Below are 105,525 nucleotides of genomic sequence, written 5' to 3'. Positions count from 1 at the left end.
CGCCCGGTTACATTCCGAACCCGGAAGCTAAGCCTTACAGCGCCGATGGTACTGCAGGGGGGACCCTGTGGGAGAGTAGGACGCCGCCGAACAATCATTGAAAGGGTTGGACCCGGAACTTCGGTTCCGGGTCCAACCCTTTTTTGTTCCACGTCACTTGAAGTTCACGTTGTGCGAGCAGCATCCACAGCATGGGTACTGCTGCAATGCTCAGGGCCGCCGGTGTCGGACTCGGTGACGAGGTCGTGGTGCCGGCCTTCGGGAACGTCGAGGTCGCCGAGGCCGTGGCCAAAGCCGGGGCTCTTCCGGTGTTCGCCGACATAGACCCCGCCACCTACTGCCTCGACGTCGCTGCCGTGGAAGCGGCGGTGACTCCGCGGACCGCGGCCGTGGTTGCCGTACATCGCTTCGGGCGGCTCGCCGACATCCCGCGACTGCACGCGCTCGGACAGCGGCACGGACTGCTCGTACTGGAGCAAGGGGAGTCCGAGGCGCCGTATGACGAGATAGCCCAGAGGAGGGAGCGCGCGGCTTACCTCCACACCAAGTTGAGGGGTGTCCGGGCGCCGGAGGACGGTGACGGGCACACCTACCAACAGTACGTCGTGCGGGTTCCCGGCAATGGACGACCCGATCGGGACGCCTTCGCACGGGCCGTGCGCGCCAAGGGAGTTGCGTGCCGGGTGCCGGTGAAGACGCCCGTGCACCGGCTGCCCGAATTCCGACGGTGTGTTTCGCTGCCGGAGACCGAACGGGCCTCCGACGAGACACTGGCGCTGCCGGTGGACGCGTCGCTGACCAAGCGCGACATGCAGCGCATCGTGTCCGCCTGCAATGCCCTCGGAGGACTTCTGCAGCCCGCTTTCTGACGCGGTTGGGAGCACGGCTCTGTTCGGGGTATGATCTATTCCGTTGCCGGGGGGAAACCTCGCAAGCAACAGGCCCCTATAGCTCAGTCGGTAGAGCGTCTCCATGGTAAGGAGAAGGTCAGCGGTTCGATTCCGCTTGGGGGCTCCAGCAAAAAGGCCCCACCCTTAAGGGTGGGGCCTTTCGCGTTCTCCTAGTCCTTCTGAAGGCCCGGGACGCGCATGGCCAGGATCGCCATGTCGTCCGACGGGGCGTCCGACGCGAAGCGTTCCACGGCGCGCATGATGCGCGCCGCGACCGCGCCGGCCGTCAGGCCCGTGCAGGTCGTGAGGACATCGGCGAGGCCGTCGTCGCCGAGCATGCGGGCGCCCTCCCGGCGTTCGGTGACGCCGTCCGTGACACACAGCAGGACGTCGCCCGGGTCGAGGGTGACGGTCTGCTCGTAGAGCTCCAGGTCCTCGATGACGCCGAGGAGCGGCTGGGGTTCCGCGGCCGGTTCGACCGAGCCGTCCTGGCGCAGGCGCAGCGGGAGCGGGTGTCCGGCGCAGACCACCTTCAGTTCCGCGCTGCCGTCCTCCTGGGGGCGCATCTCGCCGTAGAGGAGGGTGAGGAAGCGGCTTCGGGCGCCCTCGTCGAGGATCGCGGAGTTGAGGCGCTCCAGGACCGCCGGGCCGCTGAGGCCCTCGCGGGCCAGCAGGCGCAGGGCGTGGCGGGCCAGGCCCGTGACCGCCGCCGCGTTCGGGCCGGTGCCGCAGACGTCGCCGATGGCGAAGCCGTAGGCGCCGTCGCGGATGGGGAAGACGTCGTAGAAGTCGCCGCCGACCTCGTTGCCCTCGCCGGCGGCGCGGTAGATGACCTCCACCTCGACGCCGTCGATCAGCGGCAGCTCCGGGGGCAGGAGGCTGCGCTGGAGGGACTGGCTGATCGTCGTGCGCTCCGAGTAGAGGCGGGCGTTGTCCAGGGCCAGGGCGGCTCGGCGGGAGAGGTCCTCGGCGAGTTCCAGGATCTCCTGGCGGAAGTGTTCGTCGGTCGGCTTGCCGAGGGTCAGCATGCCGATGACGCGGTTGCGGGCGACCAGGGGAAGGACGACGGTCTCGCCGCCGACGGCGGAGGCGGTGGCGAGGGTGGGGCCGATGCCGGGTGTGACCTGTCGGGTGGGGCTGCCGCTGAGGCCGAGGCTGCGCATGGAGGTGCGCAGGGCCGCCTGGTGGGCGACCTCGCCGGGGGCCGTCCACACGCGGGCGCCCGGGGTGGGGACCGGGTCGGGCGGGGGGACCTTCGACAGCAGTGACTTGATGCCGTCGATGAGTTCCTCGTCCTCGTGCAGGACGTAGGAGAGGTAGGGCTCGGAGGCTTGTTGGGCGATCGTGTAGACGGCACACCAGGTGGCGAGGGTGGGGACCGTCATCTGAGCCATCAGTGCGAGGGTCTGGTCGCGGTCCAAGGTGCCGGCGAGCAGGTCGGATGCCTCGACCAGGAAGTTCAGGGAGCCGCGGCGCAGGCGTTCCAGTTCGCCCAGGCGGGCCGATTCGACGGCGAGGGCGATGCGGTCGGCGGCGAACTGGAGGCGCAGGGCCTCCTCGTTGGAGTATCTGGCGGGCGCTTCGGCGGCGACGCCGAGGGAGCCGGTGAGGCGGCCCTCGACCTTCAGCGGGACCGTGACGACCGAGCGCATGCCCGTGCCGTTCAGCAGTGGTACCGCACCGGGGACCGCGGTCAGGTCGTCGTGGACGGCGGGCATGCGGGCCGAGCCGTAGCGGCCGGGGCCGGCTTCGACGGGGACGCGGGCGAAGCGTTGGCGGGCCGAGGGCAGGCCGGTGGAGGCGCGGACCTCCAGTTCCGTCTCGTCGTCGGTGGCCAGCAGGAGGAACGCCGAGTCGCCGTCGAGCATGTCGCGGGCGCGTTCGACCGTGCGCTGGAGGAGACCGTCGAGATCGTCAGGGGCGGGGGAGCCGATGAAGACTTCGAAGGGATCGGTGCTCTGCCCTTCGGCGCCGGTCGAGGGGTCGGAGCCGGGGACACGCAGGGGCGTCTGCAGAACTGCCCGTTCGTGGTCCCTTACCAGGAGGCACACGGTTGACGGCTCGCCGCCGGTGTCGCGGACGCGCAGGTGGGAGGCGTAGACGGGGGTGACGCGGCCGGTGGCTGCGCGGATGCCGTAACTGCCTTCCCAGCGGGACAGGCGGAGGGCTTCGGCGATGCCGGTGCTGGTGCCGGGGGTGTGCGGCCAGGCGGCGAGATCGGTCAGGGGCTTGCCGGTGACCTGCTCGGCCGGGTAGCCGAAGAGCTCCTCGGCGTCCTCGTTCCAGGCGGTGATGTGGCCGGTGCGGTCGATCTGGATGACGGCGACGCGGACCCGGCCGTCGGCGAGGGGGAGGAGGTCGGAGGGGAGGGCCGGGCCGGCGGCGCGGGTGCCCACCGCGCGTGCGGGCAGGTCCAGTTGGAACCAGACGGTTTTGTGGGTGGGGATGTACTCGACGCCCCAGCGGCCGGCGAGGGCCGCGCACAGCTGGAGTCCGCGACCGCCTTCGCGGTCGGGGTTGCCCATGTTGATGGCCGTGCCCTGGAGGGGGATCTCGCGTTCGGGGTAACGGTCGGCCACCTCGATGCGTACGCCGTCGTCGCTGCGCAGGCAGAGCACGTCGGCGGAGGTGCCGGCGTGGACCACGGCGTTGGTCACCAGTTCGCTGGTGAGAACGACGGCGTCGTCCACGATGTCGGCGAAGCCCCAGCCCTGGAGGGTGTCGCGGACGAAGGAGCGGGCGCTCGCGACCGATCGCCCGACGGGCTCGAAACTGGCGGCCGCGCGCGCGGTGATCACAGAACTCCTCGACCGGTTCTCGACGTGCTGGGCTGCGGGTCCGACCGGCTCGCGCCGCTGCTGCGGCAGGCTGCCCGTCGGCCGGGGGTCCGGGGGCTGTCCCCCCGGGATCAGTCCGGTGGTCATGTTGTGTGCGGCCGCCCCTCCGATGCCCGCTCGTCTTCGTGCCACCGCCCAGGCCGGACGGACCGGCGCGGCTGGACAGCCGGATGCAAGGTTACTTACCTTCGCGGTCCGTGCGGATGCCGGTCTGCAGTGTTTCCGTCCGGAGGGTGTGCGGACGATGTGCGAAGCTGCCGAACTGTTATGGCCTGGTTCGGCCAGGGTGAAACACTGGGCAAGCTTCCTGTGAAGGTCCGGGCAGGCTGTGTGCCCGATGGTGACCGTGGGCAGCAGCCCCCGTGGAAGCGGCCTGGTATGCAGGGCAGAGAATACGCAGTAGTAACTGGTACGGCGAGCGTGGTACCCGGACACAGCAGTGACGGTCGATCCCTGCGGGAGGGACACAGTGGAGTCTGGCGCAGCGACGCGTGGCAAGAAGACGCGCGCGAAAGGCGGACAGTCCCCGGTCAACCAGGGCAAGGTGCGTGGCGGCACGACCGAGGTGGACACCGCGGCCCTGAACCGGCTGATGGCTGCCCTGGTGTCGATGCGGGACGGGAACTTCCGCAAGCGGCTCACCGTGTCCGGCGACGGCGTGATGGCCGAGATCGCGGCGGTCTTCAACGAAGTGGCCGACCGCAATCTGCATCTGACGGGTGAGCTGTCGCGGGTGCGGCGGATGGTGGGCCGCGAGGGCAAGCTCACCGAGCGGCTGGAGACGGGTGCCTGCGAGGGCTCCTGGGCGACGGCGATCGACAACGGCAATGCCCTGGTGGACGACCTGGTACGGCCGGTCTCCGAGGTCGGCCGGGTGCTTTCGGCGGTGGCGGAGGGTGATCTGTCGCCGCGGATGGAGCTGCGGACGCAGGTGCCGGACGGCAACAGTCAGCCCCTGCGGGGCGAGTTCCTGAAGGTCGGACGGACGGTCAACAATCTGGTCGACCAGCTGTCGACGTTCACCGACGAGGTCACGCGTGTGGCCAGTGAGGTGGGCACCGAGGGCAAGCTGGGCGGTCAGGCCCGGGTGCGGGGCATGTCGGGTTCCTGGCGGGATCTGACGGACTCCGTCAACACGATGGCGTACCGGCTGACGGCCCAGGTGAGGGACATCGCGCTGGTGACGACCGCGGTCGCCAAGGGTGATCTGTCCCGGAAGGTCACGGTCCAGGTCGCCGGCGAGATGCTGGAGCTGAAGAACACCGTCAACACGATGGTGGACCAGCTGTCGGCGTTCTCCTCCGAGGTGACCCGCGTGGCCCGTGAGGTGGGCACCGACGGTGCGCTGGGTGGTCAGGCCCAGGTGCCCGGGGTCGCGGGCGTGTGGAAGGAACTCACCGATTCCGTGAACACCATGGCCGGGAACCTCACGGCCCAGGTGCGCGGGATCGCCGAGGTGACGACGGCGGTCGCCAACGGTGACCTGTCACGCAAGGTGACGGTGCAGGCGCGCGGTGAGGTCGCGCAGCTCGCCGAGACGATCAACCAGATGACCGAGACGCTGCGGATCTTCGCCGACGAGGTCACGCGCGTGGCCAACGAGGTGGGTGCCGAGGGGCGGCTCGGCGGACAGGCGAACGTGCCGGGCGCGGCGGGGACCTGGAAGGACCTGACGGACTCGGTCAACACCGTCTTCAGGAACCTCACCACGCAGGTGCGGGACATCGCCGCCGTGACGACGGCGGTGGCCAACGGTGACCTGTCGCAGAAGGTCACTGTCGATGTGGCCGGCGAGATGCTGGAGCTGAAGAACACCGTCAACGGGATGGTGGACCAGCTGTCCGCGTTCGGTGCCGAGGTCACGCGCGTGGCGCGGGAGGTCGGTGTCGAAGGTGAGCTGGGTGGTCAGGCGCAGGTGCCGGGCGCGGCCGGGACCTGGAAGGACCTGACCGACTCCGTCAACACGGCGTTCCGGAACCTCACCGGACAGGTGCGGAACATCGCGCAGGTGACGACGGCGGTGGCCAACGGTGACCTGTCGCAGAAGGTCACGGTCGACGTCTCCGGCGAGATGCTGAAGCTGAAGAACACCGTGAACACGATGGTGGACCAGCTGTCGTCCTTCGCCGACCAGGTGACGCGCATGGCCCGGGACGTGGGCACCGAGGGACGCCTGGGTGGTCAGGCCCAGGTGGACGGCGTTTCCGGCACGTGGAAGGAGCTCACCGACTCCGTCAACTCCATGGCCGGCAACCTCACCTCCCAGGTGCGCAACATCGCTCAGGTGACGACGGCCGTCGCCCGCGGCGACCTGTCGCAGAAGATCGACGTCGACGCGCGCGGGGAGATCCTCGAACTGAAGAACACCATCAACACGATGGTGGACCAGCTCTCCGCCTTCGCCGACCAGGTGACCCGGGTGGCGCGTGAGGTGGGCACGGACGGGCGGCTGGGCGGTCAGGCGCAGGTGCCCGGGGTCGCCGGTGTGTGGCGGGACCTGACGGATTCCGTGAACGGCATGGCCGGGAACCTCACCGCGCAGGTGCGGAACATCGCGCAGGTGGCGACCGCGGTGGCCCGGGGTGACCTGTCCCAGAAGATCACCGTGGATGCGCGCGGGGAGATCCTGGAGCTCAAGAACACCCTGAACACGATGGTGGACCAGCTGTCGTCGTTCGCTCAGGAGGTCACGCGCGTGGCCCGTGAGGTGGGTACGGAGGGCATCCTGGGCGGTCAGGCCGAGGTGCAGGGCGTCTCCGGCACCTGGAAGGACCTCACCCAGTCGGTGAACGGCATGGCCAACAACCTGACCATCCAGGTGCGCAACATCGCCGAGGTCACGACGGCGGTGGCCCGGGGTGACCTGTCGAAGAAGATCACCGTCGACGCCAAGGGCGAGATCCTGGAGCTGGTCACGACCGTCAACACGATGGTGGACCAGCTGTCGTCCTTCGCCGAGCAGGTGACCCGGGTGGCTCGTGAGGTGGGCACCGAGGGCATCCTGGGCGGCCAGGCGCACGTGCCGGGTGTCACGGGCATCTGGAAGGACCTGAGCGACAACGTCAACCTGATGGCGAAGAACCTCACCACTCAGGTGCGGAACATCTCCCAGGTCTCCGCGGCGGTCGCCAACGGTGACCTGACGCGGCAGGTCACCATCGAGGCGCGCGGTGAGGTCGCGCAGCTCGCCGACACCATCAACACGATGGTGAAAACGCTGAGTTCGTTCGCCGAGCAGGTCACCAAGGTGGCGCGTGAGGTGGGCACGGACGGCATCCTGGGCGGCCAGGCGCACGTGCCCGGTGTGGCCGGCACGTGGAAGGACCTCACCGAGTCCGTGAACCAGATGGCGTCCAACCTGACCGGGCAGGTGCGCAACATCGCCATGGTGACCACGGCCATCGCCAAGGGTGACCTGACGAAGAAGATCGACATCGACGCGCGCGGCGAGATCCTGGAGCTGAAGACGACCATCAACACGATGGTCGACCAGCTGTCGTCCTTCGCCGAGGAGGTCACCCGGGTAGCCCGCGAGGTGGGCACGGAGGGCCAGCTCGGCGGCCAGGCACGCGTGCGTGACGTGGACGGCACCTGGCGGGACCTGACCGAGTCGGTGAACGAGATGGCCGGGAACCTGACCCGGCAGGTGCGTGCCATCGCGCGCGTGGCGACCGCGGTGACCCGCGGTGATCTCAATCTGAAGATCGACGTGGACGCGTCCGGGGAGATCCAGGAGCTCCAGGACTACATCAACAAGATGATCGCCAACCTGCGCGACACCACGATCGCCAACAAGGAGCAGGACTGGCTCAAGGGCAACCTGGCCCGGATCTCCGCGTTGATGCAGGGCCGCCGCGACCTGGAGGACGTGGCATCGCTGATCATGAGCGAGCTGACCCCGGTCGTCTCCGCGCAGCACGGCGCGTTCTTCGTGGCGATGCCGCTCGTCGACGGCGAGGACATGAGCGCCACGGACGAGGACCAGTACGAGCTGCGCATGCTCGGCAGTTACGGCTACTCGATGGGCTCCATGCCGACGTCGTTCCAGCCCGGTGAGGCGCTGGTCGGGACGGCTGCCGAGGAGAAGCGCACGATCCTCGTGGAGAACGCGCCGAGCGGCTATCTGAAGATCTCCTCGGGGCTCGGCGAGGCACCGCCCGCGCAGGTGATCGTGCTGCCGGTGCTGTTCGAGGGCAGCGTGCTCGGGGTCATCGAGCTGGCGTCCTTCACGCCGTTCACGCAGATCCAGAAGGACTTCCTGAACCAGATCGCGGAGATGATCGCGACCAGCGTCAACACCATCTCCGTCAACACCAAGACGGAGTTGCTGCTGGCGCAGTCGCAGGAGCTGACCGAGCAACTTCGGGAGCGTTCGGCCGAGTTGGAGCAGCGGCAGAAGGCCCTCCAGGCCTCCAACGCCGAACTGGAGGAGAAGGCCGAGCTGCTGGCCCGGCAGAACCGCGACATCGAGGTGAAGAACACCGAGATCGAGGAGGCTCGGCAGGTCCTGGAGGAGCGTGCCGAGCAGCTCGCGGTGTCGATGCGCTACAAGAGCGAGTTCCTCGCGAACATGTCGCACGAGCTGCGTACGCCGCTCAACTCGCTGCTGATCCTGGCCAAGCTGCTCGCCGACAACGCCGAGGGGAACCTCTCCCCGAAGCAGGTGGAGTTCGCCGAGACGATCCACGGGGCCGGTTCGGACCTGCTCCAGCTCATCAACGACATCCTCGACCTGTCGAAGGTCGAGGCGGGCAAGATGGACGTCTCCCCGACGCGGATCGCGCTCGTCCAGCTCGTGGACTACGTGGAGGCCACCTTCCGGCCGCTGACGGCGGAGAAGGGCCTGGATCTGTCGGTGCGGGTCTCGCCGGAGCTGCCCGCGACGCTGCACACCGACGAGCAGCGGCTGCTGCAGGTGCTGCGCAACCTGCTGTCGAACGCGGTGAAGTTCACCGACTCCGGGTCGGTGGAGCTGGTCATCAGGCCGGCGCGGGACGACGTGCCGCAGCGGATCCGCGAGCAGCTGCTGGAGACCGGGTCGCTGACCGATCCGGAGGCCGAGCTGATCGCGTTCTCCGTGACCGACACGGGGATCGGCATCGCCTCCAGCAAGATGCGGGTGATCTTCGAGGCGTTCAAGCAGGCCGACGGCACGACCAGCCGGAAGTACGGCGGTACGGGCCTCGGGCTGTCCATCTCGCGGGAGATCGCGCAGCTGCTCGGCGGTGAGATTCACGCGCAGAGCGAGACGGGCCGCGGCTCGACGTTCACGCTGTATCTGCCGCTGCACCCCAGTGAACTGCCGCCCCAGGGCTACCAGCAGCAGCTGCCGGCCCTGGAGGCCGGTGACCTGGTGGCGTCCACGACCGACCTGTCCGAGCTGTCGGACGTCGAGGTCGAGACGCCGGCCGAGGTGACGTCGTACCGCGAGACGCAGAACGGGCCTGCCGCCCTGTTCCGGCGGCGGCGCAGGATGCCCGAGCTGCCGCCGCGCCCCGCGCAGCTGGAGCAGTGGGCCCCGGCCGAGCAGGATCCGGCGCCGAAGCCGAACCGCGGCATCCGGTTCGGCGGCCAGAAGGTCCTGATCGTCGACGACGACATCCGCAACGTCTTCGCCCTGACCAGCGTCCTGGAGCAGCACGGCCTGTCGGTGCTGTACGCCGAGAACGGCCGGGAGGGGATCGAGGTCCTGGAGCAGCACGACGACGTGGCGGTCGTGCTGATGGACATCATGATGCCCGAGATGGACGGGTACGCGACGACCAGTGCGATCCGCAGGATGCCGCAGTTCGCCGGTCTGCCGATCATCGCGTTGACCGCCAAGGCGATGAAGGGCGACAGGGAGAAGGCGATCGAGTCGGGCGCCTCCGACTACGTGACGAAGCCGGTCGACCCCGATCACCTGCTGGCGGTGATGGATCAGTGGATGCGAGGGGAATGAGGGGAACGTTGGGCAGTTGCGCGACCATCACGGGAAGGTTCGGTGTTCACACGGAGTTGCGGACTCGGTGTGCGCATAGTCGTGTAGAAGTACAAGATCTGGGGAACCTTCTGGTCTCCTGCTGCGTTTCTGCTACGTACACAGTGACATCACGGTGACAGGGTGTGGCGACGGGCAGGGTGCGGCTACGATGACCGGCACAAGGACGGGCGGCGCAAGGGAGTCGTCCCCTGGGGCGGCACCCACCGGTGTTGCCGCAGGTCCTGCGGACAGGGGAGGCCCCACGCCGGGGCGAGGAGGGCGGGCCATGGTGCAGAAGGCCAAGATCCTCCTGGTCGATGACCGGCCGGAGAATCTGCTGGCGCTGGAGGCGATCCTCTCTGCGCTCGATCAGACGCTGGTGCGGGCATCGTCCGGGGAGGAAGCGCTCAAAGCGCTGCTCACGGACGACTTCGCGGTCATCCTGCTGGATGTCCAGATGCCGGGGATGGACGGCTTCGAGACGGCCGCGCACATCAAGCGCCGGGAGCGGACCCGGGACATCCCGATCATCTTCCTCACGGCGATCAACCACGGCCCGCACCACACCTTCCGCGGCTACGCGGCGGGCGCGGTGGACTACATCTCCAAGCCGTTCGACCCGTGGGTGCTGCGCGCGAAGGTCTCCGTCTTCGTCGAGCTGTACATGAAGAACTGCCAGCTGCGGGAGCAGGCATCGCTGCTGCGGCTCCAGTTGGAGGGCAACGGCAAGGACACGGGCGGCGAGGCCAAGGAGTCGGCCGGGCTGCTCGCGGAGCTCTCCGCACGGCTCGCGGCCGTCGAAGAGCAGGCCGAAGCGCTGACCAAGCAGCTCAACGACGAGTCGACGGACGCCGCCGCGGTGGCCACGGCGGCTCATCTGGAGCGCAAGCTCACGGGGTTGCGGCGGGCGCTGGACGCGCTGGAGCCGGGCACCGGAAGCACCTCCTCGGTGTCCTCGCAGAACTGACGCGTGTGCAGGCGGGATTGCCAGCCATGACCGCGCGTCAGTTTCGCGCCTCTCCCGAAGCGACACGAACGGGTGAAGCCGTGGACACGCGTGTCCCCTGTCGTCTCCCCCGGTAACCTCACACCCATGGCCTCACGTCCCTCCGCAGCCAAGAAGCCGCCGCCCGCGAAGAAGGCGGCCGCCAAGGCTCCGGCGAGAAAGGCCGCCGCCAAGAAGGCTCCCGCGAAGAAGGCGCCCGCCCGGAAGGCCGCGGCCAAGAAGGTCGCGCCCAGACCGGCCCCCAGTCCCACCGGTGGCATCTACCGCCTCGTGCGTGCCGTCTGGCTCGGTGTGGCGCACGCCGTCGGCGCGGTGTTCCGGGGCATAGGGCAGGGCGCCAAGAACCTCGACCCGGCCCACCGCAAGGACGGTGTCGCCCTGCTGCTGCTCGGCATCGCGCTGATCGTCGCCGCGGGCACCTGGGCCGACCTCAAGGGCCCCGTGGGCGACCTCGTCGAGATCTTGGTGACCGGCGCCTTCGGCCGCCTCGACCTGCTCGTGCCGATACTGCTCGCCGTGGTCGCCGTGCGGTTCATCCGTCACCCGGAGAAGCCCGAGGCGAACGGACGTATCGTCATCGGCCTGTCCGCGCTCGTGATCGGCGTGCTCGGTCAGGTCCACGTCGCGTGCGGCTCACCCGCGCGCGGCGACGGCATGCAGGCCATAAGGGACGCCGGAGGCCTCATCGGCTGGGCCGCTGCGACCCCGCTGTCGTACGCCATGGGCGATGTGCTCGCCGTACCCCTGCTGGTGCTGCTCACGGTCTTCGGGCTGCTGGTCGTCACGGCCACCCCGGTCAACGCCATCCCGCAGCGGCTGCGGCTGCTCGGGGTGCGTCTCGGGATCGTCCGCGACCCGGCCGAGGACGAGTTCGCCTTCGCCGACGACGACGAGCGCTACGAGGAGCAGTGGCGCGAAGCGCTGCCCGCGCGCCCGCGCGGCAGGCGCGCGCCGGCGCCCGAGGCGTACGACCCCGACGGTGCCGAGCAGGCGGCGCTCACGCGGCGCCGAGGCCGTCCGCGCCGCTCGGCGGTACCGCAGCCCGACATGGACCGGCCCAGGGACGCCGTGGACGTCGCCGCGGCGGCCGCCGCCGCCCTCGACGGAGCCGTGCTGCACGGCATGCCACCGTCGCCCGTGGTCGCCGACCTCACCCAGGGCGTACGGGTGGGGGACCAGGAGGCGACCACCCCGACGCCCGTCCCGGCCGCCCGGCCGCAGCAGGACAAGCCCAAGAAGGACAGCACGCCCGAGCAGGACGACGCCGGCCCGCAGAAGCCCAGGCCGGGCGTCCGCGACCTCACCAAGGCCCCGCCCTCCGAACCCCGCGACCTGCCCCCGCGCGCGGAGCAGCTCCAGCTCTCCGGCGACATCACGTACTCCCTCCCGGCGCTGGACCTGCTGGAGCGCGGCGGCCCGGGCAAGGCGCGCAGCGCCGCCAACGACCTCATCGTCGAGTCGCTGACGACGGTCTTCACCGAGTTCAAGGTCGACGCCAGCGTCACCGGCTTCACCCGCGGCCCGACGGTCACGCGCTACGAGGTCGAGCTCGGCCCCGCTGTGAAGGTCGAGCGGATCACGGCCCTGACGAAGAACATCGCCTACGCCGTCGCCAGCCCGGACGTGCGGATCATCAGCCCCATCCCCGGCAAGTCCGCGGTCGGCATCGAGATCCCCAACACCGACCGCGAGATGGTCAACCTCGGTGACGTCCTCCGTCTGGCCGAGTCCGCCGAGGACGACGACCCGATGCTGGTCGCCTTCGGCAAGGACGTCGAGGGCGGTTACGTCATGCACTCGCTGGCGAAGATGCCGCACATGCTGGTCGCCGGCGCCACCGGCTCCGGCAAGTCGTCCTGCATCAACTGCCTGATCACCTCGATCATGATGCGGGCGACCCCCGAGGACGTGCGGATGATCCTGGTCGACCCCAAGCGGGTCGAACTGACCGCGTACGAGGGCATCCCGCACCTGATCACACCGATCATCACCAACCCCAAGCGGGCCGCGGAGGCGCTCCAGTGGGTCGTGCGCGAGATGGACCTGCGGTACGACGACCTGGCGGCCTACGGCTTCCGGCACATCGACGACTTCAACAAGGCCGTGCGTGAGGGCAAGGTCAAGCCGCCCGAGGGCAGCGAGCGCGAGCTCCAGCCGTACCCGTACCTGCTGGTCATCGTGGACGAGCTCGCCGACCTGATGATGGTCGCGCCGCGTGACGTCGAGGACGCGATCGTGCGCATCACGCAGCTCGCCCGCGCGGCCGGCATCCACCTGGTGCTCGCCACGCAGCGGCCGTCGGTGGACGTCGTCACCGGCCTGATCAAGGCGAACGTGCCCTCGCGGCTGGCGTTCGCCACGTCCTCGCTGGCGGACTCGCGGGTCATCCTCGACCAGCCGGGCGCCGAGAAGCTCATCGGCAAGGGCGACGGGCTGTTCCTGCCCATGGGAGCCAACAAGCCCACCCGTATGCAGGGCGCGTTCGTCACCGAGGAGGAGATCGCGGGCGTCGTCCGGCACTGCAAGGACCAGATGACGCCCGTGTTCCGGGACGACGTCGTCGTGGGCACCAAGCAGAAGAAGGAGATCGACGAGGACATCGGCGACGACCTCGACCTGCTGTGCCAGGCGGCCGAACTGGTGGTCTCCACGCAGTTCGGGTCGACGTCCATGCTCCAGCGCAAGCTGCGCGTCGGCTTCGCCAAGGCCGGGCGGCTGATGGACCTGATGGAGTCGCGGAACATCGTCGGACCGAGTGAGGGTTCGAAGGCTCGTGACGTTCTGGTGAAGCCTGACGAGCTGGATGGCGTGCTCGCCCTGATCCGGGGGGAGTCTGAAGGGTAGGGAGCGCGACACGGTGCTCGCCGCACGGGGCGTTACGGCAATCGGGTCCGGATCGTGACTCACCCGTAAGGGATCATCGAGCAACCGTTTCCCTTCGGCGTACGTCAAGTTGAGCGAAGCGACAAGTTGCGACCCCACCATCGGAAAGTCGGGCCATTCCGATGGCGTACAAAGTGACACCGCCCGGTTGCCCCACCCTTTTGGTACCCCCCTAGACTGAACTTCCAGCACAGGCGGCTACACGCTCGAAAGGCGCCCCCGTGTCCATCGGCAACTCCCCTGAAGACGAGCGTCCGTTCGAAAACGAGCACGTCGAAACAGACCGCGAGGAAGCCCGCCCCTCCATCGGCCATGTCCTGCAGCAGGCTCGTATCGCCGCGGGGCTGACCGTCGACGACGTCAGTAGCGCCACCCGGGTCCGCATGAACATCGTGCACGCGATCGAGGCGGACGACTTCGCCCCCTGTGGTGGGGACGTCTACGCCCGTGGGCACATCAGGACCCTGGCCAAGGCTGTCCACCTCGACCCCGAGCCGCTGCTCGCCCAGTACGGCGACGAGCACGGCGGGCGGCCGGCGCCGACCCCGGCAGCTCCCCTCTTCGAGGCGGAACGCATCCGTCCGGAGCGGCGGGGCCCCAACTGGACCGCCGCCATGGTCGCCGCGATCGTCGCGGTGATCGGATTCGTCGGATTCACGATGTTCCAGGGCGGCGACGACAACGCCAGCGAGGCGAACGTGGCCGAGGGCTCCACGCCCAGCGACTCCGCCTCCCCGACCACCAGGACCAAGAAGCCCGCCGACCCCGAATCCGAGCCTTCAGACAGTGCCATCGCGGCCGCGCCGCAGGACAAGGTGACCGTCCGCGTGGCCGCCGCCGACGGCCGCAGCTGGATCGCCGCCAAGGACCACAACGGCCGGATGATCTTCGACGGCGTCCTCAAACAGGGCGACACCAAGACCTTCCAGGACAGCTCGAAGGTCCACCTCGTCCTCGGGGACGCCGGCGCGATCGACCTCTTCGTCAACGGCAAGAAGATCGAGGAGGACTTCCAGCCCGGGTCCGTCGAACGCCTGACGTACACGAAGGGCGACCCCGAAGCCGGATGATCAGACCGAAAGGTCCGGTTGCTGAGGGGTTGGCCGGGAAACGGCCAACCCCGTCGACGTGGGGTGTCAGCGGGACGAAGTAGTCTTGAGCCCATGCCTGAACGCCGTACCGTCGCACTCGTCACCCTTGGCTGCGCCCGTAACGAGGTGGACTCGGAGGAGCTCGCAGGCCGTTTGGAGGCGGACGGCTGGCAGCTCGTGGAGGACGCCGAGCACGCGGACGTCGCCGTCGTGAACACCTGCGGCTTCGTCGAAGCCGCCAAGAAGGACTCCGTCGACGCCCTCCTCGAAGCCAACGACCTCAAGGGGCACGGCAGAACCCAGGCCGTCGTGGCGGTGGGCTGCATGGCCGAGCGGTACGGCAAGGAGCTCGCCGAGGCCCTCCCCGAGGCCGACGGCGTGCTCGGCTTCGACGACTACTCGGACATCTCGGACCGCCTGCAGACCATCCTCAACGGCGGCATCCATGCCGCCCACACCCCGCGCGACCGGCGCAAGCTGCTGCCGATCAGCCCGGCGGAGCGCCAGGAGTCGGCCACCTCGGTCGCCCTGCCCGGGCACGGACCGGCCGAGCCCGCCGTGGCGCCGGCGGATCTTCCGGAGGGCCTCGCTCCCGCGTCCGGCCCGCGTGCGCCCCTGCGCCGTCGCCTGGACGGCTCCCCGGTCGCCTCCGTGAAGCTCGCCTCGGGCTGCGACCGCCGCTGCTCCTTCTGTGCCATCCCCTCCTTCCGCGGTTCCTTCATCTCCCGGCGCCCGAGCGACGTGCTCAACGAGACGCGCTGGCTGGCCGAGCAGGGCGTGAAGGAGATCATGCTGGTCTCCGAGAACAACACCTCCTACGGCAAGGACCTCGGCGACATCCGCCTGCTGGAGTCGCTGCTGCCCGAGCTCGCCGAGGTCGACGGCATCGAGCGCGTCCGCGTCAGCTACCTCCAGCCGGCCGAGATGCGGCCCGGCCTCATCGACGTGCTGACCTCGACCCCCAAGGTCGCGCCCTACTTCGACCTGTCCTTCCAGCACTCCGCGCCCGGCGTGCTGCGCGCGATGCGCCGCTTCGGCGACACCGACCGCTTCCTGGAGCTCCTCGACACCATCCGGAGCAAGGCGCCGGAGGCCGGTGTCCGCTCCAACTTCATCGTTGGCTTCCCCGGCGAGAGCGAGGCCGACCTCGCCGAGCTGGAGCGGTTCCTGAACGGCGCGCGGCTGGACGCCATCGGCGTCTTCGGCTACTCGGACGAGGAGGGCACCGAGGCCGCGACCTACGACGACAAGCTCGACGAGGACGTCGTCGCCGAGCGGCTGGCCCACATCTCCCGCCTGGCGGAGGAACTCGTCTCCCAGCGGGCAGAGGACCGGGTCGGCCAGACCGTGCGGGTCCTCGTCGAGTCCGTCGACGAGGACGGCGTGTACGGCCGTGCCGAGCACCAGGCGCCCGAGACGGACGGCCAAGTGCTCCTCACGAGCGGCACGGGTCTGCGTATCGGCCGTATGGTCGAGGCGAAGGTGGTCGGTACGGAGGGTGTCGACCTGGTGGCCGAGCCGCTGCAGGGCTCGCTCACGTCGCCTGCGTGGAGTGAGGAGGCGGGCAGATGACCGGTGTCCCGGCATCCGCGGCGGGAGGCGCCTCCGGCGCGAGGAGGGCCGCGGCCGGCGCGGCCGCTACGACTTCGGCGGCCTCGGGGAAGGCTCCCGGGGCCGCGGTCGCGCGGTCGGCCGAGGGCGGGGCGTCCGGTACGGGGCCTGCTGCTGCGGCCGACGCGGGGCCCGGTGAGACCGCCGGTGCAGGGCTCGGTGGCGCTCCGGACGGAGGGCCTGCCGGGGCTGCCGGTGCAGGGCACGGCCGGGCTTCCGGTGCACACGGCGGGGCTGCCGGGGCGGTGCCCGGCGGGGGCGCCGATGTGGTTCCCGGTGTCGGTGAGGCCGTCCTGGGTGAGGGCGACGGTGTCGACGCCCAGGGTGAGGGGAAGACCCCGCGGGGCGCCAAGATCGCTGCCGCCGCCGTCAACCAGGCGAGCGTCTGGAACATCGCCAACCTCCTGACCATGCTCCGGCTGGTCCTCGTGCCGGCGTTCGTCGCGCTCATGCTCGCCGACGGCGGCTACGACCCGGCGTGGCGGGCCCTCGCCTGGGCCGCCTTCGCGATCGCCATGATCACCGACCTGTTCGACGGTCATCTGGCGCGCACGTACAACCTGGTCACGGACTTCGGGAAGATCGCCGACCCCATCGCCGACAAGGCGATCATGGGTGCGGCACTGATCTGTCTCTCCGCGCTCGGTGACCTGCCGTGGTGGGTGACCGGCGTCATCCTCGGCCGGGAACTCGGGATCACGCTGCTGCGTTTTCTGGTCATCCGGTACGGCGTCATTCCCGCCAGCCGCGGAGGCAAGCTGAAGACCCTCACCCAGGGCGTGGCCGTAGGCATGTACGTCCTGGCGCTGACGGGGTGGCTGGCGACCCTGAGGTGGTGGGTGATGGCAGCGGCGGTCGTGCTGACCGTGGTGACCGGACTCGACTATGTGAAACAGGCCATTGTCTTGCGCAGGCAGGGAATCGCCGAGCGCAAGGCCGCGTTGGAGGAGAAGGAAGCGTGAGTTCCACGGCCACCGACGTGGTGCGACTACTCACGGTGAAGGGCGAGACGCTCGCCGTCGCGGAGTCGCTGACCGGTGGCCTCGTTGCGGCGGAGATCACGTCGGTCCCTGGAGCGTCCAAGGTCTTCCGGGGCTCCGTGACCGCGTACGCCACCCAGCTGAAGCACGATCTGCTCAATGTCGACGCCGCCCTGCTGGCGACCCACGGAGCGGTGGACCCGCAGGTCGCGGCGCAGATGGCGGCCGGGGTGCGCAAGGCGCTCGGCACCGACTGGGGCATCGCGACCACCGGTGTCGCGGGCCCCGATCCGCAGGACGGACAGCCCGTCGGCACGGTCTTCGTCGCTGTGGACGGACCCGTTGCGGCGGATCCGGGTTCTGCCGGCGGCGGAAAAGTGGAGGCTCTGCGGTTGAACGGCGGCCGCGCGGAAATTCGTAGAGAGAGTGTACGGAGCGTACTCGCACTGCTCCTGAAGGGGCTTGCGGGCGAACAGACTGGGAATGAGCGGGCACAGGATACGGAACGGAACGGGGGGTTTTGATGTTTGCAGCCCTGAGTGAACACGACATCGCTCCCCGCACGGCCGCGGCGCAAGGCGGTACGGTGGGGCGTAATGGATGCGGCTACGCGGTCCGAGGAGGGAGCCACCGATGATTCTGCTCCGTCGCCTGCTGGGTGACGTGCTGCGTCGGCAGCGCCAGCGCCAGGGCCGTACTCTGCGCGAAGTCTCCTCGTCCGCCCGAGTCTCACTCGGCTATCTCTCCGAGGTGGAGCGGGGGCAGAAGGAGGCTTCCTCCGAGCTGCTCTCCGCGATCTGCGACGCGCTGGACGTACGGATGTCCGAGCTCATGCGGGAAGTGAGCGACGAGCTCGCCCTCGCCGAGCTGGCCCAGTCTGCTGCGGCCACCCCCAGCGAGCCTGTACCCACGCCGGTTCGCTCGATGCTGGGTTCCGTCTCGGTGACCGGTGTGCCACCGGAACGGGTGACCATCAAGGCGCCCGCCGAAGCGGTGGACGTCGTCGCCGCCTGAGGCTTCGCGCCTGCGCGGCATGAGGTGAACGGCGCCGACCAGGCGCTGAGAAGTGGTGAGGCCCCGGCCGGGCCTCTCCGGGAGATCCGGGGAGGCGTCGCCCGGGGTTTTCGCTTGCACGGACGCCGAGGTTTTCGCCTGAGTGGGCGCCGGGGCTTTCGCGTGTGGGCGCTGTGGTTTCGCTTGAGTGGGCCCGGCTGAGCCGTCACGTACGCGCTGTGTCTGTTTTATGTGCGTTTGCCGGTGCGGCGTGCGGCGGTCATCGTTGAGGGGATGGCGGGGGCAGTCCTCGGAGGTGCGGATGTACGTCGTGAAGAGCCCGTTGACGGACGCGAACCTGAAGACCGTGTCCGAGGCGCTGCAAGGTGCCCTCGTCGATCTGGTGGATCTCGCCCTGGTGGCGAAGCAGATCCACTGGAACGTGGTGGGGCCGCGCTTCCGTTCCGTGCACCTCCAGCTCGACGAGGTCGTCGACACCGCGCGGAAGTACTCCGACACCGTGGCCGAGCGGGCCGCGGCCCTGGGCATCTCTCCCGACGGGCGTGCCGCGACAGTGGCCGTCGGCAGCGGGATCGGGGTGACGCCCGAGGGCTGGGTCGACGACACGACCGCCGTGGGCGCGCTGGTCGAGGCGCTGGGAGCGGTGATCGCGCGGATGCGGGAGCGGGTCGAGACGACCGGCGAGCCGGATCCGGTGAGCCAGGACATCTTCATCGGGATCACGGCGGACCTGGAGAAGCATCACTGGATGTTCCAGGCCGAGAACGGGTGACGGCAGCGGGCGCGGGCAGCGACCCGAGTGGGGTGCGCGGTGCTCCCGTGTGCCTCTGGTGCGCCCTGTCGACCGGTCCGGGCAGCGGCATAGCGTCGGGCCGGAGGTGGTGGCCGTGGCGGGGATAGCGGGCTGGGGGAGCCGGCGCTGGGGGGCACGCGGGGCCGCACTGGGGCTGGGGGCGCTGTGGTGGTGGGCCGTGCTCCGGCTGGTGACAGTGCCCCAGGCGGGGGTGCTGGAAGCGGCGGTCGCGGCCGGGGGGTGGGGGCTGAGCGTGCTGCCCGTGCACTGCGTGCCCAAGCGGCAGGCGCGAGGGGTCGTGGGGGCGGGGCGGCTGCGGGGGATCTGGAGGGCCGGGGGTGCGGGGCGGCGCGGGTGAAATCGGGGGGTGATGGGGGCGTCTCGTGTGTGGCGAGAGGTGACCAGCGGGGCGACTCACCATGGCATCACGCACCCGTTCGGGCGCCGGGGATGAGGTGCGCGGGGTGAGGGGCGGCGCCGCGCCGTGTCGCGAAGGGTTGATCGGCGGTGGCGTCTCACCATGGCATGGCCACGCCCCCGTTCGGGCGGAGGATCTGGCCTGTGGTGAAGGCCGAGGCGTCCGAGGCGAGGTGGAGGATCGCGTGGGCGATGTCCTCGGGCCGGCCCACACGGCCCAGAGGTGACATGCGGGCCATGACGGACTCCGTGTGCGCCTGGGACGCGCTGTCGTGCCGGTCGGTCATCGGCGTACGGATCCAGCCCGGAGCGACCGCGTTGACGCGGATGCCGTGCCGGCCAAGCTCCGTCGCGAAGGTCTTCGTCAGCTGGACCACCGCCGCCTTGGCCGCGCCGTAGCAGAGCAGCCCGGGGCCGCCGGTGTCGACGGCGCCGGAGGCCATGGTGACGATGCTCCCCCGGGTGCCCTGGGCGATCATCAGGCGGGCCGCCTCCTGGCAGGCGTACAGGACTCCCTTGAAGTTCACGTCGAGCACACGGTCGAGGTCCTCGTCCCGGGTCTCCAGCACCGGGCTGCTGTGCATGATCCCGGCGACCGCGGCCAGGGCATCCAGGCGCTCGCATGAGGTGAGGGCCTGCTTCAGCGCGGGCCGGTCGGTGACATCCAGAACGTGTGTGCGGGCGGTGCCGCCGCCGTCCTCGATCAGGGTAGTCGTCTCGTACAGGCCCTCGGCGTCACGGTCGGCGCAGTGCACCGTCGCGCCCGCCTCGGCGAGCAGGAGGGCCGAGGCGCGGCCGATGCCGCTCGCCGCGCCGGTGACGAACACCGTGCGGCCGGTGAGGTCGTACGCCGTGACGGGCATACAGGGACCGTACGAGCATTTCTGACGGGTCGTCAATCAGGGCGGCGGCGCCGGGTGATGGCCGGGGCCGGGCCCGGCTGGCAGGTGGGGCACCAGTAGGTGGGGCGTTCGCGGGAGCCGTCACCCTGGTCCGCGACGCGGATGGAGGTGCGGCACCGCAGGCAGGGGCGGGGAGCGCGTCCGTAGACGAAGAGGTCCTGGCCGCGGCGGCCCGTCGTGCTGCGGATCGGGCGGTCGCGGTTGGCCTCCAGCAGCTTCTTCGCGAGCGCGGGCAGCTTCTCGGCGCGGTCGGCGGGCAGCGCACCGGCCGGGAGCCAGGGGGTGACGCCGAGCAGGAAGCAGAGTTCGCTCTTGTAGACATTGCCGATGCCCGCGAGGTTGCGCTGGTCGAGCAGGGCCTCGCCGAGTTCGCGGGCGGGATCCCGGAGGATGTTGGCGAGGGCCTGGTCGGGGTCCCAGTCCGGGCCGAGGAGGTCGGGGCCGAGATGGCCGACCGCGCGATGCTCGTCGGCCGTGCGCAGCAGTTCCAGGACGGGCAGGCGGTAGCCGACGGCCGTGCGGTCGGTGTTGCCGAGGATCGCGCGGATCTGATGGCCCGGACCGCCGCTCCAGCGCTGGCCGTTCCCGTACACCTTCCAGGAGCCGTCCATCCGCAGGTGCGAGTGGAGGGTCAGGCCGCCCTCGATGCGGGTGAGGAGGTGTTTGCCGCGCGCGGTGACGTCCAGGACCGCGCGGCCCGTGAGATCGGCCGTGGCGAAGCGGGGCACCCTGAGGTCGCTGCGGGTCAGCACCTTGCCCGCGAGGGCGTCGTCCAACCGTCTCGCGGCCTGCCAGACAGTGTCACCTTCGGGCATGGGTCAAGGGTGGCACGGACGCCGCACGCTGGCCGGAGCGGCTGTGGGACGGCCGGCCGTCATGCGCGCAGCGCCGTCATCCGTCATGCGCGCAGGCGCAGTCCCCGGGGGGTCGCGATGAATCCTGCTCCTTCCAGGAGGGTGCCGATGGGGGAGGTGAGGGCCTGGGCGCCGTTGACGCGCTCCACCGTGACAGTGCCGAGGGAACCCGCGCGGGCGGCCGCGGCGAGGGCTTCCGCGGCGCTGTGCAGCCGGACGTCGTCGGCGGGATCGCCGTCCGGGTGGGCGGGCCAGGCCAGCAGGGTCTTGCCGCCGCGCTCCATGTAGAGCGTCAGCTCACCGTCGACCAGGACCACCAGGGAGCCGGCCTTTCGGCCCGGCTTGTGCCCGGCTCCGCTCGGGGGTTCGGGCCAGGGCAGGGCGGCGCCGTACGCGTTCGCCGGGTCGGCGGCGGCGAGAACGACGGCCCGGGAAGCGCCGTCGGGGCGGGTACGGCGGCCCGCGAAGCCCTGGTCGTACCCGGCGCGACCGCCGTTCTGCCAGGACGGGGCGGCCTGCGGAGGGTGGTCGCGTGGCGAGACCCACTCACCCGCGGACGGCTTCGGGGTGTCGTAGGAGGGGTCCAGGTAGGGGAAGCCGTCGGTGCCGGGGTCGTCGGTGTGCTGGTGGGAGGGGGCGGAGTCGTCGTCCGGACCGGCGAAGTCGTGGGCGGGGAAGTCATGGGCGGTGAACGGGTCGGGTTCGGAGCCGGGAGGTGGGCCGGGCAGGTCCGCGCCGCGGTCACGGGCGTTCGACACCGCGCGCAGGCGGTCCACCGCGCCGTCCATCGCGAACTGTGCGGCACCCAAACCCTCCACCACGTAGCCGCGGCGGGCCTGGCCGCTCTCCTCGAAGACGGACAGGACACGGTACGTCGCCGAGAAGCCGCCTTCGACGCCCTCCGCCGAGACCGCGCCCCTGGTGACCACGCCGTGCCGGTCGAGGAGGGTGCGGGCGAGCGCGTGGGCCCGCACGGTGGGGTCCGGTTCGTGGGCCGGGAGCAACGACCAGCGGCCGGCCACCGTCGGCGGGCCGGAGCGGGACGAGGCCCGGGCCGCGGCCGTCAGGGAGCCGTAGCGGCCGCGCGGGACGGAGCGCTTGGCGCGGTGGGCCGTGGAGCCGGCGGTGCGGCCCGAGCCGAGCAGGGAGCGCATCGGGGTGAGTGTGTCGTTCGTCAGGCGGCCGGACCAGGCGAGGTCCCAGAGGGCGTCGGCCAGTTGCGGATCGCCGGCCTCGGGATGGGTGGTGGCGCGGACCTGGTCGGCGATCTGGCGGAAGAACAGGCCGTAGCCACCGGAGAGGGTGTCCAGGACGGACTGGTGCAGGGCGGTCAGCTCCAGGGGGTGCGGGGGCGGCAGGAGCAGGGGGGCCGCGTCCGCCAGATAGAGGGAGACCCAGCCGTCCTTGCCGGGGAGGGAGCCGGCCCCGGCCCAGACGACCTCTCCGGCTGCGGTCAGCTCGTCCAGCATGGCCGGGGTGTAGTTCACGACCCGGGAGGGCAGCACCAGCTTCTCGAGGGCGGAGGCCGGCACGGACGCGCCCTGGACCTGCTCGATGGCCCGCACCAGCCCGTCGATGCCACGCAGGGAGTGGCCTTTGCCGATGTGCTGCCACTGGGGGAGGAACTGGGCCAGCGCGGCCGGTGGCACCGGCTCCAGCTCGTGCCGCAGGGCCGCCAGGGAGCGGCGGCGCAGCCGGCGCAGCACGGCCGCGTCGCACCACTCCTGGCCGATCCCGGCCGGGTGGAACTCGCCCTGGACGACCCGGCCCGCCGCCGCGAGCCGCTGGAGGGCGCCCTCGGTGACGGCCACGCCCAGGCCGAAGCGCGCGGCGGCCGTGGCCGAGGTGAACGGGCCGTGGGTGCGGGCGTAGCGTGCGAGGAGGTCGCCGAGCGGATCCTTGACGGGTTCCGTGAAGGCTTCCGGGACACCGACCGGCAAGGCGGTGCCCAGCGCGTCGCGCAGGCGGCCCGCGTCCTCGATCGCCGCCCAGTGCTCCGCGCCCGCGACACGGATCCGGATGGCGCGGCGGGCACCGGCGAGTTCCTGCGCCCACTGCGGCTCGGCTCCCCGCTCGGCGAGCTCCGCGTCGGTGAGGGGGCCGAGGAGGCGCAGGAGGTCCGCGACGCCCTCGGCATCCTTGACGCGACGGTCCTCGGTGAGCCACTGCAGCTCCCGCTCCAGCTCGGTCAGCACCTCCGCGTCGAGCAACTCGCGCAGCTCCGCCTGGCCCAGCAGCTCGGCCAGCAGCCGCGAGTCCAGCGACAGGGCGGCGGCGCGGCGCTCGGCCAGCGGGGAGTCACCCTCGTACAGGAACTGGGCGACGTAGCCGAACAGGAGCGAGCGAGCGAAGGGGGACGGTTCGGCGGTGGTCACTTCGACCAGGCGCACCTTGCGGGACTCCAGGTCGCCCATCAGCTCGACGAGACCGGGCACGTCGAAGACGTCCTGGAGGCACTCGCGGACCGCCTCCAGGACGATCGGGAACGAACCGAACTCGCTCGCCACCTGCAGCAGCTGCGAAGCCCGCTGCCGCTGCTGCCACAGCGGGGTGCGCCTGCCCGGGTTGCGGCGCGGCAGCAACAGTGCGCGGGCGGCGCACTCGCGGAACCGCGAGGCGAACAGGGCCGAGCTGCCCACCTGGTCGGTGACGACCTGGTCGACCTCGCCCTTGTCGAAGACGACGTCCGCCGCGCCCACGGGGGCCTGCTCGGCGTCGTACTCCCGGCCCATCGTGACCGGCTCCTGGTCCAGCAGGTCCAGGCCCATGAGGTCGGCGTCCGGAAGGCGCAGCACGATGCCGTCGTCGGCGTGCATGACCTGCGCGTCCATGCCGTACCGCTCGGAGAGCTTGGCGCCGAGCGCGAGCGCCCAGGGGGCGTGCACCTGGGCGCCGAAGGGGGAGTGCACGACCACGCGCCAGTCGCCGAGCTCGTCGCGGAAGCGCTCCACGACGATCGTCCGGTCGTCCGGGATGTGACCGCAGGCCTCACGCTGCTCGTCCAGGTAGGACAGCACGTTGTCCGCCGCCCACGCGTCCAGCCCCGCGGCGAGGAGCCGCAGGCGCGCGTCGTCCTCGGGCAGCGACCCGACCTCGCGCAGGAACGCCCCCACGGCCCGGCCCAGTTCCAGCGGGCGGCCCAGCTGGTCTCCCTTCCAGAAGGGCAGCCGGCCCGGCACGCCCGGGGCGGGGGAGACCAGGACGCGGTCGCGGGTGATGTCCTCGATGCGCCAGGAACTGGTGCCGAGGGTGAAGACGTCGCCCACGCGGGACTCGTAGACCATCTCCTCGTCGAGCTCGCCGACCCGGCCGCCGCCCTTCTTGGGATCGGCGCCCGCGAGGAAGACTCCGAAGAGACCGCGGTCGGGGATCGTGCCGCCGGAGGTGACGGCGAGGCGCTGTGCGCCGGGGCGGCCGGTGATCTCGCCGGTGACCCGGTCCCACACCACGCGCGGGCGCAGCTCCGCGAACGCGTCGGACGGGTAGCGGCCCGCCAGCATGTCGAGGACCGCCGTGAAGGCCGACTCGGGAAGCGAGGCGAAGGGGGCGGCCCGGCGCACGGCGGCGAGGAGGTCGTCGAACTGCCAGGTGTCCAGGGCCGTCATGGCCACCACCTGCTGGGCCAGGACGTCCAGGGGATTGGCCGGGACCTTGAGGGACTCGATGGAGCCGGTGCGCATGCGCTCGGTGACCACCGCCGCCTGCACGAGGTCGCCCCGGTACTTAGGGAAGACCACACCCGTGGAGACCGCGCCCACCTGGTGCCCCGCCCGGCCGACGCGCTGCAGGCCGGAGGCGACGGAGGGCGGCGACTCCACCTGTACGACCAGGTCGACCGCCCCCATGTCGATGCCCAGTTCGAGACTGGACGTGGCCACGACCGCGGGCAGGCGGCCCGCCTTGAGGTCCTCCTCGACCAGGGCGCGCTGCTCCTTGGACACCGAGCCGTGGTGGGCGCGGGCGATGACCTGGGGGGCGCCCTGGGCTGCTCCCGAACCGCCCATGAGCTGGGCCGGGGAGTGGTGCTCGTCGAGCGGCTCTCCCGTGGCCCGTTCGTACGCGATCTCGTTCAGCCGGTTGCAGAGGCGCTCCGCGAGGCGGCGTGAGTTGGCGAAGACGATCGTGGAGCGGTGGGACTGGACGAGGTCGGCGATCCGCTCCTCCACATGCGGCCAGATGGACGGGCGCTCGGCGCCTTCCTGGCCGTCCGCGACCGGGGAACCTCCCAGCTCGCCCAGATCCTCCACCGGGACCACCACGGACAGGTCGAACTCCTTGCCGGACTCCGGCTGGACGATCTCCACCTTGCGGCGGGGCGAGAGGAAACGGGCGACCTCGTCCACGGGGCGGACCGTCGCGGAGAGGCCGATGCGGCGGGCGGGCTTCGGCAGGAGATCGTCCAGCCGCTCCAGGGAGAGCGCGAGGTGGGCGCCGCGCTTGGTGCCGGCGACTGCGTGCACCTCGTCGAGGATCACCGTCTCCACGCCCGCCAGCGCGTCGCGCGTGGCCGACGTCAGCATCAGGAACAGTGATTCCGGCGTCGTGATCAGGATGTCCGGCGGCCGGGTCGACAGGGCGCGGCGCTCGGCGGCGGGCGTGTCGCCCGAGCGGATGCCCACCTTGACCTCGGGTTCGGGCAGACCGAGGCGTACCGACTCCTGCCGGATGCCCGTCAGCGGGCTGCGCAGGTTGCGCTCGACGTCCACCGCCAGGGCCTTCAGCGGGGAGACGTACAGGACACGGCAACGCTTCTTGGGGTCGGCGGGGGGAGGCGCCGAGGCCAGCTGGTCCAGGGCCGCCAGGAACGCGGCCAGGGTCTTGCCGGAACCGGTGGGGGCCACGACCAGCACGTCCGATCCCTCGTGGATGGCCTGCCACGCACCGGCCTGGGCCGAAGTGGGCGCGGAGAAGGCACCCGTGAACCAGGCTCGGGTCGCGGGGGAGAAGCCGTCCAGGGCTCGGTGCGCATTGCTGGGCATGCGTCCATCGTGCACCTCGGCACTGACAACGGGGCCTCGACGCCTCCTGGCCTGCCGTTTCGTCGCGAGATGTGGCCCCCGCCGGGCCGAGGGCGCGTGGCCCGGGGCCGCCACGGCCGCGGACAATGGGCGTATGAGCGAGCGCGCGCGGCACTGGCAGTACGACGAGCTGCCCGGAGTCGATCTGCTGCGGGCCCGGTACGTGCACAAGACGTTCGTGCGGCACACGCATGAGAACTTCGTGATCGCCGCCATCGCCGACGGCGTGGAGGTGTTCCACCACGGCGGGGGCGACCAGTACGCGGGAGCCGGGGCTCTCGCCCTGGTGAATCCCGATACGCCGCACACCGGACGGGCCGGGGTGCCCGAAGGGTGGCGGTACGGGGCCCTGTACCCGCCGCCCGACGTGGTCGCCGGGATCGCGGCCGAGACGACGGGACTGCGGGGGACACCGGGGTTCGTCAGCCCGGTGGTGGACGATCCCTACGCCGCGGCGCTGGTGCACCAGGTGCTGCGGGCCGCCGACGAGGGCAACGCGCTGGCCGCGGACACCCTGCTGCGGGTCACCGTGACCAGGCTGCTGCGGCTGAACGGCGGTACCGTGCCACGGCGGGAGGTGCGGACGGCGGGAGCCCGGATCGCGGCACGCGCGCGTGGTGTGCTGGAGGAACGGATGGCACGCCCGCCGACCCTGGAGCGGCTTGCGGCCGACCTCGGGACCAGCCCGTTCGCCCTGTTGCGGGCCTTCCGGAACACCTATGGGATGCCACCGCACGCGTGGCTCACGGACGCGCGCGTACGGCGGGCGCGGCGGCTGCTGGACACGGGGACGGCTCCCTCCGAGGCGGCCGTGGCCGTCGGGTTCACCGACCAGCCGCATCTCAACCGGCACTTCAGCCGGATCGTCGGCGTGCCTCCCGGGGCCTACCAGCGGGAGCGCAAGAACGTACAAGACCTCCGGTAGCCGCTGCCCGTAGCGTGCGGGGCGTGGCAGATCGAACAGCTCTCGAAGAAGCAGACATCGGTGGGAAGACGGACCGCGCCGTCGTACGCGACGCCCTCGGGGTCGGGGTGGCCGTCGGGCTGTCCGGCTTCGCCTTCGGCGTGACATCGGCCGGCAGCGGACTCACGCTGCTCCAGACGTGCGCGCTCAGTCTTCTGGTGTTCACCGGGGCCTCCCAGTTCGCCCTCGTGGGGGCCCTCGCGGCCGGGGGCAGCCCGTTCACGGCGGCCGCCGGCGCCTTCTTCCTGGGCGTGCGAAACGCCTTCTACGGCTTGCGTCTGTCGCAGTTGCTGGCCCTCCCGCGCGTGGTGCGGCCGTTCGCCGCCCAGTGGGTGATCGACGAGACGGCCGCCGTCACGCTCGCCCAGCCCACCCGGCGTGCCGCGCGGCTGGGGTTCGTCGTGACCGGGCTGAGCCTCTACATCCTGTGGAACCTCACCACGCTGCTCGGCGCCCTCGGCGCCGAGGCGATCGGCGACACCGACGCGTGGGGACTGGACGCCGCCGGGCCCGCGGTGTTCCTGGCGCTGCTCGCGCCGATGCTGAAGACCGGCACCGAGCGGGCCGTCGCCGGGCTCGCCGTGCTGCTGGGGCTCGGGCTGCTGCCGCTGTTGCCCGCCGGAGTGCCGGTGCTGGTGGCCGCGCTGGCGGCGCCGTTGGTGCTGTGGGCGGACGGCCGACGCAAGGTGCAGGGGGCAGCGGAGTGAACGTCTGGATCGCGATCGGGGCGACCGCCCTCGGATGCTACGCCGTCAAGCTGGTGGGCCTCCTCGTGCCCGCGGGAGCCTTGGAGCGGCCCCTCGTCAAGCGTCTCGCAGCCCTGCTGCCCGTCGCGTTGCTGGCGGCCCTCACCGCCCAGCAGACCTTCGCCGACGGGCAGACGCTGGTGCTGGACGCGAGGGCCGCCGGACTCGCCGCCGCAGCCGTGGCGCTGGTGCTGCGCGCCCCGTTCCTCCTCGTCGTCGCCGCGGCCGTACTGGTGACCGCAGGAGTGCGGGCCATGGGAGCGGGGTGATCAGTCGATGAGGCGGCCGTACGCGCTGAGTATCCGCAGGGCCTCGATCGTCACGAGCGGGCGGGCCTCCAGGGCGGGAGCCGGGGCCCAGTGACGCCACCGGACGGGCCAGCCGCCGTCCTCCTGCTGCTGCGCCGCGAGGTGGTCCAGGGACCGGGCCATCTCGTCGTCGGTGAACCACGCGCGCGCGAGCGAGCGCGGGGTCCGCGCGTAGTCGTACGGGAAATGGTGCTCCCCCGGGGCGTAGCCGGGAGAGACGGGGTAGGCGTCCAGGTCGCCGGGGTCCAGGGCCGCTAGGCGGTGCTTGCGCACGAGGCGGCCGAGACGGTCGGCGGCCGCCTGCGCGCGCGGGCGTTCCGGGGCGGAGTCCAGGAAGGCCACGGCGGCCTCGATCTCGTACGGGTGCGACGTCTCCAGGGACTCGACCGCCCGCCAGCAGAAGTCCGTGGCCCGGAAGAGCCAGGCGTGCCACACCTCGTTGCGGTGCAGCAGACCCACCACCGGCCCGGTGGCCAGCAGGTCGCTGGGCGGGTCGTCCACCACCCTCACGAAGGGGGCCGTGGGGTAACCGCGCTGGCTGGGGTGGATCGCCGGGAGGGCGCCGTCCGCGGTCGAGACGGACGTCAGGTAGCGGCACATGCGTTCCACCCGCTGACCGGCGCACCGCCCGACCGCGTCCAGTACACGCAGCGCGTGCGCGGTGTGCAGCGGCTGGCTGACCGGGCCGCGCAGATCGGGCTCCAGCGCGTGGCCGTACCCGCCGTCCTCGTTGCGGTAGGCGTCCAGGGCGGTCTCCACCGGATCCGCGGCGGCGCCCCGGAAGTGGTGGGCGAAGCGGCGCTGCTCGAGCACGCGCGCGGTGAGCCAGACGAAACGCTCCGCGCGCGTGACGGGGCTGTGCGGCGGGGGCGTCGGGGGGAGTTCGGTAGCTCCTGTTTCGGCCATGGGTCAGACCGTAGGGCGCGAAGCGGCGCCGGCAGGCGGTCCCGGCTCAGGCCCACCCCCAGGGGCGGGATACTGGAGTCATGCGGTTGACGGTCTTCTGGCAGCGAATGGCGGAGCACTTCGGTCCTGGTTACGCCGAAACGTTCGCGCGCGACCACGTGATGTCCGAGCTCGGCGGGCGCACGGTGCACGAGGCGCTGGCGGCCGGCTGGGACGCCAAGGAGGTCTGGCAGGTGGTCTGCTCGGTGATGGACGTGCCCCGGGAGAGGCGCTGACCGTCGCCGGTGCGCCCCGGAAGCCGCTGGCGGACATGGCCGGTGAGCCTCGGAAGCCACCGGTAGGGCCGGGCGGCCGGTCCGGGGGAGCACCCGCCGGCCCGGCGGGCCCGTCCCGGACGAGGCCGACCGGTCACGAAGATCGCAGCCGGGCAGACGGCTGTCGGCGGCGTGGGCGAGACTTGGACCGTGGCACCCACTGACGAGACCGGGCAGGCAGCCCCGCAGTCCTCAGCTTCCGGTACGACGCCGCCTGTCCGGCCCCCGGTCGGCGGGGCCGGGGCGAACGGCCGCATGCCGCGCTGGCTGCCCCGCGCCATGGTGCTCGCGCTCACCCTCGTCGCGGCTTTCCAGCTGGGCAGCTGGGCCTTCCACCAGCTCACCGGTCTGCTGGTCAACATCCTCATCGCGTTCTTCCTGGCGCTCGCCATAGAGCCCGCGGTGAGCTGGATGGCCTCGCGCGGCCTGCGCAGGGGGCTCGCCGCGTTCATCGTCTTCATTGCCGTGATGATCGTCTCGGCAGGGTTCGTCACCCTGCTCGGTTCCGTCCTCGCGGACCAGATCATCAAGCTGATCGAGGGCTTCCCCGAGTACCTCGACTCCGTCATCCACTGGGTCAACACGCACTTCAAGACCGACCTGAAGCGCGTCGACATCCAGGAGGGCCTGCTCCGCTCCGACTGGCTGCGCAACTACGTCCAGAACAGCGCCACCGGCGTCCTGGACGTCTCGGCCCAGGTCATCGGCGGTCTCTTCCAGCTGCTCACGATCGCCCTGTTCTCGTTCTACTTCGCCGCGGACGGCCCGCGACTGCGCCGCGCGATCTGCTCGGTCCTGCCGCCCGCCCGCCAGGCGGAGGTGCTGCGCGCCTGGGAGATCGCCGTGAACAAGACCGGCGGCTACATCTACTCCCGCGGCCTGATGGCGCTGATCTCCGGCGTGGCGCACTTCGTCCTGCTGCAGGCCCTGGACGTGCCCTACGCGCCCGTGCTCGCCGTGTGGGTGGGGCTGGTCTCGCAGTTCATCCCCACCATCGGCACCTACCTGGCGGGTGCCCTGCCCATGCTGATCGCGTTCACGGTGGACCCCTGGTACGCGCTGTGGGTGCTGATCTTCGTCGTGATCTACCAGCAGTTCGAGAACTACGTGCTGCAGCCCAAGCTGACCTCCAAGACCGTCGACATCCACCCCGCCGTCGCCTTCGGTTCGGTCATCGCCGGCACCGCCCTCCTCGGCGCGGTCGGCGCGCTGATCGCCATCCCCGCCATCGCCACGCTCCAGGCCTTCCTCGGCGCGTACGTGAAGCGCTACGACGTCACGGACGACCCCCGGGTGCACGGCCACCGGTGGCGGAGTGAGGGACCGGGCCTGCTCGCGCGGGCGAAGGGACTGTGGGAGCGGCGCCGCGAGCCGGGGCGGCCGGAGGGCCGGGGGCCCGGGCAGGATTCCTCCTGACCCTGCCGCCGGCGATCTGACCAGGGCGCCGACGATGGGGGCGGCAGCCTGCCCGAGGCATGGGGGCGGTCTTCGGGGGAAGGCCGACAGCACGTGCCGGGACATGGAACGAACGGTGCCGACCCGGTTCGGATGTGCCGCGTGGTGCGCTTGACACCAAAATCGAACATACATTCTCATGGAGGCACCGGCGAGGCTCAACGAAGGGCATTTCGGCGTACTTTGGGTAGAGAAATGCCCGAGTTATCCACAGGCCGGACGTGCGTCGGGGCGCGTTGTCAGTGGCAGGCGTTAGCGTCTTTGACGTGAAGCGATCGACTCAAGCAAATCGGGTGGAACCCATGGCAGGAACCGACCGCGAGAAGGCCCTGGATGCCGCGCTCGCACAGATTGAACGGCAATTCGGCAAGGGCGCGGTCATGCGCATGGGCGACCGGACCAAGGAGCCCATCGAGGTCATCTCGACCGGATCCACCGCCCTCGACGTGGCCCTCGGCGTGGGCGGCCTGCCCCGCGGCCGTGTCGTCGAGATCTACGGACCGGAATCCTCCGGTAAGACCACCCTGACCCTGCACGCGGTGGCGAACGCGCAGAAGGCCGGAGGCCAGGTCGCCTTCGTCGACGCGGAGCACGCACTCGACCCCGAGTACGCGAAGAAGCTCGGCGTCGACATCGACAACCTCATCCTCTCCCAGCCGGACAACGGCGAGCAGGCCCTGGAGATCGTGGACATGCTGGTCCGCTCCGGTGCCCTCGACCTCATCGTCATCGACTCCGTCGCCGCGCTCGTCCCGCGCGCGGAGATCGAGGGCGAGATGGGCGACAGCCACGTCGGTCTGCAGGCCCGCCTGATGAGCCAGGCCCTGCGGAAGATCACCAGCGCGCTCAACCAGTCCAAGACCACCGCCATCTTCATCAACCAGCTCCGCGAGAAGATCGGCGTGATGTTCGGCTCCCCCGAGACCACGACCGGTGGCCGGGCGCTGAAGTTCTACGCCTCGGTGCGCATCGACATCCGCCGCATCGAGACCCTGAAGGACGGCACGGAGGCGGTCGGCAACCGCACCCGCTGCAAGGTCGTCAAGAACAAGGTCGCGCCGCCCTTCAAGCAGGCCGAGTTCGACATCCTCTACGGCCAGGGCATCAGCCGCGAGGGCGGCCTGATCGACATGGGCGTGGAGCACGGCTTCGTCCGCAAGGCCGGCGCCTGGTACACGTACGAGGGCGACCAGCTCGGTCAGGGCAAGGAGAACGCGCGCAACTTCCTCAAGGACAACCCCGACCTGGCCAACGAGATCGAGAAGAAGATCAAGGAGAAGCTGGGCGTCGGCGTGCGCCCCGAGGAGCCGGCCGCCGAGCCGGGTACGGACGCCGTGGCCTCCGCACCGGCCGACGCGGCACCGGCTGTCCCGGCCCCGGCACCGGCCAAGACCGCCAAGTCCAAGGCCGCCGCAGCCAAGAGCTGACCTGTGACACGGCGAACCGACTGGGCGGAGTACGAGTACGCCGCCTCCGGTGCCCCACGGGGGAGGGGCACCGGAGGCGACACGGGCTCGACCGTGGACGAGGCGGACGGCTCCGGGGACACCCCACCCGAGGCCGACCGGTTGTACGGGGACGGGGGCGACGCCGGGCTGCACAGGGGCGGCCCACCCGGAGGCGGCTCGCGTGACGGCGGGCCGCGCGGCAGACGCGGTCGTCGTCGGCGTGGCTTCGGTGAGGCGGCGGCCGATACCGAGGACGGAGGTGCCCTCTCCTCGCCGAGGGCCGAGCAGGAGGCACCCGAGGGGGACCCGGTCGAGCGGGCACGGGCGATCTGCCTGCGCCTGCTCACCGGGACCCCACGGACCCGTAAGCAACTCGCCGACGCCCTGCGCAAGAGGCAGATCCCGGACGACGCCGCCGAAGAGGTCCTCTCACGGTTCGAAGAGGTCGGCCTCATCAACGACAGTGCCTTCGCGGACGCCTGGGTGGAGTCCCGCCACCACGGCAGAGGGCTCGCCCGGCGCGCGCTCGCCCGGGAGCTGCGCACCAAGGGCGTCGACTCCACGCTGATCGACGAGGCGGTCTCCCGACTCGACTCCGAGCAGGAGGAGGAGACCGCACGCGAACTCGTCGCCCGCAAGCTCCGCTCCACCCGCGGGCTCGACCGGGACAAACGCCTCCGCCGCCTCGCGGGCATGCTCGCCCGCAAGGGCTACCCCGAGGGCATGGCCCTTCGGGTGGTCCGGCAGGCGCTGGAGGAAGAGGGGGAGGACACGGAGTTCCTCGGGGACGAGGGGCTCTGAGGGGCGTATCGCCGACGGGGTGAGGTCTGGGCCCGGAAGCAGTTCGACGGTCCCGTGCAGCGACTGCCGCCGCTACATCCCCTCGAACCCTCGCTCTCACTCCACCGGCAACCCCGCCGCCCGCCACGCCTGGAAGCCTCCGGCCAGGTCCGTGGCCCGGTGCAGGCCCAGTTGCTGCAAGGACTGGGCCGCCAGGCTGGACGCGTAGCCCTCGTTGCAGATCACGACGATGCGCAGGGCGTGACTCGTGGCCTCGGGGAGGCGGTGGCTGCCCTGGGGGTCGAGGCGCCATTCCAGTTCGTTGCGCTCGACGACAAGAGCGCCGGGAATGAGGCCGTCCCGATCCCGCAAGGCGGCGTAGCGGATGTCGACCAGGAGTGCATCGCCGGCCTGGGCGGCCTCGTACGCGTCCTGCGGTTCGATCCGCTCGTAGCCCGCCCGGACGCGGTCCAGCAACTCGTCGATACCGACCGGCGGTTGGGTCTCTCGGTTCGTCCCGGGTGTGGCGCTCACTGCCAGTCCTCCGGTCGCTCTACCTGCTCGAGTCGCAGGATGGGGCCGCTGCGGCTGTAGCGGCGGATCTGCGGCAGAGGCGGATAGTAGGCGTGGACGGAGATCGCGTGCCGGTCGGGGGACTCGTTGAGCACCTCGTGGACGTGGTGTCGGCCGAAGGCGCGACCCTGGCCTGCCCCCAGCCGGCGTTCCCGGTCCACGTCGTCGGTGAGCTCCAGGGTCTTCCAGCCGTCGGTGGGCAACCGAGCCGCGAGCGAGTTCTCCCTGAGCTCGCCGGAGGCGGTCAGAAAGGCACCGACCGAGTCGGCGTGGTCGTGCCAGCCGGTGCCCGTGCCGGGCGGCCAGCCGATCAGCCACGCCTCGCTGCCACCGGGCCCGTCCAGCCGCACCCATGTGCGGCCCTCCGGGTCGAGTGGCAGGGAGTCGATCAGCTCGGCGTCGGCGGCCGTGCGCCGGACGAAGTCGTAGAGGTCGGCCTGGGTGGGAGCCGGACCGGTGGAGACAGAGGGGGTGGCAGAAGGGGAAACAGACACGGGTGCCGTCCTGAAGGTCCTGATGAGGGTTCGCGGGCGAGGCGCGGCAGCCGGCGCGACAGAGCGCGGCCCGCGCACAGAAGAAGCGGAATGCGAAATCAGCAGGACGGGCGACACACGCAGCCCGCGTAGCGGAGGAGGTCCATATGGACCCTCCGCCACAGGCGCACACAGGTGTCGGTCACGCACCGGAGTACACCACGGCCGCCCGGGCGGGTCAACTCACTGTCACCATGCGGACGCGCTGTGACAGTGAGCACATCACGCCGGACAGAGCCCCGGCTCCGACCCCTGAGACCCAGCCCCCGGCTCCGACCCCTGAGACCCAGCCCCGGGTCCGAACACCGGGTCCGAATCTCGCGCGCGTCCGAACCCTGGGACCAACCCCATGGGTATGAACCATGTGACCGAACCCCGGGTCAGAATTCCCGAGCTGACCTCAGCGTGAACCGGCCGAAGCACCGGCTTCTGCCTGCGCCTTCACCGGTCCGCCCACCGTGGCCTCCGCAGCCGCGTACAGATCGGCCGGGCGCACTCCGCCCAGCGCGGTGACGAGGTGCCCGTCGGGACGCACCAGAAGCACCGTGTGCGCGGCCGCACCCGGGTAGCTCTCGGCGACGAGAAGCTCCGCGGGGTGCGGCAGTGCCGTGACGGCCGCCGCGAGCTGCGGCATGATGCCCGCGCTGACCCAGTGCTTGCGCTCCCAGACACCGGTGCCCGGTGCGATCAGCACCACGAGCAGCGCACCGCGGCCGAGCCGGTCCCGCAGCCGCACGAAAGTGCCGTCCTCCGCGGTGACCCGTACGTCGGTGACCGGTGCCCCCAGTGGCGTGTCGACCGGAACCTGCCCTTCGAGAGGCGGAGGGGCGAGCGGCGAGTCGGCGTACCCCCCCGGCGCGCCGAGCTGGCCCTGCCCCAGGTGCCCCTCGGTGAGCAGGGTGTCGTGGCCCCGGGATGAGCCCGGGACGACGGCCCGCAGCCCGCCCCCGCCGCGCAGCAGCGGCAGTGCCTGGTCGGCGGCACGGAGCCGGGCGGCGACAACCGCCCGGCGTTCCGTCTGGTAGCTGTCGAGAAGTGCCTCGTGCGGCCCGTGGTGCCAGGCCAGGGCAAGCTTCCAGGCGAGGTTGTCGGCGTCCCGCAGGCCCTCGTCCAGCCCGTGCGTGCCCAGCGCGCCGAGCAGATGGGCCGCGTCACCGGCGAGGAACACGCGGTCGGCGCGCCAGCGGCGGGCCAGCCGGTGGTGGACCGTGTGGACTCCGGTGTCCAGCAGCTCGTACGGCGGGGTCGTGCCGCCCGCCCAGCCGGCCAGGGTTTCCCGGATGCGGGTGAGCAACAGCTCGGGGGTGACCAGGTCCTTGCCGGGAGGCAGGAGCCAGTCCAGACGCCAGACGCCGTCCGGCAGGGGACGCGCGGTGATCTCACCGGCCGAGGGCCCGGACATGCGCCAGGGAGGCAGGCGGTGCAGCAACGCCTCGTCGTACCAGGGCAGCTCCGTACGGAGCGCGGCGACGGCGTGACGTTCCACCGCCGTACGGCCCGGGAAGCGGATGTCCTGGATCTTGCGCACGGTCGAGCGGGGGCCGTCGCAGCCGACCAGGTAACTGCCGCGCCACCAGGTGCCCTTGGGGCCGCGGGTGTGGGCCGTGACACCCGAGGACTCTTGTTCGAGGGTGTCGAGGCGGCTGTCCACCGCGATGTTGACGAGCCGTTCGTCCGCGAGGGCCGCGCGCAGGGCGCCGGTCAGCACGTGCTGGGCGATGTGCAGGGGGGAGGGCTCGGTGTCGTCGAAAACCACTTCGCGCATCACCTGCTTGCGCCGCATCGACCGCCATCCGGCCCAGTGGGCACCGGCCCGGGCGAGGGGCATGCCGGTCAGCCGTTCCATGAGCGCGGCGGTGTCCTCACGCAGGACGACGGTGCGCGCCGCGCGGGGTTCGTCCTTGCCCGGGCCCTCGTCGAGGACGACGCACGGCACCTCCTGACGCGCCAGCGCCAGGGCGAGCGTGAGCCCGACGGGCCCCGCTCCGACGATGATCACCGGGTCCACGGCGTGGCGCCCCCTGCCCGCGGTGGTGTCCTGAGAGACGTAGGTGAACAGGAAGTTGGAGCAGGGTGCACGATCACAGAACGTATGCAACCCATTGCCGGTGCTTGCGTCAAGTGACCAGGGGCAGTGGCGATCATGCCACTGCCCCTGCGTGTGTCAAGCGAGGTGACCGGGTGTCACATGGTGCCTCCGGCCCCGGTTCCCGTCGTGCCGGCGATCTGCGCTTCGTTCGCGCCCACGACCGCGCCCGTCGACTTCTTGGCGCGCCGCAGCCGGCGCTCCAGCCAGCTGGCGAAGGAGGTGAGGGCGAAGTTGAGCGCGATGAAGATGAGCGCCACGACCGTGAAGCTGGCGATGATGTTCGCGCCGTAGTAGCCGCTCATCGTGTTCGCCGCGGAGAGCAGCTCGGAGTAGGTGAGCACGGCGCCGCCGAGCGCGGTGTCCTTCACGATGACGACGAGCTGGCTGACGATGGCCGGAAGCATCGCGGTGACGGCCTGCGGCAGCAGGATCAGGCGCATCAGCTGGCCCTTGCGCAGGCCGATCGCCATCGCCGCCTCGGACTGGCCCTTGGGCAGGGACAGAATGCCCGCCCGGACGATCTCCGCGAGCACGGAGGCGTTGTACAGCACCAGGCCGGTGACGACCGCGTAGAGCGGACGGTCGTCGGAGGTGACGTTGGTGTATTCGGCGAAGAGAGCGAGGCCGAAGATCATCAGGACCAGCACGGGGATGGACCGGAAGAACTCGACCACGACCGCCGCGGGCACCCTGACCCACACGTGGTCCGACAGGCGGGCGATGCCGAGGACCGCGCCCAGCGGCATCGCGATGATCACCGCGAGGGCGGCGGCCTTCAGGGTGTTCTGCAAACCTGGCCAGATGTACGTGGACCAGGCCTCGGTGTGGAAGAACGGCTCCCACAGAGGCCACTCCAGCTGGCCCTTGTCCTTGAGGGTCCCGATCACCCACCACAGCAGAGCGGCGACGGCGACCAGGAAGACCACCGTGAGGACGATGTTGCGACGCTTGGCGCGAGGCCCCTGCGCGTCGTACAGGACGGAGCTCATCGCTTCACCGCCACCTTCTTGCCCACCCAGCCGAGGATCAGGCCGGTCGGCAGCGTCAGGACCACGAAACCGAACGCGATGATCGCCGAGATCAGCAGCAGCTGCGCCTCGTTCTCGATCATCTCCTTCATCAGTACCGCCGCTTCGGCGACACCGATGGCGGCGGCCACCGTGGTGTTCTTGATGAGGGCGATCAGCACGTTGGCGAGCGGGACGACGGACGACCGGAACGCCTGCGGCAGCACGACGAGTCCCAGCACCTGGCGGAAGTTGAGACCGATCGCGCGGGCCGCCTCCGCCTGCCCGACCGGCACCGTGTTGATGCCGGAGCGCAGCGCCTCGCAGACGAAGGACGAGGTGTAGAGAATCAGGCCGAGCACGGCGAGCCGGAAGTTGATCGTCTCGACGTCGTTCGCGCCGAGGGAAACCCCCAACGTCTGGTTCAGGCCCAGCGACGTGAACAGGATGATGACGGTCAGCGGGATGTTACGCACGATGTTCACGTACGCGGTCCCGAAACCGCGCATCAGCGGCACCGGGCCGACGCGCATGGCGGCCAGCAGGGTGCCCCAGATCAGGGAGCCGACGGCGGAGAGCACAGCGAGCTGCACTGTCGTCCAGAAGGCTCCCAGCAGGTCGTAATCCTCAAGAAAGTCGAACACGATCTCCCGTGCTTCCGCGTGTAGGGATGTCCACGCCGGTGCGCCGCCCCCTCCGGTGGGCGGCGCACCCTGTCAGGCGCTGCCTCAGCTCTTGATCTCGCCGATCTTCGGCGCCGGCTCGTTCTTGTAGTCGGCCGGGCCGAGGTTCTTGTCCACGGCCTTCTGCCAGGCGCCGTCGGCGACCATGGCCTCAAGAGCCTTGTTGATCTTGGCCTTGAGCTCGCTGCCCTTCTTGACGCCGATGCCGTAGTTCTCGTTCGTCAGCTTGAAGCCACCGAGCTTGAACTTGCCCTTGAACTGCGACTGGGCGGCGTAACCGGCGAGGATCGAGTCGTCGGTGGTCAGTGCGTCGACGGCACCGTTCTGCAGACCGGGCAGACAGGCGGAGTACGTCGGGTACGGCTGGAGCTGCGCCTTGGGAGCCAGCTTGTCCTTGACGTTCTGCGCCGAGGTGGAGCCGGTGACCGAGCAGAGCTTGGCGTTGTTCAGGTCCTTCGGGGACTTGATCTTGTTGTCGTCCGCACGAACCAGCACATCCTGGTGGGCCAGCAGGTAAGGACCGGCGAAGTCGACCTTCTGCTGGCGCTCGGGGGTGATCGAGTAGGTCGCCGCGATGAAGTCGACGTCACCACGCTGGAGCATGGTCTCGCGGTCGGCGCTCTTGGCTTCCTTCCACTCGATCTGGTCCGCGTTGTAACCGAGCTTCTTCGCGACGTACGTGGCGACGTCGACGTCGAAGCCGGCGTAACCCTGCGGCGTCTTCTGACCGAGGCCGGGCTGGTCGAACTTGATGCCGACCGTGATCGTCTTGCCGCCGCCGTCGGAGCCGGAGTCACCGCCGGTGCTGTTGTCGCCGCCGCACGCGGTGGCGGTGAGGGCGAGAGCGAAGACGGTGGCCGAGGCGGCGGTGACCTTGCGGAGCTTCATGATGAACATCCTTTGGCTGGTGAAGAGATGCGGGCCCTCAAGGGGCGGACGGCACGGTGTGCGCGTCGGACGCGACCCGCGCCGTCAGTGGTGCAGGATCTTGGAAAGGAAGTCCTTGGCACGGTCGCTGCGCGGGTTGCTGAAGAACTGGTCGGGCGCAGCCTCCTCGACGATTCGGCCGTCCGCCATGAACACCACGCGGTTTGCAGCCGATCGTGCGAAACCCATCTCGTGGGTGACGACGATCATCGTCATGCCGTCGCGGGCGAGCTGCTGCATGACCTCCAGCACCTCGTTGATCATCTCGGGGTCGAGCGCGGAGGTCGGCTCGTCGAAGAGCATCACCTTCGGCTCCATGGCCAGGGCCCGCGCGATGGCGACGCGCTGTTGCTGACCGCCGGAGAGCTGAGCCGGGTACTTCTCGGCCTGCGCGCCCACGCCGACCCGGTCGAGCAGGGCCCGGGCCCGCTCCTCGGCCGCCTTCTTGTCCTTCTTGCGGACCTTGATCTGGCCGAGCATCACGTTCTCGAGCACGGTCTTGTGCGCGAAGAGGTTGAAGGACTGGAAGACCATCCCGACGTCGGCCCGCAGCCGGGCCAGTTCCTTGCCCTCGGCGGGCAGCGGCTTGCCGTCGATCGTGATCGAGCCGGAGTCGATCGTCTCCAGGCGGTTGATGGTGCGGCACAGGGTGGACTTGCCGGACCCGGAGGGTCCGATGACCACGACGACTTCACCGCGGGCGATCGTCAGGTCGATGTCCTGGAGTACGTGCAACGCGCCGAAGTGCTTGTTGACGCTCTTCAGGACGACCAGATCGCCGGTCGCGGCCACATCTTCCTTGGCCACCGATACTTCGGTCATCGCTCTCAGGCTCCGTCCTCCTCGGTTTCGGAGGACAGTAGTAACCCTCTTCGACCTGCGTCATTACATCTGAGGGGAATCTGAGCATCACGATCCGATAGCAATCGGACACGTGTCGTAGCACTTGTGAGCAGCGCTGATATCGGCCGGGTAACGGAAGGGCTCCGCAACCGGAACTCTCTTGACGCCGTCCTCATCCATCAGCGTGACTGCACAGGATGCACGCGCGCGTGTGCACGCGTCGAGTACACATCTAGAGCGTACGGCCTGTGAACTGAAGGGGGACCGGATGAGACTGCTGCTCGTCGAGGACGACAACCACGTCGCCGCCGCCCTGTCGGCGGTTCTGGCACGGCACGGGTTCGACGTCACGCACGCGCGCAGCGGTGAGGAGGCCCTCCAGGCACTCGTCCCCGAGGGCGACTGCTTCGGCGTCGTTCTCCTCGACCTCGGCCTGCCCGACCAGGACGGATACGAGGTCTGCGGCAAGATCCGCAAGCGCACCAGCACCCCGGTGATCATGGTCACCGCACGCTCCGACGTGCGTTCCCGCATCCACGGCCTCAACCTCGGCGCCGACGACTACGTGGTGAAGCCCTACGACACCGGGGAGCTGCTCGCCCGCATCCACGCGGTCAGCCGGCGCACCTCCCACGAGGACACCTCCAGCGGCATAGAGACCGAGCTGCGGCTCGGCCCCGTGCACATCGAGCTGCCCACGCGCAGGGTCAGTGTGGACGGGTCGGTGATCAGCCTGACCCGCAAGGAGTTCGACCTGCTGGCCCTGCTCGCCCAGCGGCCCGGAGTGGTCTTCCGCCGGGAGCAGATCATCAGCGAGGTGTGGCAGACCAGTTGGGAGGGGACCGGGCGCACCCTGGAAGTGCACGTCGCGTCCCTGCGCGCCAAGCTCCGGATGCCGGCCCTCATCGAGACCGTCCGCGGAGTCGGTTACCGGCTCGTCGCGCCTGCCGGGTAGCGGGGTCGGGTGCGCACTCGTCTGCTCCCGCTGCTCATCGTCCTGATGGCGGCCGTGCTGCTCGCGCTCGGCGTCCCGCTCGCCGTCAGTCTCGCCGGCGCCCAGCAGCAGAAGGTCGTCGTCGACCGGATCGACGACACGGCCCGCTTCGCCGCCCTCGCCCAGTTCGTCACCGACTCGCCCGACGGGACCACCGGCGCCTTCGAGAACGAGCGCCTGGCCACCCTCAGCAGCGAGCTGCGCAGCTACTACGAGGTGTACGGCATCCGGGCCGGTGTCTTCTACCGCACCGGCAGTGCCATGGCCCATGCCCCCGCCGAGTGGTCGCTGCCCCAGGAGGGCGAGGTGCGGGACGCCTTCGACGAGGCGAAGCTCAGCCGCCGCAGCCACGACCCGAAGCAGGTGTGGCCCTGGCAGCGCCGCAACCTCGTGGTCGCCTCGCCGGTCATCCGGGACGGCGACGTCGTCGCGGTCGTCGTCACCGACTCGCCCACGGGGCAGCTGCGCTCACGCACGCTGCACGGCTGGCTGGTCATCGGCGCGGGCGAGTTCGCCGCGATGCTGCTGGCCGTCGGTGCCGCCCTGCGGCTGACCGGCTGGGTGCTCAAGCCCGTGCGCGTCCTGGACGCCACCACCCACGACATCGCCACCGGCCGGCTCAAGTCCCGGGTCGCCGCCGCCGGCGGGCCGCCGGAACTCCGGCGGCTCGCCCGGTCGTTCAACGAGATGGCGGACAACGTCGAGGACGTGCTGGAGCAGCAGCGCGCTTTCGTCGCCGACGCCTCGCACCAGCTGCGCAACCCCCTCGCCGCTCTGCTGCTGCGCATCGAGCTGCTCTCGTTCGAACTGCCCGAGGGCAATCAGGAGATCGCCTCGGTCCAGGCCGAGGGCAAGCGTCTCGCGCAGGTCCTGGACGACCTGCTCGACCTGGCGCTGGCCGAGCACACCGAGACGGATCTGCGGATCACCGACATCGGTGAACTCGCCGCCGAACGCCTCGCGGCCTGGACTCCGACCGCCGAGGCCAAGGGCGTGCGCCTGGTGGGGGCCTGCCCGCCGACGACCGCATGGGCCGACCCGGTCGCGTTGTCCAGCGCGCTGGACGCGGTCATCGACAACGCGGTGAAGTTCACGCCCGAGGAGCGGACCGTCGAGGTGACCGTCGCCTCCAACGGCGACACCTCCACCATCGTCGTGACCGACCAGGGGCCGGGGCTCACCGAGGAGGAGCTGTCCCGCGTCGGCGACCGCTTCTGGCGCAGCGGCCGGCACCAGAACATCAAAGGCTCGGGCCTCGGGCTGTCCATCTCGCGGGCGCTGCTCGCGGCGGGCGGCGGTTCCATCGCGTACGACCGCCATGAGCCGCACGGACTGAAGGTGACGGTGGCGGTACCCAGGTCGGCGCCCTCGGCCTGACGGGAAGGCGGCCGTGGCGTGCGTCCGCGGTCTGCCCGGGCGTTACGGCTTGACCGACTGGTAGTAGCGCTGCGCGCCGACGTGCAGTTTCAGAGGGTCGGTGTAAATCGCCGTGCGGACGTCGACCAGCTGGGCGGAGTGGACGGTCGCGCCGATGCGATCCCGGCTGTCGAGCACCGTACGGGTCAGCCACTCGGTGAGCCGAGGGTCCATGTCGCTGCGCGTGATCAGCAGGTTGGACACCGCGAGCGTCGGTACCGCCTTGCCGCGCTGGATGGTGGGGTAGGCCGATTCCGGCATCTTCGTGGCCCGGTAGTAGCGCGTGGCGCCGCCCTGGTCGTGCAGTCTGGCTACGAGCGTGGCGTCGATCGGCACGAACCGGAAGGCCGACGCCGATTTCTTGGCCGGCCGGCTGAGCCCGTCGGTGGGCAGGCCGCCCGACCAGAAGAACGCGTCCAGGCCGTGGCCCAGCCGCTTGGGTCCGGTGTCGATGCCGTCCGACGAGGGCTCGATGTCCTTCTCCGGGTCGATGCCGGCCGCCCTGAGCACACCGTTGGCTATCAGCCGCACCCCGGAGTCGGGCAGCCCTATGGCCACGCGCTTGCCCCGCAGGTCCGCGACGGAGCGGATGTCCGAGTCCGGCGGCACGACGAGCTGGAGGTAGTCGTCGTACAGGCGGGCCACACCGCGCAGCCGATCGGCGCCGGGCCCCCTGCCGAGTTTGTACGTGGCGACCGCGTCGGCCGCGGCGATCGCGAAGTCCGCGTCGCCCGTCGCCACGTCCGCGACGTTCTCCTGCGAACCGGCACTGGGCTGCAGCCGCACCTTCAGGTCGGGCATGTCCTTGTCGATCTCGTCGCTCAGGAGCTTGCCGTACTCGTGGTAGACCCCGGCGCGCGTGCCCGTGCTGAACGTGATGGTCCCGCTCGGCGGCTCCTCCGCCCAGGGGCGCAGCCACCACAGCAGCAGGCCGAGGACCACGAGGGAGGCGGCGCCGCCCTGCAGGGCCCGACGCCTGCCGATCCGGGGGAGCGATCTGGACATGCGGGCGATCCTGCCAGCCGGGTAGGCCCCCTGACCAGGGCAGGGGTCACAAAGGCTGGGCGGTCGCAGCGCCGGTTTCTGCGAGCGCGCCGGGACCGAGCCGGGGGCGGGGGAGTGTCAGTGGCCGCCACTACAGTCGCCCCCATGAGCTCTTCGCCCGCTGACCTGGTCCGTGAATTCCACCGCGCCTTCGGCCTGGACGCCCGCAGTACGCCGACGGAGGTCTCACCGGAGCTGGCGGCCCACCGGGGCGAACTCCTTGCGGAGGAGGCGGCGGAGGTCGCCGAGGTGTCGGTGCGGGGACCGCTCGACCGGCTCGCCCACGAGCTGGCGGACGTGGTCTACGTCGCCTACGGCACCGCCCTGGTGCACGGCATCGACCTCGACGCGGTCCTCGCCGAGATCCACCGCTCCAACATGACGAAGATCGGCCCCGACGGCTCGGTCTCCCGCCGCGAGGACGGCAAGGTCCTCAAGGGCGCGCACTACGAGGCACCGGACGTGCCGGGGGTACTGCGCAAGCAGGGGTGGGTGCCGGGCGGGGACGCCTGACCTCGGGCATGCCTTGGGGCCACGCCCGGACGCCCCGGCCCGGCACGCGGGACGCCTGACCTGGGGCTGGTTCCAGAAATCACGCCCCGGCGCCCCGGCCCGGCCCCTTCAGTCGGCGACCGGTGCCTCCGCCTCGGCCGGCCGGGGTGCCACCTCCGGGCGTCGGGGCTCGCGGCGCCGGGACCACCACGTCGCCAGCGGCTCGGTGTAGCGCGCGGTGAGCGGGCCGAGGACGACCAGGATCAGCACATAGGCCGTGGCCAGGGGGCCGAGGGACGGTTCGACCCCGGCCGCGACCGCGAGACCCGCGATGACGATCGAGAACTCACCGCGTGCCACCAGCGCGCCCCCCGCCCGCCAGCGGCCCTTGACGGAGATCCCGGCCCGCCGGGCCGCCCAGTAACCGGTGGCGATCTTCGTCAGCGCGGTGACGACGGCCAGCCCGAGTGCGGGCACCAGGACGGGCGGGATGCTCGACGGGTCGGTGTGCAGCCCGAAGAAGACGAAGAAGACCGCGGCGAACAGGTCACGCAGAGGGCTCAGCAGGGTGTGTGCGCCCTCCGCGACCTCACCCGACAGCGCGATGCCCACCAGGAAGGCCCCGACCGCCGCCGACACCTGGAGCTGCTGCGCGACGCCCGCGACCAGGATCGTCAGACCCAGCACGACCAGCAGCAGCTTCTCCGGGTCGTCACTGGAGACGAACCGCGAGATGAGCCGGCCGTAGCGCACGGCGAGGAACAGCACGAGCCCGGCCGCGCCCAGTGCGATCGCCAGGGTCACGCTGCCGGCCATCAGCCCGACGCCGGCCACCAACGCCGTGACGATGGGCAGGTACACCGCCATCGCCAGATCCTCCAGCACCAGCACGCTGAGGATCACCGGCGTCTCCCGGTTGCCGACCCGGCCCAGATCGCCCAGCACCTTCGCGATCACGCCGGACGACGAGATCCAGGTGACACCTGCCAGTACGACCGCGGCCACCGGCCCCCAGCCGAGCAGCAGCGCCACGGCCGCCCCGGGCAGCGCGTTGAGGGCGCAGTCGACCAGACCGGACGGGTAGTGCGTCTTGAGGTTGGAGACCAGATCGCTCGCCGTGTACTCCAGACCCAGCATCAGCAGCAGCAGGATGACGCCGATCTCCGCGCCCGTGGCGATGAACTCCTCGCTCGCGCCGAGCGGCAGCAGACCGCCCTCACCGAAGGCCAGACCGGCCAGGAGGTAAAGGGGGATCGGCGAGAGCTGGAACCGGGCGGCGAACCGGCCGAGCAGTCCGAGGCCCAGGATGATGGAACCGAACTCGATGAGCAGAACAGCGGAGTGCAAAAGCTCACTCCCGCCCGAGTATGGTCGCGGCCGCGTCGACGCCCTCGCGGGTTCCGACGACGATCAGCGTGTCACCGCCGGACAGCCGGAAGTCCGGCGCGGGCGACGGGATGGCCTCGGCCCGGCGCAGCACGGCCACCACCGATGCGCCCGTCTCCGTCCGCATCCGCATGTCACCGAGCACCCGCCCGTTCCAGCGCGAGGTCGCGGCCACCTCGATCCGCTCGGCGACCAGCCCGAGGTCCGTGGTGTACAGCAGGCTCGGGCTGTGGTGGGACGGCTTGAGCGCGTCGATCAGCGAGCCCGCCTCCGAGCTGGTCAGCTTCAGCGACTGCGCGCACGAGTCGGGATCGTCGGACCGGTACACGTTCACCGTGCGCGTGCCGTCGCGGTGCGCCACCACCGACAGATGGCGGTGTTCCCGGGTCTCCAGGTCGTACTGGACCCCGATACCCGGCAGCGGCGTCGCCCTCAGGCGCGGAGCTGACACGTTGCTTCCCCTTGTTCGTCTTGTGCGTCTTGGTCATCTTGGTTGTCGTACTTGTCGTACTTGTCGTACTTGTCGGCCTGATGGACGGAGCCGATCCTCGGACGAGTCAACTCCGCATGCTCCCATTGGCCCGTACGGTGACGACATGGGTGTCGTGACGGATATACGCAGCGGCCGGTCACCGGAGAGGGTGGAGGGGGCGGTGCACTGCGCGACGTCGGGAAGGAGCGGACCCAGAGGCGTGTCGTTGTTCTGGAGGATCTTCTCGCTCAACGCCGTCGGCCTCGTCGTGGCCACGGCGCTGCTGCTCGGCCCGGTCACCGTGTCCACCCCCGTCCTCCCGGGCGAGGCGCTCGTCCTGCTCGGCGGCTTGGTGCTGCTGCTCGCCGGCAACGCGCTCGTGCTGTGGTACGGCCTGGTGCCCCTGCAGCGTCTCGACCGGGCCATGGCCACCGCGGACCTGCTGCGTCCGGGCTCCCGGCCCGTGGTCGCGGGGCCGGCGGAGACGGCCGGGCTGATCACGACCTACAACACGATGCTCGACCGGCTGGAGGCCGAGCGGGCCGCGGGCGCCGCCCGGGCACTGTCCGCGCAGGAGAGCGAACGGCACCGGATCGCCCGGGAGCTGCACGACGAGGTCGGGCAGACCCTCACCGCCGTCCTCCTCCAGCTCAAGCGCGTCGCCGACCGGGCACCGGAGGACCTTCGTGAGGAGGTGGGGCAGGCGCAGGAGGCGACCCGGGCCGGCCTGGACGAGATCCGCCGGATCGCCCGCCGCCTGCGCCCGGGTGTGCTGGAGGAACTCGGGCTGGCCAGCGCCCTGCGTTCACTGGCCACTGAGTTCACGGCCCACGGGCTGACCGTGCGCCACCACGTCACCGGTGAACTCCCCGCCCTGACCCCGGAGGCGGAACTCGTCGTCTACCGGGTCGCCCAGGAGGGCCTGACCAACACTGCCCGGCACGCCGCCGCCGACCGCGCCGAACTCCGCCTCCAGCCGGTCACCGACGGCGTCGAACTCCTCGTACGCGACAACGGCACAGGCCTCGGCGACGCCCCCGAGGGCGCCGGCCTCACGGGCATGCGCGAGCGCGCCCTGCTGATCGGTGCCGCCCTGACCCTGCAACCGGCGCCGGACGGGGGCACCGACGTACGGCTGCGCGTACCGGTGACACGGCGCGTTCCCGTGACCGAAGGACCCCGCTGATGACGACACCGATCCGTGTGCTGCTCGCCGACGACCACACCCTCGTACGCCGGGGTGTGCGTCTCATCCTGGACGGCGAGCCCGACCTCACGGTCGTGGCCGAGGCCGGGGACGGCGCCGAGGCCGTCGCCAAGGCCCGGGAAACCCCGGTGGACCTCGCCGTCCTGGACATCGCCATGCCCCGCACGACCGGCCTGCAGGCGGCCCGGGAGCTCTCCCGCCGGATGCCCGGCCTGCACATCCTGATCCTGACGATGTACGACAACGAGGAGTACTTCTTCGAGGCGCTCAGGGCCGGAGCCAGCGGCTACGTGCTCAAGTCCGTCGCCGACCGCGACCTGGTCGAGGCCTGCCGGGCCGCCGTGCGCGACGAGCCGTTCATCTACCCGGGTGCCGAACGGACCCTCGTCCGCTCCTACCTGGAGCGGCTGCACCGGGGCGACGGCCTGCCGGAGCGGGCCATCACCGAACGCGAGGAGGAGATCCTCAAGCTGGTCGCCGAGGGCCACACCTCGAAGGAGATCGGCGAACTCCTCTTCATCAGCGCCAAGACCGTCGAGCGCCACCGCGCCAACCTCCTGCAGAAGCTCGGCATGCGCGACCGCCTGGAGCTGACCCGGTACGCGATCAGGGCCGGACTCATCGAGCCCTGAGCCCAGCGCGGGGCTCGTGTTTCCCGGGCTCAGCACATCGCCCTCACCACCGACGACATCGTCGCCGCACGGCCACCGTGGGCCGGGTCTTCTTCGAGATCGTCCAGTGCGCGGCGGCCACCGCGGCTACGGCGCCGCCGACGCTCACGTCCGACCGGCCGCACAGCGACGCTGAGGGCTCAGCACCTCGGGGGCGACGACGTCCGGGAAGCACCTACCCTTGAACCATGACCAGCAGCAGCGACCGGAGCCCGGCAGTGGACGTTCGATCATCTAAGACCTACGAGATCCGGACCTACGGATGCCAGATGAACGTCCACGACTCCGAGCGATTGTCCGGACTGCTGGAGGACGCGGGCTACGTCCGCGCGCCCCAGGGCGCCGACGAGGCGGACGTCGTCGTCTTCAACACCTGCGCCGTGCGTGAGAACGCCGACAACAAGCTGTACGGCAACCTCGGCCACCTCGCCCCGAAGAAGGCGGCCCGCCCCGGCATGCAGATCGCGGTCGGCGGCTGCCTGGCGCAGAAGGACCGCGACACCATCGTGAAGCGGGCGCCCTGGGTGGACGTCGTCTTCGGTACGCACAACATCGGCAAGCTGCCCGTCCTGCTGGAACGCGCGCGCGTGCAGGACGAGGCGCAGGTCGAGATCGCCGAGTCGCTGGAGGCGTTCCCCTCGACCCTGCCGACCCGGCGTGAGAGCGCCTACGCGGCCTGGGTCTCCATCTCCGTCGGCTGCAACAACACCTGCACCTTCTGCATCGTCCCGGCCCTGCGCGGCAAGGAGAAGGACCGCCGCCCCGGCGACATCCTCGCCGAGATCGAGGCCCTGGTCGCCGAGGGCGTCTCCGAGATCACGCTGCTCGGGCAGAACGTCAACGCCTACGGCTCCGACATCGGCGACCGCGAGGCCTTCAGCAAGCTGTTGCGCGCCTGCGGGAAGATCGACGGGCTGGAGCGCGTCCGCTTCACCTCCCCGCACCCGCGGGACTTCACCGACGACGTCATCGCCGCCATGGCCGAGACGCCGAACGTGATGCCGCAGCTGCACATGCCGCTCCAGTCCGGCTCCGACCCGGTCCTGAAGGCGATGCGCCGCTCCTACCGCCAGGATCGCTTCCTGGGGATCATCGAGAAGGTCCGCGCCGCCATCCCGCACGCCGCGATCAGCACGGACATCATCGTGGGCTTCCCCGGCGAGACCGAGGAGGACTTCGAGCAGACGCTGCACGTGGTCCGCGAGGCCCGCTTCGCCCAGGCGTTCACGTTCCAGTACTCCAAGCGTCCGGGCACCCCCGCCGCCGAGATGGACGGCCAGATCCCCAAGAAGGTCGTCCAAGAGCGCTACGAGCGGCTCGTCGCCCTCCAGGAGGAGATCTCCTGGGAGGAGAACAAGAAGCAGGTCGGCCGCACGCTGGAGCTGATGGTCGCCGAGGGCGAGGGCCGCAAGGACGACACCACCCACCGCCTGTCCGGCCGCGCCCCCGACAACCGCCTGGTCCACTTCACCAAGCCCGACCAGGAGGTCCGCCCCGGCGACGTCGTCACGGTCGAGATCACCTACGCCGCCCCGCACCACCTCCTCGCCGAGGGGTCCGTGCTGGACGTGCGGCGCACGCGCGCGGGCGACGCCTGGGAGAAGCGGAACGCGGCCGAGAAGACCAAGCCCGTCGGCGTGATGCTGGGCCTGCCGAAGATCGGCGCCCCCGAGCCCCTGCCGACCGTGGCGAGCGGATGCGGCTGCGACTAGCCGGATCGCCGACCACACCTGCCTTGTCGGCCGTGGCGGGCGGGTGCCACTGCGATGGAGATTGATCGCTGACACACTCGTCTTGTCCGGCGGGGCGGGCGGGTGTGCTGCGAGCGAGCCGGGCCGCTGCCGCCCCGTGCGGTGACAGCGGCTCCTGAGAGTTACCCTGCCGATCATGCTTGTCGCCGCCGCTGTCTGCCCCTGCCCACCCCTCCTCGTTCCCGAGGTAGCCGCGGGCGCCGCCCCGGAACTGGATGCCGCCCGGGCCGCCTGCACGGACGCGCTGGACGCGCTCGCCGCCGCCCGGCCGGGGCGGCTCGTGGTCGTCGGACCGGTCGGCGGTGCCGGGCCCCAGAACTACCCCGCGGGAACGGCCGGGTCCTTCCGGGGGTTCGGCGTCGACCTCGATGTGCGGCTGGGAGCGGCCGAGGGCGCGGACACGGAAGCACGGCTGCCGTACTCGCTGGGTGTGGCCGCCTGGCTGCTGGAGCGGACCGGATGGTCCGACGCCCCGGTCGAGGGATTCGGAGTGGGGGAGTCCTGCCCGAGCGAGCAGTGCCTGCGCTCGGGGAGGGAGCTCGCCGCCCTGGACGAGCGGGTGGCCCTGCTGGTGATGGGCGACGCCAGCGCGTGCCGGACGCTCAAGGCCCCGGGCTACCTGGACGAACGGGCGGCTCCCTTCGACGCGCAGCTCGCACGGGCGCTCGGCGCGGCGGACCTGGCCGCACTCACCTCCCTGGACACCGGACTGGCCCACGACCTGAAGGTCTCCGGCAGGGCTCCCTGGCAGGTCCTGGCGGGTGCGGCCGAGGGCGCGGACCTCTGCGGCTCACTGCTGTACGAGGACGCGCCGTACGGCGTGGGGTACGTCGTCGCCGTCTGGTCGTAGCGTGGAGCGCTGCGGGAACGGTCGTAGCGCGCGGGAACTCAGCGGGCCGCAGAACGATACGAGCAGGCACACGGCGCGGGAACGGCGGACAACCGGGAGCCCTCGTGCTCCGCGGCCGCCCGCCGATGTGTCCTTCAGTGTGCTGATGTGCGCTCGGCGCGCGTTGGGCCCTGGGCGCCGGAGCGACCTCAGGACGTGGGCGGTGGTGCCTCCGGAGGTGGAGTGCCGCCCGCATCCGCCGGGGGAGCCGCGTCCGTCGGGGGAGCCGCGTCCGTCGGGGGAGCCGCGTTCCGTGATGGTGCCGTCCGGCCTGTGCCGGGCGGCTTCGTCGTGCCGGCCGCGCCGGGCGTCGTCGTGCCGCCCGTCTCCGGTGCGCCGTCGCCATGGTGCGTGAGTCGGCCCATGGCACCCTTCGCCCGGCCCGTGCCCGACTGGATCCGGTCGCTGTACTTGCCCTTGGTCGACTTGTCGACGGCCTGCGCGGCCTTGTCGAGACCGTGATGGATCTTGCCCTCATGCCGCTGTGCGAGGTCGGAGACCTTGCCCTTGGCCGGGCCCAGCTTGGCTTTCACGTGGTCCATGAGACGCATGGCTCACCTTCCCTCGCGCGGGGCGGTCACTTACGGGCGCCCTCGCCGGCCTCGTTGTCGGCCGCCTTCTCGCTGGACTGCTGCTTGGGGATGTCGACGCCCTCGGACTCGGTGACCTCGGGAGTGGCCGCGGCAGCCGGCTGCGCGGCCTCCGGGGCTTCGTCGTCGCCCTTCACCTCGGCGGTCTGTGCGGCCTCGGCCGTCTGCGCCCCGACCGTCTCCGCCCCGGTCCCGGCAGCCTTCGCCGTGTCGGTCTGAGCCTCGGCTGCTGCAGGCGTCTCCGCCGTGGCCTTCGACCGCCGGAGAAATCGTGCAAAAACGCCCATATCCACTCCATACGTTACTCGTGCGGGCGAAATCCCGCGTTGCCCGGTGCGTCCATTTGCGCGGCCCGGGCCACCGCCTCTGTGATCCGGCGGCAGGAACCTCGCAACGGGCAACGACCCCGCGTCCGTCGCGTCACGTAACTCGTTCGAGACCAGGGTCGGAGGTTTGCGAGACTGGGGCGGTGAGCAGCGCACCCCCCGCCCCCCGCGTCATCGCCGTCGTCGGACCGACCGCGGCCGGAAAGTCCGATCTGGGCGTCTTCCTGGCCCAGCGGCTCGGCGGCGAGGTCGTCAACGCCGACTCCATGCAGCTCTACCGAGGGATGGACATCGGTACCGCCAAGCTGACGCCCGAGGAGCGCGACGGCGTCCCCCACCACCTGCTGGACATCTGGGACGTGACCGTGACGGCGTCCGTCGCCGAGTACCAGCGCCTGGCCCGCGAGCGGATCGAGGCGCTGCTCGCCGAGGGGCGCTGGCCGATCCTGGTCGGCGGTTCCGGGCTGTACGTGCGCGGGGCCGTCGACAACCTGGAGTTCCCCGGTACCGACCCCGAGGTCCGCGCCCGCCTGGAGGAGGAACTCGTGCTGCGCGGCTCCGGTGCGCTGCACGCGCGTCTGGCCGCCGCCGACCCCGAGGCGGCCCGGGCGATCCTGCCGAGCAACGGCCGCCGGGTCGTCCGCGCCCTCGAGGTGATCGAGATCACCGGCAGGCCCTTCACGGCCAATCTCCCCGGCCACGACTCGGTGTACGACACCCTCCAGATCGGCGTCGACGTGGCCCGCCCCGAACTCGACGAGCGCATCGCGCGCCGGGTCGACCGGATGTGGGACGCCGGCCTCGTGGACGAGGTGCGCGCGCTCGAGGCGCAGGGGTTGCGCGAGGGGCGTACGGCCTCACGCGCGCTGGGCTACCAGCAGGTGCTCGCGGCGCTCGCCGGGGAGTGCACGCTCGAGGACGCGCGGGCCGAGACCGTGCGTGCCACCAAGCGCTTCGCGCGCCGGCAGGATTCATGGTTCAGGCGCGACCCGCGGGTGCACTGGTTGAGTGGGGCGGCGGCCGATCTCACGGAACTTCCGCAGCTCGCGCTGTCCTTGGTCGAACGACCGGTCACAGCCTGATCACGTCATGGCATCGGGACGCCCAGGCCGTCATCCGGTCCTTCGGCGGCGTGCCATCATCGAGCTTCGATCGACCGAGTTGAGTCCTAGTTGGGAGGGCGCGTGGCGATGGAGGCCGGCCCTCGCGACACCGCACGAAGCACCGATCACATCACCGCCGAGCGGGATGAGACGGAGCGCGGGGACGCGTCGGAGCAGAACGCACCGGAGCAGGAGACGGAGCACCTCAGCTCCGACGGGCCCGACGAGACGCAGGGTGTGACGGACGACGGTCCCGAGCCCGGCGAGATGTTCGCCGACGAGGTCGAGGTCGAGTTGCGCCCGCAGCGCCGGCTCCGGATCTGGCAGCTGGCGCCCATCGTGAGTCTCGCGGCACTCGGTTCCCTGATGTTCGCGTTCCCGCTCGCCTTCGACTTCGGCGACAGCGGGGCCGTCATCGCCATGCTGGGCCTGCTGATCTGCTCGTGCGCGGCCGGGTGGGGCATGATGGCCGCCCGCCGCGTCGGCTACACCTGGCCGGGCCTGCCTGCCCGCGGCTCCGGCCGCAGACCCGACTGGCGGGTCGCCTCGGCGTACGCCATGGTCGTGGCCGTCGTGGTGGTCCTCGCCGTGTGGCGTGTGGCACGGCTGCGCTGACCCCCGTACGCGCTGCCCCCGTACGCGCTGCGCTGACCCCCGTACGCCCTGCGTTGGCCCCGTACGCGCTCGCTGACCCCCGTACGCCCTGCGTTGGCCCCGTACGCGCTCGCTGACCCCCGTACGGCCTGCGCGAACGCTGTCGTAGGGACGCGGGGGCGTTGTCGTGGGCACCCCTTACGATCGAGGCATGAGCACGCGGATCGCCTTCCTCAAGGGCCATGGCACCGAGAACGACTTCGTGATCGTCCCGGACCCCGAGAACGCCGTCGACCTGCCTCCGGCCGCCGTCGCAGCCCTGTGCGACCGGCGCGCGGGCATCGGCGGGGACGGCCTGCTGCACGTGGTGCGCTCCGCCGCCCATCCGGAGGCGGCGGGCATGGCGGCCGAGGCGGAGTGGTTCATGGACTACCGCAACGGCGACGGTTCGATCGCGGAGATGTGCGGAAACGGCGTGCGGGTCTTCGCGCGCTACCTCCAGCGCGCCGGTCACGTGACCGAGGGAGACCTCGCGGTCGCCACACGCGGGGGCGTGAAGACCGTGCACATCGCCAAGGACGGTGACGTGACCGTCGGCATGGGCCGCGCGGTGCTCCCCGAGGGCGACGTCACGGTGAGTGTCGGCGAGCGCAGCTGGCCCGCGCGCAACGTCAACATGGGCAACCCGCACGCGGTCGCCTTCGTGGAGGACCTGGCGCACGCGGGTGACCTGCTCTCCCCGCCGCCCGTCAGCCCGGCGACCGCGTATCCGGACGGTGTGAACGTCGAGTTCGTGATCGACCGCGGCCCCGGGCACGTGGCGCTGCGGGTGCACGAGCGCGGTTCCGGCGAGACCCGCTCGTGCGGCACGGGCGCGTGCGCCGTCGCCGTGGCCGCCGCCCGCCGTGACGGTGCCGACCCCAGGGCCACCGGCGCCCCCGTGACCTACACCGTGGACGTCCCGGGCGGCACCCTGGTGATCACCGAGCGGCCCGACGGTGAGATCGAGATGACCGGCCCGGCGGTGATCGTGGCCGAGGGCGAGATCGACGCGGACTGGCTGGAAACCGCGACGTCCGGGTGAGCCGGGGCGTGTCGTCCTGAAGTACTCGTTCATCTTCAGCCGGGCGACGCGAAAACGGCATGCAAATTCGGCCACTTGGCAGAAATAGCATCACGAGGTTCGTTCGGTACAGGGGTACAAACCTCACATTCGTCCCTCGAATGGGTGATCAGTTTCACGCTCGGCGAGAGGCGGTCAGTCGGGCGTGGTGGGCTCGGTAGCATCAAGCACCGGCCCGGACGGGGGACCGAAGCCGTCCCGTGAGCCATGTCCGCTCTGGGGCGCCCGTCCGCCGGTTGACGCAGCCGGAGGTGCCCATGAGTGCGGAGGCCACGAATTCCGTGACCCCAGGCCCGATGCCGGGCGCGGTGTCAGCAGCGGTGACACCGACAGCCACCCGCAGAAAGGCCCGCCCCCGGATCGACCTGCGCCGTTTGGGCCGCGCGGCCCTGCTCGGCCCCGCCGCCAGGGGCCGGCTGCCCGACGCCATCAGTCACGTCGTCGAGGCCCACCGTGCCCACCACCCCGAAGCGGACCTCGAACCCCTGCGTCACGCCTACGTCCTGGCCGAGTCCTCGCACCGCGGCCAGATGCGCAAGAGCGGCGAGCCGTACATCACCCACCCCCTCGCCGTGACCCTGATCCTCGCCGAACTCGGCGCCGAGACGACGACGTTGACCGCGTCGCTGCTGCACGACACCGTCGAGGACACGGACGTGACGCTCGACCAGGTCCGCGACCAGTTCGGTGAGGAGGTCCGCTACCTCGTCGACGGCGTCACCAAACTGGAGAAGGTCGACTACGGCGCCGCCGCCGAGCCCGAGACCTTCCGCAAGATGCTCGTCGCCACCGGCAACGACGTCCGCGTGATGTCGATCAAACTCGCCGACCGGCTGCACAACATGCGCACTCTCGGCGTCATGCGCCCCGAGAAACAGGAGCGCATCGCCAAGGTGACACGTGACGTGCTCATCCCGCTCGCCGAACGGCTCGGCGTCCAGGCGCTCAAGACCGAACTGGAAGACCTGGTCTTCGCGATCCTGCACCCCGAGGAGTACGCGCACACCCGCGAGTTGATCGTCCGCAACGCGGCCCGCGCCGACGACCCGCTCGCCGAGGTCGCCGACGAGGTGCGGGGGGTGCTGCGCGAGGCGGACATCTCCGCCGAAGTCGTCATCCGGCCACGCCACTTCGTCTCGGTGCACCGTGTCTCCCGCAAACGCGGCCGGCTCCGCGGCTCCGACTTCGGCCGCGTCCTGGTCCTGGTCAACGAGGACGCCGACTGCTACGCCGTCCTGGGTGAACTGCACACCTGTATGAAGCCGGTGGTCTCGGAGTTCAAGGACTTCATCGCCGTACCGAAGTTCAACCTCTACCAGTCGCTGCACACGGCCGTGGCGCGCGAGGACGGCCAGGTCGTCGAGGTCCTCATCCGCACGCACCAGATGCACAAGGTCGCCGAGGCGGGTGTCGTCGCCCTCGGCAACCCGTACGCACCGGCCCCCGAGGACCCGGCCGACGGCGAGCGCGTCGACCCCACCCGCCCCGGCTGGCTCTCCCGGCTCCTCGACTGGCAGGAGGCCGCACCCGACCCCGACCACTTCTGGTCGACCCTGCGCGAGGACCTTGCCCAGGACCGCGAGATCACCGTCTTCCGGCCCGACGGCGGCGCCCTCGGCCTGCCCGAGGGCGCGACCTGCGTGGACGCCGCGTACGCGCAGTACGGGGAGGACGCGCACGCCTGTCTCGGGGCCCGGGTGAACGGCCGCCTGGCGACGCTGAGCACCGTGCTGAAGGACGGCGACACCGTTCAGCTCCTCATGGGCCAGGACCCGGCGTCGGAGCCCTCCCGGGAGTGGCTGGAGCACGCGCACACCCCCGCGGCCCGGATCGCCATCCAGCGATGGCTGACCGCCCATCCGGCGCAGGCGGAGTCCCAGCAGAGCGAGGCGCGGATCGCGGAGAACCGGACAGGCGTCCGGCCCGCCGACGTACCCGAGGCCGGCCCGGCGCCCGAACAGGCCGCCGACCGCTCCGGCACCGGCAACGTCCTCGCCGACCTGCCCGGTGCGACCGTCCGGCTCGCCCGCTGCTGTACGCCCGTACCGCCCGACGAGATCACCGGCTTCGCCGTACGCGGGGGAGCGGTCACCGTGCACCGTGTGGAGTGCGCCGCGGTAGCGCGTATGAAGGACGGGGGGCGTGCGGAGGTCGGTGTGCGCTGGGGAGAGGCCGCCGAATGCCGGGTCACGCTGGTCGCCGAATCGTTCGTCCGTCCGCATCTGCTGGCCGATCTCACCGAGGCCATGGCCTCCGAGGGGGCCGAGATCGTCTCGGCGACCGTCGAGCCCCCCACCCAGCAGCAGGTGCGGCACACCTACACCGTGCAGCTCCCCGACGCCGGCCATCTGCCCGGTCTGATGCGCGCGATGCGCGATGTGGCCGGGGTGTACGACGTCAGCAGGTCGCAGTCGCAGGGTGACTGACGCGGCCCGGGCCGGTGAACGGCCTTCCGGCAGGAGCGAGGGAATGCCGACCGGGACGCCGCAATGGGGTCTCGCGACGCGGGCCTGAGCTCTGACCCGGCTGCGGACGGCCTTCGCGTACGGCCGTACCGAACCGCGGGGGCGGCACCCGGCGCATGCCGCGGTCCCCGGTTCGGGTGGGACGGAAGCGCGCCGTCCGTGACGTTCGGTCACGCGCTGATAGCCATGGGTCATGCTCCTGACCCCTCCCCACCAGGCCGCCGCCGCCCGGCGGCGCCGGACCGCCGCAGCCCTGCTCACGTCGGCCGTCTCCGTCTGCATCGTCGCTGCGAGCACCCCCGCCGTCCCGCTCGGTGTGGGCGACCGGCTCTTCCCGTACCTCGGCAACCCCGGCTACGACGTGGCGGCGTACGACCTTTCCTTCACCTATCCGGGCAGCAACAGCCAGCCGTTGAGGGCCGTCACCACCATCGACGCCTGGACGACCGCCGACCTGGACCGCGTCAACCTTGACTTCGCCCACGGCACGGTCCAGTCGGTCGAGGTCGACGGCGACCCGGCGGAGTTCCACACCGCCGGCGAGGACCTGGTGATCACGCCCGAGAACGCGGTGTCGGACGGCAAGTGGATGCGGATCACCGTGCGGCACACCAGTGATCCCGTGCCCGCCAAGGGCCGCGAGGGCGGCTGGGTGCGCACCGCGGACGGCCTCGCCATGGCCAACCAGGCCGACGCCGCGCACCTGGTGTTCCCGTGCAACGACCACCCCTCCGACAAGGCGATGTTCACCATCCGGGTGACGGCACCCGACGGGCACACGGCCGTCGCCAACGGCCTGCCCGCCGGAACGGAGAAGTCGCGCGGGACGACGACCTGGACCTACCGCACCCAGCACCCCATGGCCACCGAGCTCGCCCAGGTCTCCATCGGCCGCTCCACGGTGCTGCACCGCACCGGCCCGCACGGACTCCCCGTACGGGACGTCGTGCCGACCGAGCACCGCAAGGAGCTCGAACCCTGGCTGGAGAAGACCCCTGGCCAGATCACCTGGATGGAGAACAAGGTCGGCCGCTACCCCTTCGAGACGTACGGTCTGCTCGTGGCCGACACCTCCACCGGCTTCGAACTGGAGACCCAGACGCTCTCGCTCTTCGAGCGGGATCTGTTCACCGACCGGGTCCACCCCTCGTGGTACGTCGAGTCGATCATGGTCCATGAGCTGGCCCACCAGTGGTTCGGCAACAGCGTCAGCCCTCGCACCTGGTCAGATCTGTGGCTCAACGAGGGGCACGCCACCTGGTACGAGGCGCTGTACGCCGAGGAGCGGGGCGGCAAGTCGATGCGGGACCGGATGAAGGCCGCCTACGGCGCCTCCGACGGCTGGCGCGCCGCCGGCGGACCACCCGCCGCGCCCGAGGCACCCGACCCCGGCCGTAAGACCGGCATCTTCCGCCCCAACGTCTACGACGGGTCGGCGCTCATCCTGTACGCCCTGCGCCAGGAGATCGGCCGCCCGGCCTTCGAACGCCTGGAGCGCGCCTGGATCGGGCAGCACCGGGACGGCACGGCCGCGACGGAGGACTTCGTCCGGCTCGCCACCGAGATCTCCGGGCGCGACCTGGGCAGCTTCTTCCAGGGCTGGCTCTACGGCGAGAAGACCCCGCCGATGCCGGGCCACCCGGACTGGAAGGCGGTGGCCGCCGCGAAAGCACAGGACGCCGCGGGGTCGCAGACCCCCTGACCCCTGAGGCAGCGCGCCCGAGGCCGCAGAATCCCCTGACTCCTGAAGGAGCGCGCCCGAGGCCGCAAAATCCCCTGACCCCTGAAGCAGCGCGCCCGACGCCGCGGAATCCCCTGAGCAGGCCTCCGCGCAGCAGCCCGGGCGCGAAGGCGCCCGCTCTATAACACGGTGACGAGACGCCCCGTGCCGTGCGACCATCTTCAGGTCGGCGCGGCACGGAGCGCCGGGAATCTCCCGGACCGCCCGTGCGTTGCAGACAGTGAAGGGTTTCCCACCAACGTAAGGATCCAATGACCTCCTCTTCTTCCTTTTCCCAGGACTCCAAGCGCTTCGCGCACAGCCACCCCGAGGGTCTTCGGGCCGATGCCCTGATGGAAGAGGACGTCGCCTGGAGCCACGAGATCGACGGAGAGCGGGACGGCGACCAGTTCGACCGCTCCGACCGCGCGGCCCTTCGTCGTGTGGTGGGCCTCTCCACCGAGCTCGAGGACGTCACCGAGGTCGAGTACCGCCAGCTCCGCCTGGAGCGGGTCGTCCTCGTCGGTGTCTGGACCTCGGGAACCGTGCAGGACGCGGAGAACTCCCTCGCGGAGCTCGCCGCCCTCGCCGAGACGGCCGGCGCGCTGGTGCTCGACGGAGTCACCCAACGCCGCGACAAGCCCGACGCGGCCACCTACATCGGCTCCGGCAAGGCCGAGGAACTGCGCGACATCGTCGTCGAGACGGGCGCGGACACCGTCATCTGCGACGGTGAGCTCAGCCCGGGCCAGCTGATCCACCTCGAAGACGTCGTCAAGGTCAAGGTCATCGACCGCACGGCCCTGATCCTGGACATCTTCGCCCAGCACGCCAAGTCCCGGGAAGGCAAGGCGCAGGTCGCGCTCGCGCAGATGCAGTACATGCTGCCGCGACTGCGCGGCTGGGGTCAGTCGCTGTCCCGGCAGATGGGCGGCGGCAAGGGCGGCGGCCTCGCCACCCGTGGCCCCGGTGAGACCAAGATCGAGACGGACCGGCGCCGGATCCGCGAGAAGATGGCGAAGATGCGCCGGGAGATCGCGGAGATGAAGACCGGCCGCGAGATCAAGCGCCAGGAGCGCAAGCGTCACAAGGTGCCGTCCGTGGCCATCGCGGGCTACACCAACGCCGGCAAGTCCTCGCTGCTCAACCGCCTCACGGGCGCGGGCGTGCTGGTCGAGAACGCCCTGTTCGCGACCCTCGACCCGACCGTGCGCCGGGCCGAGACACCCAGCGGACGGCTGTACACGCTGGCCGACACGGTCGGGTTTGTACGCCATCTGCCCCACCACCTGGTCGAGGCGTTCCGCTCCACGATGGAGGAGGTCGGCGAGTCCGACCTGATCCTGCACGTGGTCGACGGTTCGCACCCGTTCCCGGAGGAGCAGCTGGCCGCCGTGCGCGAGGTGGTCCGGGACGTCGGTGCCACCGACGTGCCCGAGATCGTCGTGATCAACAAGGCGGACGCGGCCGACCCGCTGACGCTCCAGCGGCTGCTGCGCGTCGAGACGCGGTCCATCGCGGTCTCGGCCCGCACCGGCCAGGGCATCGAGGAGTTGCTCGCGCTCATCGACAACGAGCTGCCCCGCCCGTCGGTCGAGGTCGAGGCGCTCGTGCCGTACACGCGCGGCAAGCTGGTCGCCCGTGCACACGACGAGGGCGAGGTGATCTCCGAGGAGCACACCCCGGAGGGCACCCTGCTCAAGGTGCGGGTGCACGAGGAACTGGCGGCGGAGCTCGCGCCCTACGCTCCGGCGTCGGCGCTCTGAGTCCGACCTGAGCGCGAGTCTCGCTTGAACGCGCGTCGCGACTGAGCACGGGTCGCGCGTGAAGGCGCGTCTCGACTGAGCGCGAAAAGCCAAAGGAGAAGGCCCGCCCCCTGTTCGCAGGGGAGCGGGCCTTCAACATGTATGGATCACTGACCGCCGTACGTCCTGCTCATGTCCTGGTAGAGCGCTTCGGCGTCGCGGCCCAGCTGCGGACCCGCCAGCCAGGTGTTGTCGGCCGGCCCGATCGAGGTGTTCGAGACCAGTACCGACTTGCCGTCCAGGACCCGGAACCAACCGCCTCCGGAGGAACCGCCGGTCATGTCACAGCCGATGCGGTACATCGTCGGCAGCGACGGGCTGAGCGAGAACCGGCCGGGGCTGTCGATGCACCTGAACATCTTCTCGCCGTTGTAGGGCGGCGCTGCCGGGTAGCCCCAGGCGCCCATCTTGGCGGCCTCGGCCGGAGACGGGGCGGAGAAGTCCACGTCCAGCGCGGCGCCGACCGTCTCCTCCAGGGACTTGGCGCCCTGCTCGGGCTTCACGTGCAGCACGGCGTAGTCGTACGCGGCTCCGGCACCGCCGCTCTCCGACCCTCCCTGGATCCACTGGTTGGAGGTCGAGGCCCAGTTCGCCCACCAGTTGCCGTACGGGGCGATCTCCGTCGGGTTCGCATCGGTCAGCTCCGCCTCGGACTTGCCGAGGTCGTTGTAGGCCGGAACGAACACGATGTTGCGGTACCAGCCGCCGTTGCCGCCGGCGTGCACGCAGTGACCCGCCGTCCACACCAGGTTGGACTTGCCCGGGTGGTTGACGTCCTTGACGACCGTGCCGGAGCAGACGGCCGGGCCGTCGGGGGAGTCGAAGAAGACCTTGCCGACCGGCGCCGCGTTGCGGTGGTACGGCGTCTTCTCGGCCTGCGCCCGGACCGGCGACGGATCCGGATCGCTGACGCCCTGGGCGGCCGACGCGTCCTTCGTCGTGACCCTCTTGTCGGCCTCGTCGGCGGACTGCATCCGCTCCGGCTTCCAGAGGCCCTTGATCACCGGGTTGACGAAGTCCTTTGCGTCACTGAGCCACTTGTCCTTGTCCCAGTCCTTCCAGCCGCCGCTCTTCCAGCGGTCGACGTCGATCCCGTGTTCCTTGAGCTTGCCCGCGAGATCGGCCGGGATCTTGGCCCCGCCGCCGTTCGCGGAGGTCTGGGAGCTCGTGGCGTCGGGTTTGTCACTCGCCGAATCCCCCGAACCGTCACAGGCGGTCGCGGTGAGCGCCAGTGCGGCGACGAGCCCGGCGGCTGCGAGGACGGCACGCCGTCCGCGCTTCGGTGCGGGCGTGGATATGGAACGCATGGTGCGATGACCCCCGTTTTGCGTACTGAGTGGTGCTGGTCCTGCTCAGTGCAGGTGCCGCGTGTGCACGGCATGGGCGCGCCAACCGGTGGCGCCGCGCGACTCCCCACTATGCCCGGGGAGTTGAGGGTGTACCGGGGTGAGCCGGTGAAGGTTTCCGAGAGCCCCCGGGCTTGGTGAGTGGGCCCTCACCGGCCGGCGAACTTCTTGCTGACGGAGTCGTACACGCCCTTGGCCACGTCACCCAGGCGCGGTCCGGCCAGCCAGCCCGACGTCACCGGGCCGATCGAGGTGTTGGACACCAGCGCCGGCTTGCCGTCCCAACCGGTCGCGACCCAGCCGCCGCCGGACGCCCCCCCGGTCATGGTGCAGCCGATGCGGTACATCGTCGGATCCGATGCGTTGATCGACAGCCGCCCGGGCCGGCCTTCGCACTCATACAGCTTCTGTCCGTCGTACGGCTTGGCGGCCGGGTAGCCGATCGCCACGACGCGCTTCACCCGGGGCACCGCGGGCGCCTTGAACTCGACCGGCAGTGCCGAACCGACCATCTCCTCCAGCGACTTGCCGCCGCTGCCCTTCTCCGGGGTGACATGGATGACCGCGAAGTCGTACGGTGCCCCGTCACCGCCCGTCGAACCGCCCTGCTCGATCCACTGGTCCGAGGTCCGCGCCCAGTCGCCCCACCAGACACCGTAGGGAGCGACGTCCTCGCGGGTCGCGTTCTCCAGCTCCGCCACCGGCTTGCCGTCGTCGTTGTACGACGGCACGAACGCGATGTTGCGGTACCAGCCACCCTTCTTGCCCGCGTGCACGCAGTGGCCCGCCGTCCACACCAGGTTGGACTTGCCGGGGTGCGCCGGGTCCTTCACCACGGTCGCCGAGCAGACGGCCGATCCCTCGGGGGAGTCGAAGAACACCTTGCCGGCCGTAGGGGTGGTGGCGTGGTACGACGGTGGCACGGCCCGCGCCTCGATGGGAGCGGGCGTCACATCGGTGACGCCCTGGTCCTCGGCGATCTCACTCTCGTCGACGCCCTGGTCGGGCTCCTCGGCCTCCCGCATGCGGTCAGGGTTCCAGAGCCCCTCGATGATCGGGTTGACGTACTCGTTCGCCTCGCGCAGCCAGTCGTCCCGGTCCCAGTTCTTCCAGGCGCCGTTCTTCCACTTGTCGATGTCTATCCCGTGCTCGCGGAGCCGGTCCCTGATATCGGCCGGGATCTTGAGCTTGCCGTCGTCGGAGGCGGTGGCGGACGCGGAGGGCTGACCGTCGGCCGTCGCATCGCCCGACTCGCAGGCGGTGGCGGTCAGGGCGAGCGCCGACGCGAGGGCCACGGCTGCCAGGACGGGGGAGTTCCTCCGCGGCGTCCTCCCCCCTCGGACGGTATGGGACGACGGCCGTGTGGATCGCATGATCTGACTCCCCCTGGTACGGAACGAAAGTGGACGGACCGGCGCTTCGGCCCCGATTCCCGCTGCCTCGACGGAAGTTCGGGGCGCCCACCCGGTGTCCGGGAACGGCATCACACACTATGCGGTGGCTGTGGGGGCGACCCGACGGATCAGCAACAGTTCCGTCACGGAAAGGATCTTGAGGCAACCCGTAACCCGGTGAGAGGTCCGGGGTTGGTAGCGGTGGGGGGCCTGCTGTCTGCGCGCGGTCCTCCGTGCCTGTGCGCAGTGGGAGGTCAGAGAAGCCGTGGCGGAATCCACCCGTGGGGGTTGTGCACCAGAGGAGGCCGCTGTGGGGCGCAGGCAGGCGACATCCCCCCTCGGCGGAGCGTTGGAAGACACCACCCCTGCCCCCCGCTCCCTGCACGAGGGAATCCTGCGCCGCCAGGCCGCACGCGAATCCGCCGCCCGGACCTACGCCCGTGCCCTGCCGATCGTTCCGGTGCGGGCCCGGGGACTCACCATCGAGGGCGCGGACGGCCGCCGCTACCTGGACTGCCTCTCCGGCGCCGGCACCCTGGCCCTCGGCCACAACCACCCGGTCGTCCTGGAGTCCCTCCGCAAGGTGCTCGACTCAGGCGCACCTCTGAACGCCCTCGATCTGGCGACTCCCGTCAAGGACGCCTTCCTCACCGAACTGTTCCGCACTCTGCCACGGGGCCTCGCGGATCGGGCACACGTGCGGTTCTGCGGACCGGCCGGCAGCGAAGCCGTCGAGACCGCCTGCGCGCTCGTCCGCGCGGCGACCGGCCGGAGCGGTCCGGTGACGTTCGCCGCCGGCGGTGGCGGATGCGCCGCCAGGACTTTCGACGCCACCTCCGCGGAGGCACATGACCCACGGATCGTCCTGCTGCCTCCCTCGCAGGACCACCGCTGCCCCGGTGCCGGTGCCGGGGGCGAGAGCAGGGGCGACCTCGCCCCTTGCTGGAACGAGTCCCTCCTCGACGGCCCGGCGTCCGGGATGCCCCTGCCCGCCGGGGTGATCGTCGAGCCCGTCCAGAGCGAGGGCGGGGTGGCCCCCGTCCCCGACACCTGGCTGCGACGGGTGCGACAGCTCACCGCCGAACGGTCCGTCCCGCTGATCGCCGACGAGATCCGGACCGGCGTGGGCAGGACCGGTGCCTTCTGGGCGGTCGAGCACAGTGGCGTGACCCCCGACGTGATGGTCCTCTCCGACGCCATCGGCGGCAGCCTGCCGCTGGCCGTCGTGGTCTACCGGGACGACCTCGACGCCGGAGAACCCGGCACCCCCGCCGAGTCCTTCCCCGGCAACCAGCTCGCCCTGGCCGCCGGCACGGCGACCCTGGCCCACGTCCGCGAGAACGCCCTCGCCGAGCGCGCGGCGACCGTCGGGACACGCATGCTGAACCAACTCCGACAGCTCGTCTCCGATTTCGCCTGTGTCGGTGATGTGCGGGGCAGAGGGCTCATGATCGGCGTCGAGCTGGTGGACCCGGAGGGAGCAGGGGAACCCGGCTCTTGCGGTGCCACAGGGACTGCGCAGTGCGGCATGGCGGCGTCGATGAGGCCGGGCAGCGAGCCCCGGCCTCTCCCTGCCGCTCCCGGACTGGCCGTTGCGGTCCAGCGGGAGTGCCTGCGGCGCGGCCTCATCGTCGGACTCGGCGGCCTGCGCGCAAGCGTCGTCCACCTGCTGCCACCGCTGACCATCACCGATGAACAAGCGGCCGCCGTACTGGACCGCTTGGCCGACGCGGTCGGGGCGGTGGCTCGGCGCCGTGGTGGCAGCACGGCAGCCGCACTGTGAACGCGGGAGACCTCCATGGCAGCCGCACCCGGAACGCGGTGAACCTTCACGGCGGTCACGGCGGGCGTGGGGGTTTGCGCGGCATGCCGGAGCACCACGAGCGTGGGAGTCCGCGCGGCACGCCTGTGCACCACGGGCGCGCCACCGATCGCCAGGCGCCCACCTGCCACGAACCGTGCCTACGGCGGGCCATGACCCCTGCACGCCGCGGGCCGTGAGTCCCTGCGGGTTACGAGCCTCACGTGCCGCTGGCCGTGAGCCCCGCGGGCCATGAGCGTCGTACGCCGCGCCGTGAGTCCTGTGGGCCACAAGCCCCGTACGCCGTACGCCGGGGTCCCCGCCGCCCGTCCCGCCCGCCGCTCGGCCTCGCGCCCCGCATGCCACACCGAGTGGAGTTCCTCGTCCCGCAGAGCCCACCGCATGATCCCGGAAACCACCCCATGAGGTACCCGCCGTGAACATCACCCCCCACCCCGACGACCACGCCCCCACCTCTAGGCAAAGCTCCACCACCGCCTGGCCGTCGGCGGCGACGCCGAGCCCGCGGGTCCCTCACCAGCGGCCGGCGGCGCAGCCCGCCCAGGGGCCGAGCACAACGCATGACGGTGACCCACTGGAGCATCCCGACCCGCACACCGTCGCCCAGGCCGCCGCCGTGGAGAACCTGCTCCGCTGCTGGGCGCGCGAGACCAACGCCCCCGCCCCGGCCGACGGCGTCCTGCACATCCCCCTTCCCGCCACCGGTACGAGCCTCCTCGCGCCGGTGCGCTACTGGTCCCCGACGGGCTGGCACCGCTTCGGCCCTCCTCGTCTCACCGGTGCTCCCGAGACAGCCCCGCCCGCCGACGCGGTCACCATCGCCGCCCTGCTCAGCAGGGAGACGTTCACCCACTCCCTCGGCGTCAGCCGCGCCCAGGCCACCTCCACCCCCACGCCCGCCCCCAACTGCGTCCCATCCGGATCCCTCGACGGCGTCGGGCTCGTCGCAGGTGTTGCCGACTCCCTCCGACGTGCCGCCCGCTTCATCACCGACCGCCGGGAACGCCCGGCCGACGGCCCCGACCTCTTCCTGTCCGCGGAACAGGCACTCGTCCTCGGACACCCCCTGCATCCCACACCGAAGAGCCGCGAAGGACTCTCGGAGGCCGAAGCGCTGCAGTACTCGCCCGAATTGCGCGGCTCCTTCCCTTTGCACTGGATGGCGGTCGCTCCCTGCGTCCTCACCACCGACTCCTCCTGGACCGAGCGCGGCCGCCCCGTCGCCGCACCCCTCCTCACCGCCCGGCTGGCAGGGACCGGAGCGCCGTTGCCGGAGGGACACGCCCTCCTGCCCCTGCATCCCTGGCAGGCACACGAGGTCCGGCGCCGTCCGCAGACCGCTGCCCTGCTGGACACCGGACTGCTCCGCGACCTCGGCGCCCACGGCCCGGACTGGCACCCCACCTCCTCCGTACGAACCGTCTACCGAACCCATGCCCCCGCGATGCTCAAGCTCTCCCTGGGCCTGCGCATCACCAACTCCCGCCGTGAGAACCTCCGCAAGGAACTGCACCGCGGCGTCGAGGTCCACCGCCTGCTCCGCAGCGGCCTCGGGCAGCAGTGGCACGCCGTGCACCCGGGCTTCGACATCGTCCGGGACCCGGCCTGGCTCGCCGTCGACACCCCTGACGGCGACCCGGTGCCCGGACTGGACGTGGTGATCCGCCACAATCCGTTCAGCCCCTCCGACGACATCTCCTGCGTCGCCGGCCTCCTTTCTCCGCGGCCGTGCACTTCGCCCCCGCCCGAGGGGGCTCCGGGGCGTCTCGACCCACACGGCCCGGCCCTGCGGTCCCGCCTGGCCGAGGTGATCACATGCCTCGCCCACCGCACCGGCCGACCCCGCCCAGCCGTCGCCGCCGAGTGGTTCCTCCGCTACCTGGCCCACGTGGTACGCCCCGTCCTCTGGCTGGACGGCGAGGCCGGCGTCGCTCTGGAGGCGCACCAGCAGAACACCCTGCTCCTGCTGGACGCCGACGGCTGGCCCACGGGCGGCCGCTACCGCGACAACCAGGGCTACTACTTCCGCGCATCCCGGCGCCAGGACCTCGACGACCGGTTGCCCGGTATCGGAGAGCGGAGCGACACGTTCGTCTGCGACCGGGTGACCGACGAGCGGCTCGTGTACTACCTGGTGATCAACAACGTGTTCGGTCTGATCGGCGCGTTCGGCTCCCAAGGGCTCGCCGACGAGCGGCTGCTGCTCGCCGCCTTCCGGCGATTCCTCGGACACCTCGCCGCCGGCCCGACCCGGCTGCGCACCACGCTGCCCGCCCTGTTGCTCGACTCACCCGTCCTGCGCTGCAAGGCCAACCTGCTGACCCGGCTGCACGGCCTGGACGAACTCGTCGGCCCGGTCGACACCCAGTCCGTCTACGTCACCATTTCCAACCCCCTGCACTCGTGACCGCTCTGATCCCCCCTGACCACCGCTGACCCGCCTCCCGCATCCCTGAGGACATGCCACCCCCTTCCTGACCCCTTTCCTGAGAGGAGCCTCAGGTGCCTCCCGCCGACCCGATTGCCGAGACCGGTATCGCTGCCCAGGTCGTGGCCGCCGGCCCCGTCGTGACTGCTGCCCCTGTCCCTGTCATGGCCGCCCGGGCCTCAGGCACCGGGTCCAGAGCCGACGCCGATGCCGGGCAGGGGATCGGCTTCGATGCGAGGCCTGGTGCCGAGTCCGCGGCCTGGCCGGGCGCCGGCCCCATCGCCGAGACCATCGCGCCCGCGCATGGGGAGGGCGTCCCGCGCCATGACGGTCTCCTCGACCGCATCGCCGCTTGGGGCCCTGCAGACACGCCCGCAGGCCGGTTCCGCCTCGTCCCCGCGTGCGTCGAACGCGACCTGGCGCTCATCAGCCGCTGGATGAACGACCCCGTCGCCGCGGAGTTCTGGGAACTGGCCGGACCGCAGGAGGTGACGGGGGACCACCTGCGCGCCCAGCTGGCCGGTGACGGGCACAGCGTGCCGTGCATCGGGCTGCTCGACGGAACACCGATGAGCTACTGGGAGATCTACCGGGCGGATCTGGACCCGCTGGCCCGCCATTACCCCGCGCGGCCTCATGACACGGGGATCCACCTGCTGCTCGGCGGAGCCGCCGACCGTGGGCGCGGCCTCGGTGGCCTGCTGCTCCGGGCCGTGGCCGACCTCGTTCTCGCGCAGCGGCCCTCCTGCGCACGGGTCATCGCGGAACCCGACATTCGCAACACCCCCTCCATCGCCGCTTTCCTGACCGCCGGCTTCCGGTTCTCCGCCGAGGTCGACCTGACCGTCAAGCGAGCCGCTCTCATGGTCCGAGACCGGCCCCTCCGGCACTTGTTGTAGCGCTGTGTCACCGCTCCATCACTCATTGAACGCGGTCCGTGCCGGGACAGTTCCCGCCCGCGGCGCCGATTTCTCGAGCGGTCGTGCCACGACTCACCGTCCCGGCCGAACGAGCCCGGTCACCGCCCATCCCCGAGGGGCCCACGGTCTTGATCCCGTCCCCGGCACCCGCCGTGATCGCCCGTTTGTCAGTGCAGGGTCGTAGGGTGGTCGCGCTATGACGAAGCCCTCACTCCCCGAACTCCTGCATGCCGCCGTCACTGCCGTCGGTGGCACGGAGCGCCCCGGTCAGGTGGCCATGGCCGAAGCCGTCGAGGAAGCGATCGACGACGGCTCCCACCTGCTGGTCCAGGCCGGCACCGGCACCGGAAAGTCGCTCGGCTACCTGGTGCCCGCGCTCGCGCACGGGGAGCGTGTGGTCGTCGCCACCGCCACCCTCGCCCTGCAGCGCCAGCTGGTGGAGCGAGACCTGCCGAGAACAGTCGAGTCGCTGCACCCCCTCCTGCGCCGTCGCCCGGAGTTCGCGATGCTCAAGGGCCGGTCCAACTACCTGTGTCTGCACCGCATGCACGAGGGTGTCCCGCAGGACGAGGAGGAGGGCCTCTTCGACCAGTTCGAGGCCGCCGCGCCCACCAGCAAGCTGGGCCAGGACCTGCTGAGGGTGCGCGACTGGGCCGACGAGACCGAAACCGGCGACCGTGACGACCTCACGCCCGGCATCTCGGACCGGGCCTGGTCCCAGGTGTCGGTGTCGTCCAGGGAGTGCCTGGGCGCGTCGAAGTGCGCCTACGGTGCCGAGTGCTTCGCCGAGATGGCCCGTGAGCGGGCGAAGCTCGCCGAGGTCGTCGTCACCAATCACGCGCTGCTCGCGATCGACGCCATCGAGGGCGCCCCTGTCCTCCCGCAGCACGAGGTGCTGATCGTCGACGAAGCGCACGAACTGGTCTCCCGGGTCACCGGAGTCGCCACCGGCGAGCTCACCCCCGGCCAGGTCAACCGCGCGGTGCGCCGTGCCGCGAAACTCGTCAACGAGAAGGCCGCCGACCAGCTCCAGACCGCCGCGGAGGGGTTCGAACGGCTGATGGAGCTGGCGCTGCCCGGCCGTCTCGAAGAGATCCCCGAGGATCTCGGGTACGCCCTCATGGCGCTCCGCGACGCGTGCCGCACGGTCATCTCCGCGATCGGTACGACCCGCGACAAGTCCGTCCAGGACGAGGACGCCGTCCGTAAGCAGGCCCTGGCCTCCGTGGAGAACGTGCACGACGTGGCGGAGCGCATCACGAACGGCTCCGAGTGGGACGTGGTCTGGTACGAGCGCCACGACCGTTTCGGTGCCTCCCTGCGCGTCGCCCCGATGTCCGTCTCCGGGCTGCTGCGCGAGAAGCTCTTCGCGGACCGCTCCGTGGTCCTGACGTCCGCGACGCTGAAGCTGGGCGGCGACTTCAACGGCGTCGGCGCATCCCTGGGCCTCGCCCCAGAGGGGACCGAGGGTGATGACGTCCCGAAGTGGAAGGGCATCGACGTCGGCTCGCCCTTCGACTACCGCAAGCAAGGCATCCTGTACGTCGCCAAACACCTGGCGCGTCCCGCCCGGGACGGTGACCGTGCGGACATGCTCGACGAACTCACGGAGCTGATCCAGGCGGCCGGTGGCCGCACCCTCGGCCTGTTCTCCTCCATGCGAGGCGCCCAGCTGGCCGCCGAGGAACTGCGCTCCCGGATCCCGGAGTTCCCCATCCTGCTCCAAGGCGAGGAGACGCTCGGCGAGCTCATCAAGAACTTCGCGGCCGACCCGAAGACCTGCCTCTTCGGCACGCTGTCACTCTGGCAGGGCGTGGACGTGCCGGGGCCCAGCTGTCAGCTGGTCGTCATGGACAAGATTCCGTTCCCCCGCCCGGACGATCCTCTGATGAGCGCCCGACAGAAGGCCGTGGAGGACGCCGGGGGCAACGGCTTCATGGCGGTCGCCGCCACCCACGCCGCGCTCCTCATGGCCCAGGGCGCCGGCCGGCTCGTACGGGCATCGGGGGACCGGGGCGTGGTCGCCGTCCTCGACCAGCGTCTGGCGACGGCCCGGTACGGGAGCTACCTCAAGGCCTCGATGCCCGACTTCTGGTTCACGACGGACCGGAACCAGGTGCGGAAGTCGCTCGCGGCGATCGATGCTGCTGCCCAGCAGGCGGAAGAAGAATGAGACGGGGGTCGGCCGGCGGTTGATCCGTCGGCCGACCCCCACGCGCACGAGTCACTGGGCCCTGAGGTTCGGTACCTGCCCCGGACAGCGCAGGGCCCCGGAACCGGCGCAGGGGTCCCGGGGCCCGGTCAAGGGGTGGGCCGCTGGGCCCGCCCGACGCGGTGCGCGCTGTCAGACGCGGCGCAGCACGGCCACTACCTTTCCGAGGATGGTCGCATCGTCGCCGGGGATCGGCTCGTAGGACGCGTTGTGCGGCAGGAGCCAGACATGGCCGTCCTCGCGCTTGAAGCGCTTGACGGTGGCTTCGCCGTCGAGCATCGCGGCCACGATGTCGCCGTTCTCGGCGACCGGCTGACGACGCACCGTGACCCAGTCGCCATCGCAGATCGCGGCCTCGATCATCGAGTCACCGACGACCTTGAGGACAAACAGCTCACCGTCGCCGACCAGCTGGCGGGGCAGGGGGAAGACGTCCTCGACGGACTCCTCCGCGAGAATCGGGCCACCGGCGGCGATCCGGCCGACCAGCGGCACGTAGGACGCGGCGGGCTTGCCCGCGGTGTCCGTGGGCTGCACCGAGGCGGCCTGGTCGGAGCCGCGCACCTCGTAGGCGCGCGGGCGGTGCGGGTCGCGGCGCAGGAAGCCCTTGCGCTCCAGTGCCATCAGCTGGTGTGCGACGGAGGAGGTGCTGGAAAGGCCGACGGCCTGACCGATTTCCCGCATCGACGGCGGGTAGCCCCGTCGCTGCACGGAGTCCCTGATGACCTCGATCACCCGGCGCTGGCGATCGGTGAGTCCCGAGCTGTCCGCCCGGATGCCGGGAGGTCGGCCCGGCAGGGAGCGCTTGTGCCCCTCAGGGTTCGTGGCTTCGTTCATCGCATGCGCCTGCTCCAGTCGGCCCTGGGAGCGGTCCTGGGCAGCGATGGCGGCACTGTCTGCGGTGGTGGTCACGTCGGCCCCTCTCGATGGTCTCCCTGCTGGACAACGGTAGTTGCTTTCGAAAGGTTGCGCCAAACACACGTTCGAGTGAAAAAACGCGAATCGTCGGACGCGACCGAGTGTCCGGGTGTATTAGCGGCCAGGCCGCCGGGCGGGCAAAAGCGCCCATTGCTGTACTCTTCACCGCCGGGGTGATCGCCTCGTGGACTGTGCCCCAGTCTGCCATCCGGCATTCCCCGGCCCCGGGACCAGCACTCATCTGCGCGGGAGTCCCACGCCCCCTCCTTGCGGCGCCCACGGTATCTCCGCATGTGCCGCGGCGATACGGCCGTGCAGGAGCGGATGCGGCCGCGCCCGCGGGCAAAGCCGTCGGCGATGGCGCCTCGGAGGTGAAGGGGTCTATGAGGCAGGGGGCGTCGCACGCCACCTGCGCCTACGCGCGCGACACGCGAGATGAGCGTGGGTGTATGAGCCAATCCCCACATGTAGTGGTTGGATTGCATCAGCAGCCCAGAAGTTGTGGTCCCCCGGGTCTCGAGGCTCATGGTCATCGCCTATGCTTGGGGCTGCTTCGTGGGGCGCAAGATGCCCGGCGAGGCTATTGAGTCTGCTGTGAGGAGGGTTGGGAGTTCATGCACTGCCCCTTCTGCAGGCACCCCGACAGCCGTGTCGTGGACAGTCGTACGACCGACGACGGCACATCGATCCGCAGGCGCCGCCAGTGCCCTGACTGCTCCCGTCGTTTCACGACCGTGGAGACGTGCTCGCTCATGGTGGTGAAGCGGTCCGGCGTCACCGAGCCCTTCAGTCGTACGAAGATCATCAATGGTGTGCGCAAGGCGTGCCAGGGGCGGCCTGTCACCGAGGACGCGCTCGCCCAGCTCGGCCAACGGGTCGAGGAGGCGGTGCGAGCCACCGGAAGCGCCGAGCTGACGACCCATGACGTGGGGCTGGCCATACTCGGCCCGTTGCAGGAACTCGATCTCGTCGCCTACCTGCGGTTCGCCTCCGTCTACCGGGCGTTCGACTCGCTCGACGACTTCGAGGCGGCCATCGAAGAACTCAGGGCGCAGACGGGACACACCGATACGGACGACCCCGACCGTGAGGACGCGGCTGCGGAGAGCCGGGAAGACGACCGCGGGCCCAAAGGGACGAAGCAGGTCCCCGAGCCCGCAGGCGCCGCCGACTGACCGGCGGGCCGGACCCGGAAGCCAGCTCCGGGCCCGGCCGGGCGGCGGCGTGAGAAGACCCGTTGCGGGCGTGTGAGTGGGAGCCCGTAACACCAGACAGAACATCGTGCACCGGGAACAACGGGGCACTTCAGGGCGTTTTCGCCCGTACAGGGAGGCGGCATGACAGAGACGGCGAGCGGTCCGGCACGGAGTTCCCGCGCCAAGAGCGCCAAGGCGAGCAAGGGCCTGCGTGTCGAGCGCATCCACACCACTCCCGGGGTCCACCCCTATGACGAGGTGGCCTGGGAGAGCCGTGACGTCGTCATGACCAACTGGCGCGACGGCTCGGTCAACTTCGAGCAGCGCGGCGTGGAGTTCCCCGACTTCTGGTCGGTGAACGCGGTCAACATCGTCACCAGCAAGTACTTCCGCGGTGCCGTGGGCACCCCGCAGCGCGAGACCAGCCTCAAGCAGCTGATCGACCGCATCGTGAAGACGTACCGGAAGGCCGGTGAGGACTACAAGTACTTCGCCTCGCCCGCCGACGCCGAGATCTTCGAGCACGAGCTGGCCTACGCTCTCCTGCACCAGATCTTCAGCTTCAACAGCCCTGTCTGGTTCAACGTCGGCACCAAGCAGCCCCAGCAGGTCTCCGCCTGCTTCATCCTGTCCGTCGACGACTCCATGGAGTCGATCCTCGACTGGTACAAGGAAGAGGGCATGATCTTCAAGGGCGGCTCCGGCGCCGGCCTGAACCTCTCCCGGATCCGCTCCTCCAAGGAGCTGCTGTCCTCGGGCGGCAACGCCTCCGGTCCGGTCTCCTTCATGCGGGGCGCCGACGCCTCCGCAGGAACGATCAAGTCCGGTGGCGCCACCCGCCGCGCCGCCAAGATGGTCGTCCTCGATGTGGACCACCCGGACATCGAGGACTTCATCGAGACCAAGGTCAAGGAAGAAGAGAAGATCCGCGTTCTGCGTGACGCGGGCTACGACATGGACCTGGGCGGCGACGACATCACGTCCGTCCAGTACCAGAACGCCAACAACTCGGTCCGTGTCAACGACGAGTTCATGAAGGCGGTCGACGAGGGCGGCCGGTTCGGTCTGCGCGGCCGGATGAGCGGCGAGGTCATCGAGGAGGTCGACGCCAAGGCGCTCTTCCGCAAGATCGCCGAGGCTGCCTGGGCCTGCGCCGACCCCGGCATCCAGTACGACGACACCATCAACACCTGGCACACCTGCCCCGAGTCCGGCCGGATCACCGCGTCGAACCCGTGCAGCGAGTACATGCACCTGGACAACACGTCCTGCAACCTGGCCTCGCTGAACCTGATGAAGTTCCTGAAGGACGACGGCAAGGGCAACCAGTCCTTCGAGGCCGAGCGCTTCCAGAAGGTCGTCGAGCTGGTCATCACCGCGATGGACATCTCGATCTGCTTCGCGGACTTCCCGACGCAGAAGATCGGCGAGAACACGCGCGCGTTCCGCCAGCTCGGCATCGGTTACGCCAACCTCGGCGCCCTGCTGATGGCCACCGGCCACGCCTACGACTCCGACGGCGGCCGCGCCCTCGCCGGTGCCATCACCTCCCTGATGACGGGCACGGCGTACCGGCGGTCCGCCGAACTCGCCTCGGTCGTCGGCCCGTACGACGGCTATGCCCGCAACGCCGACGCCCACAAGCGCGTCATGAAGCAGCACTCGGACGCCAACGACACGGCCGTCCGCATGGACGACCTGGACACCCCGGTGTGGGCCGCCGCCAGCGAGGCCTGGGGCGACGTCCTGCGTCTCGGCGAGAAGAACGGTTTCCGTAACTCTCAGGCTTCCGTGCTCGCCCCGACCGGCACCATCGGCCTGGCGATGTCCTGCGACACCACCGGTGTCGAGCCCGACCTCGCGCTGGTCAAGTTCAAGAAGCTGGTCGGCGGCGGCTCGATGCAGATCGTCAACGGCACCGTCCCGCAGGCCCTGCGCCGCCTGGGCTACCTCGAAGAGCAGATCGAGGCGATCGTCGCCCACATCGCCGACAACGGCAACGTGATCGACGCCCCCGGCCTCAAGCCCGAGCACTACGAGGTGTTCGACTGCGCCATGGGCGAGCGGGCCATCTCCCCGATGGGTCACGTCCGCATGATGGCCGCGATCCAGCCGTGGATCTCCGGCGCCATCTCCAAGACGGTCAACATGCCGGAGTCGGCGACCGTCGAGGAGGTCGAGGAGATCTACTTCGAGGCCTGGAAGCTCGGCGTCAAGGCGCTCGCGATCTACCGCGACAACTGCAAGGTCGGCCAGCCCCTCTCCGCCAAGACCAAGGAGAAGGAGAAGGCGGAGATCACCGAGAAGGCCGAGGACACGATCCGCACCGCGGTCGAGAAGGTCGTCGAGTACCGCCCGGTCCGCAAGCGCCTGCCGAAGGGACGTCCCGGCATCACCACGTCCTTCACCGTCGGCGGTGCCGAGGGCTACATGACCGCCAACTCCTACCCGGACGACGGTCTCGGTGAGGTCTTCCTCAAGATGTCCAAGCAGGGCTCGACCCTGGCGGGCATGATGGACGCCTTCTCCATCGCGGTCTCCGTCGGCCTGCAGTACGGCGTGCCGCTGGAGACGTACGTCTCGAAGTTCACCAACATGCGCTTCGAGCCGGCGGGTATGACGGATGACCCGGACGTGCGGATGGCGCAGTCGATCGTCGACTACATCTTCCGCCGCCTGGCGCTGGACTTCCTGCCCTTCGAGACGCGCTCCGCGCTCGGCATCCACTCCGCCGAGGAGCGTCAGCGTCACCTCGAGACCGGCTCGTACGAGCCGAGCGAGGACGAGGTCGACGTCGAGGGTCTGGCCCAGTCGGCGCCGCGAGCCCAGGAGCTGAAGGCCGTTTCCGCGCCGAAGGCCGAGGAGACGGTCAAGCCCGTCCCGCAGCAGGCCCACACCAGCGCCGAACTGGTGGAGATGCAGTTGGGCATCCAGGCCGACGCCCCGCTGTGCTTCTCCTGTGGCACGAAGATGCAGCGCGCCGGGTCCTGCTACATCTGTGAGGGCTGCGGCTCGACCAGCGGCTGCAGCTGACACCGAGCACCTGAGCCGATGACGGAGGGGCACCGCCTGCGGGCGGTGCCCCTCCCGTCGTAAGTTGTCGACTCTGCGACGTCAGCGACGGTGTGCCGAGCCCATCGCCCCGGTGAAGTCCACGGGGTCGCCCTCGAAACCACGGAGGCCGGCGCGGAAGCCCCACGGCCCCGAGCCGTCCCGGGCGAACTCCGCGACCGTCGCCGCGGTCGCACCCAGGACACCGCCGAAGTCGTCCTCCGCGAGGACGGTGTACCCCTCGCGGATACGGAGTCCGGGGTTGCGCACACTGACGAACGTGCGCTCCGCCGGGCGCTGCTGGATGACGACACCGACGACCACGCGCGCGTACCGGACGTCGAGCCGGTCCAGTTCCAGTGTCATGACTTCGTCGTAGCCGAAGCCCTGGCCGTCCTTGCTGTCCCGATTGAGAGTGACCGTGCCGTCCGGGGAGCGACTGTCGAAGTGCACCACGTATGCGGGATCGCCGTGCGGAGCGTCGGCCAGGTAGGTCGCAGCGACCAGGTCCAGGTCGGTGGACGGCTGCCCCGCCGGGCTGGGATCCCACCGCACCGCGATCTCGACCTTGCGAAGCCCCTTGTTGAGCCCGTCCACCAGAGTCCCCTTCCCCGTACCAACCCGTCCGCCGGCCCAACTGCCGGGCGCGCATGACTGTTTGTCCATCCTGCCACGCGCGCGGGCACCTGCCAGGAGGAGCGGTCCAGCCGAGAGTGACCGACGCCACGCGCCGTGGCCTTACCATGGCGCGGTGCTGGTCAAGTGGATTCGCTGCACCGTGGTGGACCGCCGCGGTTTCGAGCGGGGGCAGCGGAAGTGGGCGGGGCTTCTGGGGGAGCCGGGGTTTCGCGGGCAGGGGGGTGGCTGGAGCCGGGGGCGGCCGGACGTGGCGCACATTTTCGCGTTCTGGGAGAGCCGTGCCTTCTACGACTCCTTCATGGCACGGTCCCACGACCGGCTTGCGTCGTCCCAGGCGGGCACGTTCAAGGACGCCCAGGTCAGACTCTTCGACTACCGCTTCGACGTGAAGACAGGCTTCGAACCGCGCTTCACGGACGCCGACCTGCTCAGGGTGGCTCTCTGCCGGATCCACGAGGCGCGGGCCGAGCACTTCGTGCTGATGCAGGAAAAGGTCTGGAACCCGGCGATGGCCGGCTCGCCCGGCATGGTGCGCGGGCTGTTCGGCGAGGCACCCGGTAACGAGTTCATGGTGCTGTCGATGTGGCGCTCGGCCGCCGAGCACGGCAAGTACCGCACGGAGCGCGTGGAGCGGCTCGCCCTGAGGGCCCAGATCGAGGCGGACGTTGCGGCGCTCACCGGGGACGTCGTGGACATGGAGTCGAGCTGGACGGTCTGATTCCGGGCGATGCGTGATGCCGGGAGGGGTGTGAGGGCGGGAGCGGTGTGAGCCTGGGCGACGTTTTCGCGCGGGGTGCTTCCAGAGCGCCGTCGACGGGTGAACCGGGGTGGCGTGCCTCCGTGGCATGACTCCGGTGGTGTGCTTCCGGCCGGGGGGGGGGGGGACTGCGGACCCGGATGCAGTCGCTCTGTTCGGACAAGTGTGCGACAGGAGTGATCTGCGGTGCACAAATCGTGTGACCTACGTTGTATGGGTGCGGTGTGAGTGCTCCACGGGCCCTCACCCGATCTAGGGTCTTGGCATGGCACGACCACGGCGCATCGTCCTTGTCCGGCACGGCGAGTCGACGGGCAATGTTGATGACTCCGTCTACGAGCGTGAACCCGACCACGCCCTGGCACTGACCGAGCGCGGCCGGCGGCAGGCGGAGGCGACGGGCGAGCAGCTGCGCGATCTCTTCGGCGACGAGCGGGTCAGCGTCTACGTCTCCCCGTACCGCCGTACGCACGAGACGTTGCGCGCGTTCCACCTGGACACCGGTCTCATACGGGTGCGCGAGGAACCCAGGCTGCGCGAGCAGGACTGGGGCAACTGGCAGGACCGGGACGAGGTCCGCCTCCAGAAGGCCTACCGCGACGCCTACGGCCACTTCTTCTACCGTTTCGCCCAGGGCGAGTCCGGCGCCGACGTCTACGACCGGGTCGGGGGTTTCCTGGAGAGCCTCTTTCGCAGCTTTGAAGATCCGGATCACCCGCCCAACGTCCTCATCGTCACGCACGGCCTGGCCATGCGGCTGTTCTGCATGCGGTGGTTCCACTGGACCGTCGCGGAGTTCGAGTCGCTGTCCAACCCGGGGAACGGCGAGGTGCGGATGCTCGTTCTGGGGGACGACGGCAAGTACACGCTCGACCGGCCCTTCGACCGCTGGCGAGACCCCGAGCCGTACGAGATCACCGGATAGAGTGGCAGGGCGATGACCGCTGATTCCTCCCCTCAGGCGCGCCTGGACCGCGCCCTGGCCTGTCTGCGCGGACTGTCCGTCGGGGACGCCCTGGGTTCCCAGTACTTCGTGCCGGTGAACTACCCGCTGCTGAAGCGCCGCGAGGTGCCGTCCGGGACGTGGCAGTGGACGGACGACACGGAGATGGCCGGCTCGGTTGTCGCCGTCCTGGCCACCCACCACCGCATCGACCAGGACGCCCTGGCCTTCTCCTTCGCCGAGCACCACGACTTCGACCGGGGGTACGGACCGGCCGTCAATCGCCTCTTGCGCCTCGTCCGGGAGGGCGGTGACTGGCGGGAACTCGCCGCCGCGCTCTTCAAAGGACAGGGGTCGTGGGGCAACGGCGCCGCGATGCGGATCGCCCCGCTGGGCGCCTGGTACGCCGGCGATCCTGAACAGGCGACGCATCAGGCGGAGATCTCGGCCTACACCACCCATCAGCACCGCGAGGCGGTCGTCGGCGCCATGGCCGTCGCCGCGGCGGCCGCCTTCGCCGCCGCCCCCGACGGGCCGCCCGGCGCCGAGGCGCTCCTCGACGGGGTCATCGAGCTGGTGCCGAAGAGCGCCGTGGGTGCGGGACTCCGCCGGGCCCGGGACATGCTCGACTACGACGACCCCGGCACGGTCGCGGCGGTGCTGGGGTGCGGGCGCCGTACGACCGCCCATGACACGGTGCCCTTCGCTCTCTGGTCGGCCGCGAGAAGCCTCGGCGACTACGAACGGGCGTTCTGGACGACTGCCCAGGTGGGCGGAGACGTCGACACCACATGTGCCATCGTCGGCGGCGTGGTCGCCTCGGGGAAGGCGGGGAGTCCGCCCGCCGACTGGATCGAGCGCACGGAGTCGCTTCCGGACTGGGTGCCCCTGTCGGTCTGAGGCCGGGACTCTCTCCCGCCGGAAACTCTCCGTGCATATGGGGAACTCTCCGTAACCGCTCGCCCGTTGTTCCGACATCTGCGGCGTGGGCCGTCGAGGCGCACGTCAGCCGGACATCCGGGTGAGCCCGAGGGAGGGGGCGTCATGACGTTGCTGATCGTGGACTTGATCCGTTGGTGGTGCGCCGTCGCGCCTCGTGTGGGCGGCATGCGGTGGGCCGCGCTGCTGACCCCGCCCTCCGTTTCCCGCATGCAGACCGGGCATCCGCAGCTGATCGGCCGGCTCGACGGCCGTCGGCGCGTGCGCGTCGCACTCGCCGACGGGCCGCCGGGGCCGGTTCGCGACGCCCTGAAATCAGCCGAGGCCCGGACCGGCAGAGCCGGAGAGTGCCTCCAGGTCGCTCTTGCGGACCCGGATCACCAGCCAGGCCGTGACCAGAGCCAGGACGGCCATCGCGGCGGCTGGGATGAAGGCCGTCGAGATGCCCTGCGCCAGCACCTCGTGCCCCCACGGCGCGGGCAGTTGCTGCGTCCTGGCGAACTCCGCCTTCTGTTCCGCGGAACCGTCGGCCATGAACTTCGGAAGCTGCTTCTCCGCCTCGTCCTTGGTCGCCGTGCCGAAGACCGTCGTCAAGATGGAAAGGCCGAGCGATCCGCCCACCTGCTGCGTCGTGTTCAGCAGCCCGGACGCCGCACCCGCCTCGTGCGGAGCGACGCCGGAGACTGCGGTGAGCGTCAGCGTCACGAAGTTCAGTCCCATGCCGAAGCCGAACACCAGCATCGGGCCGAGGACCCCGCCGGCGTACGAGCTGCCGGAGCCGATGAGCGCCTGCCAGGCCAGTCCGGTCATCGCGAGTGCCGAGCCCACCAGCATGAAGGGCTTGGGGCCCAGCACCGGCAGGAACCGCTGCGACAGGCCCGCGCCGAGTGCGATCACCACCGTCACGGGCAGGAAGGCGAGCCCTGCCTCGATCGGGCTGTACCCGAGCACGTTCTGCACGAACAGAACGATGTAGAAGAACATCCCGAACATCGCCGCTGCAAGGCTCAGCATGATCACGTACGTGCCGGAGCGGTTGCGGTCGGCGAACATCCGCAGCGGAGTGATCGGCTCCTTGGCCCGGGACTCGATGATCGCGAAGGCCAGGAGCAGCACCACGGCGGCAGCGAAGGACCCGATGGTGAGGCTGTCCCGCCAACCCTCGTCCGCCGCACGGATGAAGCCGTAGACGAGCAACGCCATGCCCGCGGTCGAGGTCACCGCGCCCGCGATGTCGAAGCGGCCGGTGTGCCGCTCGGACTCGTTGATGTACAGCGGAGTGAGCACGGCTATCAGCACGCCGATCGGCACGTTCACGAAGAGCACCCAGCGCCAGTCGAGCCACTCGGTGAGCATGCCGCCCGCGAGCAGACCGATGGCGCCGCCACCGGCGGACACCGCGGCGAAGACACCGAAGGCCCGGTTGCGTTCCGGACCCTCGGGGAACGTGGTGGTGATGAGGGCCAGCGAGGTGGGCGAGGCGATCGCGCCACCCACTCCCTGCAGGACCCGGGCGGCCAGCAACTGCCAGGGCTCCTGGGCCAGCCCGCCGAGCAGCGAGGCGAAGGTGAACAGCAGGATGCCGGTCATGAAGACCCGTCGCCGTCCGAGGATGTCGCCGGCGCGGCCGCCGAGCAGCAGCAGGCCGCCGAAGGTGAGTGTGTAGGAGCTGACGACCCAGGTGAGGTCGGTGGTGCTGAACTCGAGCGCGTCTTGAATGTGCGGGAGCGCGATGTTCACAATCGTCGCGTCCAGCACCACCATGAGCTGGCAGGCCGCGATGACGGTGAGCGCGATTCCGGGGCGTCCCTCCCGGCGTGCCGCGCCTGGCTTGTGATCTTGGAGCAATGGAGAGGTGGTCACTATGAGTCCCCCACGAGTATTTTAGTGAACGCTGGCGTTCACTGTCGGGCTCAACGGTAGTGAGTCCCTAACAGTGAACGCAAGCGTTCACTTACGACGTCGTCGTTCGGCATGTCCCCCGCGTGTGGCCCTCCGGCGCGTCCCCCATCCCCGAAATGCCCGCTTGCTCTGCTCGTTGGAGAAAGTCAGATGGTTACCCCCAGCTGGGCGGATGCTCCCGCTCGGACGGCCGCTCGCCGTCGAGGTGCGGTGCTCGAACGCGCCATCCTCGAAGCAGCTCTGGATCAGCTCAGCACTGTTGGCTGGAACGGCCTGACGATGGAAGGCGTCGCCGCCGGTGCCCAGACCGGCAAGGCGGCGGTCTACCGGCGTTGGCCGTCCAAGGAGGATCTTGTCGCCGATGCCCTGCGAGCCGGGCTGCCGCAGTTCGATGCGGTCCCGGACGAAGGGAGTGTGCGTGATGACCTCCTGGTCCTGTGCCTGCGAGCCCGTGACGCGATGTTCTCCCGTCCCGGGTCCGCGCTTCGCTCAGTGATTCACGAGTGCGACACGGCGCAGGCCGAACGCTTCCATGCCGTGATCTTCGAGGGGGTTGTCGAGCCCACCATGGAGATGTTGCGCGCGGTTGTCGACCGAGGTATCGAGCGAGGCGAGGTGCGTCCCGAGGCTGCGAACGGCTATGTCTTCGACGCCATACCGGCGATGATGATGTACCGATCCAAGATGTGCGGATGTGAATGGCAGGACCGTGAAGTCGAGGAGATGATCGACCAGTTGATGGTTCCGCTGTTGCGTCCGCACGGTTCCTGACGTCGTTCCGGCCGGTCTGTCGCTCCTGCGGGACCGTGCGACAGGGTCGCGGTCGACGGTGCGCCGCCTTCGCGTCGAACGGTGCGTCTCGCTCGTGTGGAATGGCGCTCGACGGGGGCTCGCTGGAGTGGGGAGCCCGCTGCCATGGACCGGGGTGTCGCGGACGCTCAAGGGCGGCGTAATCTAGGTGCGCCATGCCGTACGAACCGCCTACTCACACCGTCGAGCGCTCCCTTCGAGCCACGACCGGAGCGAAGATCGTTGCAGGTGTCGACGAGGTGGGGCGCGGCGCGTGGGCCGGTCCCGTCACCGTCTGCGCGGCGATCACCGGACTGCGCCGTCCGCCCGAGGGGCTCACGGACTCCAAGCTGCTCACCATCAAGCGACGCACCGCCCTCGCCGAGGAACTGCGGACCTGGGTGACGTCGTACGCACTGGGTCATGCCTCTCCGGAAGAGATTGACGCCCTGGGCATGACGGCCGCTCTGCGGCTCGCGGCGGGGCGGGCGCTGGACGCACTGCCGGTCCGTCCCGACGCGGTCATCCTCGACGGCAAGCACGACTATCTCGGTACCCCCTGGCGGGTGCGTACGGTGATCAAGGGCGACCAGTCCTGCGTGGCGGTCGCGGCGGCCTCGGTGATCGCCAAGGTCCAGCGCGACAAAATGATGGCCGAACTGGGTATCGACCATGCAGACTTCGGTTTTGCGGACAACGCCGGGTATCCATCACCGGTGCACAAGGCCGCACTGGCGGAGCGGGGCCCCACCCCCTACCACCGTTTGTCGTGGGCGTATCTTGATGCGTTGCCCCAGTGGCGGCACCTCAAGAAGGTCCGCAGTTGGGCGGACGGAGGCGTTCCGGAGATCGAGGGTCAGCTCGGCTTCGATTTCTGACGGTTGCGTTCGCTCGCATGCGCCACCCGCCGAAGCGGTCCGTACTAGCGTTTGATAAATATCAACTCATGCCTCTCATTCCCGAGGAGCCTCAGATTCACGAGAGTGCCCAGGGTCCCCGCGCCACTTCGGCCAGCGGCCGAATCGCGCCGACCCCCCGTCCCGTACCAGGCCCCCGTCCCGCGGCCCCGTCGCGTCCCGGTCGCCCCGGCCCTCTCCGGCCGGCGCCGCCGGTGCAACGTACGCCGCGCGATGTGGCCGCCAAGCCCGCTCCGTCGGGCCCCGCCGCCGGTGCCGCCGCTCCGGTCACCCCGCAGATCCAGCTCATCCCGGCTTCCGTGGAGGGGGCGCTCGACGCCGCCGAGGAGGCCGTGGACCTGCTGCTGGACTCCGGCCGTGCTCCCGGTGACATCCTGGTGATCACGACCGGCGAGCAGCACCCGTGGGCCGCCCACGAGCTGTCCTTCGGTGATGCCTCCTACTGGGCCCAGCACGACGCGGGCGACGACGTCTTCTACACGGACGTCACCATCGCCGATCGCGCCGCGCCGCGTCCGGTGGTCGTGGTCGCCGTCAACGGTGGTCCCGAGGCCGCGGCCGTGAGCACCCTGTCCCTGGCCCACTCCCGGGCCGGCGCCCTACTGATCGTCTGCGGTGACCCGCAGCGGATCAACTCGGTGCTGGGTGCGGGCGTCTGAGCCGGTGTCGTAGCGCCCGGTAGGGCGCTGGGGAGTGTCAGGGCGCCGCTGCAGCGGCGCCGCTCGGTGAGCGGTTCACCCTGCCCTGCGGGTGCGGAACCGTGACCGTGTGCCGGCCCCGCCCGGCCCGGTGAGCGCCTCTGCGGCTGTGGTGGACGACTGTGCGTGTGCTCGGGCAGAGCAGGGTTCGGAGTGCTCGTGCCTGCTGTCCGTCGTCCCGATCGCGGTGTGCTGGGCGGCGAAGTGCCGGTTGCCGGTTGCCGTGCGGAGCGGTCGGCTGGGACTCAGCGTGCTGCCGCCGCGCGGCGCAGTACCTCGGAGGCGCCACCGGTGCGCGGTATGGGCGGCGGTGCCTCCGACGTGGCGAACGGTTCCGGTGCCGAGGCCGAGTGCGGGCGGCGTCCGCCGCGGCCCTCGCCCAGGACCTGCCAGCCGTCACGGGTCAGCGTGATGTACGCCCCGCAGCGCAGTCCATGCAGGGTGCACGCGTCGCGCAGCCCCCACATCCACGCGCCGTCCTCCTCCGTCCAACGCGCGTCGCCCTCACGGCAGTAGAGCAGCACCGCGGTGCGTACCGGCGTCCGGCGACGCAGATCGTGCGGGATGACCCGACGCAGTTGCGCGAGCAGCGCGTTGCGGAACATCCACCCGTCGGCCGGGGCCGAACGGCGCACGAACGAGGCGCTCGCCCGCAGCCGCTCGTCCGGGTCGAGCACGGCGATGACAGCGGTCGCAGGCTGCGGGTGGTGCCGGGCGTGCAGTCCGCTGACGATCTCGCGAGGGTTGCGCAGGAGTGGGATCCCGGCGGCGGCCCATTCCGCGGGTTCGAGCAGGCGGTTGGCGGAAGCGACGGACGTCGACGCCGCTGCCGAGGCCGGAGCGAATCCGAAGGTCACGGTCCTCCCTTCGGCTACGCGCCCACACTGCGGGCGGGGTCGGATTCTGGGAGCGCGCACCGCGGCAAAGCCCTAACCGGAGCGGCGGGCGAGCCGTGCGGGAGCGGACCTCAATTCTTCCTGTCGAACTTGAATGCGGCAACGAGCAATTGAGGCAGCCGACCGTTATCAGATGATGCGCGGCTAATATCCCCGCGGTGCGGGTCGCCGGACCACCCATGGGCCGTCCGAGCACGACACGTTCGTACGTCACTGGGGTGGGCGGCGTCCAGAGGTGTGCGTGAGGACCACCGCCCCGAACCCGGGCGGGCCGTCAGCCCTGGACGGCCAGCACCAGCGGCAACACCCCCTGCGCGCCGGAGCGTCGGAGCATGCGGGCCGCGACTGCGAGGGTCCAGCCGGTCTCCGTGTAGTCGTCCACCAGGAGGACCGGGCCCTGGGCCGCGGCGAGAGCGGACGCGAGGGCGGGTGGCACGGCCAATGCTCCATCGAGCGCCTTCAGCCTCTGGGCGCTGTTGCTCCGGGAGCTCGGGTAGGCGTTGCCGGTGTACTCGACGGTGCCCAGCAGCGGCAGCCGGCCGATCTCCGCGATGTGCGCCGCCAGGGAGCTGATCAGCTGCGGTCGCGTACGCGAGGCGACGGTGACGATGCCGGCCGGGCGCGATCGCCCCTCCGGCGCGCCCGGGGCCCAGCCGCCGGGACCCTTGGCCCAGTCGGCCAGTACGTCCACCACCGCCCTGGCCACGTCCTCGGGCACGGGCAGATCGGGGGCCTGGGGCGCGAGCATGGGCCGCAGCCGGTTGCCCCAGCCGATGTCCGAGAGGCGTCCCAGCGCGCGTCCTGGCGCGGCCTGTTCGCCGACGGGGATGCGGCCCTTGAGGTCCACTCCGATCGCCGGCAACCCGGTGGGCCACATCCGCCGGGGCTCCACTTCGACACCTGCCCGGCCCAGGTCCACGCGCGCGGCGTCGAGCGCCTCCTCGGACGTGTCGGCGGTGAAGCGAGGACCGGCGCAGTTGTCGCAGCGACCGCACGGCTTGGCCGCCTCGTCATCCAGCTGGCGCTGCAGGAACTCCATGCGGCACTCCGCTGTCGACGTGTACGCGCGCATGGCCTGCTGCTCGGCCTCGCGCTGACGCGCTACCCAGGCGTACCGCTCGGTGTCGTAGGCCCACGGTTGCCCGGTCGCGATCCAGCCGCCCTTGACCCGCTTCACCGCACCGTCCACGTCGAGAACTTTGAGCATGGTCTCGAGACGGGAGCGGCGCAGCTCCACCAAAGGCTCCAGGGCCGGCAACGACAGGGGCTTCTCCGCGTTCGCGAGGAGGTCGAGGGTACGGCGCACCAGGTCTTCCGGGGGGAAGGCGAGCGACGCGAAGTACTTCCAGATCGCCTCGTCCTCCTTGCCCGGGAGCAGGAGCACCTCGGCATGTTCCACGCCGCGTCCCGCGCGGCCCACCTGCTGGTAGTAGGCGATGGGGGAGGAGGGGGAGCCCAGGTGCACCACGAAGCCCAGGTCGGGCTTGTCGAAGCCCATACCGAGCGCCGACGTGGCGACCAGCGCCTTCACCTTGTTGCCGAGGAGGTCCTCCTCGGCCTGCTGGCGATCGGCGTTCTCCGTCTTGCCTGTGTACGACGAGACCGTGTGGCCGCGCTGCCGGAGGAAGGCGGTGACCTCTTCGGCGGCCGCCACGGTGAGGGTGTAGATGATTCCGGACCCGGGCAGCTCGTCGAGGTGCTCGGCGAGCCAGGCCATCCTGTGCGCGGAGTCCGGCAGGCGCAGCACGCTCAGGCTCAGGCTGTCCCGGTCCAGCGGGCCCCGCAGGACGAGGGCGTCCGAGCTGCCGCCGGTGCCGAGCTGTTCAGCCACGTCTGCGGTCACGCGCGCATTGGCCGTGGCGGTGGTCGCCAGCACCGGCACACCGGGCGGGAGATCGGCGAGCATGGTGCGCAGCCTGCGGTAGTCCGGGCGGAAGTCGTGACCCCAGTCGGAGACGCAGTGGGCCTCGTCCACCACCAGCAGCCCGGTGGCGGCCGCGAGCCGGGGAAGCACCTGGTCACGGAAGTCAGGGTTGTTGAGTCGTTCGGGACTGACCAGAAGGACGTCCACCTCGCCCGCGGAGATCTCGTCCTGAACGGCATCCCACTCCTCGGTGTTGGAGGAGTTGATCGTCCTGGCGTGGATGCCGGCCCGAGCCGCCGCCTCGACCTGGTTTCGCATGAGCGCGAGCAGGGGGGACACGATCACGGTGGGGCCGCTGCCCCGCGCCCGCAGCAGCGAGGTCGCCACGAAGTACACCGCGGACTTGCCCCAGCCCGTGCGCTGGACGACAAGGGCACGGCGTCTGTCGGCGACCAGCGCCTCGATCGCCAGCCACTGGTCCTCGCGCAGCCGGGCCTCTCCCGAGACGTCCCCGACGAGACGGGTGAGGACGGCGTCGGCGGCCGCCCGGAGTTCCGCGTTGCTCGTGTGCTCCATGTCTTCCATACAACAGGACGTCACTGACATCCGGGGCCGCGCACCGAGACCTGTGGACACAACGGCTGAGGATGACGCGTCCCTGATCGGACTTATCCACAGGCCCAAGCGGAGGTTCGGGTTCCGCGAGATCGTCGTCGCATGACGAACCACAGCGAAACGACCGGATCCCCCGAGAACGGTGACATCACCGGGCCCGAGACGCAGAGCGGCAACAAGAACAGCAGGCAGGAGAAAGAGGGGAAGGACCCGTCCGGACTGCACACCACCAGCCCGCCCTACGCCGGTCACGGAGGCGAGCACCAGGTCACCCTGCGCACGCCGGCCGAGCTGGCCGACGCCCTGCCCTACCTGCTCGGATATCGCCCCGAGGACAGCATCGTCCTGGTCGCGCTCCACGACAGCAACGGACGCGGGCGGTTCGGAGGCCGCGCCCGGCTGGGTATCCCCGCAAACGCGGACGACTGGCCGTCAGCAGCCCGGCAGCTGTCCCACGGCCTCGTGACGGGCAGCGAGCGCCGAGGGGCCCGGCCGGAGTCGATGGTCGCCTTCTTGTGCCAGGAACCGGAGAAGGGACAGACGGGCCGGCAAGTGATGGAGCGGCTGCGGCCCCTGGCCCAGAGGCTGCGCGTCGAGTGCGGTTCCCTGGACGTGGTGGTCGTCGAGGCACTGTGCATCTCGGAGGGTCGCTACTGGTCGTACTGCTGTGACAACGAGGCGTGTTGCTCCTCCGAAGGAGCCCCCATGGGCCTCCCCGGCACCTCCGTGCTGGCTGCGGCCGCCACCTACGCCGGCATCCAGGTGCGCGGCACGCTGCGGGAGCTACGGGCCCGGTTGCTGCCCTGGGAGAACGCCGCGGCCCTCGAGCAGGAGGCAGCCCTGGACACCGCCAGCATGGCGCTGGTACCGAAGATTCTGGACGACGCGGGCCGCGCCGCCGTGGCTGACGAGACGCTGCTAGTGGCCGGAAGGGTCCTTGACCGCTTCGCCGAGGCACAGCCGATTTCCGGGATGCTCCTGGCGGACCTTCGCGACGACGAACTGCTCGGCTACGACGAGGCCGCCCGGCTGATCCTCGGCCTCCAGGACCGAGCCACCCGCGACCGCGCGGCCGCGTGGATGGAGGGCGACGAAGCCGCACACGCCCTTCGCCTCTGGCGGACCCTGGCCCGCCGCTGCGTCGGGTCCTACGGCGAACACGCCGCTGCGCCGCTCACCCTCGCCGGCTGGGTCGCCTGGTCCATGGGCGACGAACTGGAGGCCCGCGAAGCCCTCGCCATGGCCTTGGCCGCCGACCCCGACTACCTCTTCGCCCGACTCCTGCACCAGGCCTGCAACGAAGGCCTCGACCCGGAGTCGATCCGCAGTTGCCTTCGGGCCGAGCGGGCAGACCGTGGGCGTGCGGCCGCCGACCTGGAAACGGGGTCGGACAGTACCGAGTCCGCTGCCCACGACACCATCACTGCGACCGGGATCGAGCCCCACGGCACTCCCTCACAAGCAGCCGCGCCCCGGCTCGGAGCATCCGGCAACTCCTCACCGACAGCGGTGCAACCCGAGTCCGAGCCGCACGGAAGGCCCGCTCAACCGGCGGTGCCATCCCGCCGTCGCCGCCGCACTCGTCCGTCCGGCCCCACCGGCGCAGCCTTCGGCGGTACCCGCGCGGACGAGCGCGATGGCGGAGCCCGCGCCCCAGGCCGACGCACACCAGCTGGCACCACGCGCCCGGCCGGCATCACACGTTCTGCGGGCGCTATCGAATCAGGTGCTCGTCCGGGCCGTGCGACGACGGCTGGTGCCGCCCGGCCCGGCGATGCAGGAACAGGCAAGTCGCGTGCGCGTGCCACGAAGAAGGCAACCACGCACAGCCGGGGCAGGGGCGAGGAAAACGTGCAGCCCAGCCGGGGCATGAGCGGTGAGGGATGAAGTTCCGGCGGGCGGGTCTCAGGGCGGAGGGTGCCGGACCGGGGCGTGACCCGAAGGACGCTCGCAGCGTTCACCTGAGTGGCGGAACGGCCGGACGGGCCGTGAGGCCGCGCCCCTGCTCCGTCAGGGCCCTCCGGCACCCGCGCCGAACCCGATCTTGGCGCACCGAGCGCAGAGGAAGCCGTCCCATGCACCAGCCGACTCCGCCCGCCGCCGACGACCGCCGCCCTCCGGGTGGCCCCCCACTGCCCCTCGGGTCGGGCGTCGGCCCGCCGGGGGCCCGGGTACCGCGAGTGGGGGACCAGGTCGTCCCTCCCCGACCGTCCGCACATGCCGACGGTTACGGGCCGAGTTTTCCCGGCCGCATGTCCTCCCCCTCTGCGGCTCCCAGCACGGACTCCCGTCCGCCCTCGTCGTCGGGCCCGGGCCGTTCGTCTCCACGGTGGGCCGGGCAGAGTGGTCGCCCTGGCACGGGTTCGGGATGTGGCACAGCCTCGTCGCCCCTGGCTCAAGGGCGGAGCCCGTCGCTCTTGGGGCACTCATCACCCTCGGGGCACTCATCCGCACCCCCGTCCCGGGGTGCCACGATCCCCGGACTGCGCTGGTCCGCCGACCTGCCCCCCGCCCACGCCGCGATGATCTGTGTCGCCCTTCCCGGCCTGGCCATCTCACCCGAGGAAGGGCAGCTGACCGGCCGGGGCCTGGAAGGCTTCTACCGCGCCGGTCGCCGTGTGCTCTCCCGGTGCGAGATCCGTGTCGCCGGACGAGAACCGCTCGCGGTACAGGCCCGCATGACCTCGGCCGACCGCGCCCGGTTCGTGGGCACGCTCCGCACATCACCCCAGTCGGGCCCGGACCCCGACGTGATCGTGGAACGTAACCGCTTCGCCGACGGTACGGAGCGGGTCACCCTGCACAGCGCGGCTCCGCGCACCCTGCGGCTGCCGGTCGAGATCATCCTGGGCACTGACCTGGCCGACCTCGGCGCGATCGCCTCCGGCAGTGCGTGCCCCCAACTCTCAGCCACTGTCCACGGCTCCGGCCTGCGCTGGTCCTGCGCCACCGGCAACGCCTCCGTGACGGCCGAACCGCCTCCCTCGGACGCCCTGGCCTCGGCCGGGCTGCTGCGGTGGGAGCTCGACCTGCCACCGGGTGGCAGCAGAACCGTCGAACTGCGGGTGCGGCCGGACGGCGCTGGGCCCCTTCGAGCCGTGGGGCGAGCAGCGACCAGCCCGCTGGCCGCGGCGTGTGCGGAGGGCGACGACCCGAGAGTTCCCACCCTCCTGCGGACAAGCATCGAGGACCTCCGGGCCCTCCTCCTGCGTGACTCCGCGCACTCCGCCGACACTCACCTCGCGGCCGGCGCACCCTGGCGCTGTGGCTTGGCCCCCGCCGACGCGCTGGCCGCCGCCCGGATGGTGCTGCCGCTGGGCACCGGTCTGGCCGCGGGAACGCTGCGGATCCTCGCGCGGACCCAACTCACCGGCCCCGGACCGCAGTCCGGGATGATCCCCGGCCCCAGACGGGACGCCGGGCCACACCTTCCGCCGCAGTGCACCGGCACGGAGGCCACTCTGCTCTTCCCCGCACTACTGGCGGAGGCCCGCCGATGGGGCCTGCCCGACCAGGAAACGGAAGCGCTGCTGCCCGCCGCCGAGCGCTGCCTGTCCTGGCTGCGAGACACCGTGGGCGATGGCACCTACCTGCGCGACCCGACCCCGGGCGGGCCCGTCCGCTGCGAAACACAGGCCCATGCCCACCGTGCCGCGCTGCTAGGAGCCGACCTGCTCGACGCCTGTGGCCGGACGGGGGCAGCGGCCCTCCGGCAGTGGGCGCAGACCCTGCGGACCGCCTTCCGGGAGCACTTCTGGGTCGAGGACCGGGGAGGCGGCCGGCCCGCGGCGGCCCGTGCGCCGGACGGCAGTCCGGTGCCTCACCTGGGCTCCGCTGCCGTGCACCTCCTCGACACGGGCCTGCTGGGCGGAGGCGAGCTGGCGCCCGGCCTGCTCGACAAGGTCCGGACCGAGCACCTCGCCCGGCTGCTCGGCAGCCCCGTCATGGACTCGGGCTGGGGCCTGCGTGGACTGGGATCGAAGGAAGCGGGATTCAATCCGTTCGGCCACCGTGCAGGAGCCGTACGGACCTACGAGACGGCCCTCGCCGCCGCTGGACTCGCCGCCGCGGGCTATGAGAAGGAGGCCAGTTCACTGGTGCACGGCGTGCTCGCGGCCGCCGAGACCTTCGCCTACCGGCTGCCCGAGATGTACGCGGGGGAGCAGCGCACGGAAGGAGGCGCTCCACTCCCACACCCGGCGGCATGCCGTCCTGCGGCCACAGCGGCGGCTGCCGGAGTCATGCTGCTGACCACTCTCGCCGGCATCCGCCCCGATGCCCCGGCAGGCACGGTCACCCTGCGCCCCGTGCGCAGCGCACCCCTGGGGGAGATCGGTTTCACGGGACTGCGCGTGGCGGGTGCCCGGTTCTCCGTGCGGGTCGGCAGGTTGGGGCTGGCCATGGTGGAGGAGGCGGCCGACGGACTGCAATTGGGCGTGTGACGTGCAGCGACGTGCCACTTCGTGACCAGGTGCAGGCACCTGAGCCCGTAACCGGACCGAAGTGGATCATTAGGCGGACGGACCGGCGAAGGAGGTGTTTATCGTCAGGCAGACGACTATGATCGCCGCATGCCCTACGACCCGTCAGCGTTTCCGCCCTTCGCCGTCACCGTGGACCTGGTCGTGCTGACCGTGCGCCGTCATGCCCTGTGTGCGCTGGCGGTGCGCAGGGGCGAACCGCCGTTCCAAGGGCGCTGGGCGCTGCCCGGCGGCTTCGTACGGGCCGACGAGGACCTGGCGCAAGCCGCGGCGCGCGAGCTGGCCGAGGAGACGGGACTGCGCGTCCACGACCCGGCCGCCCCGGCTCAGGACAACGGCGCACACCTGGAGCAGCTCGCCACCTACGGAGACCCCGAACGGGACCCCAGGATGCGGGTCGTCAGTGTGGCTCACCTCGCCCTCGCTCCCGATCTGCCCCCGCCCAGGGCGGGCGGAGACGCCAGCAACGCGCGCTGGGCCCCGGTCGAGGAACTGCTGCACAAGGGCGGTTACGGGCGTGAGGCCGAGCCGGTCGCGCCGCTCGCCTTCGATCACGCGCAGATCCTGGCGGACGGAGTGGAACGCGCCCGCTCCAAGATCGAGTACTCATCGCTGGCGACCGCCTTCTGCCCACCCGAGTTCACCGTCGGGGAACTGCGCCGTGTCTACGAGGCGGTGTGGGGCGTGGCGCTCGACCCGCGCAACTTCCACCGCAAGGTCACGGGCACGCCGGGCTTCCTGGTTCCCACCGGCGGGACGACGACCCGCCAGGGAGGACGCCCGGCCCAGCTCTTCCGTGCCGGTGGCGCGACGCTGCTCAATCCCCCGATGCTGCGTCCCGAGGTGTGAGTGGTCGGCCGGATGCCGGCTGAGCCCTGGCAGGAACCGAACCCGGCCGGAGCCCGGCCACGTGTGTCGGTCCTTCCCGAGGCGCACCTCGGTAAGGGCCCGAGGTGCCCGAAAAATCGGACATAGCGCGCTATCTTGCTGTGAGTGATCCAGGCCTTCGGACTGACCAGCAACCCCCGCAAAGAGCTTCCGCCCGCAGTCGACGACGTCTCGTTCGAGGCGCGGGAGGGCCGCGTCACCGCGCTGCTCGGAGCACCGGGCGCCGGCAAGACGACGGTTCTCAGACTGATGCTCGAACTCCAACCGGGTCGTGGCATCACCCACTTCCGGGGCCGTCCACTGCACCGCATCGCCCACCCCTCTCGCGAGGTCGGTGTGTTGCTGGGGGACGTGCCCGGGCATCCCGCCCGCACGGTCCGAGGGCATCTGCGCATGCTGTGTGCAGCAGCTGGGGTTTCGGTTCGGCGTGCCGACGAAGTGCTCGAGGCGGTCGGGCTCGTGAGCCTGCGCGAGGAGCGCCTCGGCAGTCTCTCCCGCGGCATGGACCGGCGCCTGGGGCTGGCCTGTGTCCTCCTGGCCGATCCGCATTCCCTCGTCCTCGACGACCCGGCCGGCGGACTCTCCACCCGCGAGAGCGCTTGGCTGCACGGCATGTTGCGCGCTCATGCCGCCCGGGGCGGCACGGTCCTGTTCACCACGGCCGACCCCAAGAAAGCGGCGTGCACCGCCGATCGCGTCGTCACTCTGGAACAAGGCAGGCTCGTGGCCGACCAGGAGGCCAGGGAGTTCGCGCGTACGCGCCTGCGTCCCCGAGTCGCGGTGCGGAGTCCGCACGCGGCCCGTCTGGCAGTTCTCCTGACCAAGCAGGCCCGCACCTCGCAGCGCTCCGTCGAAGTCGTCCGAGAGGGCGGCAACCGCCTCTCGGTGTACGGCGGTACCTGCGCGGACATCGGCGAGATCGCGTTTCGTCACGGCATCGTCGTTCACCAACTCGCCGACGAGGTCGGAGATATGGGGCCCGGAGCGGGGGTCCCCCAGGCAAGCGGGCCGACGCGTGATGCGATGCCGGCCGAGCCGGTGCGCATCACGGACACGTACGGGACTGTCCCTACGTCCGGTTTCGAAGAGTCGTCATCGCCTGCCGGCCCGTCGATGCCCTTCGCAACGGACACCCCGATCCCCACGACCGAGCCGTACCACGCGCTCGAGCAGGGATCCCTCTCCATCGCAAGGGAATCGGTCACCTGTGAGCCGTCCTTGTCCTTCGGGCAGGCGCAGCTGCCCGACGTCGAGCCGCACGAAGTCCTGGATCTCTCTGCGGTCGGCCGATCAGACGACGGTTCTCCGAGGGCGACCCCGCCATCCCGGCCACAGGCGCCGCGCCGGGCCGGAGCCCTGACCGCTCGCGCGCTCGACGCGCTGCCTCTTCTGCCGCCCCCCATCTCCGTCCGTCCCGCACCCAGCCCGCTCCGCCCGCTCCGTTACGAGATCCGACGCGCCACCGGGGTCGGCACCGGGTTCCTGACCGCGGCCGTCGTGCTTGCCGTGTCCGCCGTGACCGCCGTAGTGCTCGCACGCGTCGGGCACACCCCACAGCCGCGCCTGCTGGCCGCCTGGCCGCAGGAGCTGCCCCTGCCGCCAGCGGCGCTCGGCGCGGGACTGCTCGGCGCGCTGGCTTTCGGCGACGAGTTCCGCCACCCCGCCCTGGCTGCGGACCGCGGCACCGTGCCCCGTCGGCTGGGGCTCCTGGCCGCCAAACTGCTCGTCTCCTCGACCGCCGCGCTGGTGCTGGCCGTCCTCACCGTCGGATGCGATGCCGAAGTGCTCTATCTCGTCTACGGACGGGAGCTCGCACAGGTTCCCGCCGATTGGGTCCCGCTGACGTCGAGTTGGATCGGGCTCGTGATCGGCTGTGCCTGGGCCGGCGTGCTTGCCGCAGGTGTCTTCAGGTCCACCACGGCCGGGCTCGCCGCCGTGGCCGCCGTTCCCCTCCTCGTCGTACCCGTGGTGCACACGCTCGTGAACGGTCCGTCTGTGCGAACCGCGGCCGGACTCCCCATGCGGCTGCGCGAGACGCTCCTGCCGCGGTGGCCCTTCGGGGGAGAGCGCTATCTCGAGGCCACACTCAAGGTCATGTCCCAACCCGTGGGCGGGGCGCTGACGTTGTCGCTGACCGCGCTGCTCTGCGCGTATCTGCTCACCACCCTGCGCAACAGATTCCGGTGACGACTGTCCGTAACCCTTAGTCCGGCCATGCGCACAACTCCCCGCAGAACGCCCATTTCTTTCCGATAAGGCGTCAATTGCGACGGGGTGAGCGATCACCCTTTCGTGTGCTTTTCACCAAAGACCTCAAGGGAGTTGGAAACGGCGCCGACAAATGATGCGTGAGTACCCTTGCGCACACCATGATGACCGCCGCCCGCTCCGCTGACTCCGGCCTCGCGAGCCCGGGCGAACTCGACCGCTACCCGTACGCCGAGGCGCCCGCCGTCGACCGCGTCGGGATCCCTGCCTGGGACGGCGGAGACCCCGAGCTGGGCCGTGTGGGCCGTCGGGCCGCGGGCAGCCGCGGACGCGGGCTGCACGGCCAACTCGTTCAGCAGCTGGGACAGATGATCGTCTCCGGTGACCTGGGCGCCGACCGGCCGCTGGTTCCCGAGGAGATCGGTCAGCGATTCGAGGTCTCCCGCACCGTCGTCCGCGAGTCGCTCCGCGTCCTGGAGGCCAAGGGTCTGGTGAGCGCTCGTCCGAACGTCGGTACGCGCGTGCGCCCCGTCAGCGACTGGAACCTGCTCGATCCGGACATCATCGAGTGGCGGGCCTTCGGGCCCCAGCGCGACGACCAGCGCCGCGAGCTGAGCGAGCTGCGGTGGACGATCGAGCCGCTCGCCGCCCGCCTCGCCGCCGGCCACGGTCGCGAGGACGTCCAGCAGCGCCTCGTGGACATGGTCGAGATCATGGGGCACGCGATGGCTCAGGGCGATGCGCTCACGTTCTCCCGCGCCGACTCCGAGTTCCACTCGCTGCTCATCCAGGTCGCGGGCAACCGCATGCTGGAGCACCTGTCCGGCATCGTGTCCGCGGCCCTGCAGGTCTCGGGTGGTCCGGTCACGGGCTGTGACCGGCCGAACGAGACCTCCGTGGCGCACCACGGCCGCATCTGCGACGCTCTCGCCACCGCTGACGGAGCGGCGGCCGAGGCGGCCATGCGCCAACTCCTCACGGTCCACCCCGAGGTGGAACGGGTCGTGCCCGCCCCGCGCGAGCACTGACCGCGTTCCGCGGGCGGCGCGGCCGGGTGTGCCACCCCCCTCCTGTGGCAGTGCCTGATCGGTGATCCGCCTCCCGTCGGACCCCGTGGGATCCTTGGATCCTGCGGGGTCCGACGGCGCGAAGGGGTCGATAACCCGTGGCGTGTCGAGCGGATACCGCCTGTGACCCGTTCTGTCCGTGTTCGACAGGTTCTGTTCGCTTACGGGGTGTGACTCGGGCCACGCAGATTCGGCGTAACGCTCGCGGGGAGAACGCGATGACCTAAGAGGTGACAGCCGCGGAGGGAATACGGACGCCGTTCACGGCGCTGTGCATCTTCCCGGCCCCCGCCCGCGCCGTCGGCCCATCCCCAAGCCGGCGGTCGGCTCCTGTCCACAGTGGACGGGGCCGGAAGCCGTTTTCCAACGTTCCGAGAGGTTGTTCGTGTCGGCCAGCACATCCCGTACGCTCCCGCCGGAGATCGCCGAGTCCGTCTCTGTCATGGCGCTCATTGAGCGGGGAAAGGCTGAGGGGCAGATCGCCGGCGATGACGTGCGTCGGGCCTTCGAAGCTGACCAGATTCCGGCCACTCAGTGGAAGAACGTACTGCGCAGCCTCAACCAGATCCTCGAGGAAGAGGGTGTGACGCTGATGGTCAGTGCCGCAGAGCCCAAGCGCACCCGAAAGAGCGTCGCAGCGAAGAGTCCCGCCAAGCGCACCGCGACCAAGACCGTCGCGGCCAAGGCGGTGACCACCCGGAAGGCCACCGCCACCGCCACGCCGGCGGCGCCCGCCGCCGAACCCGACGTCGAGGAGGAGGCACCCGCCAAGAAGGCGGCTGCCAAGAAGACGACCGCCAAGAAGGCGGCCGCGAAGAAGACCGTCGCCAAGAAGACGGCGGCCAAGAAGACCAGCGCCAAGAAGGACGACGCCGAGATTCTCGAGGAGGAAGTGCTCGAGGAGGCAGCCCCCGGCAAGGCCGGCGAGGAGCCCGAGGCGACCCCCGAGAACGCGGGCTTCGTGCTCTCCGACGAGGACGAGGACGACGCGCCCGCCCAGCAGGTCGCCGCCGCCGGTGCCACCGCCGACCCGGTCAAGGACTACCTCAAGCAGATCGGTAAGGTCCCCCTGCTCAATGCCGAGCAGGAGGTCGAGCTCGCCAAGCGCATCGAGGCCGGTCTGTTCGCCGAGGACAAGCTGGCGAACGCCGACAAGCTGGCCCCGAAGCTCAAGCGCGAGCTGGAGATCATCGCCGAGGACGGCCGCCGCGCCAAGAACCACCTCCTGGAGGCCAACCTCCGTCTGGTGGTCTCCCTGGCCAAGCGCTACACCGGCCGCGGCATGCTGTTCCTGGACCTCATCCAGGAGGGCAACCTCGGTCTGATCCGCGCGGTCGAGAAGTTCGACTACACCAAGGGCTACAAGTTCTCCACGTACGCCACCTGGTGGATCCGTCAGGCGATCACCCGCGCCATGGCCGACCAGGCCCGCACCATCCGTATCCCGGTGCACATGGTCGAGGTCATCAACAAGCTCGCGCGTGTGCAGCGCCAGATGCTCCAGGACCTGGGCCGCGAGCCCACCCCGGAGGAGCTGGCCAAGGAGCTCGACATGACCCCCGAGAAGGTCATCGAGGTCCAGAAGTACGGCCGCGAGCCGATCTCGCTGCACACCCCGCTCGGCGAGGACGGCGACAGCGAGTTCGGTGACCTCATCGAGGACTCCGAAGCGGTCGTCCCGGCCGACGCGGTCAGCTTCACGCTCCTGCAGGAGCAGTTGCACTCCGTCCTGGACACCCTGTCGGAGCGTGAGGCGGGCGTCGTCTCGATGCGCTTCGGTCTCACCGACGGTCAGCCGAAGACCCTCGACGAGATCGGCAAGGTCTACGGCGTCACGCGGGAGCGGATCCGCCAGATCGAGTCCAAGACCATGTCGAAGCTGCGCCACCCGTCCCGTTCCCAGGTGCTGCGCGACTACCTCGACTGAGCGAGGTCGTACTGCAGGGAAGGCCCGGTCCCCCGAGGGGGCCGGGCCTTTGCCGTGCTGCCGCGCCGCGGGTGCGGAGTGAAGCGCGGTGAATCACTCTGGGTGTCTCATGGACACCACTGAGTGAGGAGCGAAATGCGTCGTCGTCTGGCACGAGCTCTGTTCCTGCCGCTGGCCCTAGCAGCCGCCGTACCGGCCCTGTCGATGGGCTCCAGTGCCCCTGTGGCCGCCGACAGTGTGGTCATAGGCGGATCCCCCGTCGAGATATCCCAGAGCCCGTGGACGGTCGCGCTGTCCAGTCGTGACCGGTTCGGGGGTACGCGAGCGGGTCATTTCTGCGGCGGCGTGGCGGTCGGTCCCACGACCATCCTCACCGCGGCCCACTGTCTGGACGAGAACGTTCTGGGAGTGCCGCCGGAGCGTGTACGGGACCTCAGGGTCATAGCCGGACGCACAGACCTGCTTGCCGGTCGCGGCGGCCAGGAGATCGCCGTGCGCCGCACGTGGGTGAACCCGGCTTACGACGGGGACAGCAATGAGGGGGACTTCGCCGTGCTCACTCTGGCCGAACCCCTCCAAGGCGGCTCGGTCATCCCCATGGCAGCCGACGGTGACCCTGCGTACACGGTCGGTGGAGCGGCGACGGTCTACGGATGGGGTGACACCTCGGGCGTCGGTGACTATCCGGACAGCCTGCGGGCCGCGCGTGTGCGTGTGCTCCCCGATGCGTTGTGCGCGGAGGCCTACCCGGGCGGTTCAGACGGCACCTACGACGCCAAGAGCATGTTGTGCGCCGGGGAAGCGGAGGGGGGCCGGGATGCCTGCCAGGGCGACAGCGGAGGGCCGCTGGTGGCCCAGGGGCGGTTGATCGGACTCGTGTCCTGGGGAATCGGATGTGGCCGGGCCGGTAACCCCGGCGTGTACATGCGGGTGTCCGACATCATGCGGACGCTCGGCTGGACGCGGTCGACTTCGGCAGGCGTGTGAAGCTCTGCGCCTAAGCGCCCGGCGGAGACTGTGCACGGTCGCCCGATGAAGACGGGCGGCTGCCCCTGGTGACCAGAGGCAGCCGCCCGTTCACCGGCCTGTGCCGGGCTGGCTCGTCGTCGGACGCGAGGTGTCAGCGCTCTTCTTCGGCGGCGTTCGCGGGAGCGGACGTAAGCCGCTCCGTCTCGTCCTGTATCTCAGCGGCGATCTTCTTGAGTTCCGGCTCGAACTTGCGACCGTGGTGGGCGCAGAAGAGCAGTTCTCCGCCGCTCAGCAGGACGACGCGCAGGTACGCCTGGGCGCCGCAGCGGTCGCAGCGATCAGCCGCCGTCAGCGGGCTCGCGGGGGTCAGAACAGTAGTCACGTCGCCTCTTCTCTAGCTCGACGAGCTGTCGTACCAGGGTCAACATCCAACCAGCCCCAAAACGTTCCCGCTCGTGGCTTTTCCTCGAAAGAATCTTGCGAGGCGGCTGTCTGCTGCCGGTTGGCGGCGAATGTGCCGTATTGCGTTTCTATGTGTCTTACGGGGCTTCGCGTTGTATCGGTGGTCGGTCCTCCCGGCTGGGTTGCCGGTTGTTCATGAGGACGTGCCCGGAGCCTAAATGGTTCATGCCTGGAAGGGAACGTGATGTGTACTTCACTCCATCGAGGGATCGAACACTCATGCGAGTGTGGACTAGTGTGAGTTTTCGACGAGGGTGGCGTTACAGCGGCTCTACCAGGCCTCGGTACCCTCTCACCGGTGACTGAAGCCGCGCCCTTACCCACGAGGGCCCCATCCGAAATTCAGCGAGGAGCGAACCGCGTGACCGCCGAGACGTCCGTGCCGTCCACAGCTCTGCTGGCAGGAGCAGATCGGGACGGATCCAACTACACCGCGCGGCACCTGCTCGTCCTCGAGGGGCTCGAGGCCGTGCGCAAGCGCCCGGGTATGTACATCGGGTCGACCGACAGCCGTGGCCTGATGCACTGCGTCTGGGAGATCATCGACAACTCCGTCGACGAGGCCCTGGGCGGGTACTGCGACCACATCGAGGTGATCCTCCAGGACGACGGCTCGGTCGAGGTCCGGGACAACGGCCGGGGCATCCCGATCGACGTCGAGCCCAAGACCGGTCTCTCCGGTGTCGAGGTCGTCATGACCAAGCTGCACGCCGGCGGCAAGTTCGGAGGCGGCTCCTACGCCGCCTCCGGCGGTCTGCACGGCGTCGGCGCCTCCGTCGTGAACGCCCTGTCCGCCCGGCTGGACGTGGAGGTGGACCGCGGTGGGCACACCCACGCGATCAGCTTCCGTCGCGGGGTGCCCGGAGCCTTCGCCGGGAACGGTCCCGACGCCAAGTTCGAGGCCAAGGGCGGCCTGCGCAAGGCCAAGAAGATCCCGAAGACCCGCACCGGCACACGCGTGCGGTACTGGGCCGACCGCCAGATCTTCCTCCGGGACGCCAAGCTCAACCTGGAGACGCTGCACCAGCGCGCCCGGCAGACGGCGTTCCTGGTGCCCGGCCTGACCATCGTCGTGCGCGACGAGTTCGGGCTCGGCGAGGGCGGCAGCAAGGGCGAGGAGTCCTTCCGCTTCGACGGCGGCATCAGCGAGTTCTGCGAGTACCTGGCGAACGACAAGCCGGTCTGCGACGTGCTCCGCTTCTCGGGCCAGGGCACCTTCAAGGAGACCGTGCCCGTCCTGGACGACCACGGCCAGATGACGCCGACCGAGGTCACCCGTGAGCTCGGCGTCGACATCGCACTGCGGTGGGGGACGGGCTACGACACGACGCTTCGGTCCTTCGTCAACATCATCGCCACGCCCAAGGGCGGCACCCACGTCGCCGGCTTCGAACAGGCCGTCGCCAAGACGATGAACGAGGTGCTGCGCGCCAAGAAGCTCCTTCGCGTCGCCGAGGACGACATCGTCAAGGACGACGCCCTGGAGGGCCTGACCGCGGTCGTCACCGTGCGTCTCGCCGAGCCGCAGTTCGAGGGCCAGACCAAGGAGGTCCTCGGGACCTCGGCGGCTCGCCGCATCGTGAACAACGTGGTCACGAAGGAACTGAAGGCGTTCCTGACGTCCACGAAGCGGGACGCCGCACAGCAGGCCCGTGTCGTGATGGAGAAGGCCGTCGCCGCGGCCCGTACGCGTATCGCCGCACGGCAGCACAAGGACGCGCAGCGTCGCAAGACGGCCCTGGAGTCCTCCTCGCTGCCGGCCAAGCTGGCCGACTGCCGCAGCGACGACGTCGACCGCAGCGAGCTGTTCATCGTCGAGGGCGACTCCGCGCTCGGCACGGCGAAGCTCGCCCGGAACTCCGAGTTCCAGGCGCTGCTTCCGATCCGCGGCAAGATCCTCAACGTTCAGAAGTCGTCCGTGACGGACATGCTGAAGAACGTCGAGTGCGGCGCGATCATCCAGGTCATAGGAGCCGGCTCGGGCCGGACGTTCGACATCGACACCGCGCGCTACGGCAAGATCATCATGATGACCGACGCCGACGTCGACGGCTCGCACATTCGCACCCTGCTGCTGACGCTGTTCCACCGCTACATGCGGCCCATGGTCGAGGCAGGCCGGGTCTTCGCGGCGGTGCCGCCGCTGCACCGCATCGAGATCGTCCAGCCGAAGAAGGGCCAGGACAAGTACGTCTACACGTACTCGGACCGCGAACTGCGCGACAAGTTGATGGAGTTCCAGAGCAAGGGCATCCGCTACAAGGACTCCATCCAGCGCTACAAGGGCCTCGGCGAGATGGACGCCGACCAGCTGGCCGAGACGACGATGGACCCGCGCCATCGCACCCTGCGCCGAATCAACCTCTCCGACCTGGAGGCCGCCGAGCAGGTCTTCGATCTGCTGATGGGCAACGACGTGGCGCCGCGCAAGGAGTTCATCTCCAACTCGGCGGCCACGCTGGACCGGTCACGCATCGACGCGTAGCCGCTGCGTCGGGCGGTGGCCGGGTATGGGCCGGGGGAGTGCGCAAACAGGTCAGTGCCTGAGCCCGGCCTGCGCGAGGCGCCTGGTCACCGTCCGAGCTCTGCCACCCTTCGAACCCTAGGCCACCGTCCTGGCCGTTCGCGTACCGTCCGGCCGCGAAAGGCGTGTCTCCACCCTCGGGTGGAGACACGCATGGTCGGGAATCAACCCGTGGTCCACCCAGGCTCCGATCCCGTGGCCTGGCGATTTCCGTAGCGTCTAAGGCGTCGGCAGCCCCCGCTGCCGGAAACCCCTACTCGCTCACGGAGGCCGCGATGTTCGGGCTCGTCGACGTGTTGCTGATCGTGCTCGTTGCCGTCGTGGTGCTAGCCCGGCAGTTCCGCGCGCGCCGGCTCGACAGCGAGCGCCGCTGGTGGCTCCTGCCCGCGCTCCTGGCCGTGCTCGCGCTGCGCGAGCCCGGAATGATCGACGCGCACCACCCCGCGGCCTCGGCGCTCCTGCTCGGCGCCGAACTGCTCGTCGGCCTGGCCACGGGTGCAGGCTGGGCCTGGACCACCCGCATATGGACGGACCCGGACGGCACGGTCTGGAGCAGGAGCAGCGGGGCGAGCGTCGCCGTCTGGGTCGTCGGCATCGGGTCGCGGGCCGGGCTCTTCGCGCTCGGCGCAGCGGTGGGCGTTCATCAGGACAGCTCGGCCCTGCTGCTGGGGCTCGCCGGCACTCTGCTCGTCCGGGCCGGGATCGTGGCCCGGCGCGGGCAGTCCCCCCGCAGTGGCGCGACGCTGAGCGGGGCGTTCGGTGACGGCACGATCCGGGCCATGGGAAAGGAGCGCGTGTGAAGGAGAACGCCTGGACACGCTGGCCTTCCCGGGAGGCACTCAGTCGCGAGGGACTCTCCCGCTCCCGGTGCCTGCTGGCCTGGACGGTGCGGACGCTGGTCCTCGGACTGCTGCTGTGGGGTGCCTTCTCCGACAGCCACGCGAGCGGCTGGAAGGCGGCGGCCTGCGCCGCAGGAGTCCTGCTGGCGGCCGCTCTCGCCTGGAGCTTCTTCCGGACCACGCTCCGGCATCGGCTGTGGCCGTCGGTGGCCTCGCTCGCCCTGCTGCAGGTCATCGCCGTCGCAGCCCAGCTGTCCGGATTCCGCGTCGCTGCCCTGGTCATGCTGTGCGGCTGCGTCGTCTCGGCTCTGGAGCGGCTGCCCTCGGCCGCCGCCCTGAGTGCCGCGGGAGTGGCTCTTTGCACCTATGGGGTCGTCCAGCACGACGACCTGCTGACGACCGTGGTCACCGGCATCGGCATCGCCCTGGCCGGCTACACCCTGCGCCTCGATGCCGAGGCCCGCGGAAGTGCCCTGCGGCTCCTCACCCAGGAACGGGCAGCGCGTGCGGCCGAGGCGGAGACGGCGGCCCTCGCGGAGCGGGCCCGCATAGCGCGGGAGATACACGATGTGCTGGCCCACAGCCTCTCGGCCCAGCTGGTGCACCTTGAGGCGGCCAGGCTGTTGATCGAGCGGGGAGGGGAACGAGAGCAGATCCATGAACGCGTGGTGGCGGCGCGAGAGATGGCCCGGGACGGCCTCGCCGAAACCCGGCAGGCGCTCTCCGCTCTGCGCGGGGAGCTGACGCCGCTGGAGGACTTCCTGGGCGGCCTGGTCGGTACGGCCGACGGTGCCGAGATCACCATCACGGGTGAACGGAGGCGCTTGCCGGCCGAGGCTTCCCAGGCCGTGCGCAGAGCGGCCCAGGAGGCCCTGACGAACGTCCGCAAGCACGCTCCGGGCGCCAAGGTCCACCTCAGACTCGACTACCGTCCGCACGAAGTGACCCTGGACGTGCGCGACTCGGGCGGTTCGCCGGGCGAGCTGACGGGCACGGGGGCCGGGTACGGTCTGCTGGGCATGCGGGAGCGGGCGGAACTGCTGGGCGGTTCCCTCCGGGCCGGGCCGGGCGAGGAGGGGTTCGTGGTGACGTTGAAGGTACCGGTATGACGCGGGGCGCCGATCCGAAGCCCGCTCGGGTGGTGGTCGCGGACGACCAGACCGTGGTGCGGGAGGGCATCGTGATGCTGCTCGGTCTGCTGCCCGGGATCGAGGTCGTCGGAGCCGCGGGAGACGGGGAGGAGGCGGTGGCGCTCGTCGCCCGGCTTGCTCCGGACGTGGTGCTGATGGACCTGCGCATGCCCCGCTGCGACGGAGTGGAGGCGACCCGCAGGATTCGCGCGGAGCACCCCGGGACACAGGTCGTGGTGCTCACGACGTTCGCGGACGACGAGTCGCTGTTCCCCGCGCTGGCTGCGGGGGCGCTCGGTTATCTCACCAAGGACACGGGCGGGGACGAGATCGCGCGGGCCGTGCACAGCGTGCTGTCGGGCGACGCGGGCCTCTCACCGGGCATTCAGAGACGTCTGCTGGAGCGCCTGACCGAGCCGGAGCCCTGGCCGGCCGCGCCCCCCGAACCGCCGGACGGACTCACCGCCCGGGAGACGGAGGTACTGCTCCTCATCGCCGAGGGGCTGAGCAACCCGGAGATCGCGCGAAGGCTGCACGTCTCCACGGCGACCGTGAAGACCCACATCAACAACCTCTTCACCAAGACCGGGCTCAAGGACCGTGCGCAGGCGGTGCGTTACGCCTTCGGGAAGGGACTCGTGCGGCCACCAGCGGGTTAGTCACCTGATGGGGTGAAGAGCGAAGGGAAGAAGAGTCAGGGATCTTCCCGTTCTGTCCATCCTTGGGCATGCAGCAAAGCAAGGGCCGTCCCCGCGGCGGTGGAGCGGGCCAGGAGAGTTGGGCCGAGCCTTTCGACGGTCGTGATCCGGTTCCGCCCGAGGAGGCCGGACAGCTCAGGTATGACGATCCCTGGTACGACGCCCTCGCCTCCGGCTGGGGCGAGTCGGCCGGCGACGGGGCGCAGGCCCACACGCTGGTTCCGCCTGCGCGGGGAGAGGGCGTGACGGGGGCCGCCACGGCCGATGTGTACCTGGAAGTGCAGCGCAGTGCCGCCTTTCAGGAGGTGCGGCGGCGGTACCGGAGGTTCGTTGTGCCGGCGTTCGTGGCCTTCTTCGCCTGGTACGTGGGCTATGTCGTTGCTGCCACGGCGGTGCCGGAGGTGATGGCGAGGCCCGTCGCGGGAGCGGTGAACGTGGCGATGGTGGCGGGGCTGGGGCAGTTCCTGTCCACGTTTCTGCTGACGTGGGCGTACGCCCGGCACGCGCGGCTGCGCAGGGACCGGGCCGCGCTCGAACTGCGCTGGGACACACAGGAACTGACGCGTGGTGTGAGTGGTGGTAGGTCGTGACGGAGGAACACCAGACGCTGGCGTTGCTTCTCTTCAGCGCGTTCGTCGCGGTCACGCTGGGGATCACCACGTGGGTCAGCCGCAACAGACGTGGCTCGGCGGAGGAGTTCTACGCCGGCGGGCGGCTCTTCTCACCCATGGAGAATGGTTTTGCCATCGCGGGTGACTACATGTCGGCCGCATCCTTCCTGGGAGTCACCGGGCTCATCGCGCTGTTCGGGTACGACGGGCTGCTGTATGTCGTCGGGTTCCTGGTGGCGTGGCTCGTGGTGCTGTTCCTGGTCGCCGAACTGGTCCGCAACTGCGGCCGGTTCACGCTCGCCGACGTCGTGGCCTCACGGATGAGGGAGCGGCCGGTGAGGATCGCGGCGGGAACCTCCTCGGTGACGGTGTCCGTTCTGTATCTGGTGGCGCAGATGGTCGGCGCGGGGAGCCTGGTGGCGCTGCTGCTCGGTGGCACGAGCGACGCGGCGCGGTCCTGGACCGTCATCGGGGTGGGCGCCCTCATGGTGGTCTACGTGTCGCTGGGAGGTATGCGGGCGACCACCTGGATCCAGATCGTCAAGGCCGTCCTGCTGCTCGGAGGCACCGTCGTGCTGACGGTCCTCGTCCTGGTGCGCTTCCACGGCGACGTGGACCGGCTGCTGTTCACGGCGGCCGAGCGCAGCGGGCACGGAGCGGCGTTTCTGGCACCGGGGCTGAAGTACGGCGGGGACTGGACCGCCCGCTTCGACTTCATCAGTCTCGGGCTGGCCCTGGTGCTGGGTACGGCGGGGCTGCCGCACATCCTGTCGCGCTTCTACACCGTGCCCACGGCGCGCGCTGCCCGCCGCTCGGTCGTCTGGGCCGTCGGGCTCATCGGTGGCTTCTATCTCATGACGATCGTGCTCGGGTTCGGCGCGGCCGCCATTCTCGGGCCGGAGGCGGTGCGCGGGTCGAACGCGGCCGGGAACACGGCGGTTCCCTTGCTGGCGCTGGATCTGGGAGGTGGGGCGGGATCCACCGGGGGGACGGTTCTCTTCGCGATCGTCGCCGCGGTCGCCTTCGCGACGATCCTCGCCGTGGTCGCCGGTATCACGCTCGCGTCCTCGGCAGCCGTGGCCCACGACCTGTACGCCTCCCTGCGGCGCCGGGACAGTAAGCCACGCAGCGAGGTGACCGTGGCTCGTGTCGCCGCTGTCGGCGTCGGCGCGGTGGCGATCGCGCTCAGTCTGCTGGCGCGCGATCTCAACGTGGCGTTCCTCGTGGGCCTGGCCTTCGCCGTCGCCGCGTCGGCGAACCTGCCGGTGCTGCTCTACTCCCTGTTCTGGCCGCGCTTCACCACACGGGGCGCCGTCTGGGCCGTCTACGGGGGTCTGATCCCGGCTGTGGTGCTCGTGGTGCTGTCCCCGGTGGTCTCCGGCAGCCCCGACTCGCTCTTCCCGGGCATCGACCTCCAGTACTTCCCGTTGCAGAACCCGGGCCTGGTCTCGATTCCCCTCGGCTTCCTCGCGGGCTGGCTGGGCACGGTCACGTCGGCGGAGGTCCCGGACCTGGCGAAGCACGCGGAGACCGAGGTGCGGTCGCTGACGGGTGCGGGAGCGGCGTAGGAGTGGTGAGTGGTGTACGCCGTGC

81 protein-coding genes, 1 tRNA gene, 1 rRNA gene and 1 pseudogene are annotated in these 105,525 nt (G+C 70.6%); 58 read left to right on the top strand and 26 right to left on the bottom strand.

Going from position 1 to position 105,525, the window contains the following annotated elements; genetic code table 11:
• The 3 genes from rrf to AB0B29_RS17110 all read left to right on the top strand — a co-directional run.
• Positions 1-92, top strand: a 5S ribosomal RNA gene (rrf, locus tag AB0B29_RS17120); the annotation flags it as partial.
• 114 nt (positions 93-206) lie between these two features.
• Positions 207-869: a DegT/DnrJ/EryC1/StrS family aminotransferase gene (locus AB0B29_RS17115; RefSeq protein WP_362239999.1), complete on the top strand. Its 663-nt coding sequence runs from the start codon at positions 207-209 to the stop codon at positions 867-869.
• Between the two features lie 72 nt (positions 870-941).
• A tRNA-Thr gene (locus AB0B29_RS17110) sits at positions 942-1,017 on the top strand.
• A 43-nt stretch (positions 1,018-1,060) separates the two neighbouring features.
• Here AB0B29_RS17110 and AB0B29_RS17105 read toward each other — a convergent pair.
• The gene (locus AB0B29_RS17105) at positions 1,061-3,814 is read right to left on the bottom strand and encodes a SpoIIE family protein phosphatase (RefSeq protein ID WP_362239939.1); all 2,754 of its coding nucleotides are present in this window, start codon (positions 3,812-3,814) and stop codon (positions 1,061-1,063) included.
• A gap of 382 nt (positions 3,815-4,196) precedes the next feature.
• Here AB0B29_RS17105 and AB0B29_RS17100 point away from each other — a divergent pair, with 382 nt between their 5' ends.
• From AB0B29_RS17100 to AB0B29_RS17055, 10 genes are all read left to right on the top strand, one after another.
• Complete coding sequence (locus tag AB0B29_RS17100; RefSeq protein WP_362239936.1) at positions 4,197-9,668, top strand: HAMP domain-containing protein; 5,472 nt, start codon at positions 4,197-4,199, stop codon at positions 9,666-9,668.
• 307 nt (positions 9,669-9,975) lie between these two features.
• Positions 9,976-10,656, top strand: coding sequence for a response regulator (locus tag AB0B29_RS17095; protein WP_221759153.1), 681 nt, complete (start codon positions 9,976-9,978; stop codon positions 10,654-10,656).
• A gap of 126 nt (positions 10,657-10,782) precedes the next feature.
• On the top strand, positions 10,783-13,539 hold the full coding sequence (locus AB0B29_RS17090; RefSeq protein ID WP_362239934.1) for a DNA translocase FtsK: 2,757 nt from the start codon (positions 10,783-10,785) through the stop codon (positions 13,537-13,539).
• Positions 13,540-13,799: 260 nt separating this feature from the next.
• Positions 13,800-14,648, top strand: a complete 849-nt coding sequence (locus AB0B29_RS17085; RefSeq protein ID WP_362239931.1) for a helix-turn-helix domain-containing protein — start codon at positions 13,800-13,802, stop codon at positions 14,646-14,648.
• A 93-nt stretch (positions 14,649-14,741) separates the two neighbouring features.
• Positions 14,742-16,241: a 30S ribosomal protein S12 methylthiotransferase RimO gene (gene rimO, locus AB0B29_RS17080; RefSeq protein WP_362239929.1), complete on the top strand. Its 1,500-nt coding sequence runs from the start codon at positions 14,742-14,744 to the stop codon at positions 16,239-16,241.
• Between the two features lie 332 nt (positions 16,242-16,573).
• Positions 16,574-17,242 carry a CDP-diacylglycerol--glycerol-3-phosphate 3-phosphatidyltransferase gene (gene pgsA, locus AB0B29_RS17075; RefSeq protein ID WP_362239996.1) on the top strand — a complete coding sequence of 223 codons (669 nt, stop codon included), beginning with the start codon at positions 16,574-16,576 and terminating at the stop codon, positions 17,240-17,242.
• Complete coding sequence (locus AB0B29_RS17070; RefSeq protein ID WP_362239926.1) at positions 17,239-17,784, top strand: CinA family protein; 546 nt, start codon at positions 17,239-17,241, stop codon at positions 17,782-17,784. Before pgsA ends, AB0B29_RS17070 begins: the two co-directional genes overlap by 4 nt.
• 109 nt (positions 17,785-17,893) lie before the next feature.
• Entirely contained in the window at positions 17,894-18,274 is a 381-nt protein-coding gene (locus AB0B29_RS17065; RefSeq protein ID WP_033314530.1) for a helix-turn-helix domain-containing protein, read from the top strand.
• A gap of 301 nt (positions 18,275-18,575) precedes the next feature.
• On the top strand, positions 18,576-19,046 hold the full coding sequence (locus tag AB0B29_RS17060) for a Dps family protein (protein ID WP_362239924.1): 471 nt from the start codon (positions 18,576-18,578) through the stop codon (positions 19,044-19,046).
• A gap of 115 nt (positions 19,047-19,161) precedes the next feature.
• On the top strand, positions 19,162-19,425 hold the full coding sequence (locus AB0B29_RS17055; protein ID WP_436845851.1) for a hypothetical protein: 264 nt from the start codon (positions 19,162-19,164) through the stop codon (positions 19,423-19,425).
• A 157-nt stretch (positions 19,426-19,582) separates the two neighbouring features.
• Here the strand turns inward: AB0B29_RS17055 and AB0B29_RS17050 are convergent, their stop codons facing one another.
• The 3 genes from AB0B29_RS17050 to AB0B29_RS17040 all read right to left on the bottom strand — a co-directional run bounded on the left by AB0B29_RS17050 (position 19,583) and on the right by AB0B29_RS17040 (position 26,219).
• Positions 19,583-20,347, bottom strand: a complete 765-nt coding sequence (locus AB0B29_RS17050) for an SDR family NAD(P)-dependent oxidoreductase (protein ID WP_362239921.1) — start codon at positions 20,345-20,347, stop codon at positions 19,583-19,585.
• 32 nt (positions 20,348-20,379) lie between these two features.
• On the bottom strand, positions 20,380-21,201 hold the full coding sequence (locus AB0B29_RS17045; RefSeq protein ID WP_362239919.1) for an Fpg/Nei family DNA glycosylase: 822 nt from the start codon (positions 21,199-21,201) through the stop codon (positions 20,380-20,382).
• 83 nt (positions 21,202-21,284) lie between these two features.
• Positions 21,285-26,219, bottom strand: a complete 4,935-nt coding sequence (locus tag AB0B29_RS17040; RefSeq protein WP_362239916.1) for an ATP-dependent helicase — start codon at positions 26,217-26,219, stop codon at positions 21,285-21,287.
• A gap of 133 nt (positions 26,220-26,352) precedes the next feature.
• Between AB0B29_RS17040 and AB0B29_RS17035 the strand changes: the two are divergent.
• The 3 genes and pseudogenes from AB0B29_RS17035 to AB0B29_RS17025 all read left to right on the top strand — a co-directional run.
• Positions 26,353-27,180, top strand: a pseudogene (locus AB0B29_RS17035) (AraC family transcriptional regulator); the annotation flags it as partial.
• A gap of 26 nt (positions 27,181-27,206) precedes the next feature.
• On the top strand, positions 27,207-27,929 hold the full coding sequence (locus tag AB0B29_RS17030; RefSeq protein ID WP_362239913.1) for an AzlC family ABC transporter permease: 723 nt from the start codon (positions 27,207-27,209) through the stop codon (positions 27,927-27,929).
• Positions 27,926-28,237: an AzlD domain-containing protein gene (locus tag AB0B29_RS17025; RefSeq protein WP_362239910.1), complete on the top strand. Its 312-nt coding sequence runs from the start codon at positions 27,926-27,928 to the stop codon at positions 28,235-28,237. Before AB0B29_RS17030 ends, AB0B29_RS17025 begins: the two co-directional genes overlap by 4 nt.
• On the opposite strand, the gene AB0B29_RS17020 is transcribed toward AB0B29_RS17025, so the two are convergent.
• Positions 28,238-29,182: a hypothetical protein gene (locus AB0B29_RS17020; protein WP_362239908.1), complete on the bottom strand. Its 945-nt coding sequence runs from the start codon at positions 29,180-29,182 to the stop codon at positions 28,238-28,240.
• A gap of 80 nt (positions 29,183-29,262) precedes the next feature.
• Between AB0B29_RS17020 and AB0B29_RS17015 the strand changes: the two genes are divergently transcribed.
• From AB0B29_RS17015 to recX, 4 genes are all read left to right on the top strand, one after another.
• Entirely contained in the window at positions 29,263-29,457 is a 195-nt protein-coding gene (locus AB0B29_RS17015) for a DUF3046 domain-containing protein (protein ID WP_053671060.1), read from the top strand.
• A 189-nt stretch (positions 29,458-29,646) separates the two neighbouring features.
• Positions 29,647-30,912, top strand: a complete 1,266-nt coding sequence (locus AB0B29_RS17010) for an AI-2E family transporter (protein ID WP_362239905.1) — start codon at positions 29,647-29,649, stop codon at positions 30,910-30,912.
• Between the two features lie 341 nt (positions 30,913-31,253).
• Positions 31,254-32,378: a recombinase RecA gene (gene recA / locus AB0B29_RS17005; protein ID WP_362239902.1), complete on the top strand. Its 1,125-nt coding sequence runs from the start codon at positions 31,254-31,256 to the stop codon at positions 32,376-32,378.
• A 3-nt stretch (positions 32,379-32,381) separates the two neighbouring features.
• Complete coding sequence (gene recX, locus AB0B29_RS17000; RefSeq protein WP_362239900.1) at positions 32,382-33,200, top strand: recombination regulator RecX; 819 nt, start codon at positions 32,382-32,384, stop codon at positions 33,198-33,200.
• A 96-nt stretch (positions 33,201-33,296) separates the two neighbouring features.
• Here recX and AB0B29_RS16995 read toward each other — a convergent pair whose 3' ends face one another.
• The 8 genes from AB0B29_RS16995 to AB0B29_RS16960 all read right to left on the bottom strand — a co-directional run bounded on the left by AB0B29_RS16995 (position 33,297) and on the right by AB0B29_RS16960 (position 39,813).
• Entirely contained in the window at positions 33,297-33,713 is a 417-nt protein-coding gene (locus AB0B29_RS16995; RefSeq protein WP_362239898.1) for a rhodanese-like domain-containing protein, read from the bottom strand.
• A complete protein-coding gene (locus AB0B29_RS16990; RefSeq protein WP_362239896.1) occupies positions 33,710-34,246 on the bottom strand; it encodes a cysteine dioxygenase in 537 nt (178 codons plus the stop codon). Before AB0B29_RS16990 ends, AB0B29_RS16995 begins: the two co-directional genes overlap by 4 nt.
• 98 nt (positions 34,247-34,344) lie before the next feature.
• The gene (locus tag AB0B29_RS16985; RefSeq protein WP_310851512.1) at positions 34,345-34,416 is read right to left on the bottom strand and encodes a putative leader peptide; all 72 of its coding nucleotides are present in this window, start codon (positions 34,414-34,416) and stop codon (positions 34,345-34,347) included.
• A 269-nt stretch (positions 34,417-34,685) separates the two neighbouring features.
• Complete coding sequence (locus AB0B29_RS16980; protein WP_362239893.1) at positions 34,686-36,293, bottom strand: FAD-dependent monooxygenase; 1,608 nt, start codon at positions 36,291-36,293, stop codon at positions 34,686-34,688.
• 176 nt (positions 36,294-36,469) lie between these two features.
• On the bottom strand, positions 36,470-37,363 hold the full coding sequence (locus AB0B29_RS16975) for an amino acid ABC transporter permease (RefSeq protein WP_362239891.1): 894 nt from the start codon (positions 37,361-37,363) through the stop codon (positions 36,470-36,472).
• Complete coding sequence (locus AB0B29_RS16970; RefSeq protein ID WP_362239889.1) at positions 37,360-38,025, bottom strand: amino acid ABC transporter permease; 666 nt, start codon at positions 38,023-38,025, stop codon at positions 37,360-37,362. The genes AB0B29_RS16975 and AB0B29_RS16970 overlap by 4 nt, the downstream gene beginning before the upstream one ends.
• Before the next feature lie 84 nt (positions 38,026-38,109).
• Entirely contained in the window at positions 38,110-38,952 is an 843-nt protein-coding gene (locus AB0B29_RS16965; protein WP_362239887.1) for a glutamate ABC transporter substrate-binding protein, read from the bottom strand.
• Positions 38,953-39,036: 84 nt separating this feature from the next.
• Positions 39,037-39,813: an amino acid ABC transporter ATP-binding protein gene (locus AB0B29_RS16960; RefSeq protein ID WP_362239884.1), complete on the bottom strand. Its 777-nt coding sequence runs from the start codon at positions 39,811-39,813 to the stop codon at positions 39,037-39,039.
• A gap of 289 nt (positions 39,814-40,102) precedes the next feature.
• Between AB0B29_RS16960 and AB0B29_RS16955 the strand changes: the two genes are divergently transcribed.
• Together AB0B29_RS16955 and AB0B29_RS16950 are read left to right on the top strand one after the other, a co-directional pair.
• Positions 40,103-40,789: a response regulator transcription factor gene (locus AB0B29_RS16955; protein WP_053671050.1), complete on the top strand. Its 687-nt coding sequence runs from the start codon at positions 40,103-40,105 to the stop codon at positions 40,787-40,789.
• Between the two features lie 9 nt (positions 40,790-40,798).
• Positions 40,799-42,205 (top strand): sensor histidine kinase, encoded by a 1,407-nt coding sequence (locus tag AB0B29_RS16950; RefSeq protein WP_362239881.1) that lies wholly within the window; start codon positions 40,799-40,801, stop codon positions 42,203-42,205.
• Positions 42,206-42,247: 42 nt separating this feature from the next.
• Here the strand turns inward: AB0B29_RS16950 and AB0B29_RS16945 are convergent, their stop codons facing one another.
• Positions 42,248-43,249 carry a TAXI family TRAP transporter solute-binding subunit gene (locus AB0B29_RS16945; RefSeq protein ID WP_362239878.1) on the bottom strand — a complete coding sequence of 334 codons (1,002 nt, stop codon included), beginning with the start codon at positions 43,247-43,249 and terminating at the stop codon, positions 42,248-42,250.
• A gap of 144 nt (positions 43,250-43,393) precedes the next feature.
• Between AB0B29_RS16945 and AB0B29_RS16940 the strand changes: the two genes are divergently transcribed.
• Positions 43,394-43,801, top strand: coding sequence for a MazG nucleotide pyrophosphohydrolase domain-containing protein (locus AB0B29_RS16940; RefSeq protein WP_362239875.1), 408 nt, complete (start codon positions 43,394-43,396; stop codon positions 43,799-43,801).
• A 108-nt stretch (positions 43,802-43,909) separates the two neighbouring features.
• Here AB0B29_RS16940 and AB0B29_RS16935 read toward each other — a convergent pair whose 3' ends face one another.
• Entirely contained in the window at positions 43,910-45,127 is a 1,218-nt protein-coding gene (locus AB0B29_RS16935; protein WP_362239872.1) for a cation:proton antiporter, read from the bottom strand.
• A 4-nt stretch (positions 45,128-45,131) separates the two neighbouring features.
• On the bottom strand, positions 45,132-45,617 hold the full coding sequence (locus AB0B29_RS16930) for a cation:proton antiporter regulatory subunit (RefSeq protein WP_053671045.1): 486 nt from the start codon (positions 45,615-45,617) through the stop codon (positions 45,132-45,134).
• Between the two features lie 241 nt (positions 45,618-45,858).
• On the opposite strand from AB0B29_RS16930, the gene AB0B29_RS16925 reads away from it, so the two are divergent.
• The 4 genes from AB0B29_RS16925 to AB0B29_RS16910 all read left to right on the top strand — a co-directional run bounded on the left by AB0B29_RS16925 (position 45,859) and on the right by AB0B29_RS16910 (position 50,117).
• Complete coding sequence (locus AB0B29_RS16925) at positions 45,859-46,824, top strand: sensor histidine kinase (protein ID WP_362239869.1); 966 nt, start codon at positions 45,859-45,861, stop codon at positions 46,822-46,824.
• Positions 46,824-47,477 (top strand): response regulator transcription factor, encoded by a 654-nt coding sequence (locus AB0B29_RS16920; protein ID WP_362239866.1) that lies wholly within the window; start codon positions 46,824-46,826, stop codon positions 47,475-47,477. Before AB0B29_RS16925 ends, AB0B29_RS16920 begins: the two co-directional genes overlap by 1 nt.
• Positions 47,478-47,704: 227 nt before the next feature.
• Positions 47,705-49,228 carry a tRNA (N6-isopentenyl adenosine(37)-C2)-methylthiotransferase MiaB gene (gene miaB / locus AB0B29_RS16915; RefSeq protein WP_362239863.1) on the top strand — a complete coding sequence of 508 codons (1,524 nt, stop codon included), beginning with the start codon at positions 47,705-47,707 and terminating at the stop codon, positions 49,226-49,228.
• Between the two features lie 175 nt (positions 49,229-49,403).
• A complete protein-coding gene (locus AB0B29_RS16910) occupies positions 49,404-50,117 on the top strand; it encodes a class III extradiol dioxygenase subunit B-like domain-containing protein (RefSeq protein WP_362239861.1) in 714 nt (237 codons plus the stop codon).
• Positions 50,118-50,305: 188 nt separating this feature from the next.
• Here the strand turns inward: AB0B29_RS16910 and AB0B29_RS16905 are convergent, their stop codons facing one another.
• Positions 50,306-50,707, bottom strand: a complete 402-nt coding sequence (locus AB0B29_RS16905; RefSeq protein ID WP_436845850.1) for an antitoxin — start codon at positions 50,705-50,707, stop codon at positions 50,306-50,308.
• A gap of 26 nt (positions 50,708-50,733) precedes the next feature.
• Positions 50,734-51,033 carry a hypothetical protein gene (locus AB0B29_RS16900; protein WP_362239856.1) on the bottom strand — a complete coding sequence of 100 codons (300 nt, stop codon included), beginning with the start codon at positions 51,031-51,033 and terminating at the stop codon, positions 50,734-50,736.
• Positions 51,034-51,215: 182 nt separating this feature from the next.
• On the opposite strand from AB0B29_RS16900, the gene miaA reads away from it, so the two are divergent.
• The 6 genes from miaA (at position 51,216) to hflX (ending at position 59,843) form a co-directional block, all read left to right on the top strand.
• Positions 51,216-52,154, top strand: coding sequence for a tRNA (adenosine(37)-N6)-dimethylallyltransferase MiaA (miaA, locus tag AB0B29_RS16895; protein WP_362239853.1), 939 nt, complete (start codon positions 51,216-51,218; stop codon positions 52,152-52,154).
• A 108-nt stretch (positions 52,155-52,262) separates the two neighbouring features.
• Positions 52,263-52,790: a hypothetical protein gene (locus AB0B29_RS16890; RefSeq protein ID WP_362239991.1), complete on the top strand. Its 528-nt coding sequence runs from the start codon at positions 52,263-52,265 to the stop codon at positions 52,788-52,790.
• Between the two features lie 190 nt (positions 52,791-52,980).
• Entirely contained in the window at positions 52,981-53,853 is an 873-nt protein-coding gene (gene dapF, locus AB0B29_RS16885) for a diaminopimelate epimerase (protein WP_362239850.1), read from the top strand.
• Between the two features lie 296 nt (positions 53,854-54,149).
• Complete coding sequence (locus AB0B29_RS16880) at positions 54,150-56,318, top strand: RelA/SpoT family protein (RefSeq protein WP_362239847.1); 2,169 nt, start codon at positions 54,150-54,152, stop codon at positions 56,316-56,318.
• A 232-nt stretch (positions 56,319-56,550) separates the two neighbouring features.
• Positions 56,551-58,059, top strand: a complete 1,509-nt coding sequence (locus tag AB0B29_RS16875; protein ID WP_362239844.1) for a M1 family metallopeptidase — start codon at positions 56,551-56,553, stop codon at positions 58,057-58,059.
• A 290-nt stretch (positions 58,060-58,349) separates the two neighbouring features.
• Positions 58,350-59,843, top strand: a complete 1,494-nt coding sequence (gene hflX, locus AB0B29_RS16870) for a GTPase HflX (protein WP_362239841.1) — start codon at positions 58,350-58,352, stop codon at positions 59,841-59,843.
• 146 nt (positions 59,844-59,989) lie between these two features.
• Here the strand turns inward: hflX and AB0B29_RS16865 are convergent, their stop codons facing one another.
• Positions 59,990-61,189: a trypsin-like serine peptidase gene (locus tag AB0B29_RS16865; protein WP_362239838.1), complete on the bottom strand. Its 1,200-nt coding sequence runs from the start codon at positions 61,187-61,189 to the stop codon at positions 59,990-59,992.
• 188 nt (positions 61,190-61,377) lie between these two features.
• Positions 61,378-62,601, bottom strand: coding sequence for a trypsin-like serine peptidase (locus AB0B29_RS16860; RefSeq protein WP_362239836.1), 1,224 nt, complete (start codon positions 62,599-62,601; stop codon positions 61,378-61,380).
• A gap of 370 nt (positions 62,602-62,971) precedes the next feature.
• On the opposite strand from AB0B29_RS16860, the gene AB0B29_RS16855 reads away from it, so the two are divergent.
• The 4 genes from AB0B29_RS16855 (at position 62,972) to AB0B29_RS16840 (ending at position 69,965) form a co-directional block, all read left to right on the top strand.
• Positions 62,972-64,405, top strand: a complete 1,434-nt coding sequence (locus AB0B29_RS16855) for an aminotransferase class III-fold pyridoxal phosphate-dependent enzyme (protein WP_362239833.1) — start codon at positions 62,972-62,974, stop codon at positions 64,403-64,405.
• Between the two features lie 655 nt (positions 64,406-65,060).
• On the top strand, positions 65,061-66,851 hold the full coding sequence (locus AB0B29_RS16850) for an IucA/IucC family protein (protein ID WP_362239830.1): 1,791 nt from the start codon (positions 65,061-65,063) through the stop codon (positions 66,849-66,851).
• A gap of 95 nt (positions 66,852-66,946) precedes the next feature.
• Positions 66,947-67,771, top strand: a complete 825-nt coding sequence (locus AB0B29_RS16845) for a GNAT family N-acetyltransferase (protein WP_362239827.1) — start codon at positions 66,947-66,949, stop codon at positions 67,769-67,771.
• 217 nt (positions 67,772-67,988) lie between these two features.
• Entirely contained in the window at positions 67,989-69,965 is a 1,977-nt protein-coding gene (locus AB0B29_RS16840) for an ATP-dependent DNA helicase (RefSeq protein WP_362239824.1), read from the top strand.
• Between the two features lie 171 nt (positions 69,966-70,136).
• Here the strand turns inward: AB0B29_RS16840 and lexA are convergent, their stop codons facing one another.
• On the bottom strand, positions 70,137-70,916 hold the full coding sequence (gene lexA, locus AB0B29_RS16835) for a transcriptional repressor LexA (protein ID WP_362239821.1): 780 nt from the start codon (positions 70,914-70,916) through the stop codon (positions 70,137-70,139).
• Between the two features lie 620 nt (positions 70,917-71,536).
• Here lexA and nrdR point away from each other — a divergent pair.
• Together nrdR and AB0B29_RS16825 are read left to right on the top strand one after the other, a co-directional pair.
• Positions 71,537-72,097, top strand: coding sequence for a transcriptional regulator NrdR (nrdR, locus tag AB0B29_RS16830; protein WP_362239818.1), 561 nt, complete (start codon positions 71,537-71,539; stop codon positions 72,095-72,097).
• A gap of 162 nt (positions 72,098-72,259) precedes the next feature.
• A complete protein-coding gene (locus AB0B29_RS16825; RefSeq protein ID WP_362239816.1) occupies positions 72,260-75,151 on the top strand; it encodes a vitamin B12-dependent ribonucleotide reductase in 2,892 nt (963 codons plus the stop codon).
• A gap of 81 nt (positions 75,152-75,232) precedes the next feature.
• Here AB0B29_RS16825 and AB0B29_RS16820 read toward each other — a convergent pair whose 3' ends face one another.
• Positions 75,233-75,766 (bottom strand): TerD family protein, encoded by a 534-nt coding sequence (locus AB0B29_RS16820; RefSeq protein ID WP_362239813.1) that lies wholly within the window; start codon positions 75,764-75,766, stop codon positions 75,233-75,235.
• Positions 75,767-75,920: 154 nt separating this feature from the next.
• Here AB0B29_RS16820 and AB0B29_RS16815 point away from each other — a divergent pair, with 154 nt between their 5' ends.
• The 3 genes from AB0B29_RS16815 (at position 75,921) to AB0B29_RS16805 (ending at position 78,408) form a co-directional block, all read left to right on the top strand.
• Positions 75,921-76,526 carry a YdbC family protein gene (locus AB0B29_RS16815; RefSeq protein ID WP_362239811.1) on the top strand — a complete coding sequence of 202 codons (606 nt, stop codon included), beginning with the start codon at positions 75,921-75,923 and terminating at the stop codon, positions 76,524-76,526.
• Between the two features lie 304 nt (positions 76,527-76,830).
• The gene (locus AB0B29_RS16810) at positions 76,831-77,490 is read left to right on the top strand and encodes a histidine phosphatase family protein (RefSeq protein WP_362239809.1); all 660 of its coding nucleotides are present in this window, start codon (positions 76,831-76,833) and stop codon (positions 77,488-77,490) included.
• A gap of 12 nt (positions 77,491-77,502) precedes the next feature.
• Positions 77,503-78,408 carry an ADP-ribosylglycohydrolase family protein gene (locus AB0B29_RS16805; protein ID WP_362239805.1) on the top strand — a complete coding sequence of 302 codons (906 nt, stop codon included), beginning with the start codon at positions 77,503-77,505 and terminating at the stop codon, positions 78,406-78,408.
• Between the two features lie 354 nt (positions 78,409-78,762).
• Here AB0B29_RS16805 and AB0B29_RS16800 read toward each other — a convergent pair whose 3' ends face one another.
• Positions 78,763-80,310 carry an MFS transporter gene (locus tag AB0B29_RS16800; protein WP_362239802.1) on the bottom strand — a complete coding sequence of 516 codons (1,548 nt, stop codon included), beginning with the start codon at positions 80,308-80,310 and terminating at the stop codon, positions 78,763-78,765.
• A gap of 189 nt (positions 80,311-80,499) precedes the next feature.
• Here AB0B29_RS16800 and AB0B29_RS16795 point away from each other — a divergent pair, with 189 nt between their 5' ends.
• The 3 genes from AB0B29_RS16795 to AB0B29_RS16785 all read left to right on the top strand — a co-directional run bounded on the left by AB0B29_RS16795 (position 80,500) and on the right by AB0B29_RS16785 (position 82,714).
• On the top strand, positions 80,500-81,120 hold the full coding sequence (locus AB0B29_RS16795; RefSeq protein ID WP_362239799.1) for a TetR/AcrR family transcriptional regulator: 621 nt from the start codon (positions 80,500-80,502) through the stop codon (positions 81,118-81,120).
• 194 nt (positions 81,121-81,314) lie between these two features.
• The gene (locus AB0B29_RS16790) at positions 81,315-82,016 is read left to right on the top strand and encodes a ribonuclease HII (RefSeq protein WP_362239795.1); all 702 of its coding nucleotides are present in this window, start codon (positions 81,315-81,317) and stop codon (positions 82,014-82,016) included.
• Positions 82,017-82,084: 68 nt separating this feature from the next.
• Complete coding sequence (locus tag AB0B29_RS16785; RefSeq protein WP_362239792.1) at positions 82,085-82,714, top strand: hypothetical protein; 630 nt, start codon at positions 82,085-82,087, stop codon at positions 82,712-82,714.
• Between the two features lie 284 nt (positions 82,715-82,998).
• On the opposite strand, the gene AB0B29_RS16780 is transcribed toward AB0B29_RS16785, so the two are convergent.
• Positions 82,999-83,610: a hypothetical protein gene (locus AB0B29_RS16780; protein ID WP_362239789.1), complete on the bottom strand. Its 612-nt coding sequence runs from the start codon at positions 83,608-83,610 to the stop codon at positions 82,999-83,001.
• Positions 83,611-83,923: 313 nt separating this feature from the next.
• The gene (locus tag AB0B29_RS16775) at positions 83,924-86,089 is read right to left on the bottom strand and encodes a RecQ family ATP-dependent DNA helicase (RefSeq protein ID WP_362239786.1); all 2,166 of its coding nucleotides are present in this window, start codon (positions 86,087-86,089) and stop codon (positions 83,924-83,926) included.
• Positions 86,090-86,230: 141 nt separating this feature from the next.
• On the opposite strand from AB0B29_RS16775, the gene AB0B29_RS16770 reads away from it, so the two are divergent.
• From AB0B29_RS16770 to AB0B29_RS16740, 7 genes are all read left to right on the top strand, one after another.
• Entirely contained in the window at positions 86,231-88,015 is a 1,785-nt protein-coding gene (locus AB0B29_RS16770) for a DUF4192 family protein (protein ID WP_362239784.1), read from the top strand.
• 635 nt (positions 88,016-88,650) lie between these two features.
• Positions 88,651-90,570: a glycogen debranching N-terminal domain-containing protein gene (locus AB0B29_RS16765; RefSeq protein ID WP_362239988.1), complete on the top strand. Its 1,920-nt coding sequence runs from the start codon at positions 88,651-88,653 to the stop codon at positions 90,568-90,570.
• Positions 90,571-90,699: 129 nt separating this feature from the next.
• On the top strand, positions 90,700-91,458 hold the full coding sequence (locus AB0B29_RS16760) for an NUDIX hydrolase (protein ID WP_362239781.1): 759 nt from the start codon (positions 90,700-90,702) through the stop codon (positions 91,456-91,458).
• A gap of 144 nt (positions 91,459-91,602) precedes the next feature.
• Positions 91,603-93,684, top strand: a complete 2,082-nt coding sequence (locus tag AB0B29_RS16755; RefSeq protein ID WP_362239779.1) for an ABC transporter ATP-binding protein — start codon at positions 91,603-91,605, stop codon at positions 93,682-93,684.
• 161 nt (positions 93,685-93,845) lie between these two features.
• Positions 93,846-94,733 carry a FadR/GntR family transcriptional regulator gene (locus AB0B29_RS16750; RefSeq protein ID WP_362239776.1) on the top strand — a complete coding sequence of 296 codons (888 nt, stop codon included), beginning with the start codon at positions 93,846-93,848 and terminating at the stop codon, positions 94,731-94,733.
• Between the two features lie 424 nt (positions 94,734-95,157).
• On the top strand, positions 95,158-96,699 hold the full coding sequence (locus AB0B29_RS16745) for an RNA polymerase sigma factor (protein ID WP_362239773.1): 1,542 nt from the start codon (positions 95,158-95,160) through the stop codon (positions 96,697-96,699).
• 135 nt (positions 96,700-96,834) lie between these two features.
• Entirely contained in the window at positions 96,835-97,686 is an 852-nt protein-coding gene (locus AB0B29_RS16740) for a S1 family serine peptidase (protein ID WP_362239771.1), read from the top strand.
• A gap of 133 nt (positions 97,687-97,819) precedes the next feature.
• Here the strand turns inward: AB0B29_RS16740 and AB0B29_RS16735 are convergent, their stop codons facing one another.
• Positions 97,820-98,050: a DUF7455 domain-containing protein gene (locus AB0B29_RS16735; RefSeq protein ID WP_234846548.1), complete on the bottom strand. Its 231-nt coding sequence runs from the start codon at positions 98,048-98,050 to the stop codon at positions 97,820-97,822.
• A gap of 441 nt (positions 98,051-98,491) precedes the next feature.
• On the opposite strand from AB0B29_RS16735, the gene AB0B29_RS16730 reads away from it, so the two are divergent.
• From AB0B29_RS16730 to AB0B29_RS16705, 6 genes are all read left to right on the top strand, one after another.
• Complete coding sequence (locus AB0B29_RS16730; protein ID WP_362239768.1) at positions 98,492-100,615, top strand: DNA gyrase/topoisomerase IV subunit B; 2,124 nt, start codon at positions 98,492-98,494, stop codon at positions 100,613-100,615.
• A 314-nt stretch (positions 100,616-100,929) separates the two neighbouring features.
• Positions 100,930-101,454, top strand: a complete 525-nt coding sequence (locus AB0B29_RS16725) for a DUF1453 domain-containing protein (protein WP_362239765.1) — start codon at positions 100,930-100,932, stop codon at positions 101,452-101,454.
• Positions 101,451-102,602, top strand: coding sequence for a sensor histidine kinase (locus AB0B29_RS16720; RefSeq protein WP_362239762.1), 1,152 nt, complete (start codon positions 101,451-101,453; stop codon positions 102,600-102,602). Before AB0B29_RS16725 ends, AB0B29_RS16720 begins: the two co-directional genes overlap by 4 nt.
• Positions 102,599-103,282, top strand: a complete 684-nt coding sequence (locus AB0B29_RS16715; protein ID WP_362239758.1) for a response regulator transcription factor — start codon at positions 102,599-102,601, stop codon at positions 103,280-103,282. Before AB0B29_RS16720 ends, AB0B29_RS16715 begins: the two co-directional genes overlap by 4 nt.
• A gap of 68 nt (positions 103,283-103,350) precedes the next feature.
• Positions 103,351-103,911, top strand: coding sequence for a DUF485 domain-containing protein (locus tag AB0B29_RS16710; RefSeq protein ID WP_362239756.1), 561 nt, complete (start codon positions 103,351-103,353; stop codon positions 103,909-103,911).
• Positions 103,908-105,500, top strand: coding sequence for a solute symporter family protein (locus AB0B29_RS16705; RefSeq protein WP_362239753.1), 1,593 nt, complete (start codon positions 103,908-103,910; stop codon positions 105,498-105,500). The genes AB0B29_RS16710 and AB0B29_RS16705 overlap by 4 nt, the downstream gene beginning before the upstream one ends.
• Positions 105,501-105,525: the final 25 nt, after the last annotated feature.

Origin of the sequence: Streptomyces tibetensis, from assembly GCF_040647715.1 — a bacterium.
In the GTDB taxonomy this organism is placed as follows: domain Bacteria; phylum Actinomycetota; class Actinomycetes; order Streptomycetales; family Streptomycetaceae; genus Streptomyces; species Streptomyces tibetensis_A.
The sequence above is the reverse complement of the archived record's forward strand: the minus strand, read 5'-3'. Positions and strand labels throughout refer to the sequence as shown.

Bases quoted from the DNA above. Each gene is read 5' to 3' on its own strand.
- AB0B29_RS17115 (WP_362239999.1), top strand. From the start codon at position 207: ATGCTCAGGGCCGCCGGTGTCGGACTCGGTGACGAGGTCGTGGTGCCG.
- AB0B29_RS17105 (WP_362239939.1), bottom strand. From the start codon at position 3,814: ATGACCACCGGACTGATCCCGGGGGGACAGCCCCCGGACCCCCGGCCG.
- AB0B29_RS17095 (WP_221759153.1), top strand. From the start codon at position 9,976: ATGGTGCAGAAGGCCAAGATCCTCCTGGTCGATGACCGGCCGGAGAAT.
- AB0B29_RS17090 (WP_362239934.1), top strand. From the start codon at position 10,783: ATGGCCTCACGTCCCTCCGCAGCCAAGAAGCCGCCGCCCGCGAAGAAG.
- rimO (WP_362239929.1), top strand. From the start codon at position 14,742: ATGCCTGAACGCCGTACCGTCGCACTCGTCACCCTTGGCTGCGCCCGT.
- AB0B29_RS17065 (WP_033314530.1), top strand. From the start codon at position 17,894: ATGATTCTGCTCCGTCGCCTGCTGGGTGACGTGCTGCGTCGGCAGCGC.
- AB0B29_RS17060 (WP_362239924.1), top strand. From the start codon at position 18,576: ATGTACGTCGTGAAGAGCCCGTTGACGGACGCGAACCTGAAGACCGTG.
- AB0B29_RS17050 (WP_362239921.1), bottom strand. From the start codon at position 20,347: ATGCCCGTCACGGCGTACGACCTCACCGGCCGCACGGTGTTCGTCACC.
- AB0B29_RS17045 (WP_362239919.1), bottom strand. From the start codon at position 21,201: ATGCCCGAAGGTGACACTGTCTGGCAGGCCGCGAGACGGTTGGACGAC.
- AB0B29_RS17040 (WP_362239916.1), bottom strand. From the start codon at position 26,219: ATGCCCAGCAATGCGCACCGAGCCCTGGACGGCTTCTCCCCCGCGACC.
- AB0B29_RS17020 (WP_362239908.1), bottom strand. From the start codon at position 29,182: ATGGCCGAAACAGGAGCTACCGAACTCCCCCCGACGCCCCCGCCGCAC.
- AB0B29_RS17015 (WP_053671060.1), top strand. From the start codon at position 29,263: ATGCGGTTGACGGTCTTCTGGCAGCGAATGGCGGAGCACTTCGGTCCT.
- recA (WP_362239902.1), top strand. From the start codon at position 31,254: ATGGCAGGAACCGACCGCGAGAAGGCCCTGGATGCCGCGCTCGCACAG.
- AB0B29_RS16975 (WP_362239891.1), bottom strand. From the start codon at position 37,363: ATGAGCTCCGTCCTGTACGACGCGCAGGGGCCTCGCGCCAAGCGTCGC.
- AB0B29_RS16965 (WP_362239887.1), bottom strand. From the start codon at position 38,952: ATGAAGCTCCGCAAGGTCACCGCCGCCTCGGCCACCGTCTTCGCTCTC.
- AB0B29_RS16960 (WP_362239884.1), bottom strand. From the start codon at position 39,813: ATGACCGAAGTATCGGTGGCCAAGGAAGATGTGGCCGCGACCGGCGAT.
- AB0B29_RS16955 (WP_053671050.1), top strand. From the start codon at position 40,103: ATGAGACTGCTGCTCGTCGAGGACGACAACCACGTCGCCGCCGCCCTG.
- AB0B29_RS16945 (WP_362239878.1), bottom strand. From the start codon at position 43,249: ATGTCCAGATCGCTCCCCCGGATCGGCAGGCGTCGGGCCCTGCAGGGC.
- AB0B29_RS16940 (WP_362239875.1), top strand. From the start codon at position 43,394: ATGAGCTCTTCGCCCGCTGACCTGGTCCGTGAATTCCACCGCGCCTTC.
- AB0B29_RS16920 (WP_362239866.1), top strand. From the start codon at position 46,824: ATGACGACACCGATCCGTGTGCTGCTCGCCGACGACCACACCCTCGTA.
- miaB (WP_362239863.1), top strand. From the start codon at position 47,705: ATGACCAGCAGCAGCGACCGGAGCCCGGCAGTGGACGTTCGATCATCT.
- AB0B29_RS16910 (WP_362239861.1), top strand. From the start codon at position 49,404: ATGCTTGTCGCCGCCGCTGTCTGCCCCTGCCCACCCCTCCTCGTTCCC.
- AB0B29_RS16905 (WP_436845850.1), bottom strand. From the start codon at position 50,707: ATGCGTCTCATGGACCACGTGAAAGCCAAGCTGGGCCCGGCCAAGGGC.
- AB0B29_RS16900 (WP_362239856.1), bottom strand. From the start codon at position 51,033: ATGGGCGTTTTTGCACGATTTCTCCGGCGGTCGAAGGCCACGGCGGAG.
- AB0B29_RS16890 (WP_362239991.1), top strand. From the start codon at position 52,263: ATGGAGGCCGGCCCTCGCGACACCGCACGAAGCACCGATCACATCACC.
- dapF (WP_362239850.1), top strand. From the start codon at position 52,981: ATGAGCACGCGGATCGCCTTCCTCAAGGGCCATGGCACCGAGAACGAC.
- AB0B29_RS16880 (WP_362239847.1), top strand. From the start codon at position 54,150: ATGAGTGCGGAGGCCACGAATTCCGTGACCCCAGGCCCGATGCCGGGC.
- AB0B29_RS16875 (WP_362239844.1), top strand. From the start codon at position 56,551: ATGCTCCTGACCCCTCCCCACCAGGCCGCCGCCGCCCGGCGGCGCCGG.
- hflX (WP_362239841.1), top strand. From the start codon at position 58,350: ATGACCTCCTCTTCTTCCTTTTCCCAGGACTCCAAGCGCTTCGCGCAC.
- AB0B29_RS16865 (WP_362239838.1), bottom strand. From the start codon at position 61,189: ATGCGTTCCATATCCACGCCCGCACCGAAGCGCGGACGGCGTGCCGTC.
- AB0B29_RS16860 (WP_362239836.1), bottom strand. From the start codon at position 62,601: ATGCGATCCACACGGCCGTCGTCCCATACCGTCCGAGGGGGGAGGACG.
- AB0B29_RS16840 (WP_362239824.1), top strand. From the start codon at position 67,989: ATGACGAAGCCCTCACTCCCCGAACTCCTGCATGCCGCCGTCACTGCC.
- nrdR (WP_362239818.1), top strand. From the start codon at position 71,537: ATGCACTGCCCCTTCTGCAGGCACCCCGACAGCCGTGTCGTGGACAGT.
- AB0B29_RS16825 (WP_362239816.1), top strand. From the start codon at position 72,260: ATGACAGAGACGGCGAGCGGTCCGGCACGGAGTTCCCGCGCCAAGAGC.
- AB0B29_RS16810 (WP_362239809.1), top strand. From the start codon at position 76,831: ATGGCACGACCACGGCGCATCGTCCTTGTCCGGCACGGCGAGTCGACG.
- AB0B29_RS16805 (WP_362239805.1), top strand. From the start codon at position 77,503: ATGACCGCTGATTCCTCCCCTCAGGCGCGCCTGGACCGCGCCCTGGCC.
- AB0B29_RS16795 (WP_362239799.1), top strand. From the start codon at position 80,500: ATGGTTACCCCCAGCTGGGCGGATGCTCCCGCTCGGACGGCCGCTCGC.
- AB0B29_RS16790 (WP_362239795.1), top strand. From the start codon at position 81,315: ATGCCGTACGAACCGCCTACTCACACCGTCGAGCGCTCCCTTCGAGCC.
- AB0B29_RS16785 (WP_362239792.1), top strand. From the start codon at position 82,085: ATGCCTCTCATTCCCGAGGAGCCTCAGATTCACGAGAGTGCCCAGGGT.
- AB0B29_RS16775 (WP_362239786.1), bottom strand. From the start codon at position 86,089: ATGGAGCACACGAGCAACGCGGAACTCCGGGCGGCCGCCGACGCCGTC.
- AB0B29_RS16770 (WP_362239784.1), top strand. From the start codon at position 86,231: ATGACGAACCACAGCGAAACGACCGGATCCCCCGAGAACGGTGACATC.
- AB0B29_RS16765 (WP_362239988.1), top strand. From the start codon at position 88,651: ATGATCTGTGTCGCCCTTCCCGGCCTGGCCATCTCACCCGAGGAAGGG.
- AB0B29_RS16760 (WP_362239781.1), top strand. From the start codon at position 90,700: ATGCCCTACGACCCGTCAGCGTTTCCGCCCTTCGCCGTCACCGTGGAC.
- AB0B29_RS16740 (WP_362239771.1), top strand. From the start codon at position 96,835: ATGCGTCGTCGTCTGGCACGAGCTCTGTTCCTGCCGCTGGCCCTAGCA.
- AB0B29_RS16725 (WP_362239765.1), top strand. From the start codon at position 100,930: ATGTTCGGGCTCGTCGACGTGTTGCTGATCGTGCTCGTTGCCGTCGTG.
- AB0B29_RS16715 (WP_362239758.1), top strand. From the start codon at position 102,599: ATGACGCGGGGCGCCGATCCGAAGCCCGCTCGGGTGGTGGTCGCGGAC.
- AB0B29_RS16710 (WP_362239756.1), top strand. From the start codon at position 103,351: ATGCAGCAAAGCAAGGGCCGTCCCCGCGGCGGTGGAGCGGGCCAGGAG.